The organism is Mucilaginibacter sp. P2_D11 (assembly GCF_056404435.1).
The window spans coordinates 1-115,343 of record NZ_JBFUEA010000006.1 but is presented as its reverse complement, the minus strand read 5'-3'; the positions used below and the strand labels follow the sequence as shown (position 1 = coordinate 115,343).

Below are 115,343 nucleotides of genomic sequence, written 5' to 3'. Positions count from 1 at the left end.
AGCCCACCACTGCAATAGCAGCGGGTGGGCTTAAATTGCTTATCTACAACAATACATATGAGTAAAAGAAAATTGCGCATGGGCATGATCGGTGGCGGTAAAGATGCCTTCATCGGCGCTATACACCGTATTGCCGCCAATATGGATGGCCAGATAGAGCTGGTTGCCGGCGCGCTTAGCGTAAACCCCGAAGTAGCACAGGACAGTGGTCGTATGCTTTTCCTGGATGAAAGTCGTATCTACAACACATTCGATGACCTGTTTAAAGGCGAGGCATTGCAGCCTGCCGATAAACGCATGGATTTCGTAACCATCGTTACACCAAACTTTGCCCACTTTGCCCCGGCAATGGCAGCTTTGGAGAACGGTTACAACGTGGTGGTAGAAAAACCGGTAACCTTTACGCTCGAGGAAGCCCTTAAGCTGAAAGAAAAAGTAGAAGAAACCGGCCTGATGCTGCTGCTTACCCATACCTACGCCGGTTACCCTATGGTAAAAGAAGCCAGGCAAATTATTAAAGAGGGCTCGCTTGGTAAAGTGCGCAAGATATATGTAGAGTATATTCAGGGCTGGCTAAACCGCTTATCAGAGCGCGAAGGCAATGCACAGGCTTCATGGCGTACCGACCCATCAAAATCGGGCAAGAGCGGTTGCATGGGCGATATAGGTACCCACGCTGCGCATCTGGCAGAATACATCTCGGGCAAAAAAATCACCCAATTGAATGCTTCCCTTAATATCGTAGTAGATGGCCGTATGTTGGATGATGATGGCGCGGTGCTGCTGCGTTTCGAAGATAATGTTACCGGCACTTTAACGGCATCGCAGATTGCTGCGGGTGAGGAGAATGCTCTTAAAATACGCGTTTATTGCGAAAATGGCGGCCTGGAATGGCAACAGCAGGAGCCGAACACCCTAATTGTAAAATGGAGCGATAAACCGGCTCAAATTTTACGCGCTGGCAGCGGCTATACCGATAGGCTTTCGAGCTTTGCGACATCAAACTGCCGTACACCCGGTGGCCACCCCGAGGGTTACCTCGAAGCATTCGGCAACCTGTACCGCAACTTTGCTTTGGCATTGAGCGCCAAAATAGAAGGCGTAGAGCCTAAAGCCGAGTGGCTCGATTTTCCGTCGATAGACGATGGTATCCGCGGCATGGCATTCATCAATAACGTGGTGGCTTCTAACAACAGCGACCAAAAATGGACCGATTACGTTATCTAATACAACCACATGAACACTATAAAAGGGCCGGCAATATTCTTAGCACAGTTCATAGGCAACGAAGCGCCTTTCAACGACTTAAGCTCCATCTGTAAATGGGCAGCAGGGCTTGGTTACAAAGGCGTACAGTTACCTACCAACGATGCACGCTTTATCGACCTGCAAAAAGCGGCCGAAAGCAAAACTTATGCCGACGAGATAAAGGGCATCGTAAACGCTGCCGGTTTAGAAATTACCGAGCTATCTACCCACTTACAGGGTCAGCTGGTTGCCGTAAACCCGGCTTACGATTCATTGTTCGACGCTTTTGCGCCGGATGCCGTGAAGAACAACCCCGCCGAAAGGCAGAAATGGGCGGTGCAGCAACTGAAATACGCTGCAAAGGCCTCGCAAAACCTGGGCCTCAACGCGCACGTTACCTTTAGCGGCGCGCTGATATGGCAAACCGTTTACCCATGGCCGCAACGCCCTGCAGGTTTGGTTAATACCGCCTTTACCGAACTGGCCAAACGCTGGGAACCTATCCTGAACGTATTCGACGAGAACGGGGTAGACCTTTGCTACGAGATACACCCCGGCGAGGACCTGCACGACGGTATCACCTACGAGATGTTTCTGGAGAAGGTAGGCAACCACAAGCGTGCTAACTTGCTTTACGATCCATCGCACTTCGTGCTGCAGGCATTAGATTATTTGGAGTACATCGATATTTACCACGAACGCATCAAGATGTTCCACGTAAAGGATGCCGAATTCAACCCTACCGGCAGGCAGGGCGTTTACGGCGGCTACCAGGACTGGATAAACCGCGCAGGCCGTTTCCGTTCATTGGGCGATGGGCAGGTAGACTTTAAAGCTATATTCAGCAAATTAACCCAATACGATTATAAAGGCTGGGCAGTGCTGGAATGGGAATGTGCATTAAAACACCCCGAAGACGGCGCGAGAGAAGGCGCGCAGTTCATCAAGGATCACATCATCCGCGTTACCGACCGTACTTTCGACGATTTCGCAGCCTCCGGCTCCGACGAAGCTTTTAACCGTAAACTTATCGGCTTATAATATTGAGAAGATTTTAAACCAATTAACCCCAAAAACCTAATTAAAAAAATGGCCACTACTACAATTAACCGTACACAGTTATTCCGGGCGAGTTGCCTGGCCTTGCTGGTAACCTCATTATCATTCGGTATCCGAGCGGGTATCTTAAATAAACTTGGGGTAGATTTTAACCTTGATAAAGCGCAACTTGGCACCATCACCGCCACAGCATTTTGGGGCTTCCCTTTGGCCATGATATTCGGCGGCGTTATCGTTGATATCATCGGTATGAAAAAGTTGCTTGTTTTGGCTTTCGTGTTCCATTTGCTGGGCATCGTATTGACCATTTGTGCGCCTTATTTCCCAAGTCCTTACTGGGCCTTATTCCTATCTACCTTGCTTGTAGGTTTAGCTAATGGCACTGTAGAAGCAGCTTGTAACCCCCTGGTAACTTCGCTTTATACCGAAGAAAAAACCACCAAACTGAGCCATTTCCACTTGTGGTTCCCGGGCGGTATCGTAATAGGTACGCTTCTGGTTACCTTGTTTAGCAAACTCGGCTTTGGCTGGCAGATACAGGTGGGCACGATGCTCATCCCAACGCTTATCTATGGCTACCTGTTCTCTAAACTCGATTTCCCGGTTACCGAACGCGTGGCATCAGGCGTAAGTATGGCCGGTATGTACAGGGCACTGCTTAATCCGCTGTTCATTTTCATGATGATATGCATGCTGGGTACCGGTATTACCGAGCTGTTTACCGGGCAATGGATAGATGTATTGCTGAAGAATGTGAGCAGCAACGCCATCCTTCTGCTTACGCTGGAAACGGGTATCATGGTAGTTGGCCGCGCGTTTGCTAAGCCTATTTTGAAGCAGTTCACACCTCAAACCGTGCTATTGTTTTCAACTATACTTGCAGCGCTTGGCCTATACTTATTAAGTACACAATCGGGCAACACCCTGTTTTTAGCGGCTATCATATTCGGTATGGGCGTTTGCTTCTTCTGGCCGATGATGCTGGGTTTCGTAAACACCAACCTGCCCAAAACAGGCGCTCTGGGCCTCAACCTGATGGGCGGTGCCGGTATGTTTGCGGTATCTATTTACACCATATTTATGGGTAAATATTATGATGATATTGTTAAAGCGGCAGCAGGCGATAATGCTAAGGCAGGCGTAATGGTATTGCAGGCAACGTTGGTAATACCCATCGTACTGATCGTGGCTTTTGCCGGGCTGGTGATATACATGCGCAGCATGCATAAAACGCAGACGATAAAAGACCCGGTAGTTTAAAAAAGAAGTTCGTTTTCCGATGAAAAAACGTATTTTTCCCGGAAGTTTTAATTCTGTAATATAACACCCCATGAAAAAAGTATTTATTGTTTTAGGTATCAGTTTAGTAATCGCAGCTTGCGGCGGCAGCAAACCCGGCGAAGGCGATGGCAGCGATACCGGCAGCACTACGGCAGCCAACCAAACTGCTACAGCGGCACAGCCTAATGCAGATACTGCAACCAACAAAACCGGCACTACTGCGGCACCTGCAGGCAAAGGCGCGAGCTTAATTGCCGGCGCAGATTGCACTACCTGCCACAAAGAGCACCAGAAGATAGTAGGCCCTGCGTTTGCCGATATCGCGAAGAAATATACCCCGGCCGATACCGAGAAACTGGCTAAGAAAGTTATTGCCGGTGGCAGCGGCAACTGGGGCGATATTGCGATGAGCCCGCACCCGGCGATTTCTTTAGAAGATGCCAAAGAAATGGTAACGTACATCCTGTCGGTTAAATAAACCGGCCTGCGTTAACCTACTACATTTATGCCGGATGCCCGCGTTATATCGGGCATCCGGCGTAATTTTTCTGTATTACTATACCGGGTAATTTGCCCGTGCTTCTTGTGCTACATAAACCGATTTAATTATGAACTTAACCATCCGTGTTAAGTTATCTGCCATGATGTTTCTCCAGTTTTTTATCTGGGGCGCATGGTTCGTAACAATGGGTACTTATCTGGCGAATACATTAAAAGCAACCGACGTGCAAAACGCCAATGCTTATTCGAGCCAGTCGTGGGGGGCTATTATAGCGCCATTTATTATCGGCCTCATTGCCGATCGGTTTTTTTCTGCCCAAAAGGTATTAGGTGTGCTTCATCTAACCGGTGCCGCCATTTTATATTACATAACCACTATCACCAATTTCAGCGCATTTTTGCCCGCAATTTTTGCTTACATGATCGTTTATATGCCTACACTGGCATTGGTAAACTCGGTATCATTTAAGCAAATGACAAACCCAAGCAAGGAGTTTCCGCCTATAAGGGTGTTCGGTACGGCAGGCTGGATAGTTATTGGTTTATTCATTGGCTGGTTAGGCTGGGAGAAAGGTGGTAACTTAAATACAACTTTTAGTTCTATCATCGGCGGCGGCCTTTCAAATTCATTGGCCGGCGGTACACTGATGTTAACATTTAAAACAGCTGCCGTAGCTTCGCTGATATTGGGCTTGCTTAGCTTTACGCTTCCTTCAACGCCTCCGGCAAAAAAAGGGCAGAAGACCAGTTTAAGAGATATATTGGGTTTAGAATCCATCGGGCTATTAAAAAATAAATCATACCTGGTGTTTTTCCTTTCTTCGGTGGCAATTTGCATTCCCCTGGCATTTTACTACAACTTTACCAACCCATTCCTCAATGAAGTGGGTATGAACGAAGCTGCTTCAAAGCAATCTTTTGGGCAAATGTCGGAGTTAGCATTTATGGCATTAATGCCGTTGTTCTTTATCCGCCTTGGCGTTAAGAAAATGCTGGCGGTAGGTATGCTTGCCTGGGTGTTGCGATACATATTTTTTGCGTATGGCAACGTCGACTCCAACTACTGGATGCTTATTGCCGGTATTGTGCTGCATGGCATCTGTTACGATTTCTTCTTTGTAACCGGGCAGATATACACCGATAACCTGGCAGGCGAACGCTTTAAGAGCGCTGCACAGGGTTTCATTACCCTTGCTACCTACGGCGTGGGTATGCTTATAGGTTCGTATATTTCGGGGCCTATTGTAGGTCATTGGAAAACATCTGCAACATCACACAACTGGCAAACCATTTGGCTTATTCCGGGTGGTATTGCTGCGGTAGTTTTAATAGTATTTCTGCTCTTCTTTAAAGATAAAAACCAAATACAAACCAGCCCCTCGCTAGAAATTGATGGCGAACCAAAAGGGCGTTTAGAAGTATAATAACCATGACAAACCCAAACAGACGTACGGCCATCAAAGGCCTCATTGCCGGTACCGCCGCCATAGGCGCATCGGGCGTATTATCATCTTTTACAACTGATGCAAAAGAACCAATGACTGATAAATTGAAAGGAAACATCAACCACGCGGTGTGCCGCTGGTGTTACGGCGATATTTCGGTAGAAAACCTTTGTGCCGCCGCTGTAGATATAGGCATAAAAGGTATAGACCTGGTTGGCCCGGGCGACTGGCCTACATTGAAGAAATATGGCCTGGTCTCCAGCATGTGCAACGGTGCCGAAATAAACCTAACCGATGGTTTCGGCGATAAGGTGTACCACGCCGAATTGCAAAAGCGCTATACCGACATGATTCCCAAGGTAGCCGCAGCAGGTTACAAAAACCTTATCTGCTTCAGTGGCAGCCGGCGCGGTAAAACCGACGAGGAGGGATGGACCAACTGTGTAGAAGGCCTGAAACCAATGGTTGCCCTTGCCGAAAAACACGGCATAATACTGGTAATGGAGCTGCTGAACAGCAAGATAGATCATAAAGATTACCAGTGCGATAGGGTAGAGTGGGGCGCCGAGCTTTGCAAACGCATCGGAAGCGAAAACTTTAAGCTGCTGTACGATATTTACCACATGCAGATAGACGAGGGCGACGTGATACGCAACATCCGCGCCTACAATAAGTATATCGCCCATTACCATACCGGTGGCGTGCCCGGCCGTAACGAGATAGACGATACGCAGGAACTGTACTACCCGGCTATTATGAAAGCCATAGTAGAAACGGGTCATAAGGGCTTCGTAGCGCAGGAATTCATTCCTAAATACAAAGACAAGCTGGCCTCGCTTAAAACAGCCGTACACATTTGCGACGTTTAAACCATTGGGGGCAGCACAGGTCTTAGCACTACTTATAAACTAAATAAATGACAACCAGACGGAATTTTTTGGCCCAGGCGGGCATGGCTTCGGCAGCATTGATGCTGGCGCCGCAACTACTATCGGCAAAAGGCAAAAAAGGCGTGGGCCTGCAATTATATAGCCTGCGCGATCAGCTACCTAAAGATGTAAAAGGCACCATAGCCAACATCGCCAAGGCAGGCTACTCGGAAGTTGAAACTTTCGGCTACTCTAAACAGGGCGGCTTTTGGGGCCTCAGCGCAAAAGAATTCAGCGCATTGCTCAAAGCTAACGGCCTCACTACTCCAAGCGGACATTACGGCCTGGACGAGTACTTCGGTACCGGCAAAATGGATCAGTTGAACAGCTATATCGAGAGCGCGCACGCCACCGGCCAAACCTATATCATTATCCCAAGCATCAACCACGAATTCATTAAAACGGCTGCCGACTTTAAAGGCGTTGCCGATAAGATGAACAAGATTGCCGAGATACTGAAACCACAGGGCCTGAAACTGGGCTACCACAACCACAATTTTGAGTGGAAAGAGACCGAAGGCACCACTTTTTACGATACCATCCTGAACGCTACCGACCCTAAATTGGTAAATATGGAGATGGACCTGTACTGGGTAGTACGCGCCGGTTACAACCCGTTGGAGATATTCAAGAAACACCCGGGCCGTTTCACCTTTGTGCACATTAAGGATATGGATAAAACCAACCACGAGCTGAACACCGAGATTGGCACCGGCACCATCGATTTCAAAGCGATACTTGGTCAGGCTAAGCTGGGCGGCATAAAGCACTTTATTGTAGAGCAGGAGAACTTTACCAATATCGACCCATACAAGAGCATAGCCCAAAGCAGCGCTTACGTAAAAACCCTGCTGAAAGCTTAATTAAGGCGCATAAATTATCTCACATTTATATGAAACAGCAACTAATATTAACCGCATTGCTTTTGAGCAGTGTGGTTGTGGCCAACGCCCAAACAGGCGCAAAGCCCGAGGATACCGAGAAATGGACCCCGGTACCCAAAGTAGTTACCGCCGGCAAAACCACCAGCGATGCCCCATCTGATGCCATTATTTTGTTCGACGGTAAAAACCTGGACGAATGGGTAGACGTAGCCAGCGGCAACCCCGCAAAATGGAACGTTGAGGGCGACGTACTGACGGTAAACAAAGCAACAGGCAACATCGAAACCAAACGTAAATTTGGCAATTACCAATTGCACATCGAGTGGAAGGTACCCGCCAGCATCACCGGTACAGGCCAGGCCCGCGGCAACAGCGGCGTGTTCTTAGCTTCGATAGGCAAAGGCGATTTGGGTTACGAACTGCAGGTGTTGGATTCGTACAAGAACGAAACCTACGTAAACGGCATGGCAGGCAGTATATACAAGCAATTTATCCCGCTGGCTAACCCAACCAAGCCCCCCGGCGTTTGGAACACGTATGATGTGATATGGACCGCCCCAACTTTCGATGGCGATAAAGTAAAAACCCCTGCCCGCGTAACCGTATTATTTAACGGCGTACTGGTAGAGAACAACATCGAACTGCTGGGCCCAACCCAATACATCGGCGCACCAGGCTACCGTGCAGCCCACGGCCCAAGCCCGATAAAGCTACAAGCCCACGGCGACAAAAGCGAACCGCTGAGCTTCAGGAATATCTGGGTGAGGGAGTTGTAATCGCGACCTTATGATATTGAAAAGCCGGCTTTCCGTGAGGGGAGCCGGCTTTTTTATTCCCCTCTCGGGAGGGGGCGCGGTGGGCCTGAGCGCAAAGGCAGGGGTGGGTTAGCCACTATGCAATAAGCACATGAAAGAGATCACGCTGGTTGGAACTGAATACTTATTGTTACACCAGAACTATTTTCGACAACAAGTTTGCCACCTACTTGCTTACTTAAACCTCGCATCAAATTAAAGCCCATAGAATCCGTCTGATGATGATCAAAGCCTGTTGGTAGTCCACTGCCATTATCACTTATCTGAAGCAAATAATTATTGTCGGATATTTCCTGAAAGATTATTTTTATTACTGCATTCTTGTCCTCTTTAAAGCCGTATTTGATTGCATTAGTTATCGCTTCGTTCAGAATCAGTCCGAGCGGTACGGCAATATTGATATTCATATCGCTTTTATCTACAAACGTATCAAAGATGATGCGTCCATTTAAGTCAAAGCTTTCCTGTAAATAGCCAATCAGTTCGTTGATATATTCAAACATGTGCACCAACGTATAGTTTTCAGATTGATATAGCTTTTGGTGGATTAATGCAATGGAGTATAGGCGATGTTCGCTATTACGTATTGCCATTAATGCTTCTTCATTAGCGATAAATGATGATTGGCGTTGCAGGAGGCTCATAACGATCTGTAGGTTATTCTTTACGCGGTGGTGCACCTCCTTCACCAAGGTTTCTTTTTCCTTTAATAATGCATCTTTTTCGGTGATTAAGCGGCCTAATGATATATTTTTAATATTGATCAGCCTCGATTTTTTCCGGTTGTTGTAGTAAACGAAATAGAGTAACCCTACTGAAGCTAACATAAAACTCATTACCATATAGATAATTTTACGTTCCTGATCAGCTTGCTTCAACTTATCATATTGTATTTGACTATCCTTTTGTAAGGATTTGAAAGCCGCTTCTTGTTTTTCGCTGGCATATTTTATTTGTAATTCAGCTATTTGTCTACTTTTCGTCGTGTTAAAAATGGAGTCGTTCAGTAATTTATATAACTGAAAATGCCGTAAGGAAGTATTTAAATGACCTGATATAGAATCTAACTTAAAAAGCAAAAATTGAATGTCCCTTCGCTTTGTAATATCAGAATATGGAAAATCATCCTGTGCCCTGAGATAGTAAGCGGCTTCCCTGAATTTTTTCTGTTTAAGGTAAAACTCCCCTATATCGCATTTGAGGGACCAATAAAAAAAAGAAACGGTAGAATCCTTAGGATATAAATGCAAAGAAAATAAATAAGACTTTTCCGCTGATTTATACTGTTTTAAACCTATATAGCAATAGGCTTTTACTTGTGCAATTAAAGCTTTGCCTACATTGTTTACCGGTGGATTGCTTTTTTCAAGTCCCTTAATTAAACTTAACGCTTCAATCGATTTGTGTTGGCTATTTAATTGGTCAACTATAAAACCGGCTGTTCTGTATAAATGTTCCTGGGGTAAACCTGGTATCCGTTCACGTATTCTGAGTGCTCGTTTATACCATGTCATACTGCTATCTATTTGTCCCAACTCTGAATAAACCAATCCTAATTCACCATAAATCCAATGGGTATTGGTTGTATCCTTCATTCGCATTACACTTTTAAGACCTTTCAAGGCATAAAATAGTGCCTTATCCGGGCTTCCATGTTCCCGGTACAGTTGTGACAGGAAGAGATAGACCATATTTATGTTGCTGGCATTGGAATTTTGGAACTGCGTAATGATATCGATGTACTGTTTTTCTGCCAGATTGGTATAGCGATATCTGTCATATATTATTGCCATGTCGCCCAGCACCATAATGGATTTTCTGTCATCATTTTTGATTCGTTGGGCGAGCGTTTTGATTTTTCTGAAATAGGCACTTGCAATCATGCTCAATTCCTTCCATTTCTCTTTTTTACCAGAATGCCGTGCTCTTAAAAGGCCATCCACTAAGTCGAGCCAAATCATTGCTTCCTTTCCCGGATCATGGTTTATAAAGGGAGAATTTGCTGCTTTAGCGTAATTTTTTTCGCATTCACTGATGTTGTTTTTAGCCAGATACGCTTTTCCCATACCCAGATATGCATCATATAACCTTTTTTTTAAGTTTAATTGAGTGCTTAGTAAAACCGTTTTTTGAAAATAGAAGATTGCACTGTCCAAATCTTTCACCTTATGTTTGTCAGTCAGGTAAAAATCATTAGGGATACGATAGTATATATCTGAATCTAAATTACTTTTATTGCGGTTGGGTAGGTAATAGTCGTTAGCTATACGAATGTATAAATTGGAACGGATACTGTCAGTTTGCGCGTTTTTTAGCCGTTTAAATAATTTTTCCCGAGGTTGCTGCGCAAAGCAAAGTACGGGGAATATAATCAGGACATATAAGACTGAAGATTTTATCATTCAGAGTTTATTTAACGTTGTATAAAAAGGCCGAAATTTTTATGAAAAGAAAAACATTACCAGATAAACCGGGTGATGATAGTGTTGATTTAGTATGCTATTTGATGACCAAAAGCATGTCATCGTCTTATTCGCCTCATTCATAATGATATACCGAAAATTTTGCTAAAATCTCAACAACGATATTTCGTTGTTTTAGATCAGACAACGCTATCCCGTTACTTTGGTAAATCAATAGTGATTACAAAACAGCTTGGGTACAATCATCGGCAATTACCTTTGACCTGTAGTTTAGATTTGAAAAATAATGATCGTTGGATGGGGCGGCGTCAGCCTTTAAATTTCCCCTTGCTGGCGCGTGTCCCGAGACCTAACGATTCAATTTCGATCAATGATCTGTTAAGCAACAAACCGCATAAAGAAGCGAATTGGTCAAGAGAATATAGAATAAATGGATTTATGTACACAAAATGGCGTGCGTTAATGCCGCAAAAGCTAATAAGATGTTAAATATATCTTATGGTAGAAGCCAATTGAACAACATACCTTGAAATTTCTTTTAATGGTAAAATCTTATCGGCGGCATTCAGCATAATAGCTTCTTTTGGCATGCCGAAAACAACACAAGAACTTTCATCCTGTGCTATGGTCCTTCCGCCGGCTTGTTTTATTTCAAGGAGGCCCCGTGCGCCATCGTCGCCCATGCCCGTTAAAATTATTCCGATTCCATTTTGCCCGGCATAAATAGCGGTAGAGCGGAACAATACATCCACTGCCGGACGATGGCGGTTTACCAGCGGACTATCATTCAGTTCGACATAATATTGAGACCCTCTCCGTTTAAGTAAAAGATGGCGGTTACCGGGTGCTATTAACGCTGTGCCGGGTTTAACCAAATCCCCATCTTCTGCTTCCTTAACGGTAATTTTGCATAAACTGTTCAGGCGTTCGGCAAACAGGCGGGTAAAGTTTTCGGGCATGTGCTGCACTATTACAATACCCGGAATATCAACAGGCAGTGGCTCCAAAAACGTTCTTATTGCTTCTGTGCCGCCTGTAGATGCGCCAACTGCAATTACTTTATCGCTAATTATGCTTTGATTTTTAGGTTTAACAAACTGCAGTACGGCATCGGCCGACAGTTTGGGTACTACCGAGGGTTTTTCGGTAATGGATTTCCTGGCAAGTTTGGTTAACGCCGCCGATTTAACAATTTCGCAAATCCTGCTCCTGGCTTCATTGGTAAGCGCCTGCTCATCAAACATATCTTTTGAAAGTACCTCAACAGCGCCGTGTTCCAATGCTTTAAGCGTTACTTCCATATCCCTGCCGGTGTGCCCCGTTATAATAATGACCGGGATAGGGTGCTGAGACATGATTTTTTTAAGAAAGGTAATACCATTCATGCGGGGCATTTCCAAATCAAGGGTAATAACATCCGGAACCTGCATGGTCATTTTGCTTGCGGCAATATATGGGTCGGCAGCTGTAGCCATCACTTCAATTGCAGGGTCGGCACTTAAAGTTTTGCTCAGCAATTGCCTGAATATGGCAGAGTCGTCAACAATAAGAACTTTTACTTTATTCGTCATATTGGTGAGGTGTTAGCCCTTGGTATCTATCTGTTGATCTGGAAAGTTTTGTTTAATATATTTGATCATTACCTTACCACTTTCCGAGTAAAATAAAACCTTCCGCCCGCGATATCCTCCAACATTATGGCTTAAAACCGGTATTTGCTCCTTTTTTAATACCTCAATAGCCAGCTCAATATTCCGTTCGCCAATATGAAATACGCCATTTGGTGTGCCTGTTTCGCAGCCCCCGAATACCTTAGCCTTTAAATTACTTTTATTGCTGCCTAAGGCAAGCATTTTATTAATAATGGCCGGTATGGCAACGTCGCCGTATTTGTTTGATGGGGCACCTTCACCATTCCAATGCGGTAGCATGTAGTGGTTGATACTCCCAAACTCCAACACCGGGTCCCAAAGGGCCACTGCTACGCAGGAGCCCAAGATGGTATCGACAATGTGAGGCTTTCTGCTCGCAAAAATCGATCCCGGGTATAAATAATATCGTTCCATTATAAAATAATAGTGGCTGTTTATTTTCTTTTAAAAATGTTTGGCCGTATTTGCGTTAATGGTAAATTCATATTCGACACCGATTCGGAATGGCCCAGGAATAAATACCCCCCTGGTTCTAATTTCGAACATAACTTCAGTATCACTTTTTCTTGTGTTGGCCTGTCAAAATAAATCAAAACATTGCGGCAAAAAATGATATTGAAATTTGCAATCGCGCCAAAATCTTCGTCAATGAAATTTAAACGGCCAAATTTTACTTTTTCTCTTAATTGGGGTACAATGCGCACAGTTTTGTTATGCACATCCTTACTTTTAAGCAGGAACTGGCGTTTCAAAGCAATTGGTACAGGGGCTACTTTATCTTCGGTATATACCGCCAATGCCGCAGCCTGCAAAACCCTGCTCGAAATATCGGAACCCCAGATATTAAAGCTAAACCCCATATGTGTTTCGGCAAATAAACTTAAAACCATGGCCAATGTATAAGGCTCTTCGCCGGTAGAGCAGCCCGCGCTCCATACCTTAAAAGGTTTTGCGGAGGAATAATCGCGAAAAATCTCGGGCAATATGTTGTTTGATAAATAATCAAAATGAACAGATTCTCTAAAAAAATCGGTTTTATTGGTAGTCACCACATCAATCATGTGAATAAGCTCAGAGCGCTGGCCTTCGTTACTGAATATAAACTCGCAGTATTTTTTATATGATGGTATATTTAAAGTCCTTAACCTTTTAAGCAAACGCCCCTCCAGCATTATTTTTTTTGACGGAGGCAGCTTAATCCCATAATTGGTATATATAAATGTACTTAACCTGTTAAAGTCCAGGTCGGTCATTTTAGAATTATCAAAACTATCAATGTTAAAATACACCATGTGGATAGCTCAAAACATTATGTTAAAACTTTTCATAATCTGCATCAAGGCTATCCATGTTCAAGCTAACCCCGTTTGAGGATGATTTGTATTTTGGAAGATGGCTTACTTTGGCTGTATTCCTCCTGGGCCTGGTTAAGGGCCCGGCCTGGGCAATTGATGCCTTGTATTTTGAGCCGTTTTCAAATCTGAAGAATGAAATAATTTCCTTCAACTGGTCGGCCTGGGATGAAAGTTCTTCGGCGCTGGCAGCCATTTCTTCCGAGGTAGCTGCGTTTTGCTGTGTAACCTGGTTAAGTTGTTGTAAGGCACTATTGATTTGCCCTGCACCTAAATTTTGTTCGGAGCTGGAAGCGTTAATTTCTTCTACCAGTTTGGCGGTATGCTGAATGTTGGGTACAATCTCGCCCAAAAGCCTGCCCGATTTCTCGGCAATGGTAACGCTCGATTTTGAAAGCTCATTGATCTCCGTTGCAGCAACCTGCGATTTTTCTGCCAGTTTCCGTACTTCGGCGGCAACAACGGCAAAGCCGCGTCCCTGGTCGCCGGCCCGTGCGGCCTCAACGGCAGCGTTAAGCGCAAGTATATTTGTTTGCCTGGCTATATCGCTAATGATGGTAATTTTCTCGGCAATCAATTTCATCGAGCTAACGGCTTCATTCACAGCAACACTTCCGTCCAGGGCATCGGCCGAGGCTTTGATGGCTATTTTTTCTGTTTGATGGGCGTTGTTGGTGTTTTGTTGTACGCTTGCCACCATCTCTTCCATCGACGACGAAACCTGTTCGGTGGCAGCGGCCTGTTCGGTAGCGCCTTCAGACATTTGCTGGGATGACGAACTCAACTCCTGGCTCGCCGCCACAATATTATCAGAAGCTGAGTTTACGTACGAGATTACATTTTTAAACTTATTGATCATCCCTTTCAAATCTTCGAGCAGAAAGCCTATCTCATCATTATTAACTACATTAATATCAACGGTCAAATCACCCTCGGCAAGTTTTGATACTACATTGGTTGCATTTAAGATTGCTTTTCGGATGCTATATACGATGAGTAACGATATGGATAGCGAAATAGCTATGCCAAATAATATAATGAGATAGGAGTGGGTTTTTGCATTTGAATATATTTCCTGTCCTTTGTTATATTCATCTTCAGAAACTGCTACCTGGATATCCATCAACGCGTTAATATTATTAATAATCGGGTCTATTTTTGGATATAGTTCATTAATGGTAAATGGGGCTAATGCTGTTTTATCTTCACTATCAATTATTGATTGCAGCGACTCTATGGTTTCATCCGAATTGCGCATTAATTCTTCGGTTTGGACAGCCATTTTTCTTTCTTCGGGTGTTAAGTTGGTAGCGATATAGGCTTTCCAATTGTTCTTAATTTCTTCCTGGGCACGGATAATTTTTCGTTTACCGGTTTTGAAATTAATTACACCGTCTTTAATTTTTTGGGCAACGTCTTCAATATCGAGGGTGTACCTATCACTAATTGTTGATAGCTGTTTAAGGCATACTACTCGGTCTTTAAACACCGTCTCGAGCGATGCGTTTACATTACTTAAATTGCTCAATCCATATAAACCTATTGCCAAAAGGGTAAACGAGGTAAGGAAGACCATGACAAATAACTTTGTCGATATTTTAATATTGTTCATAACATTTGATCGTTTAAGTTCGGTTTAATATTTTTCGTATCTTTCATCTATTGGGTCTTTTCCGTTCATATCTATGTTGATGCCCTTTGGAAAACGGTCGTTAACTGGTCTTTTTTTAGCTGGATAATTGGTGGCGGCAAATGTTTTGTGATATGGTTTATTAACCGGCGCACGCCGTATTTCTATATGCGATTTAACATCGTTTCCGATATCAAAATTTACAATATCTTTCAACTGATCTGCCTGGCCGGAAAGTTCTTCGGAACTTGCGGCCATCTCTTCGGATATAGCGGCATTTTGCTGTATAACCTGGTTTAGCTGCTGTAAGGCGTTATTAATTTCATTGGCGCCGGTATTTTGTTCCATACTCGAAATACTGATTTCCTGTACCAACTTGCAGGTTTTTTGTACTTCAGGCACAATCAGATCAAGTAGCTTCCCTGACCGTTCGGCTATTGTTACGCCGGATTTAGACAGGTTATTAATTTCAAGTGCGGCTGTCTGGCAACGCTCGGCAAGTTTCCTCACCTCTGCAGCTACAACGGCAAACCCGCGCCCGTTATCGCCGGCCCTGGCGGCTTCAACAGCGGCATTTAAAGCCAAAAGATTGGTTTGACGGGCAATATCACCAATAATTGAAATCCGCTCGGCAATCTCTTTCATGGATTGTACGGTAATATTAACCGCCTTGTTGCCTTCAACAATGTCTTCAACAACTTTTAAAGCAATTTTTTCGGTTTGTAGGGCATTTTCGGTGTTTTGCTGTATGCTGGATACGATTTCTTCCATTGACGACGAAACCTCCTCGGCCGATGCCGCCTGTTCTGTAGCGCCCTCAGACATTTGCTGTGCCGATGAACTCATTTGCGAACTGGCCGATGATATATTTTCTGACGCTACCTGGGCGTAAGAAACCAGGTCTTTAAGCTTTGCAACAATACTATTGATGTTTCTAATGATAAAGAAGGCCAGCAACAATGAAATTGCTATTCCTGAGAATATAACGATATAGGAATTGGTTTTGGCAGTTGCATACACCTGCTTACCATTGTTATATTCCTGATTGGATACCGAAACCTGGATATCAATCAGCGTGTTTACATTATTCAGGATGGAATCAATTTTTGGGTTCACGTCGCTAACAGCAAAAGCTGCGATTGCTTGTTTATCTTCTTTGTCCAGTATTACTTTAAGAGACTCAATCGATTCGTCAGCATTGGCCATTAACTCTTCGGTTTGATCTGATAATTTTTTTCTTCGGGGATAGAATCGGCAGCTACATAAGCAGCCCAATTTGTCTTAATTTCTTTCTGCGCCCTGATGATTTTCTTTTTACCTGTTTTTAAATCAATGCTGCCATCTTTTATTTGCTGACAAACCCACTTGATGTTGATCAGGTACATGTCCGAAACAACTTTTAATGATTTAAGGGACATTACACGGTCTTCAAACACAGTTTGAAGCGATCCGTTTACCTCTTTTAAATTAAGCTCTGCATTAATGCCAATTGCCCCTATAGTGAGGAACAGGACGCCAACCAGCATGTAAAGTTTGGTTGAAACTTTTATGTTCTGTAAAATCATTTTATGTTTAAATATTAACTTTCAGTAATGGCATACACATCGTCGGCCGAGAAAACTTTGTCGATATTTAATATCATCACAAAATTGTCCTCTACTTTTCCAATCCCTGTGATGAAGTCTTCACGGTACATGGCCCCCATGCTTGCCGAAACCTGGATATCCTCATCCGGAATGTCGATTACCTTTTGTACCGAATCGACAATGGCACCTACCAGCAATGGTTCTTTTCCGCTGTCGATATTCAATACCACGATGCAGGTATCAATCGTAAATTCGGCATCGGGCATGGCAAATTTGTTGCGGGCATCTATTACGGGCAAAATATTGCCTCTTAAGTTAATTACCCCTTTCATAAATGCCGGTGATTTGGGCACTTTAGTTATAGGGCTCATTTCTAAAATTTCTAATACGTCGCCTACGTTGATGGCAAAAAGCTCGTTTTGAAGCTTAAACGTTAAGTACGATTGTGTTTGCAGTTTTATTGACATATAGCAAGGCGTTTCTGGTGTAAGTATTGTTCGGCAACTTTATTGGTATCTAATACCAGGGCAATTTTACCATCTCCAAGTATGGTTGCCCCCGAAATATTGTCCATGTTTTGAAAATATCTTCCGAGGGGTTTAAGCACCGCCTGAAATTTACCTACGATGCTGTCTACAATTAATGCAACCCTTTTTTCATCGTAGTAAACCAGCACAATTTCCTGCGAACCCGATAGGTTTTCTTTACCATCAAATTCTTCGCTTAAGCTGATGAAAGGAATTTGTTCGCCATCAAGCACGATCAGGTTATTGAAGCGGTTTAATTGCTGCACAGCGGGCGCTTCAAAGCAACGATCGACAGCGGCCAGCGGAATTACAAACGAAACATCGTTGATTTTTACCAACAGGCCATCGATGATAGATACCGTAATGGGTAATTTTATGGTAATGGTGGTACCGATGTTGAGTTGCGACGTGATTTTGATCTGCCCTCTTATATCTTCGATTCTGCGTTTTACAACGTCCATCCCAACACCACGGCCCGAAATTTCGCTAACCTGCTCTGCTGTCGAAAATCCCGGAAGGAAAATAAGGTTGAAAATTTCTTTTTCGCTCAATACTTCATCTTTACCAATAATGCCTTTTTGTATCGCCTTTTCCCTTATTCTTTGCGCATCAATGCCTTTTCCATCATCCTGGATTTCGATATACACATTAACCCCGGCGCAAAATGCCTTAAACAAAATTTTGCCATGCCTTTTTTTCCCTGCTTTGGCTCTTTCATCAGGGTACTCAATTCCGTGATCGATACTGTTTCGAAGCAGGTGCATTATCGGATCTGACAGGCCTTCCATAATATTTTTATCCAGTTCTGTATCAGTTCCTTCGGTAACAAAATCTATTTCTTTATTTAACTCGTTTGCCAAATCACGCACCAGCCGGTTAAACGGGGTAAGCATATTTTTAATTGGTATAAGGCACATGCTGAATGCATTATCCCTTAGCCTGGTTGATATTTTTTCCAGATTTTCGGTAACTGCCAATAACTCCGATTGTGGGTTTTGATCGGTGAGTGTGCCAAGTTTGGCCTGTAAAGTCATTAACTCGCTTACAAGGCTCATCAGGCTGTCCAATCTTTCTGATGGTACCCTAATACTGGATATCACATTTTTTTTGGCGGGTTCTGCAATTGCCGTTTTTGAAACTTGTGGCAAAATATCTTTGATAATTTCTTCATGATAACTTGCGCTTTCATTTTGCCGCGGTAGGTCTTCTTCGGTGTGGGGTATTAAATTTATTTCCAGTTTACACCTGCCCTCAACAAAAACGAACACCTCCCTAATGGTGCCAATACTAACGTTGGTGGCCAGGAAAATATCCCAGGAAGTATAACAATATGTGGGCTCAATATCCTCCAAAGGAGGGATACCTTCAATATTTGGAATAACAGTGCAGTTACCAAGTGTTTGCAATTCCTCTAACAGGTAAACAGGATTAGTTCCGTTATAAAATATCTCTTTATCGGGTGCAAAAATGATATGGTAATTTTTTAACGCGTTATTTTCACATGCTGCTGTCTGAGAAGCCGGGGCAAGTGTATTGCTTTCGGTGTTTACTTCGGCCAAAATATCCTTTAAAATTTTTACTACTCTTGCCGTGAGGTTATTGTGTGTTTTTTGATGCTGAACATCTAACTCACCTTCGTTTTTGGCCAGGTAAGTTAAGTGGTCAAGCGAATCGAGCGTGATATCAATAATTTCTTTAGTAATTTTTTTTTGCCCGCTGCGTACGTGCTCGTAAATAGATTCAAGGTGGTGGGTGAATTCTGTAATTACTTTAAAACCAAACATCGAACTATTTCCTTTTAATGTATGCATAGCCCTGAAAACCTGTTGTATTAGTGCAGGGTCGCCGGGGCTGGTTTCCATTAAAAGCAAGCTCTTTTCCATGTCGGCTATCACTTCCATGGCATCATCGCTAAAGTTTTGTTGGTATTGGTCCATCATCCTATCATTTTTTTAACTGTCGAAACCAATTTTTCTTTAATAGAATCTTTGTCTAGTAGCATGGTTGCTCCGGAGGTTTTGATATAGTCCTGTATGTTTATCGAGCTATCAGAAACAAATAACACCACAGGTAAAAACCTGTAGTAGTGCATTTTCCTGATTTCGTTAATGAGTTGCAGACCGTCTTTATTAGGCATATTTAAATCAGTAATTACCAGATCAATGTTTTTACCATCAAAATGAGATAAAGCATCATCGCCATCGCAGCCGGTTAAAATAGTGTAGCCCGCATTTTTAAGTATAAAGCTGATTACCCTTATAACCATATCTGAATCATCTACTAATAAAACAGTCTTGCTCATTTCAAACTATTGGATAGAAAAGAATTCATTAAATCCGGACGTACTTAAAACATTAGTGATGTACTCAGTTTCTTCGAAAATGTATTTGACAAACACTCCCTCTTTAGAAGCGCTTTTGGATAGAGCTACCAACAATTGTAATCCTGCTACATCAATTCTCTCAATATTTTTGAAATGTATTTCGGCATTGCGATGATCTCTGAGAAGGTTTAATAGTTGTTCTTTTATTTCTATAGCATCTCTGATTATCAGATCGCGCTCTATCACCGTTTGTATATTTTGATTTTCTGTTAATCTATTTTCAATAGAAGTTTGCTTCATAAAATCAATTTTATTTAATTAGAATATTCGCATTTTTTACGTACAGTTAATCAAAAAAGTTGTTAATGATAAAATATATCTGAATGTAGCAGGGGTTTCAGTCGAGAATCTTCGGGCTGTGTTCAAGTAACTATCACTCGAAGCAATCTTTATCCAGGCAGTTGAATGCCCCATTGACCTTACTATCTAAAATCTTAACATAATGGCTGGTGGTGCGCGCCTATTTGTGGCCGAATCCAATTCAACAAAAAGTCTTACTTTTATCTACTCGATACATTAGCTACAAACCTAATTGTTGCACAAGATGGGCTTCGGAACAACTCAACTAATCCTCATACTTATTGCGGTGCCCATTTATTTTTTCCCGGCAATATTAGGCAGGCAAAAAAATAATTTCCGGTCTATCTTTCTCTTTAACTTGCTTTTGGGCTGGACGCTGGTTGGCTGGGTAATTGCGCTAAGGAGGGCCCTGTCTAAAGAGGTGCTGCCGGTTTACCTTAACAAAACGCCGTCTGTATCGGAGGGCGTGACTATGGCATTGTCGCTGAATTTCAAGCAGTTTTCGTTGGACGGGAAATTCCACATCGGGATGATAAATAGATATTTGCGCCATCAACCGGAAAAGATTCTCTATAAAACCAACGTGAAAAATTGGACCGAGAAGAATTGGACGGAAAAAATACACAAAAAGGTAATTGAAGAGTTCTCTTCAGATGCAGAATTCATTTTTATTTCGCCGGGTGGAAATTCATTTAGCATAAATGCTGTGCAGGCAGTAAAAAAGCCTTATCAACACTTTTTCATATCCCAGAGTTCTGCTGTTTTTAATCCTGCTGATCAGGAGATGGAAGAAATAATTACAAGAGAGGGTTTCTGCTGCGCTTACCTGTACGATGAAAAATACGAGCGGCAACAAACCTCATCAAAAGAAGCCTACTATGAAGTGTTTGGTGTCCCGCTGTCGCTTTCGAAAGGATTGCCTTACACTATAGACGAGTTCGGTCAGAAAGTATTTGATACGTCGGGGAATCCGGGCCGAAGCGAAATGATAAGCAGCGCCCGGTTGCAGGCCTGCTGGAAAATGTGGTTCGGGGAGGAGTTTTATCATGTTGTACCAAAGGAAAGGTTACTAAGCTTCGAGGGAGCCTTTAAAATAGCGCAATTGGCCAATGACGTGGTTTTTGTACAATTATATGAGTATGTGGAAGACAGCATAACACGGCAAGCGCAGGAAATACAGTGGGCCTGGCGTAAATGGCTGGATTTTGACGATTTGGTTAAACGGTTCCCGTAATAGAGCTATTAAAAATAAGCGACATCAGGCTGCCCCGTTACCCAACTAAACCCACAAGCTCGTTGCCTTTTCCACCCCCAAAAACCATTAGAAATTCCTGGAAACCCACAGCTAAAAACCGCGCAAAAGTTGGAAAAAGCTGGAAATTTTTTTGGGGTGCGCAAATGCTGTTTTTCTCCAAAAACCGCTATTCCATGCAAATTAGGCGGTTTTTGCTGCAAAATGCAAAAGGCCCTAAAAACACCCAAAAAGTTAGGAAAAACGCCGAAAAACAAGGAAAAACGCGGTTTTTTTTCGCGCGTTTAAGCAAATTTAAGCAGGTAAAAACAGCAAAAACCGGCGGGTATGCTCATCTCAGTCCCGCGCGATTACACCGGTTTTTTCCAACATTTCTATAAAATAAAGCTGGAAAAGAATGTCCCTCAAACGGTCGTTGTTAGATGGCGTTAGTCCCCACCTCATACCAGCTGATATCCATCCCGCCATAGTTCCGCAGCACGTCTACGGCTTCCTGGGCCAGGCGTTCGTTATCGGTGTTAATGTTCATAATTACCTGCGGGCCATAGGCGGCGGGTATAAACTCAATATCTCCTTCGAGGAACTCGTTGCCCAGCAGGTATTCGTAGGCATCCTTTGCGTGGTCGCGATCGTCGAAAGTGGCGGTGGCTATATGTGGTGTCATGCGGGGATAACAGCGATTTGGTTCATTTGTTCACTGGTTCATTAGTTCATTGGTTGGTTTCGTTTATTTTTCTGAACTACTCACCATTCACCGCTCCCTACTTTCTTTTTAAGAAAAAAGTTCAATTGTCGATTTCTTTTTTGTACCTTTTGAACTTATTTGTAAATGGGCCGTATAAGCCGTTTATTACCAATTATAAACTTGTTTTTTTTTTTGTTAATCCCCCTGGCGTTAAATGTATAAACGTTTATTCCTGTTCGTGCTTGCGTTTTCCGCTTTGAGCAGCTATGGCCAAAACCAGAGCCTCAAATTTGAGCATTTGGGGAAAAAGGAGGGCCTGACGCAGATAAACGTGGGCTGCATACTGCAGGATAGCCGCGGCTTTATATGGGCCGGCACGCGCGACGGCCTCAGTAAGTACGATGGCTACGGTTTCACCACCTTCCGCCACGATCCGCAGGATACCTCATCCATAAGCAGCAGCATGGTGGCCGATATTACCGAAGATAAAGAGGGCAATATATGGATCGCCACCATCATCGGCCTTAACAAGCTGGAACGCCGAACGGGCCGCTTCGTAAAATACCAGCACAAAGATGGCGACCCCAATTCGCTCTCTGGCAATATTCTCAACAAACTCTCGGTAGACGAAAAAGGGAACCTTTGGGTAGCAGGCCAAAACGGGCTGGATTACCTGGATACCAAAGCCAACAAAGTCATCAGCCATTACCGGCACAATGCTGCGGATAAGCGCAGCTTAGGAGATAATAAGGTGAGCTGGGTGTACCGCACTGCCGATAACCGCATATGGGCGGGCACTACCGGCGGCGGCCTCAACCTGCTGGATAACGACAAAAAAGGCTTCACCAAATACAGGTATAATGCTACCGACCCGCAAAGCATATCCGGCGATTTCATAAGCTGCATCTTCGAGGATAATAAGCACCGCCTGTGGGTTGGCATGCAGAAAGACGGACTGAACATGCTGGATGTAAAAACGGGCAAATTCACCCGTTACAAGCACAGCGATACGGATAAGAACAGCTTATCGGGCTCTACCATCTACAGCCTCAATATGGATGAGAACGCCAACCTGTGGATAGGCAGCGAAAACGGTGGCCTCTGCATCTTCAACCCCGAAACCAAAAAATTCTACACCTATCTGCACGACGATATAGACAAGAACAGCCTTACCGGCAATACGCTTTACGCCATCACCAGGGATAGGCAGGGCAATATGTGGCTCGGCGCGTTCAGCGGCGGCATCAACCTGTTCAAGCGCAGCTCGGGCAGCTTTACGCACTACCGGCACAATTCTTCGGGCAACAGCCTATCTAATGATTTTGTGCTGGCGGTTTACGAAGATGCGCAACGCAACGTTTGGGCAGGCACCGATGGCGGCGGCCTTAATAAATTCGATTATAAAACGGGCGATGTGGTGCACTACACGCACAATCCCGGCAAAAACAGCATCACCGGCAACTTTGTGCTCACCGTGAACCAGGACACAGACGGTGATTTTTGGCTCGGTACCTGGGCAGATGGGCTAAGCATCTTCAACCCTAAAACCGGCGTCTTTACCAATATCAAAAGCCAGCCCGGTAACCCCAACAGCCTGCCGGGCAACAACATCTACGCGCTGGTAAACGCCGAAGACAGAACCACCTGGATAGGCACCTACAACGATGGGCTTAGCCACTACGATAAAAAAACAAAGCAGTTCACCAATTATAAATACGACCCCAACAACCCCCGCAGCATCAGCAGCGATAGGGTGTATTCCCTGCTGGAAGATAGCCGCGGTAATTTATGGGTAGGCACCTTTGATGGCGGTTTGAATCTTTTCGATAAAAAAACGGGCAGCTTTACCCGCTTTAAACACAACGCGGCAAAAAACAGCATCAGCGACGATAACGTGCCCGACCTTTTTGAAGACCGTAGCGGCAGCATCTGGATAAGTACTTTCTCGGGCCTTAACCAGTTCGATCCCATCACCAGGCATTTTACCACTTATACTAAAAAGGATGGCCTGCCCAGCGATATCATTTACGCTGCCCGCGAGGATGACGACGGCAAACTATGGATAAGCACCAACAACGGCCTCTCCGCTTTCGACCCGGCCACGCATGCTTTCAAGAATTACTCGGTAGAGGATGGCCTGCAGGAAGATGAATTTAAATCGCACTCGGCGTACAAGGGCGCTTCGGGTAGGTTGTACTTCGGCGGGGTAAACGGCTTCAATGCGTTTTCGCCCGGGCAGATTTTGAAGCCGGCGGGTTTTTCACCGCTGATGATCACATCGTTCCAGGTGTTCAACAAAAAGGTGCCTGTAGCCAAAAACAGCACGGATGCTTCGCCCCTGAAACAGGATATATCCGATGCGAAACACATCACGCTAAATTATAAGCAGTCGGTTATTTCGCTGGAGTTTGCCGCGTTGGATTTTACCTCGCCCGATAAAAAGCAATACGCCTATATATTAGAGAATTTTGATAAGGAGTGGAACTTCGTGGGTTCGCGCAATACGGCTACCTACACCAATTTGCCTGCGGGTACTTATACTTTTAAGGTAAAGTATCAAAACATGGCGGGGCTGTGGTCGCCGGTTACGCAGGGTTTAACCATAATAGTCCAGCCGCCTTTCTGGCTCACCTGGTGGTTTAAAATGCTGGCTGTATTGGTGGTAGTGGGCGGTGTGATCGCTATATTCAGACTGCGCATAAGCGCGATAAAAGCGCAGCAGGTAATACTGGAGCGGCAGGTAGAGGAGCGTACCCAGCGGCTTGGAGAAATGAGCAAAGCCGAGCGTGCGCTGCGCCAGGAGGCGGAGAAATCGCGCGAGGAAGCCGAAAAAGCAAACCAGGCCAAAAGCATATTTTTGGCTACCATGAGCCACGAGATACGTACGCCCATGAACGGCGTAATGGGCATGGCTACCCTTTTGGGCAACACGCCACTCAACCTGGAGCAGCAGGAATATACTGAAACCATAAAAACCTGCGGCGATGCGCTGCTGAACGTAATAAACGATATACTTGATTTCTCGAAGATCGAATCGGGAAAAATGGAACTGGAGGAACATGACTTCGACCTGCGCGATTGCATCGAAGCCGTGCTCGACGTGTTTGCCGAGAAAGCCGCCCGCACCAATATCGACCTGGTGTACCAGGTAGAGCACAACGTACCCGTGCAGATTATTGCTGATGCTTTCCGCCTGAGGCAGGTGCTGATCAATCTGGTGGGCAACGCGGTAAAGTTTACCGCCAAAGGCGAGGTGTTTATATGCGTAAAGCTGAAAAGTACCGATGATAAGCAATTCGAGTTGCAGTTCGAGATACGCGATACAGGCATTGGCATCCCGCCGAACAAACTTAACAGGCTGTTCAAGGCGTTCTCGCAGGTAGATTCGAGCACCACCCGCAAGTATGGCGGCACCGGCCTTGGCCTGGCTATCAGCGAAAAGCTGGTTACCCTGATGGGCGGCGATATAGATGTAAAGAGCCAGGTGGGCAAGGGCACCACATTTATGTTTAGCATAAAAGCAAGGCCGGGCGTAAAAACGCAGCGCAATTACGTGCACCTGAACCTATCAGAAGTGCAAAACAAGCGTATTTTGGTGGTAGACGATAACCAAACCAACCGCGATATACTGGAAGAGCAACTGAAGCAATGGGATTTTGTGCCTGTAATGGCCGAATCGGGCGATGCGGCGCTTAAGGCCCTGGCAGGCGACGAACCTGTGCACCTGATAATATCAGACATGAACATGCCCGAGATGGACGGCATACACCTGGCACGTAAGATTCGGGAGAAAACCCCTTCGCTGCCAATCATCCTGCTAACCTCTATGGGTAATGAGCAGAGCAAGAAAAATAAGCACTTGTTCAACGTGGCGTTGACCAAGCCAACCAAGCACCATGTGCTGTATAAGCATGTAATTGAGCAACTTAAGCTGAATATCGAAATCAAGGACGAAGTGCAACCGGTAAAAACACCGTTCTCCGAAGATTTTGCCAGGCAGCACCCTATCAATATCCTCATTGCCGAGGATAACGCCATCAACCAGAAACTGGCCAGATACATCCTCAATAAAATGGGCTATAAGCCCGATATAGTAGAGAACGGGCACGAATGCCTTAACGCCCTCATTGGCAAGAAATACGATATGGTTTTGATGGATGTGCAGATGCCCGAGATGGATGGATTGGAGGCTACCCGCTTCATCCGCCAGAATATGGACCACCAACCCGTAATCATCGCCATGACAGCCAACGCCATGACAGAGGACCGCGAATTGTGCCTGCAGGCCGGTATGAACGATTACCTGAGCAAGCCCCTCAAGCTCCAGGAAATAATGAACGCGCTGGAAAAATGGGAACCCAGCAAAACGGCTATTTAAGTTACGTTATAATTTAGATAACTTTACCCCAACTAAACATCATTTATGATAATTTCTCAAACTAAAATGTTCCGCATTGTGGGGCTGCTATTGTTGTTTTTTGCCTTTACTTCCGCAACTGCCAATGCTTTGGCCTCCGGCGGATATTACTACCAGCTAAAGATATACCACTTTAAGGATAAGGCGCAGGAGCAAGCTACCGATGCATACTTGAAAGATTACTACTTGCCCCAACTACATAAAATGGGCATGGCCAATATAGGCGTATTCAAACCTGCCGATACCGATACCGCCCGCCGCACCTACGTATTTATACCATTTAAAAACTGGAAACAGTTGGAAGGCTTCGAACGGAAGGTGATTGATGCAGGTGATGGCGCGGCGACCGCCAGGGATTACCTGGATGCAGGCTACAAAAGCGCGCCATATACCCGGCTGGAAACCATAGTACTTACGGCATTTGCTACGCGGCTTTCCCCTGTTGCGCCCAAATTAACAGGCGATAGGGCCGCACGAGTTTACGAGTTGCGCAGCTATGAGAGCCCAACCGAAAAATACCATATCAACAAGGTAAAGATGTTCAATAGCGGCGAAACCGACCTTTTCGATAAGATTGGTGCCAATGCGGTGTTTTACGGCAGCGTGGTGGCAGGCAGCCATATGCCCAACCTGATGTATTTAACCTGCTACGATAACATGCAGGAACGAGACAAGCACTGGAAGGCTTTTTTCGACGCGCCTGAATGGAAAGCCCTCATTGGCGACGTGCAATACAAAAACAATGTATCGCGTAATGACATGGTTTTTCTCCATCCCACCGAATATTCTGACTTTTAAATTTACTGAATGAAGCTGGAAAAGCGAGATTATGACGCCGTTGTAGTAGGCTCGGGTCCCAATGGGCTTGCTGCGGCTATTTTGATGCAGCAAAAGGGCCTTTCGGTATTGGTGCTGGAAGCCAAGGATACGATAGGCGGAGGCCTGCGCACTGCGGAATTGACCTTACCCGGCTTCAAGCACGATATCTGTTCGGCTATCCATCCGCTGGCTGCCGCCTCGCCGTATTTCAAGACTTTACCGCTGGCCGATTTTGGCTTGAACTATCTCAAACCTGATGTTGATGCCGCGCATCCTTTAGATGATGGCACGGCAGGCTTGTTAAAAGGCAGCGTAACCGAAACTGCCCGTTTACTGGGCGGCGACGAAGCCGCATATACTAAATTAATGGCATCTGTAACAGAAGCCTGGCCGCAAATAGATAGCGATGTTTTAGGTCCGTTGCATATTCCCAAACACCCGCTGGTAATGGCCGGTTTTGGGCTAAAAGCTATGCCGCCTGCAACCTTTTTGGTAAATGGTTTTAAAACCGGACAAGCGAGGGCATTATTGGCGGGCATGGCGGCGCATTCTATGCAGCCGCTTAGCCATGTTACAACATCTGCCATAGCACTGGTGCTGATGGCAGCGGGGCATCTGGGCGGCTGGCCCATCCCGAAGGGCGGTTCGCAAAGCATTGCCAACGCATTGGCGGCTTATTTTACCTCGATAGGAGGCAAGATAGAGACCGGCACTTATGTAAAATCCTTGTCACAGCTGCCATCCGCGCATGCGGTGTTATTCGATATTTCGCCAAAACAACTGTTACAGATAGCCGGGCATCAATTCTCGGCCATCTACAAATGGCAGTTGGAACGATACCGTTACGGCATGGGTGTTTACAAGGTTGATTGGGCCTTGGATGGCGCTATTCCTTTTACCGCAGAAGGTTGCAGGCAGGCAGGCACCGTGCACATCGGCAATACCTTCGAAGAAATAAAAGCAGCCGAGCAGCAGACCTGGGCCGGACAACACCCGGAAAAACCATTCGTATTGCTGGCTCAGCAAAGCTCGTTCGATGCTTCGCGCGCGCCGGAGGGCAAGCATACCGCATGGGCATACTGCCATGTGCCAAACGGCTCTACCAAAAACATGACGGAAGCTATAGAAAAGCAAGTAGAACGCTTTGCCCCGGGCTTCCGCGAGCGGATATTGGCCAAGCATACGATGGATACCACGCAGATGGAGGCCTACAACGCCAACTATGTGGGCGGGGATATCAACGGGGGGGTAATAGATATCGGGCAGTTATTTACAAGGCCCGCCCTGCGTTATTCTCCATATAAAACCTCGGCAAAGGGTATCTATTTATGCTCGGCATCAACCCCTCCCGGGGGTGGGGTGCATGGTATGTGTGGTTTCTGGTCGGCCAAAAAAGCGCTTAAAGACGTGTTCGATATTTCGGTTGATAGTTTATAGATTTACCTCATGAAAGTTAGCAAAACCTGGTTGGTACTCTGCTTCGCGATGTTGTTCCACATCGCATCCGCGCAGCAAAAAAGCCCTTTTAAACCTCAGAAAGCTTTATTAGACAATATACAAAGCAATTTTAAGCTTGCAGATGCACAGTATAAGTACATGGCCACGCTATTGCAGCCCGAGCAATTCCCCAAGACTTTCCACCCCGAAACGGGGACGACGGAAACCAGCAATTCGGGTTGGTGGTGCAGCGGCTTTTATCCCGGCACCTTAATGAAGCTTTACGCCCAAACCCATGATAAAGCCCTGAAAGCCGGGGCCGACCGCATCATGGCCGTTTTGGCCAAAGAGCAATACAATACCCACACGCACGATTTGGGTTTTATGATGTATTGCAGCTTCGGTACGGCCAACCAATTGGAGCCAAAGCCCGAATACAAGCAGATACTGATCAACAGCGCCAAATCGCTCTCTACCCGTTTCAACCCAAAGGTGGGTTGCATCAAATCGTGGGATTCTAAGCCATCCGATTTCCTGGTCATCATAGATAATATGATGAACCTCGAACTACTGTTCTGGGCTACCCGCGAGACGGGCGACTCCAGCTATTACAAAATTGCCGTCACCCACGCCAACACCACTATCAAAAACCATTACAGGGCAGATTACAGCTCATACCATGTGATTAATTACAGCGCCGAAACAGGTGCCGTACAGGAAAAGAAAACTGCGCAGGGCTTCGCGAATGAGTCTGCATGGGCCAGGGGCCAGGCCTGGGGCCTTTACGGCTTTACGGTAATGTACCGCGAAACAAAGGACAAGAAATACCTGGAACAGGCCGACCATATTGCAGGCTTCATACTCAATAACCCAAACCTTCCGGCGGATAAGATACCCTATTGGGATTACAATGCGCCAAACATCCCCAACGCCTTGCGCGATGCCTCAGCTGCGGCCATAACAGCGTCTGCTTTATTAGAACTTTGCCGTTACAGCGACAAGCCTTCTGCAAGCAAATACTTCAAAGCAGCGGAGAGTATCCTGATGACTTTATCGTCTAAAACCTATAAGGCACAGCTCAAAACCAACGGTGGGTATATATTACAACACAGCGTGGGCCATTTCCCGGCCGGTACAGAGATTGACGTGCCGCTAACCTATGCCGATTACTATTTTGTTGAGGCAATGGAGCGATATACAGCGTTTGCAGGGAAATAATTGGAATATCGAATTAGCCCGGACAGTTGGGGCAATTTATGTACGATAGCTGTAACAAAACTATAGTACCGATTTGAATTAACAAATAGATCAATTCAGTTTTAAAAAAGGAGATGTGCTTTTTCTTAAAAATGCAGCTGTATAATATCACGAAGATAAACGCTACAAATAATGGGAGCATAAATAAATTAGCGTAAAATAAAAGCATACCAAAGAATCTTGCTTCACCTTCTAAATGACTTACATTGTGTATCGCAAATAAAACACACAATACCGAAGCGGTTGCGAATACGATGCGTAGAATGGTTTTAAAGGTTTCCATATTCTAAGATATTTCTTAAATGTCTCCTCACGTTCTTCTGACAAGGGAACCTGAGAGAGCGGATGCTCCTAATTCACCGCCCTTATCTTAATTACCAACTTCTTCACCTTGCCGCCGTTTCTTATACCCGCTTCGTGTAGTTCGCCCGGGAAAAACAGGAAAAAGTAGTCGGGCGTTGCAGTATGTGCTTTGCCTTTGATGTAATAATTCTGCACATCCTTTGTTTCATCGTATGGCTTGGTAATTACCACTGAGTCTTTTTTGCCCTGCGTGTATATATCCTCCTTGCCTGATATGACGTAATGCAGGTCGATAAAATTCTTATGCGTTTCAAAACCCGCGGTATCGAGTTTTTTTGGCTCAGGCTCGGTGATAATAGCGAATATGTTGTCGCCATCTATGGTGTATTTACCTGGTGCCATCAGTTCCAGGTTACGGTCGCGCAAAAAGGCGATCACTTTATCCCAGCCGGCTTTGTTGGCTTCGTATTGTTTGGCAAACTCTATTACGTTCAGTGGCTGCTCCGGGTTTAACTTTAAGCCATTGGCCCAAACGCGTTGTTTAAGCCACGCTTTGGCCGTTTTTTCGGTCCACACGGTACGGCCACTCTGCGCTATGCAAACGTTTGCGAGGATTAATAAGGCAATAAGCGCGCACAAGCTTTTGTAGGCTGATAAATGTTTCATAGTTTAGTTTGATAATTGGCGCCCGGCTGGCGGCGGGATAAAAATAGTTTTTTATACAGCATAAATATAAACAATTCTGCCTTGAAAGTATTACACAGTGTACACCCCGAAGACTTTAAGAACTACCAAACCCAACAAATTCGCGAGCGGTTCCTGATAGATGAACTGGTGCAGCCCGGTGCCCTCAACTGTGTTTACACCCATTACGACAGGATGATCGTAGGCGCGGCATGCCCTGCGGACAGTCAGCTGGACTTGCCCAACTACCCCAATCTGCGTGCTGATTATTTTTTGCAACGCCGCGAGATAGGTATCATCAACGTTGCCGGCGATGGTGAGGTAATTGCAGATGGCCAGGCATACAGCCTGAAGAAACTCGACTGCCTGTATATCGGCAAAGGAGTTGAATCGGTTACGTTCACCAGCGCGGATGCAGCATCGCCTGCCGTATTTTACCTGTTATCTGCACCTGCTCACGCCATGTATCCTACCACGTTGGTAAGCAACGATGAGGTAGTTAAGGTTAATGCAGGTAGTACGGCCATGGCTAATGTTCGCGTAATCAACAAATACATCCACGCCGAAGGCATCAAAAGCTGCCAGCTGGTAATGGGCCTTACCATACTGGCTAATGGCAACGTTTGGAACACCATGCCGCCCCACGTGCACGACCGCCGTATGGAGGCTTACTTTTATTTCGACCTGCCCGAGGGGCAAAAGATATTCCATTACATGGGAGAGGGGCAAGAAACCCGGCACATCCTGCTGGGTAATTACGATGCGGTGGTTTCGCCGCCCTGGAGCATCCACTCCGGCAGCGGCACATCCAGCTATAGCTTTATTTGGGGCATGGCCGGCGAAAACCTCGATTATACCGACATGGATGCAATAGCGATAACAGATATCAGATAACACAAACAAATACAGACTTGGAAAACAAATTTTCATTAGCCGGCAAGGTGATTATAGTAACCGGCGGCACGGGCATTTTAGGTAATGCATTCATCAAAGGGATAGTAGAAGCAGGCGGTGCTGTTGGCATTTTGGGCCGGAACGAACAAGTTGCCGAAGAACGCGCAGCCGCTATCAATGCAGCCGGCGGGCAGGCCATTGCGCTGATAGCCGATGCCATGGACGAGGCACAACTGATTGCCGCAAAGGACAAGATATTGGCCAAATTCGGCCGGATAGATGGCTTGGTTAATGGCGCCGGCGGCAACATGCCCGATGGCGTGCTGCAGCCTGAAGAGGACTTGTTTGCCATGAAACTGGATGGCATGAAAAAAGTGGCCGACCTTAACCTATGGGGTACGCTTATCCCCACACAAATATTCGGTCGGGAGATAGCGAAGACGGGTAGGGGGAGTATCGTGAATATTTCCTCCATGAATTCCAAAAGCGCGGTGACTAAGGTGCTGGGCTACAATATGGGCAAGGCTGCCGTAGATTGCTATACCCAGTGGTTTGCCGTAGAGCTGGCCAACCGTTATGGCGATGCCATCCGCATGAATGCCCTGGCCCCCGGTTTTTTCCTTACAGAACAAAACCGTAACTTGCTTACCAAGCCCGAGGGCGGCTACACGCCGAGGGGCGAGTCGGTTATCCGTAACACCCCTTTCAAGCGATTTGGCCATCCGGATGAATTGATAGGCGCGCTGGTATGGCTGCTGAGCGATGCCTCGGCTTTCGTAACCGGCTCAATGATTTGTGTAGATGGCGGGTTCTCGGTATTTAGCGGCGTTTAAAATAAAAAAATAGGCTGCGGATGTCGCAGCCTATTAATAAAGCAAGTAGAAAATTAGTATGGGCAAAGGCCGTATAGAAGCGTTTAGCGATGGTGTTATAGCCATTATCATCACCATTATGGTGCTGGAATTGAAAGTGCCGCACCACGCCGATATCGAGGGGCTTTTACCTCTGTTGCCTGTATTTATAAGCTATGCGCTTAGTTTTATATACGTGGGCATTTATTGGAACAACCACCACCACATGTTCCATGCGGTAAAATCTGTAAACGGGGCTGCTTTGTGGGCCAATCTGTTTTTGCTATTCTGGCTTTCGCTGGTACCATTCGTTACTTCCTGGATGGGCGAGAATCACTTTGCCACCTGGCCGGTAGTATGCTACGGTGTGGTATTGATAATGTGCGCGGTTGCCTACACCATTTTAGCAAGGGTGCTCATACGACACCATGGCGAGCATTCCCTGTTGGCCCGGGCATTAGGTGGCGACTATAAAGGAAAGGTTTCGCTGGGAATATATGTAACTGCAGTGGCGCTTTCATTTTTTAATGCATGGCTTGGTTTTGCGCTGTATGTGGTAGTGGCATGCATTTGGTTTATACCTGATAGGCGCATAGAAAATAAAATAGGGCATGAGGAGGGCCCGATAGGTGGCTAAATTTTTTGATGAGATTGGTGATAAGCATCGTGAGTTTATCACCGCACAGAAGATATTCTTCACAGCATCGGCACCGCTTGATGCCGCCGGGCATGTAAACCTGTCACCTAAGGGGATGGATAGCTTCCGGGTACTATCAGCCAATCGGGTAGCCTACATGGATATTAACGGCAGTGGCAACGAAACATCGGCACATATGCTGGAGAACGGCCGTATTACCGTCATGTTCTGCGCGTTTGATGGCCCACCCAATATCCTGCGCCTGTATGGTAAAGGCTATACGGTTTTGCCCGGGCACGATGAGTGGGACGAACTATCCGCGCTGTTCCATCTGCCGCTGGCTGCCAGGCAGGTAATCGTGGCCGATATAGATAAGGTGCAAACCTCCTGCGGCTTCGGCACCCCATACTACGAATACCTGGGCGAGCGCGACCAGGCCATCAAATGGGCCGAAAATAAAGGACCCGAAGGCATAGAAAAATACCAGGCCGAAAAGAACCGCACCAGTATGGATGGGTTACCTACGGCGATGTTTGATGAGTTTTAATGATGTCATCAAATAATTAAGTTTTGTCAGCGCGGCGAGTTGCCTCTAAAATGAGCGAAAGGAGATATCTAAAAGAATTTGTCTTTATCCAAATTGCGGTTGAATTTGGCAAGGATACGGTAACTCCTAAAAGTTTGTATCTCAAGCTGATGGAATGGACGAGGCTATTGCGTGAGTCTAACGATTCCCGAATTAAGGCTTTCTATGATTCAAGCTTTTTATATTTTGAACGTTTTAACATAGATGAATATCAACTGGAACCCTTGTGGTATGATTTCAATGAGCTTATCAATTATGACTTTTTGAAACCAACACCTGCCAGATTGGAGACAGCGGTGCTTATCGTAAGAGATATTCTATGGGAGATTATAGCTTTTAAGACAGACAGACACTGCAAGTTGTTAAAAGAAGATAACCTGAGATTGTTAACGGATGACAAAAGGGAAGAAGTGTTTTTTTGTTGCGACGCCTGTTCTTACACGGAACGTTTGGATGGCAAGCCAATAGAACCGACTGGGATTCTTTTTCCTGCGACTAAAGCGCAGATTCTTAAATATAACATCCGCCCTTATAAATATAAAAGGGACAATGATTTTCCGGAATAATCGCTCAGAGACGTTCCGGTGGGGACGCCGGAACTGGGGTAAATATTAAATACGTCATGCCGAATTTATTTCGGTACCCCATCTGATTAGTTCGTGGCGATGCAAAGCCGCTGGCATATCGGCTACTTTTATGATGGGGTTCTGAAAAAATTTCAGAATGACGAGTTGGGTTGATTATTACATCAGCTCCTTCATCAATTTATCAAAAGCCTCCTTTAATTCCGCCAGTTCGATTTCAATCTTACTTAACCTCGCCTCTAATTCAGATGAAGAGCGGCGCACAGGTTCGTCGATAGCATCATCTTCGGGGATGGTGCCGCCTAGCAGGTGGCGGTAGCGCACCTCTTTTTGGCCGGGTCGTTTAGGCATTTGCTCTACGTAAGGCATGTCGCCATCGGCAAGTTTCTCTAGTATGGTTTGCACCTCGTCCAAATCGTCAAATTCATACATCCTGCCCGAATTGGAGTTTATCTCGCCAGGCGTAAGCGGGCCGCGCAAAATGAGCAGGCAAATCACGGTAACTTCTGATGGTACTACCGGAAACACGATGCCAAAGTTATGTTTATACTTAATGGCCCTGCTGCTGCCGCCGGTTGCAGTAGATATCAACCCCTTGCGTTTCAGGGTATCCAAAGCAAGCGTTACCTCACTATCGCTATAATCCACTACCGGCTTGCGCGACGATTTTTGGTTGCAGGCAACGGTAAGGCCATTTAGCGTCATGGGGTAGTAATCGGGCGTGGTTTTGCTTTTTTCCATCAGCGAACCCAAAACACGTAACTCGGTATCGGTTAAAACAGGTAAAGATTGCGGCGTATCCATACGCGAAGATAGTTAACAGTTAGCAGTTTTCAGTGGGCAGTTAGCGGATGTTAGATTGCCAGTAAGGACACCGACAATTTGGGAGGAGTAAAATTCACATCATCTCTCACGGGGCCGGTGTCCTCACCTGCACCTTTTCGGTAAATGGTTCTCGGCAGCAAAAAACTGCCTGCTGCAAACCGTCAACTGCCAACTGATACCTATCTTCGCCACCATGACGATAAGTATTTTAGGTTGTGGATGGTATGGATTGGCGTTGGCAAAAGCACTATTGGTCGATGGCATAACGGTAAAGGCTTCTACCACTTCCCCGAATAAGCTCCCCATATTGGAAGCCGAAGGGATAAAGCCATTTCTTATCGATTTATCCAATGAGTCGCCCTTGAGTGCTGCTTTTTTTGAAGCTGATATCCTCGTCATCGCCATACCCCCCAAAGCACGCTCCGGTGCAGGGAGCGAGTATGTGCCGAAATTGCAACGCGTGATTGAGGCCGTTGACAAATCGCCCCTAAAGAAAACGATACTCATCAGTTCCACCGGCGTATATGCCGATTTGAACGAGCAGGTTGACGAGCAAACACCACCTCAACCAAACACCCCGGCCGGACAGGTGCTGTTTGATGCCGAGGAGTTATTCCGGCGGCAAACAGGGTTTCAAACCACCATCATCCGCTTCGGCGGCCTCATTGGCCCCGGCCGCGACCCGGGCAGGTTCTTCGCCGGGAAAAAGGATATCCCTAACGGATTGGGCCCCATCAACCTCATCCATCTGGACGATTGCATCGGCATTACCAAAGCCATTATCGCGCAGGATGTCTTCGGCAAAACCATTAACGCCGTTGCGCCACATCATCCTGCAAAAGGCGAATTTTATACAATTGCTGGCGCTAAAGCAGGATTAGAATTGCCGGTTTTCCTGCCGGATTTGAAAGAGTGGAAAATTGTGGATAGTAAGGTGGTGGGCCGGGAGCTTGCTTACGACTACAGTATTGCGGACTGGCTCAATTGGCTAGTGTAAGCTATTGAATCCCGAACGACCTGTTCTTGAAATATGCAATCTTTAGTTCAAACATTTCGGCCATTTTGGCGGCGCGCCATTTGGCCTCATCGGCTTTTTCGCCTGCAAATAACTCATCTACTGTTTTGATGAATAAGGCCATCCAGGTTTCGAAATGCTGATGCGCTACCGGTAATTTCGCATGTGGCGGGAAGGGGCTGCCGAAATAAGTATGCTCGCCTAATAATACGGTTTGCCAAAAGCGGTACATCTTTTCGAGATGCACGGGCCAGTTATCCTGTATCACTTCGTTAAAAACCGGGCCCAACAGGGCATTCGCTTGAATCCTATTGTAAAAGGTATCTACGAGCAGTTTTATGTCGTCAATCGTTAATATCGCGGGTCTTTCGTCTATCTTCATTTCACTTCAAATTGAAAGGTGCCGGCTGTTATGGCATAATCTTTAACGCTGTTTACCAATTTTCCGTCTAAATATGCTTTTTTACCCTGCGGGAAGCTGATGCTTGCCGTGGTATTTGCGGGAATGGTGACTTTGTATTCCACCGCATCGCCATTGCGTTTCCACGAAGAAATAATCTTGCCATAAGGCCCGGTGTGCGAGGCCTCGAACTGGTTTAGCCCTGCTACGAAGTTCGGTTTCAACACTACGTGCTTAAAGCCCGGCTGCTTTTCATCGGGCTCGATGCCGCCGATACCCCGGTACAGCCAGGCACCGATACCGCCGAACATGATATGGTTGAGCGATATATCGTGCTTGGCATCTATGGCCCAGTTCTCGTAAAGCGTGGTAGCACCGTTCACCATCCACCAACCCCAGGATGGGTAGGTTTCCTGCGCAGCAACTTTGTAAGCCACATCGGCGTAGCCGTTATCGCTAAGCGCATTCATGATGGCCTTTCCGCCCAATATCCCAACATCCAGGTGGAAGTTATCAGTTGCTACGCGTTTAGCCAAATTGGCGGCTACACGGGCTTTATAGGTATCCGGCACGATGCCCATGAAGAGCGGCACGCTCAGCTCTGTTTGCAGCCCGGTGTTGTAGCTGCCGGTTTGCTCGTTCAGGTATTTATCGTTAAACGTTTTCTTTATCTTAACTTGCAGGGCGGTGTATTTGGTGTAATCGTCGCTCTTGCCCAGTAGTTTGGCAATTTTGGTAAGGATGGCCACATCGGCGTAATAATAACATGTAGAGGTAAGCTCTACCGGTGACACGGATTTAACCGGCACCCAATCACCAAGTCCCCAACCGCAAAGGCCAGATGGGTAAAGCTGGTTGATGTGTTCTACGTAACGGCGGATATTATCGTAATTATCGGCCAGTATTTTCTGGTTGCCGTAAAACATGTAGACGTTCCAGGGTATCATGGCCACGGTGCTGGTCCAATCAGGCCCGTTGCCCCATTCATAGCCCCAGCCGGCCGTTGGAATGATGGAAGGCAAAACGCCATTGGGCTGCTGCTCGTCGCGGTGGTCGGCCATCCACTTTTCGTAAACGGTGATGCCGTCGAAGTTGTATAGGCCGGTTTCTGATGCGATGATGGCGTCGCCTGTCCAGCCGTTCTTTTCTCGCTGCGGGCAATCGGTAGGGTAGCCAAAAAGGTTGCTGAGGTACGAGTTATTGGTGGCATACCATATTTTGTTGATGGTGGGGTTAGAGGTGTTTACGTTTCCCACAGGCGCAACGTCGCTATGCATAAAATAACCGGTAAGGCTTTCTTTGGTTAATTCTATGGGTTCGGTGCTGCTCACCTCCACGTATTGGAAGCCCTTGTAATTGAATTTGGGCATAAATGTTTCGGTGCCTTTGCCGCTCAGCGTAAAGATATCAACCTGGAAGGGGTCCTTATCATCGGTGGGGCGATAGTGCAGGTCGATATTGGAAAGATCTACATGGCCGTCCTTGTATAGCCTTTCGCCATGTTTCAGGCTGATAACGGTACCTGCTTTGCCGTTTACGGTTATCTTGCTTACGCCGGAGATGTTCCTCCCCAAATCGAAAACGTAATTGCCATTATCCATTTTGCTGAGGGTTTTCGTGGAGATTTCTTCCACTGCGCGAATGGGTACCACCTGCTGCGATACGATATTTTGCGATGGGGTGGGGCGTGCAAAGGCCTGCTTCCATTTGGTATCGTCGAAAGCTGTGGTGTTCCAGCCGGGTTGATCGAGCCGGGCATCGTAATGCTCGGCGGTATAGATGCTGTTGAGGGTTATGGGGCTCAGATCAGTTTTCCAGTGTTCGTTGCTGGTGATGGTTTCGAAAGTGCCATCGTCGTAGGTAATCCGCAGGTCGAGGCAGAAGGTGGGCCGTGCCCGCCACGCGGCCAAATGGAAATCCCAAACGGCGGTGCTTTGGTGGTTGTACCAGCCATTACCCAGCAACACGCCGATGGCGTTTTTGCCTGCGGCTATCTGGGCCGTAACATCGTAAGTAACATATAGTGTGCGCCTGTCGAACCGGGTGTACATAGGGTCTAACCTGTGGTTGCCAATTTTTTGGCCATTGATGTATAGCTCGTATAAACCCGCCGCGGCGATATATGCTCTTGCCGATTTTACCTTTTTGCCCGTGCTGAATGTGGTGCGGAAGTAGGGGGCTGGTTTTACGTTAAAGCCGTTCTCGTCGCTTATCCAGCTGCCTTTCCAGTTGCCCATGCCCATCATGCCGGTTTCGAAGCTGCTGATGGCCGATGGCGTTGCTTTTACGACGTTTTTATCCCAGGTAACAACACGCCAGTAATATTTAGTAAAGGGCTGCAGGCCCTTGCCCTGGTAAGTTGTTAATATATCCGCAGAAATAATTTTAGCCGTTGCCCAGGCTTTGCCGGTTCCCTTGCTAACCTCCGCTGAATCCATCCCTACGATGATTTGGTAGGCCGTTTGTGAGGCTCCCTGACGGTTGTCTGCTATCATCCAGCTTAAGCGCGGATGCGGCGAATCGACGCCGAGCGGGTTTACCAGGTACTCGCAACGCAGGTTTACGGGTTGGGCGGCAAAAGAATTAAGGGAGACGAACAGAAAACAGGCAAGCAGTTGGATATATAATTTCATGGGATGGCTAATATCGAAATTAGCGCGGGGCTTAGCAAGGGAAATACGGTGCTTCGCATCCCCATCTGTCTGGTGCAGTCTCCCGGTACTTCACTCACTGTATTTCCTTACAATTTCCTTATCCTGATGTTCCTGAACCAAACATCAGCCCCATGATCCTGCAAGGCTATGCGGCCTTTTTTGAAAGTGCCAAAATCGGGATAGTCCTTGAATTTGCTGTCTGCGACGAGTTTTTTCCAGTTATCGGTCCATAGCTTGGTGGTAAGCACCTGCTCTTCGTTGATGAAAATATTCAGCACGCCGCCGCTTACCAATATCATGGTTTTGTTCCATTCGCCTGCGGGCTTTACGTTATCTTTGCTTATCGACATCAAATCATAGAGGTCGCCGGCGCGGTGTTTTATCAGGAAACCATCTTCATTTTCTTTATTATCGCATATCTGTGTTTCTATGCCGGTATGCCAGCTGTAAGGATACTTCCTGGGGTCCTCGTTCACCAAAAAGATAATGCCGCTATTGCCTGCACGCGAGATTTTCCATTCCACACAGAACTCGAAGTTCTCGTATTCGTTATCGGTAACCAGGTCGCCTCCATTTTTGCTTTGCCAGTTGCCCTTTTGCGAGGCATCTAAATGCAGTATGCCGTTTCCGGCCTTCCAGGCTTTGCCTGCTTCGGTTTTACCGTAGGTATGCCAGCCTTTGGTGCTTTTACCATCGAAAAGCGGTTTCCAGGTGGTGTCGGTAGAGGTGGTGCTATCTGTGGTTGCTGCGGTAGTATTTTTTTTCGACGAATTGCAGCTGCTCATGAGCGCCGCCGCAAATATTAACAGTAAAAAGCCTCTCATAGTACTTAGTTTATCAATCTCACAAAACGTTACAAATTCCCTTTTTTCATTTCGCCTACTGCGTAGGTTGCCGCACGTGCGGTTAGCGCCATATACAAAATAGACGGGCTTTGGTTGCCGGTGCTGGCCATACAAGCGCCATCGGTAACGAATACATTTTTACAGTGGTGTAATTGGTTCCATTCATTTAGCAGCGAGGTTTTTGGGTCCTTACCCATACGTACGCCGCCCATCTCGTGTATATCTAACCCGGGAGCCTGCTTATTGTTGTAGGTGCTGATATTTTTACACCCGGCTTTTTCCAGCATCTGGCTGGTTTGGGTAAGGAAATCCGTAATCATCCGTTCGTCGTTATCATCATAACTTACGGAAGTTACCAGCAACGGGATGCCCCACTGGTCTTTTTTATCCCCGCTGAGCCTAACATGGTTGCTTTCCTTAGGTACGGTTTCGCCCTGCAGGTAGGCATACACATGCCACGGGCCCGGTTCGCACATATCGTCTTTGTACTGTGCGCCAACCTGGCCCTGGCCGGTTTCGGGCGTATGCTGGTCGCGGTAGGCATTCATAAAAGTAGTGTAGCCGCCATAGAAGTCGGTTTCCTGCTTATGCAGGTTGCGGAAGTTTACGAGAATCAGGTCTGTTGGGTTACGCCCGAAATAATATTTATCCAGGAAACCATCTATATCGGCATTAACCGAAGCACGGTAATTATGAAAGGCGATGTATTTGCCCAATAAGCCGCTATCATTCCCCAAACCATTTGGGAAGCGGTTTGATTTGGAGTTGAGCAACACAAGGTTACTATTGAGCGCCGAGGCGTTCAGGAAGATGATGCGAGCCTTGTACTCAATAACTTCTTTGGTGTTTGCATCTATCACCCTTACGCCGGAGGCCTTACCCAACTTGTCATCGTAAATAATGGAGTGTACAACCGAGTGCGGACGAATAGTTAAATTTCCTGTCTTTTTGGCCCAGGGTAGGGTTGAACTTACCGAACTGAAGTACCCGCCGAAGGGGCAACCGCGCATGCACATATTACGTGCCTGGCATTTGCCGCGCCCCTGGTCAAGGTGCACCTGTTGCGGGTCGGTTAGGTGCGCCCATCGGGCATGCACCAGATGGCGGTCGGTATAGTTTTCGTTAAGTTTTTGTTTGATGTGGGTGAGGGGCGCGTTCATGTCGAAAGGTTTCATGAACTCGCCATCGGGCATGGCCTCCAGGCCATCTTTATTGCCGCAGATGCCAATGAATTTCTCTACATGGCTGTACCATGGCGCAACATCTTTATAGCCTATGGGCCAACCAATGCCGTAGCCAAAACGCTCGGGTGCGGTGAACTCGAAATCGCTCCAGCGTTGGGTGGCACGGCCCCAGGTTAGCGATTTGCCGCCGACCTGGTACCCGCGTATCCAGTCGAAAGGTTTTTCCTGTATGTAGGGGTGGTCGGCATCTTTTACGAAGAAGTGGTCGCAATCGTCGCCGTAGCCTGCGGCTTTAGTTATCAAGGGGTTTTCTTGCTGCTGCTGCCGGTTGATGCGCCCGCGGTAGCGGAACTCCCAGGGTGGGGTGGTGGCGGTGGGGTAATCTTTTATGTGCTCCACATTGCGGCCACGCTCAAGTACTAAGGTTTTTAAGCCCTGTTCGCAAAGTTCCTTGGCTGCCCAGCCGCCGCTGATGCCCGAGCCGATCACTATTGCATCGTACGTTAGCGACGCAACATCATCCTTCATAGTTAACGACATGTAGATATCCTTATAATTGGTATTATAAAGATGAGGAAATTAATTGTGAAATATGATTATTTAACTGAGGTATGGTAGGACTTTCGCCCGATTTTATGTAACAATTTGATGAGGAATTGGCGAGGATAAGCGAGGCCCCGGCATCCAGCCCCAGCAGTTGACCGAGGCTGAAACCCGCGTTGAAGTTATCGCCCGCGCCGGTGGAAACTGTTGGGTTTGAAATAAAAAACGGTGTATCTGAATAGGTACCCGATGCATCCCAGGCCAACGAAATTTTTGAAGTATGGATGATAAGCGTACCCAGGCCCAATTGGGGGAACAGGGCATCGCCGATAGCCTGTAAATCACGCGGGATATCCGCATTGTTGAGTATCTTATACAAAATACCCGCCTCGTTGCGGTTAAGGCTGAGCGTTACACGACCGTGATTGCCGAACTGCTTTATCAGCCCCAGGGCTGTGTTGATGGCTTCAGCGCTGCGTTTGGAGCAATCGGAAAGGTCGAAAAAGAAATGCCGTTGGCTGCTTTTTGCTCCTTGAAATACCTCATCAAGCAGGCCCTGCCACATGTTATTGGAGTGGTCCGGCTCGCTCCAGTTAACCAGGCAAACTAAATCAGCATCCCCAAATATAGCTTTAAGCTTTGGCAAGCCGATGGCAGATTTGATTGCCTGCCAATCCGCGTGGTTAAGGTCGGTCATTTGTGCCAGCATGATTTTACCATCGGTAAATTCCATAGCGGTGGTGAAGCCGGGGTTGGTGAAGCTGTGTAGCGTGCAGTCAGGATGCATGTCCGCAAACGCTGCGTGCACCGAGGGCAACCCGAAGGCTCCCACGCAATCTACACCCGCCCCCATTTGTGCCATGGCGTTGGCAATAATGGGCATGTTGCCGCCAAGCTTCAGTTGTTGCTCTTCGCTCTCCAGGCTAAAGCCGCTGCCGCTTTTGGCCGAGATATAATCGCCGAACTGCATGATGGTTTGGAAGTGCTCCGTTTCGCCGTTTTGGGTTTTGTTGACGACCACCTTTACGATGGAATCGACAAAACCATCGAAACCTGCGGCAATTTTTTTGTTGCCGAGTGTTGAAGCGGCATTTTCCAGGCTTTCCTTTATGGCAGTAAGCTTATCTCTCATTCGATCAGGATGCGTGTTCCAATTGGGATGCTGCGCCGCTATCCAGCATGATGCGGGCATGCGGTATGGTTTGCAATATAGATGCCGGCACATCGGTACCCACCACGCCTTGCAGGCTTTCGGCAATGATGCCTGCCTTTTTCGCGCCGGAGGCAATCAGTACAGCTGTTTTTGCTTCTCTTAAATGCTGCAAACCGAGCGTGATGCCTTGTGTCAACACGGTTTCCTGCTTGAAGTACTTCTGGCCAACCTCCACGGTGACAGGTGCTAATTCAGACAGGTGCGCATACAGATCGAATGGCGTGCCAGGCTCATTCAAACCCAAATGCCCATTCATACCTATACCTACGATCATAACATCCAAACCGCCGTGGCTGCTGATGAACTGGTTGATGCGCTCGCATTCGGCCTCTAAATCTTCGGCTTTGGCATCAAACATCACTACGCGCTCCGGGTCGAGGTCCAGGTGGTCGAAAAAATTGGTGTGCAGGTAATGCTTACAACTGCCATAGTCGCGCTCGTCCATTCCCACCCATTCATCCAGCCCGATGACGGTGCATTGGCTAAAATCTGCTTTGCCTTCTTTGGCGTATTCCACCAAATACTTCAGCATGCCCGATGGCGATTCTCCCGAAGGAAAAACGATGAGGGAGGTTGGTTTTTCGGCAAGGTGGGCGGCAACCAAATCGGCGGCGGCTTTAGACATATCGTCGGGGGTGGGGTATATGGATATTTTCATTTTGTCGTCATTATTAGCGTGTTTTAAAATTCCCCTCTTGAGAGGGGGCGCGTCGGAAAGGTGCGGCGGCAGGGGTGTGTTCGCGACGCGGCATTTCGTTTTAGTAAGGCATCACGCCTAACACACCCCTCCACCCCTCTCAAGAGGGGAATCGCATGAGGGCCCTGCTTTTTATCGTTAAATTTCTTTATAATCCAGCCACAGATCCACCGGCTTAGCAACCTTCGCGCTAAAAGGCAAGTTTACCTTTTTACCCTGCCCTGCCGATGCATAGGCTGCATATATCAACTCCATAACGGCGCGGCCATCGTCGCCGGTTACTAATGGGGTTTTATCTTCGCGTACGCATTCAATAAAGTGTTTCAGTTCGTGCGGGTAGCCCTGGTTAAATACCTCTTCAAATACCGTGAAGCTCCAGCCTGCAGTGGTATCGGCTTTTTCCATCGCGTAGCCGTAGCCTTCCCTGCTGTAAGTAATGGCGGCATTCCCCATAAACAGGTCGGCGTAAATTACGCCACCGGTGCCGTATATTTCGCATTTATCGTCCATGCCGCCGTGCTTGGCCCAGCTGCTTTCGGCAATACAGGTTACGCCGTTCTCAAATTCTACAATCACTACGGCATTATCCTCCCCCTTGGTGCGGCCCTTATGGAAAACGGTGTCCATGGTGGCATAAACGCTTTTTACTTTGGTGTGGTTGGTCATCCAGCGAAACCAGCCTAAGGCATGGCAGCCCATATCCATCAGTACGCCGCCGCCTGCCAGGTTAATATCGTAAAACCAGTCGGTATGCGGGCCGCTGTGTTTTTCAGATTGTTTGAGCATGTACACCTCGCCAACAGCACCTTCCTTTACCAAATGCCTTGCCCGCTCATATTTTGGCGCGAAGCAGAGTTCTTCGGCATACATCAGCTTTACGTTGTTGGCTTCGCAGGTGGCAATCATTTCGTCGGCCTCTTCCAGCGTAACGGCCAGCGGTTTTTCGACGATAATATGTTTGCCGGCATTAGCTGCCTTGATGCAGCATTCAGCATGCAGGTAGTTGGGTACGCAAATATCCACTACCTCGCAATCAGTATTGGCAAGCAGGTCGTCGACATCGCTGAACCATTGCGCGATATGGAATTTATCTGCAAAGGCTTTGGCTTTCTCTGGGTTGCGGGCGTAAACGGCGACAACTTCGGCTTCCGGAATGAAACGATGGTACGATTCGAGGTGGATGTCCGAGATAAAACCGGCACCTAATATGGCAACTTTAGTCCTGTCCATTATCAAATATTATAGGTATTTCATTTTTTTAAGGTAGTCTACCCAAATTACGTAAGCTTCTGGTTTCAGGTGGAGGCCCTCGTAGGTGTATTCGTCTTTCAGGCGGCCGTTCTTATCGGCGAATAATTGGGTGAGCGTTATATAGGTATAATTCAACGCAGCGGCATTTGCCTTTAGCATGGCATTTACGCGCGGAATGTGCTCCGCCTTATCGTAATGCTGCGGGAATTTGGCATGCAGCGTATTCAGCGGCAGGATGCTTTGCACGTAAATCTTTGTATTCGGGCTTTTGGTGTGCACCTGTTGTATTATCTGGAAGTAATTATAAGCAATAACCGAATCAGGGATATCCTTACCGATATCGTTGATGCCTATAAGGATGAAAAGCTTTTTGGGTTGGCGTGCGGTAATATCATCCAGCCTTTTTAGTAAACCGAAGGTAATGTCGCCGCCAATGCCCCGGTTAAGTACGGTAGTATCGTTCAGCAGCTTGGCCCAATTGCCCGCCTCGGTAATGCTATTGCCTAAAAAGATGGTAACGCCTTTAACGATAGGCTGCTTGCTGAAAATAGCGAGGCGCTGCGGGGTATGCTCGGGGATAAACGGGATAGTATCGAAGAGGCTTTGGTTCGTCGGTTTTTTTTGCGCCTGCGCCATAAAAGGCAGCAGTAGCAGCAGGAAAAAGTATTTCATTGTAGTTTACTTTGGCGGTTTAAAAATACAATAAAATGTCTGAATCAGAATTTCTCACGTTATAATAGACTTTATAATGTGTTCGAGAGGGCTTCGCCGTTTTCAGGATTATAGAATTTTTATGATGCCAATTAACTTTGCTGCTATGAGATGCGCAGCGACATTGTCTGAACTCGAATTAAACGAATTTATAGAATTTACAGAATGGAAGAGCTAAGCATAATTCTGTCAATTCTTTAATTCCTTAAAATTCGAGTTCAGACAATCAGCGAAATCTAAAAATCATTAAAACGGCGTAGCCCTCTTGAGCACCCTAAAAAACAAAACGACCACGAAAAATCAGCGGTTCGGCCCTAATATCTCATCAATCATCCCAAACTCCAGTGCCTCGGCAGCTATCATCCAGTGATCGCGGTCGGAAACTTTATAAACGCGTTCGTAGGGTTGGCCGGTGTGCAGGGCGGTTATCTCGTACAATTCTTTCTTCATTTTAGTGACTTGTATGGCCGCTATCTCGATATCTGCTGCAGTACCCTGCGCCCCGCCGGATGGCTGGTGCATCATCACCCTTGAGTGGGGCAGGGCTGCGCGTTTGCCCTTGGCACCAGCGCAAAGCAGCACCTGCGCCATAGATGCTGCCATGCCGGTGCAGATGGTGGCCACATCGGGCGAGATGAATTGCATGGTATCGTAAATGCCCAGCCCGGCATACACCGAACCGCCGGGAGAGTTGATGTAAATTTGTATATCCCTTTTTGCATCTGCCGATTGCAGGAACAGCAATTGCGCCTGGATGATATTGGCCACATGGTCGTCAACAGCGGTACCCAGGAAGATGATACGGTCCATCATTAGGCGACTAAAAACATCCATCTGCGAGATGTTGAGCTGCCGCTCTTCCAGAATATTTGGCGTCATGCCGGTGGGCAGGTTGGCGGTGTTTACCCGGCTGATAAACCTATCTACATGCAAACTATTGACATGGCGATGCCTCACCGCGTATTTGCGGAACTCATTTGTATTCATTTCTGTAAAATTTAGTTGTGTTTTAGAAGTGCGCAGCCTCGCCCTGCCCTCTCCAAAGGAGAGGGTTCTGAAAAGATTTTAAAGTCCTCTCCCTTGGAGAGGAATAGGTGAGGTTATCGGAATAATCCCAGTATTTTTTGCTTAAAGCTTTGATGCTGCGGCAGGGTGAACAGTTGGTTATGCACATCGCCGATGATGCTTACAAGGTTTTTGCGCCCATATTGCTGCACCAGGCCAAGGGTTTGTTTGTGCCATTGCACTTTTAGGGGCAGTTCGGCATCAAGTAAAAGCTTTGCCTCAAAAAGCAGGGCTTCATCGGGCGCGGCGGTGCATTGTACGTGCTGGTCTATTTGCTGTATCTCAGTCAATAAAGTCCTCATAAGCCAAAGCGTTTTGTTTAATGGTTTCGCGTACTTTTTCCAGGCATTTGTATTTTTGCACGGTTACCGAGCGTTCTCCCGAATAGCCAAAAAGTCCGGATATTTGTTTCATGGGCAGCTTATCGTAATAAAAGGCGCTCAATAGCTGCATGCACCTTTGTCCTGCGGTTTCCAGGTATTGGAGGAGTTTTTCAGCAACGGGTTGCGGTTCTGCTTCATCGGGCAGATCGAATCCCTCGAATGCATCGATAGAAACATCGTATCGCCCATCCCTGAATTTTTTAAACCACAGGTGTTTTGCAATGCCCCCCAGGTAAGCGCTTTCGGTTTTTTGCAGTTCGAGCTTATCGGCTGCTGCCTTCTCGTAATAAATAACCAGCGCGTCCTGGAAAACATCGCGGGCATCATCAAAGCTGCCGCCCAGTTTGGCAACGTACCGCGCCACTGCCGGAAAAGTGCTTTTATAAAGCCTCATTATGAGGGCTTCGGTTTCGGCGTGTGTGTGTTTTACTGGCATCATATCTGCGTTTAATAGTATGTGCAGGATTTTGGAGGATTATCACCCTAAGGTGAGAAAAAAATATCTGAATCAGAATTTTAGAATGAACAGAATGTTAAAGCTATTATTCTGAAAATTCCGCAAATCCTGAAAATTCTGATTCAGACATTTGCGGTAGGGATAGCAGCGGAAAACCCACAGCCGTGTGGTGGGTCGCGTGCAGGGAGGGGCGAGGATTTGCAGCGTATAGCCCGGGCTGAAAGCACCGCCCAAAATTTTTCTGAACTCGAATTTTTCGCGCTTGCTTGATTTTTAACGGTACTCAAGAAGGCTACGCCGTTTTATGGAAATTTAGGAATTTACAGAATGCCTATTGTAGCTCAAATTCTGTCCATTCGATTAATTTCTTAAAATTCGAGTTCAGACATTCGCGGTTGGAATGGGAGCAGGGAAGTAGAGCGTATTTAGTGGATGCCGATGCGTTGATGGTTATTATATAGATAAATCTGGCTTTTGAGGCGGTTTGAAACGTACCGGTAATCTCCTAACTTTATCTTCATTAATTCAGTGGCACCAAATGCAGCATCCGTTAAGAGAGCATATAGAAAAAATAGTGACGTTAACCGACGATGAGTTTGCATTTGTACTGAGCCACTTTACCTTTAAAAAATATAAGAAACACCAGTTTATTATTCAGGAAGGTGAACCGGTTAAGTACCATTATTTTATACTAAAGGGGCTTTTAAAATTAGTTTATACCGATGATGCCTTAAAACAGCACATCGTATCCTTTGCGATGGAGGACTGGTGGGAAAGCGATTTTTACGCCTATTATACGCAAACCGAGGCCACTATGTCGTTAGAGTGCCTGGAAGATACCGAGGTGCTTTGCCTTGCCCTTTACGATTATAAAAAGCTTTGCGATGAGCTGCAGCAGATGCAGCGTTTTTTTTTGGAAAAGGCAAATTTCGGTTTCCTGGGCGCGCAGCGTCGCATTATATCCTGGCTAACGGCTAATGCAAAAGAGCGTTATGAAAAGCTTCTGAAACAGTACCCATCCCTTGTTCAGCGCGTACCAAAGAGCCAGCTTGCCGCTTATTTAGGCGTCTCCCGCGAAACTTTAAGCAGATTGCACCTCTGAGTGTGATATACCTCACCTGATAATAGTGAGGTATGTCAACAGCCAAAACCAGTCCTTATCCGGAATTTTGTATCATAACAATTAGATGTAAAACAATGGAAAAGCAAATTATCAATCCCTGGAAATGGCAGAACGAACGCAGCTATGTGCAAGCTGTGGAAGTAAAAAATGCTGAAGGCACGCTGTATGTTTCCGGGCAAACGGCAATAAGTGCGGATGGTATATCGAGCGATGAAGATATGAGATCGCAATTGATCCAAGCACTGCAAAATTTGGAGCAGGTGATCACTACAGCCGGTTATGAGTGCCGGAACATCGTACGCCTCAATATCTACAATACTTCAAGTGAAGAACTTTGGCCAAACTTTCCCATCTTCCAGGAATGGATAGCTAAGCACGATGTAAAATCGGCGGTAACCCTGCTGGAAGTAAAGAGCCTTTTCGAAACCTTGAAGATAGAACTGGAAGCGACGGTGGTGAAGTGATGGAATTGCTCGATCATGGCGATGGGTTTAAAACTCATCGCTATGGTTAAGCATTCAAATTTTTGAATGACAGATCAAGAAATCCTAAAATCAGGTAAATCACGGTTCAGATATTTGCGGTAGGGATAGGAGCGGATACCCGCCGTGTGGCTAAGGCCTGTGCAGTATGAGCGTATAGCCCGGGCTGAAAGCACCGTCCATGAATTCGTCTGAACTCGAATTTAAGGAATTTTAAGAATTTACAGCATGCCTATCGTAGCTCAAATTCTGCCCATTCGATTAATTCCTTAAAATTCGAGTTCAGACAACCATCCCGATTCAGATAATTTCTACCAAACCAGTAGAATATTGCTTTAAAATCCTATTTTTAGCGCCGCAAACGCCGGTGCATGCATGCCGGCGATTTTTTTAAGGGAAAACATAGAATGAAAGTTTTAAAATTTGGCGGTACATCGGTAGGTAGCCCCGACCGTATGAAGAAGCTGCTGGATATCATCAACCCCGCCGAGCAGCAAATTGTAGTGCTGTCGGCCGTATCGGGCACTACAAATAGTTTGGTAGAAATTGGACAGGCGTATCTTGCAGGCGATAAGCAGAAGGCCGCTCACCTTATTACCATATTAAAGGATAAGTACGAAGTATTTATAAAGGAACTGTTAGCCAAGCCGGAATTTTACGAACAGGGTAAAGAGGTGATTGATTATCACTTCCGTTTATTAAGCGGCCTGGCAAACGACCTGTTCACCCCCATAGAGGATAAGATTATATTAGCGCAGGGCGAGTTATTGTCGACGACGCTTTATCATATTTACCTGAAGGAAATCGGCGTGCCCAGCGTACTGCTGCCTGCTTTGGAGTTTATGAAAACCGATGAGGACAGCGAGCCGATTGTTGACCACATCACGTCTCAGCTTACGCCTTTGTTGGAGCAAAACATAGCTAATAATCTGTTTATTACTCAAGGCTATATTTGCCGCAATGTGTTTGGCGAGGTGGATAACCTGCGTCGTGGCGGTAGCGATTATACGGCATCACTCATCGGCGCGGGCATCCGCAGCGAGGAAGTGCAGATATGGACCGATATAGACGGTATGCACAATAACGACCCGCGCATCGTAAAGGGTACCAAACCCATTGCGCAACTATCTTTCGACGAAGCTGCTGAGCTGGCTTACTTCGGCGCGAAGATATTGCACCCGCAGAGCGTGTTCCCGGCGCAGAAGTATAAGATACCGGTGCGTTTGCTGAATACTATGGACCCACAGGCCACGGGTACCTTGATTACTAACGACAGTGAGAAGGACAAAATAAAATCCATTGCCGCTAAGGATGATATTACCGCCGTTAAGATACAAAGCAGCCGTATGCTGCTGGCGCACGGCTTTTTGCGCCGCGTTTTTGAGGTGTTTGAGCGTTACCGCACCAGTATCGATATGATTACCACCTCGGAGGTAGCGGTATCAGTAACGATTGATGACACTACTTACCTGGGTGAGATAACGAAAGAACTGGCGGCCTATGGTTCGGTAGATATCGACGTGAACCACACCATTATTTGCGTGGTAGGCGATTTTGGTGCCGAGAAGCATGGCTATGCAGCACGTGTGCTGGAAGCTGTAAAACATATCCCGGTGAGGATGATATCCTACGGCGGTAGCGACCATAACATGAGCCTGCTGGTAAAAACAGAAGATAAGGTGGAAGCACTGAGGAGCTTGCATAACAGGCTGTTTTAATTTCGGAATTCGGAATTGCGATTTCGGAGTTTAATTTAACAAAAGCGTGATTGCGAGGTGGTGAGCCTCACCTAAATCCTCTCCAAAGGAGAGGACTTAAAAAAGAAAAAAATTAGAACCCTCTCCTTTGGAGAGGGCAGGGTGAGGCTAACGGAAGCACACAAAAGGAAGAAGACAAAATGTTCAAACAAAATACCATAGAACGCTTTGCGGGGATTGAGACCCCGTTTTATTACTACAACATGGATGTGTTGCGGCAAACGCTGGATGCCTGTCGCGATGCGTCGTCGCAATATGGTTTCCATGTGCATTATGCCATGAAGGCTAACTTTAATACTAAGGTGGTTGATGCTGTACAGTCGTACGGTTTTGGGGCCGATTGCGTGAGCGGTAACGAGGTGAAAGCCGCTATTGAGCATGGTTTTGATAAAAGCAAGGTAGTTTTTGCAGGCGTGGGTAAATCTGATAAAGAGATAAACCTGGCGCTTGATGCTGATATCTTCTGCTTCAATGTAGAATCGATACAGGAACTGGAGATTATTGACGGTCTGGCGAAAGCAAAAGGTAAAGTGGCCGGGGTTGCCATCCGCATAAACCCCAATGTTGATGCGCATACGCACCATTTCATTACCACCGGGTTGGATGAAAACAAATTCGGCATCAATACCTGGCAACTGCACGATGTGGTGGTAATGCTGCGCAAATGCGCCAACCTTAAGTTTTTAGGTATCCATTTCCACATCGGTTCGCAGATTACGGATATGGAGGTGTACAAAAGCCTTTGCATCCGCATCAACGAAATGCAGGACTGGTTCGAGAACCATGGCTTCGCGATAAAAATATTAAACACAGGCGGCGGACTAGGTGTTGATTACCACAATCCGGACGGTAACACCATTCCTGATTTTGAAAGCTACTTTAAGGTGTTCAAAAAGTTCCTAAATGTAAAACCCGGTCAGGAGGTGCATTTTGAGCTGGGCCGCGCATTGGTGGCGCAATCGGCTTCGCTGATATCGCGCGTGCTTTACGTAAAAATAGGGCAGAAGAAGAACTTCCTGATACTGGATGCCGGCATGACTGAGCTGATGCGCCCCATGCTGTATCAGGCGTACCATGTTATTGAGAATTTGAGTCAAGATAAGAGTCAAGAATCAAGAGACAAGAATCAAGAAGAAGGGAACCATTCACCACTCCCAACTTACCACTCACTAAAATACGACGTAGTAGGCCCCATTTGCGAAAGTACAGACTGTTTCCGTAAGGATGTTGACCTGCCTGAGTCTTTCCGTGGCGATTTGATTGCCGTGCGTACTGCAGGCGCTTACGGCGAGGTAATGGCATCGCATTATAACCTGCGCGATGCCGTGCAATCGGTATACTCGGTTTAAAAGCTATAACCCACACCCAACTGGATCCCGCCCGCAATTAAATTTGAGGCGAATGCCGTGGTAGCATGCACGTTGATACGGTTAAATTCGGCAAAGAATGAGCCGCCCGTGGTGTAAAAGCCATTTTCGTAAGAATTATTTGCGTTTTGCAGATCCTGGTTTACCTTGCCCGTAGTTTTATTGAAAAATACCTTAAAGCCAAAATTAAGATCGGCTTTTGGGTGGAACACATATTCGGTAAAAATGCCGTAGGTTAACATGTCGGCACGCGGAGAACTTAGGATATCAGGCTGGCCGTATACCGATTTCCGGAAAGCAAGGTAATCGCCGCTTTCGTGGGTGTAAACCAAATCTGCACCCAACACCCTGAAATCAACGAGGGCATTACTGAAGTATACAGACGCAGAACCGTTAAAGCCGTAACCGGTAAAACTTTTAGAAATATGAGTTTCGGTAGTTTGGGTTTGCCCGCTGCTGTTAGTTGTACTGCTGCTTTCGTTTCTGCTGTAACCGCCCGTGTAGCCCAAAACACCATAGCTTAGGTTTACGTTTTTAAGTGTATGCGACTGGTAAATGTTTAATAAACCGCTGGTTGAAGACCCCTGGCCGGATGCGCCGCTTTGCGTTAACAATACGCCTGATATATAAACCCTGCTTTTTACAGAATCCTGCGATTGTGGCTTAATCATCAACTGCACGTCGTTTTGAAATAATCCCGGTGCATAATATTGTTTTGAGCAGGAGGATAGCAAGCACGTAACAAATAGTGCAAGCAAAATAAAGATGTTCAGGTTTTTCAATTGGTTATTAATTTGCCTACAAGTTACACCAATCCTTTTATATAATCGTCATTAAAATCGGGCGCGAAGTGCAGAATATTGTCTAGCGCAGCAAAATCTTCGATGGGGTGGGTGGTCGTCAGGATAACGGCCTTCATGCCGGCATTGCGGGCCGCTTCGGCACCTTTGGGTACATCTTCGAAAATGATGCAGTCCTCTGGTTTTACGCCCAATAAGGCAGCCGGTTTGATGAATGATTCCGGGTCGGGTTTGCTATGGGTAACGTCGTGCGCGCTTACGATAGCCTTAAAGTAATGACGGATGTTGAGGTTATCCAGCACAAAATCGATATTGGATGGGATAGCCGCCGAACCTATAGCCATCGGGATACCGGCTTGGTGCGCACGCTCCAAAAACTCGCCAAGGCCGGGCAGCAGTGCCAGTTCGCTGATGAATTCGCGGCGGTATTGTTCTTCTTTATCCTCAGATAATTTATCCATTTCCTCGGGGCTGAATTTGCCCTCGCCGAACAGCCTTACCAATACTTCGGCATTTTTGCCGTACATGTTCTGCTTTATCTGCTCATCGGTAAAACTACCGCCCAATACTTTGTTGGCTACGCGTTTCCAGGCGGTGGCGTGGTAGGGCATATCGTTTACCATAGTGCCGTTAAGGTCGAATATAAATGCTTTCATCGGCCGCAAAAATAATCGAATGCAGGCAAACCGCCTCAAAAGTTTAACCGTATATCTTACATATAATACTAATATTTTCCGTTGCGCCCTTTATACCGGTTATAACTAAGGAATGTGCTGAAAGGTTAAGGATAAAGTTGCATAGATGGGAGCGGTGCGAGTAATTGTTTCAGCAGGGCCCCTAGCACAAGCTGGGCGCTTTTTTATGGCTGGATAATGATTGCTTTTGCACGGTTTTAACTCTGGCGGCGCTTTTGCCATACCCGGATAAACAAAATCGATTATTTATTTGTAATCTCTGCCATGAAAGATAACGAGCAGTTACGCCTTAATGCGGTAAACAAGTTTAAAACCCTTGATGCCGGCATCGTAAAAGATTTGAATGAGCTGGTGAGCCTTACCGCAGCCATTTGCGAAACCCCCGTGGCTCTGGTAACGTTGCTTGATAAGGATGTGCAGTGGTTTAAGGCATCGGTAGGTACCGAGGTAGAATGCACCCCTCGCAGCGTTTCTTTTTGCAACAACACTATTAAACAAACCCAACTGGTTATCATCCCGGATCTTTTAAAGGATATTGACCACAACAGCAACCCGATGGTTACGGGCGAGCCTCATGTGCGTTTTTATGCGGGCGCACCGCTTATCACCAAAGACGGTTTTGCTGTGGGTAGCCTTTGCGCCATTGATATGCAACCCCGGGAATTAACCGACCACCAAAAACAATCTTTAAGAGTACTGGCCACGCAGATAGTTAATTTGATGGAGCTGCAATGGAGCCTGAATAACCTGGAGCATCAGTATCAGAAAGAGCATGAGCAAATGCAGGCCGTTAAAGCGTACGAGATAAAGCTAAAGGCAATTTTTGATAGTTCTAACGATACCCATATTTTGGTTGGGCGCAATTATGACGTGCTGGCCTTCAACCGCTCGGCTGCTATATTCCTCCGCAGTAATTATAAGCATAAGCTCTGTATAGGCGAATCGATACTCACCTACACCGAGCCGGCCATCCTTAACCAGTTCAAGAAGTATTTCAGTATCGCGCTTACGGGCCGCTCCATCAAGCGCGAATGGCTGCTGATGCCCGGTACGCCGCTGGAATGCTGGAAAGTAACCACCTTTGTGCCCGTGCGCGATGACGAGGGTACCGTGATAGGCGTATCCCTCAACTCTACCGATATTACGCACCGCAAACGCCAGGAGGCTTATATCAACGTACAAAACGAGGCCCTGCAGCGCATAGCCATGATGCAATCGCACGAATTGCGCCGACCGGTAGCTTCACTGATGGGTATTATGGATTTGCTGAAGATGGAGAATATCTACTTCAATTATTTCGAGATGATGGAGCTTACCGTGAACGAGCTGGACGAAAAGATACGCGGCATCGTAAAAGATTCCGAAGATACCCTGCATGGCCGCCACCTTTCTATAGTAGCCTAAAATCAAAGTCTTGCAAATGTATGATTCGGCAATATTGCCCGAATGCCGATTATTATCCCTACATTTGCACTTTAATAAATAAAATAATGCAAAAAGAAGGAACAGTAAAATTTTTCAATGAGACAAAAGGTTTTGGCTTTATCACACCTAACGGTGGCGGTGCTGACGTATTTGTTCATTCAACAGGCCTAATCGACGAAATCCGTGAAAACGATAAAGTTGAGTTCGAAGTAGAAAACGGCAGAAAAGGCTTAAACGCAGTGAAAGTAAAAGTTGTTTAATTATATTAATAACTATTAAGCTTACAAAAAGCGCCCCGGATTCACCGGGGCGTTTTTTTTTGTGGTAGGGCGAGTACCACCAGTCGTCATTCTGATTGTTTCAGAACCTCATCAGAAAAGCCACCACTTTGCCAACCCGCTTTACATGTCGTCCACGCCGTGTAGGGTACCGAAAAGATTTCTCCGAACGAGTCCTATGGACGGCATAACGTACTTTCCGACTAACAAAAGCCTCAAAAATTCCGCTATTTACGCCAGTCCCTGCGTTTTTTATCCCTTGGGATGCTAAAATTGATACATTATTAACCTTTCATTGTCCCTGCTTAACATTTTTGGTATTAATATGTACAATTGACACCATCAGCTTTTGTAAGCTGTGCCTATTTTTAAAAAATCAATTATTATTTATTTTCTATGTTCAGGATAAATTCTTTTTTTAGGAAATCGGCACTGCTACTGTTCTGCATTGTTATTGGTTTCATTAGCGCAGAGGCGGCTGTTATCTCTTATACCAAAAATGCCAAAGGCGTAACTTTTAAGCTGGATAAAGGCTTAATGCAGCTCAATATCCGCCAGGCGGATATAGTAGAGGTAAAGTACACTATCTTTGATAGTTTCTCTGCTAAAGAGTCGCTTGTGGTAAACAACAAATGGCCGCTGGCTACATCTTTTACCGTTACCGATGGCAAAACCGAAGTGACGATAACAACCGCCAAACTCAAGCTTAAAATAAACAAGGCTACCAATGCCGTTACCTACTGCGATTTAACCGGCAAGGTAATTACAGCCGAAGCAAGCAGCAATAAGGCCATGGCCCCGGCTACCATCGCGGGCATCAGCACTTATAATTGTACTACGCAATTCGTTTCTCCGGCCAATGAGGCCCTTTATGGTATGGGCTGCCACCCACTCGATTCCCTTTCTATCAACTACAAAGGCCGCAACCAGGATATGGCCATCAAATACCTTACGGGTGCTATCCCGGTGATGCTCTCTACCCAAGGCTACGGGTTGATGTGGGATAATTATTCCGCCTCTAATTTTTACGGTGCCGAGGACGGTAACACCAAGTTCAAATACGTATCAGAAAGCGGCAAACAGGTAGATTATTACTTTTTCTACGGCCCCGGTTTCGATCATATTATCGATCTGTACCGCACCGCAACCGGCCGCGCCCCCATGTTCGGGAAATGGGCCTACGGGCTTTTCCAGTCGCAGGACAGGTATCTGAGCGAAGCCGAGATACTCACCGTTAAAGATAATTACCGCAACAATCACATTCCGGTGGATGTGCTGGTGCAGGATTGGTACTACTGGGATCCGTTGCCTATCGGCTCGCACATCATGAAACCCGAGCGTTACCCGCATCCCAAGCAAATGATCGATTCCTTGCACGCAGCCAACCTGCACGCCATGATTTCGATATGGCCGGTATTTGGCAAGGGCACGCCCAACTACGATGCGCTGGATAAAATGGGCGGCCTCACCAGTATTACCTGGGATAATGTGGTTACACACACCTTCGATACTTATTACGATGCGCACAACCCCAAGGCGCGCGATTTATACTGGGCACAGGCCCGCGATAGCCTGGTAAAACGCTATGGCTGGGATGCCTGGTGGATAGATCAGTGCGAACCCGATAACGGTGCCCTGCTTGATGAACGCCGCAAAGCAAACTTTTACACCGGCAAGGGTATCGATTATTTTAACACCTATTCACTACAACATACCAAGGGCGTGTACGAAGGCTGGCGCAGGGATATCCCCGGCAAGCGGGCGTTCTTTTTGGTGAGGCAGTCTTTCGCGGGTGAGCAGCGCAATGCTGCCACGCTATGGTCATCAGATATCGAATGTACTTTCGCCAACTTCAAGAACCAGGTACCGCAGGGCATCAACGCCTGCGCATCGGGCATCCCGTACTGGACATCAGATATCGGCGGCTACCATTACGGCTGGAAGGCGCCCGATTGGTCTAAACCCGAGTTTAGGGAACTGTTTACCCGTTGGTTCCAGTTTGGGGCGTTCAGCCCGATATTCCGCATCCACGGAAAAGGGGAGCGGGCCATCTTCTCCAAAAATTGGGATGAAGATACCCGTGCTACGTTGCTTAAATTCGATAAGCTGCGTTATCGTTTGCTGCCATATATCTACTCGCTGGCTGGCCGCGTAAACACCGAAAATTACACCATGATGCGCGCCCTTACGTTCGATTTCCAAAAGGATGCCAACGTTTACAGCATCCCCGATCAGTATATGTTCGGTCCGGCCTTTTTGGTGAATCCGGTTACCGCGCAGCTATATACCGGCGCAGGCGCTGCCGGCAAAGCCAAAACACGTGAGGTGTACTTGCCGGCAGGCACCACCTGGTACAACTTCTGGACGGGCGAGATTAACAATGGCGGGCAGAAACTAACGGTTGATGTGCCTATGGACATGATGCCGCTGTACGTACGCGCAGGTTCTATTGTCCCCATGGGCCCGGTAATGCAATATGCTACCGAAAAACCGGCCGATAAGATAGAGCTGCGCATTTACCCCGGCGCAAACGGCAGCTTTAAATACTACGAAGACGAGAATGACAATTATAACTACGAAAAAGGAGCAAAGGCTACTTTCACTTTAAACTGGAATGATAAACTGCAACAGTTGAGCATTTCGGCCACTAAGGGCAGTTTTAAAGGCATGCTGAAAAAGCACACGTTTAATATCGTATTGGTAAAAGGCGCGCATGGCTCAAACACAGGCACTGCAGATAAGATTGATAAAAGCGTAGTTTATACAGGGAAGGCAATGGTGGTGAGATTGTAATTGACACCAATTGCGCGAATACTACGAATTAAAAAACTTTGACATCAACTGTACGATATCGTACAGTTGATGTATTAAATCCGAACGCATTAGTAGTTGTTAAAGTTAGTTAATTGATTTATTGTCAATTAATTAACTAATTGGTATTCTTTTAGCTTTATCAGTTTTACCAAACTGATAAGCCATGCTTAAAAACTATTTCCTTATCGCGTTCCGCAACCTGTCCAAAAACAAGGCGTTCTCTTTTATCAATATTTTCGGCCTCGCCATTGGTATGGCGGCTTGCCTGCTCATATTGCAGTACGTAAGCTTTGAGTTGAGTTACGACAATTTCCATGCGAATAAAGACCGTGTTTATCGCATTAACCAGGATAGGTACGATAAAGGCAAATTGAGCACCCAGTGGGCCGGTGGTGCCTTCGCTGCAGGCAGCGCCTTCAAAGCCGAAATACCGGAAGTAGAGGATTTTGTAAAGCTGGTACCCGCCGGCAACGCGCTGGCTAATTATAAGGACGAAAAAATCGTCGTCAAGAAGGATTTCTACTGCGGCCCCGCCTTTTTCAAACTATTCACATACCCCTTGCTAAGTGGCAATCCGGCCACCGCCTTAATAGAGCCAAACTCGGTGGTGATTTCCGAAGATGTGGCCATGAAGCTTTTTCATAGCACTGATGTAGTCGGGCAAACCTTAACGCTTAATACTACCAAGCTGCTAAAAATTACCGGCGTAATGAAAAACATGCCGGCCAACACGCACCTGAATTTCGATGTTTTACAATCATATAGCACCCTGCTGAAAGAAAACCCGCCGAGGGACGGCTATAACCTGGATAATGCCTGGTACAACGATGGCTGCACTACCTACCTATTATTAAAGCCAGGCGTTGATCCTAAAACCGTAGAGACCAAATTTTTACCTATCGTAAAAAAAGCATACCAGCAAATTGCCAGCTCGGGCGCGAGCGCAATATATACCTTGCAGCCCATGCCGAGCATCCACCTGTACTCTAACCGAATGTTCGAGATACAAGCGAACGGCGATGGTAAATCTGTTTATCTGTTGCTGGGCATCGCCATTTTCGTTATCATTATTGCCTGGATAAACTACATCAATTTGGCCACGGCCCGCGGCATTGGTCGCGCAAAAGAGGTGGGCGTGCGCAAAACGCTTGGTTCGGCCAAAGCGCAGCTGGTAACGCAGTTTATGCTCGAGGCTATGTTCCTGAACGGACTGGCGGTGCTGCTTGCCATAGCCTTCATTGCTGTTTGCCTGCCTATAATGGCCAATATTGCCGGTGTAGATATAGGCTTTGCCTTGTTTGCAAAACCCGGCTTCTGGGCTACTGTGCTAGGGATATTTGTGGTGGGTACCTTTTTCTCGGGTTTTTACCCAGCCATCGTATTATCGGCATTTAAACCGATAGAGGTGATGAAAGGTAAATTAACTGCATCGCCAAAAGGTATCATTCTACGCAAGGGGATGGTGATCTTCCAGTTTGCAGCTTCTATATTCCTGCTGATAGGCGCACTAACCGTGTACCGGCAGATAACCTATATGCAAACCCAGAAACTGGGCGTAACTATCGACCAAACCCTGGTGATAAAAGCCCCGCTGGTTAAGGTAGATTCTTTTTACCGCAGCATGAGCGCATTTAAACAGGAATGCCTGAAACAGCCATCCATCAAAAGCATCACGGTATCTACATCGGTACCGGGCGAAGCGGTAGGCTGGAACGCGGGTGGTATAAAACTTACAGGTGCCCCCGATAATACGGCGGATCAGTACCGCATTATTGGTGGCGATTATGATTACCTCACCGCTTACGACCTGAAATTGATTGCGGGCCGCAGGTTCTCCAAAGAATTCACCACCGACCCTAAAACCGTGGTATTCAGCAAAACGGCTGTACACCGGCTTGGCTTTACCGATCCTACGAAGGCACTTGGCAAACGCATCGACTTTTGGGGCGATGTTTATACGATAATAGGCGTGGTGGACGATTTTCACCAGCAATCCCTGCGGGATACTTATGATGCCATCATTTTCCGCTGCATACCCGATGTAAGGGGAGATGTATCGGTAAAAGTAAGCGCTACCAACGTAGCACAAACCATCGCCGCCTTAAAAACCAACTGGGATTCGTTCTTCCCCGGCGATCAGTTCGACTACTTTTTTCTGGATGAGCACTTCAATGACCAATACAAAGCCGATCAGCGCTTTGGGCAGGTGTTCGGCATATTTACCGTAATAGCCATCTTTGTGGCCTGTTTAGGTTTATTCGGCCTGGTATCGTTCACCATAGTACAGCGCACCAAAGAGATAGGCATCCGCAAGGTGCTTGGCGCATCGGTAAACGGAATATTGCAACTGCTTTATAAAGATTTTGCGCTGCTGATTTTGATGTCCTTTTTAGTATCGGCACCGCTGGGCTGGTACGCCATCAGCAAATGGCTCGAAAGTTACGCCTTCCGTATCAGTATCAACCCGGTGTTGTTTATCATACCGTTCTTAACCGTGCTGGTAATTGCCTTTGCGACTGTATCATGGCTAAGCGTAAAAGCAGCCTTAACCAACCCGGTAAAAAGCTTAAAAACCGAATAATAGGAAAGGGCCGCTGCAATTTACCTAGGCGGCCCTTTTACCTATATGTATTTTAGCCCTCTACAAACTTCTTCAAGCTTTCGCCCAATATGTAGTTCCAGCCTTTAGAGAAGCTGTCTCGGGCAAAATCGGGGCTGTCCTGCGGCATGGTTTCCAGCCCGGTGTGGGTAATGCGCACCAGGGTTTTGTCTCCCTCCGGGAAGAGCTCGAAGCTCACTTCGGAGTCGCCCGGAAAATTTTCGTATCGCCACGTATAGCTTAGCTTCTTTTCCGGCTCAACAGCGGTTATGCGGCAATTATGAATGTATTTCTCGCCCTTGGCACCCTGCCCGGCAAAGCTGAACTCAAAGCCAACCCTCGGCTCAAAACTTTCCAGTTTAAAATACCATTGCTTCATCTTATCGTTATTGGTAAGGGCTTCCCAAATTTTGCTTGCCGGGGCATTCAGCGTGCGTTCTACTATCAGTGGTTTTATTTCCATCAGTTTACAGGATTGGAGGATTAAACGATTTTACAGGATTAAACAGATTTAGCGATAAAAAGATTTTACAGGATTTATCTTATGCATTGGATGCGTCAAAAATAGTTGGATTTTCAAGAGTTTTAATCCTGCTAAATCCTAAAAATCCCTAAATCCTGTTAAAAATCCCCTCAACTCGTGTTTATTTAGTAAACTAAGTTGACTTATTTTACTTCATGACATTTAAATTATACGGTGTTCGATTTATCGCTGTACATTTGCTTAACACTGTTAAATGATTTAATAGTTGTTATTAAGACAATGGCAAGTAAAGACAGAATACTACGTTTAAAGGAAGAAACCAGGGCAAACATCCTGGATGCTGCCTTACGTATAGTGAAAGAAGAAGGATGGCAAGCTTTAAGCATGCGCAAGATTGCCGACAAGATAGAATATACCGCGCCCATCATATACGAGTACTTTTCCAATAAGGAAGCGATTTTATTAGAACTAAACCGCCAGGGGTATCTTAAGCTGGCAAAAGAATTGCAGGAAGCAAAGGACGCACACACCGGCCCGGCCGACCAGTTGGAGGCTATGTGGCTTGCTTACTGGAACTTCGCGTTTGCTAATAAGGAACTGTACCAGGGCATGTTTGGCATTACTACCAGCTGCGCATGCGAAATGGTGAATAAACTGCCCGAGGCTGAATTGCCCTGGGATATCTTCACTGCTTCTATAGGCGAATTGATGAAGATTGACGATATGGACTCGGAGATTATTTGCACCAAGTACTACACTTTTTGGTCAATAGTTCACGGCTTGGTTTCTATCAATTTGCTTGATAGGGGCAACAGCGACGAGATAAACAGGCAAGTGCTGCGCGATGCCATTACCGGCATCATCAGGAGCATAACGCCTTAACGTTATTAAGAACGCGATACCGGGCTGCCCGGTATCGTTAAAAATAAAGCATCTACATTATTAACATTTAAAAACTACAGCTATGGAAACAAAACACACCAACTCATATCAATCACTTAACACTGTTAAACCATTTAATGATGTTATAACATCTAATTTGATGCAATGTTGATAACCATTGCATCGATACGTTGACAATATCAAAAATTAAAGGCCCTGCATCGTACCACCATGAATACCATCAATACAAACGAATCCATCTACATCAATAGCCTCCGGGCAACAATTAACCCTACAAACTCACGCTCAAAATTAATTATCATCATGAAAAGTATCTTAATAGCCATCATAGCGATAGCACTATTCAGTTGCTCGCCAGGTCAACAAGCGCCGCCGGCCCCAGCGCCGCCTGCTTTACCGGTATCAACCGTAGTATCGGGCAACCAAACCACTTACCAGGAATATCCTGCTTCTATAGAAGGAACGGTTAACGTAGAAATACGCCCCCAGGTAAGCGGCGCGCTGGACAAAGTATTTGTCGACGAAGGCGCATTCGTGTCTGCCGGTCAGCCGATATTCAAAATAAACGAACAGCCTTACCGCGCAGCCCTTAACAATGCATTAGCCGCCTTACACGCAGCCCAGGCAGCAGCAGGCAACGCACAATTAGAAGTTGATAAACTTACCCCGCTGGTTGCCAACAAAGTAGTATCAGACTATCAGCTGAAAACTGCCAAAGCAGCTTACCAGGTAGCAGTAGCCAATATCGAATCGGCAAAGGCTAATGTATCTACAGCTCAAATCAACCTGGGTTATACCCTTATAAAAGCACCTGTTAGCGGTTACATTGGCCGCCTCATTAAAAAACAAGGTAGCCTGGTATCTCCGCAGGATGTGGACGCGCTTACCCAATTATCAGATGTACACGATGTGCATGTGTACTTCTCTTTAGGCGAAAAGGATTTCGTGGCCTTTAAAGAGCAGTACCCCGGCGCAAGCCTTAAAGATAAGCTGGCTAACCTGCCTGCTGTAGCCCTGTTGTTATCTGATAACAGCGAATACGCCAAACAGGGCCATATAGATATGATAGACGGCCAGTTTGATAAAACCACCGGCGCTATCACCTTAAGGGCCAGCTTCAGCAACCCGCAAGGTTTATTGCGCAGCGGCAACACCGGCAAAATTCGCCTGAGCCTGCCGCATAAGGATGCGCTCATTGTGCCCGAATCTGCAACTGTAGAAATGCAGGACAAAATATTCGTTTGGGCTGTGGCCGATAGCAACAAGGTTAAAAAGCTGCCTATTACCATCGAGGGTAGAAGCGGCAACAACTACCTGGTTAAAGACGGTATTAAAGCAGGCGACCGCATCGTACTTTCCGGCATCGATAAATTGCAGGAAGGCGCCGTGATACAACCTCAGCCCGTTGCGGCTGATAAAGTTGTTGCGGTAGCTCAGCAGAAATAATAAATAAGAATCAAGATATAAGAATCAGGAGTCAAGACCAGTAGGGATTGAAGAGTGGAGGCTGTGAGGCGTCTTGTCTCTTGGTTCTTATATCTTGCCTCTACAACATAAAAAGCCATGTTTCAAAAATTTATAGAACGGCCGGTACTATCTACAGTTATCTCTATATTATTGGTGATAGTAGGTATCCTCGGCCTAACCAAACTGCCCTTAGAGCGCTTCCCAAATATTGCCCCTCCGGCCGTATTGGTAACCGCTGTTTACCCGGGCGCCAATGCCGAAACCATATTGCGTTCGGTAACACCTTCCCTGGAAGAAGCCATTAACGGTGTGGAAGGCATGACCTATATGACCTCTACCGCCAGTAACGACGGCTCATTGGGTATTACCGTTTACTTTAAACAAGGTACCAACCCCGATCAGGCAGCCGTAAACGTGCAAAACCGCGTTTCGCAGGCTACCAGCCAGCTGCCTGCCGAAGTTGTGCAATACGGTATTACCACTACCAAGCAGCAAAACAGCTTTATTGGTGCAATAGCCATTTATACCGAGGACACCACCAAGTTTAGCCAAACCTTTGTGGCTAACTACGCGCAGATAAACATTATACCCGAGATAAAACGTATCCCCGGCGTAGGTTCTGCACAGGTATTTGGTGGTGTTAAAGATTACAGCATGCGTGTATGGCTTAACCCTACGCAAATGGCCACTTACAAAGTTACCCCGGCCGAAGTAATGGCCGCCATACAGGATAAAAACCTTGAAGCATCCCCGGGCCGTTTCGGTGAGAGCAGCGGCCAATCGTTCGAGTATGTTATTAAATATAAAGGCAAGCTTACCAAGCCCGAAGAATACCAGAACATCGCCATCCGCGCCAATGCCGATGGTAGCGTATTGCACCTTAAAGATGTGGCGCGTGTAGAACTGGGCGCCTATTCGTACAATAGCTACACCAACCTCGACGGGCACGATGGCGTTATATTAGGTATTATCCAGTTATCCGGCTCTAATGCCAACGAGATACAGATACAGATTGATAAGCTGATGGAGAAAGCCTCTAAAAGCTTCCCTCCGGGCATCAAATACAATCAGTTCTATCGCACCAAAACCGATTTGGACGAATCCATCAAGCAGGTTGAACACACTTTGATAGAAGCCTTCATCCTGGTGTTTATCGTGGTGTTCATCTTCCTGCAGGATTTCCGCTCAACTCTTATCCCGGCCATTGCGGTGCCGGTAGCTATTATCGGTACCTTCTTTTTCATGAACCTGTTCGGCTTCTCGGTCAACCTCCTAACCCTGTTCGCGCTGGTGCTCGCCATCGGTATTGTGGTGGATGATGCCATTGTGGTGGTAGAGGCCGTGCACGCCAAGATGGAACACGACCCCAGTCTGAGCCCTAAAAAGGCGACTACCGAGGCTATGCACGAAATTACCGGTGCTATCATATCTATTACCCTGGTAATGGCTGCGGTGTTCCTGCCCGTGAGTTTCATGAGCGGTTCTACCGGTATATTCTACAAACAGTTCGCGCTTACTATGGCTATTGCCATCATTATATCGGCTGTTAACGCGTTAACTTTGAGTCCGGCCCTTGCGGCCCTGTTTCTGAAGAACAAACATACTGCCGATGGCCAGGCTGCGCCTAAAAAAGGTTTTGCAGATAAGTTTTATGCAGGCTTTAACGGTAGCTTCAACTACATTACCGATAGGTACATTGGCGGCGTAAAAGTGCTTATCAAAAATAAATGGGTAAGCATGGCAGGCCTTGCCGTATTGATTGCTGTTACCGTGTTTATGGTGAACCGTACCAAAACAGGCTTTATCCCAACCGAGGATCAGGGCTTCGTGGCTATCGCGGTTAATACGCCATCCGGTACTTCATTAGCCGGTACCAATAAGATATTCAAACAAGCCGAAGACCAGCTGAAAACGCTGCCGTCTGCCAGGTTCGTTACCGCTTTATCAGGTTTCAACTTTTTAACACAATCCAGCAGCCCGTCTGCCGGTGTTATCTTCCTGTTGCTGAAACCAACCGATGATAGGGGCGAGGTGAAGAATATCGATGAAATACAGAATATTGTTCGCGGCAAATTAGGCGCTGTACCCGGCGGCACGTTCTTCGTGTTCAGTTTCCCAACTGTACCGGGCTTTAGCAACGTTGAGGCATTGGATGTGGTACTGCAGGATAAAACCAACGGCAAGCTGGATAAATTCAGCGGCATCACCAATAATTTTATTGCCAAGCTGATGCAGAAACCGGCTGTTGCCTACGCATTTACATCGTACAAGGCCGATTATCCGCAACTGCAATTGGATATCGACGACGAAAAAGCCAGTCAACTGGGCGTAAATGTTAAAGACATCCTCTCTACCATGCAGGCTTACTTCGGTACGGCACAAGCATCCGACTTTAACCGTTTCGGTAAATATTACCGCGTGGTAGTACAGGCTGATGTAAAAGACCGCACCGACCCAAGCACTATCGACCGCGTATTTGTGAAAAACAACAAAGGCGAAAATGTACCGATAAACACCCTGGTAAAACTTACCCGAGTTTATGGTTCAGAAACGGCTTCACGTTACAACCTGTTCAACTCTATCGAAGTAAACGCCATCCCTAAACCGGGCTATAGCTCGGGCGATGCCATCAAAGCGATTGAGGAAACGGCCAAAGAGGAACTGCCTGACGGCTTTACCTACGAGTTCTCTGGCCAAACCCGCGAAGAGATATCATCGGGCGGGCAATCAACCGTGGTATTCCTACTGTGTTTGGTGTTCGTGTACTTCCTGTTATCGGCACAATACGAAAGCTATATTCTGCCATTGGCGGTTATCCTTTCTATCCCTACAGGTTTGTTTGGTGTGTTTGCGGTATTGGGCTTAACCGGTATCGAAAACAACATCTACGTACAGGTAGCGCTCATCATGCTCATCGGGTTGCTGGCTAAGAATGCCATCCTGATAGTAGAGTTTGCGGTACAGAAACGACGCAGCGGCATGAGCCTGGTAAATTCAGCTATCGAAGCCGCCCGCTTAAGGATACGCCCAATAGTGATGACCTCGCTGGCCTTCGTATTCGGCTTGTTCCCGATGAGTATTGCCACCGGTCCATCGGCCCAGGGTAACCACTCTATCAGTATCGGTGCAGCAGGCGGGATGGTATCCGGCGTATTGCTGGGCTTGTTCATTATACCGGTATTGTTCGTGATATTCCAGCATTTGCAGGAACGTATCAGCGGCGTACCGTTCGACAGGCACCGGAATAAAAATACCGACGGTAAGCATGTTGATGAATTAAAACCGGAAATGATATAAAAGCCTCACCCCAACCCCTCTCCAAAGGAGAGGGGCTTTAGGAAACTCTTTTAGAACCCTCTCCTTTGGAGAGGGCAGGGTGAGGCTACGAGGCTAACAACTTTAACAACACACAAAATGAAAAAATATATAAACGGGTTTACAGCATTGATGCTTTTAGTATTAAGTGCCTGTTCAGTTTCGAAAGATGTCGAAACACCCAAGCCGGCGTTGCCTGCCGAGTTCAGGAACGTGGCAGCCACCGGCGATACCACCAGCATTGCCGATATACAATGGAAGGATTTTTTTGCCGATGTAACCCTGCAGAAGCTGATAGACAGCGCCATAGCCAAAAACTACGATATGCAGATAGCGGTGAAGAACATCGAATCATCGCAGTTGTTATTCAACAGGGTTAAATGGGATTATGTGCCCACCCTGGCTCTAAACGTAACAGCCAGCAGCAACCGCCCAAGCGATAACAGCGTTACCGGCCTAAGCATCAGCCAATTCGGTATCGGTACCAACCATGTAGAGGACTACTCTGCCAACCTCGCCCTTTCATGGGAGGCTGATATATGGGGTAAGATAAAGAATCGCCAGCGTACTGCCCTTGCGCAATATCTGCAAACTGCCGAAGCCAAAAAGGCTATCCAAACCAATATCGTAGCCAGCGTATCGCAAGGTTATTATAACCTGTTGATGCTGGATGAGCAATTGAACATTGCACAAAGGAACGTGAGGCTGAACGATAGCACCCTGCGCATTATCCGTTTACAGTACGATGCCGGGCAGATAACCTCCCTGGCCGTGCAGCAAGCCGAAGCACAACGCCAGGCAGCAGAACAATTGGTGCCACAATTTGAGCAGAATATTACCATACAGGAAAACGCCCTGAGCATACTGGCTGGCCAACTGCCCGATAAGATTGCCCGCAGTGCCAAACTGGATGATTTAACCATCCCCGATAATCTATCGGCGGGTTTGCCATCGGCCATCGTTAGCCGCAGGCCCGATGTAAAAAGCTCGGAACTGGCGCTTATTACTGCCAATGCCAACGTGGGCATCAACAAGGCCGCCATGTATCCGTCCTTAACCATTACGGCCAGCGGTGGCGTAAACTCTTTCAAAGCCAGCAACTGGTTCAACCTGCCTGCGTCGTTGTTCGGTACAATAGTAGGCGGTGTTGTGCAGCCCCTGTTACAAAAGAAACAGTTGCGCACTCAGTTTGAAGTTGCCAAGGTAGAGCGCGAGAAAACCGTGCTGCAGTTCCGCCAGTCGGTACTGAACGCAGTAGGCGAGGTGAGCGATGCTTTGGTGAAGATAGAGAAGCTGAAACAACAGCAGGCCATTGCTGCCAACCGCGTAAAAACCCTGCAGCAGGCAACCGCCAACGCCAACCTCTTGTTTAAGAATGGCCTGGCTAATTACCTGGAGGTAATTACCGCACAAGGCAATGTGTTACAAGGCGAGCTGGAATTGGCTACCGTAAAACGTACCCAATTAAGCGCCGTAGCTGAATTGTACCGCTCCCTGGGCGGTGGCTGGAAATAAGCAACTATTACCACCCCTATATATACCAAAAGCCTCCTGATACACGGGAGGCTTTTTTGCGTTTTGGGGAAAGGATTTGTCATCCTGTTATCTCCGATTTGTCATCCTGAGCGATAGCGAAGGATCTATTAGCCACCTTGCATAGCCGCTTTGCTTTCCCTTTGTCATCCTGAGCGATAGCGAAGGATCTAATAGCCACCTTGCATAGCCGCTTTGCTTTGTGATGATTAAATGCTTCGTTCCTCAGCATGATAAACCTCATTTATCAACCTGGAATTTCCTGGAAATTTACCTTAGAAATTGTTCAAAAAGCTGGAAAAAACTGGACAAGAATTGGCAGAAAACACCCAAAAAACCTGAAATAGGCATGCTCAAAAATTCCAAAAAAACACCGAAATCCGCAGAAAAACGCATAAAAAACACAAAAATCCCCCGCTTTTCAGCAAGAGGATTTTTCCTGATCACACCTAAAATTTCTATTATTTATTTATGAACAAGAATCCTGGCGAAAGCCACTCTTTTATCATCTTGATTGTTTTTCTATAGGTAGATGTAGTGTGACTTACGTTAACCGCACCTTGCCGGTTTTATTTTTTTGGCGAATGCTTGCCGATAACCATCAAGCCGATGGCGAGGTAGGCAAGGTCCTTCAGTACGAAGAATTCGGTAGTGGGTACGCCGTCAACCGTTTTCCAAACGCCGGGCGTGGTAGCCAAAAAGCTCAGCGTAGTGAGGAAGATAATGATGGTAAGGTAGCCGCCGATTAATCCCGCCTTAGTTTGCCATAACGAGGCAATCAGCAGTGTGCCGGTAACTATTTCGAAAAAGCCGATGAAGTTGGATACCTGCTGTACGGTGCCTATCTTATACATCCAGCTCATCAGGAAGCTGTTCTCTACCAGTGGTTTAATAGCTGCTGCCTCGGTGGGCGTGAATTTGAAAATGCCTATCCATATTAAAATGAGTGCTGTGGCTGCTACCCCTAAAGTGTAGCCTGTTTTTGTGTGGTTCATGTTGTAAGTGAATTTGGTTTTTGGTGGCTTAGTCGCCGGTGAGGGCAATGCCTTACAGCAGGTTATAAAAAAACCGCCCCGGCGGTTTGCCGGGGCGGTTGTGGTATTGTGAATTAGACGGATTAGAAACTAAAAATTGGTCCTCAAGGTTACGCCGTACATCCTTGGGTTGCCCAGGTGCGATGCGCCGAAATCGTAAGCGTAATCGATATAATGTTTGTTGCCCAGGTTGCTGCCCCATACAAATACATCGAATTGTTTAGTGCTTACGCCTAAACGGGCGTTGAACAGGCTGTAGGATTTTTGCTCTACGTTGTTGCCTAAATCAAAGTATTGCTTGCCGAGGTATTTCCATTCGCCGCGGGCGATGAGTTTAACGTCTGCCGTTATATGGTAATTGTATTGTATGGCCAGCATAGAGGTAACATCGGGCGTATAAACCTGGCGGTTACCCTTCAGGCTCACTACGCTGCCATTGTTGGGTACGTTAAGGTCGGTATAACGGGCGTGGGTATAACCCAGGTTGTACGATATATCGAAGCCTTTGATGGCCGTGGTGGCAAGCTCCAGCTCGGCACCCTTGCTGTGCAGCTTGCCTGCGTTTTTGGTTACGGTAATAGCTTGCGGCAATACCAGGGTAGGCACCTGTGCATTGTTAATAGAGATGTAGAATAATGCTATGTTCACCCTTAATTTATTATCCAACAGGAAGTTTTTTGAGCCTACTTCGAAGTTGTTGCTGTATTCGGGTTTGTAAGCGAACAATGGCGGCTGCGATGGGTCGGCACCAAGCTGACTGATGCCGCCTGCGCGGAAACCGCGGCTGTAGGTAGCATACAGGTTGTTTGCATCTGATACATGGTAAGCCAGACTCAGCTTCGGCGTAAATGCCTTAAAGCTGGCAGTTGATGAGGTATCGTTTTGCGTAGTGGTAGGGGAAGGGTCATTATCCATCTGGAACTCGCCTTTTACTTCTTCTTTCTTATGCTCGTAATCGTAGCGCAGGCCTGCAGTCAAATCCCATTTTGGGTCGAGTACGAAAGTTACCTGGCCGAATAGCGCCGTGCCGTAGTTATGCTCGATATTGGTATTGATAGTGCTGAAGTTAGGGAAGGGTGCGCCTACCATTTCGCCATCGGCACCGAAATGCGTTGCCGTTTTAGTTGGTGCGTAACGGTAGAAGCCATATAAACCAGCCGTCCAGCGGATGTTGGTTGCTGATGCAGGCGATGAGAACCTGAACTCCTGTGTGGTTACTTTCACCTTATTGAATTCAGCCCCGTAGTTGTTGATCAGCGTAACGCCATCAATCGGCGAGAAATCGCCATCGATAGGCACCTGGTAGTAACGGTTGTTTTTTTGGTAAGCGGTATTAGAGGTAAAGTTGAAACCTTTGCCGGTATAATTAGCCGATAACGATGCATTCAGCGTGTTATCGATCATTTTGGTAGTAGCATTCTGGTTCACCTGGAAAGGCGAGCCGATAGCATCATCCGGCGAACCCGATAAAGCAAAAGGGCCGTTGTTGCGGTTGATGTACGTCTTCACGTTCAATGTCAAAGCAAAGGTTTGCGACGCCAGGTACTTCAGGTAGTAGTTGCCCAGGAACGAATGCTGCTTATCCAGCTTGGTACTGTTGAACTGGTTGTTATAAAAACCATCAAAGCCGTTGTACAGGCCTGCAACACCCAGGAACAGTTTATCGGCTATTAGCGGCGTGCGTATGCCCGCGCTGATGCGTTTTTGCCCATAGCTGCCAAAGTTCACCTCGGCAAAGCCCGTGGTTTGGTTGGTTGGCTGTTTGGTGATGATGTTGATAACGCCACCCATGGCATTGCGGCCATAAAGGCTGCCCTGGGGGCCGCGCAATACTTCCACGCGTTCTACATCAAAAAGCTGAGGGATGTAAGTATCCAGGCTAAACTGGTTTACACCGTCAATGTACGTAGCTACAGCAGGATCGTAAGAGGTAGTGGCAACGCCCCTTATACCGGTAACGTTGCGGTCATCGCCTGGGCCTGCCGAGTAAAGGTTGGGTACTATGGCGGTAATATCTTTCAGGTTCCAGATCTTATAATCCTGCACCTGTTTAGCCGATAGGGTAGAGATACTGAATGGTACCTGCTGGGCACCTTCTTCGCGCTTTTGCGCGGTAACCACTACTTCGTCCAGGCGGCTGCTTGCTTCGCTGAGCTGTATGCTGATGGGTTGCGCACCTGCGCTGATGGTAATGTTTTTGCTGATTGCGGCGTAAGCAACGCTGCTTACGTGCAGTGTATAGCTACCTGCGGGTACGTTTTTAAAGGTAAAGCTACCATGCTGGTTAGTGGTAGTAGCATAGTTGGTATTCAACAAGCTTACGGTAGCACCAGGCAGAGGAGTAGCGGTTGTAGTAGTAACGGTACCCGTAAAATTAGTACCCGTTTGAGCGGATGCTGCGCCGAAAGTGGCCAGCATAAATAGAAGGACTGTGTATAGTTGTTTCATTATTAAATTAAAAAGCGGATATGATGGGGGTATCATATCCGCTGCAAAGAAAAGAATTTTATTATTTAAGTGAGTATATCCAGTTAATGATCTTTTGCGTATCGGCAGCTTTCAATGCCGGGTGGGCAGGCATATCCACATCGCCCCATACACCATGGCCGCCGTTTACGATCTTCTTGCTCAGGTGAGCAGTAGATGCAGCAGTGGCCGGGTATTTCTTAGCTACCTCGGTAAAGGCAGGGCCTACCGATTTTTCGCTTATTTTATGGCAGGCGCTGCAATCGAGCGATAGCATCAGAGCTTTGCCTGCTGCATTGGCTTTCATGTTAGCTACCTTGGCTTTCATATCAGGCGAATCCTGGCCGGCCAGTACAGCAACCGTTTTTGGCGCGCTGATGGCGTCGTACTCGTCTTTAGCTACTACAGAAACGGTATAGTTGCCTTTTTTGGTGTAAGTATAGGTAAGCCTTGGCAAAGTGGTTGTTTTTTTAACGCCATTGCCCAAATCCCATACGTAAGTCATCTTGTTTTTCTCAGGGTCGGTTGCTTTTACCGTAAGCACTACGGTTAAAGGTAAGGCACCATATGCTTTGCTGGTAGCAACAGAGGCTACTTCGGGCGCGCGGTTGCCATTGTTGTAATCTATACGCGCCAGGCCTGCGTCTTTGTTTTTGGCGAACCAGCCGCTGCCGTATTCTAATAAATATATCCTGCCATCAGGGCCCGTTTCCATATCAATTACGTTGTTGAATTTGGTGCCTGCCATAAACGGCTCCATCTTATCCAAATCGCCGTTTGGCTGCAGGGTAAGCAATTTTATCCAGCCGCGTATCCAATCGTAAAAAACTACTTTTTTGTTCAAATAATCCGGGTAACGGGTTGCTTTCGGGAACATATCTGTATAGTAAGCCGGGCCTGCCATAGCATTACGGCCGCCTGTACCTACTTGCGGGAAATCCGGAGATTCGGCATATGGGTACCAGATAAATGCCGGTTGTGCCGGTGGCAATTCGCGCAAGCCGGTGTTGTTCCTGGAGTCGTTTATAGGGTGCAGCGGGTCGAAAGGTGCGCCGGATACGCCTGTTGCGTAATCATAAGGGCGGTAAGCATAGTTATTGCCCACAAAGAAAGGCCATCCGAAGAAACCTGCTTTACGTGCCTGGTTAAACTCATCGTAACCGCGCGGGCCGCGTGTGTCAAGGCTGTCTTTCTGTGCATCCGGACCAACCTCGCCCCAGTACAGGAAGCCGTTCTTCTGGTCTACCGATATGCGGTAAGGGTTCCTATCGCCCATTACATAAATCTCGGGGCGGGTTTTGGGGGTGCCTGGTTTAAACAGGTTGCCTTCGGGGATGCTGTAAGTACCGTCTGGGTTTATTTTTATACGCAGGATCTTGCCGCGCAAATCGTTGGTGTTACCTGCTGACCGACGTGCATCGTGGTTAATGAATTCAGGGCGGTCATCCAGCGGTGCGAATGCACGGGTGTTGTATGGTTTTTTTCCCGGCTCGTCAAAAGGTGTAGAGTTATCGCCGGCAGAAAGGTAAAGCATATGATCCGGACCGAACGCTATCGAACCACCGGTATGGCAGCAGATCTCACGCTGTGAGTACAGCTGCAAAATTACTTTCTCCGTTTTGTTATCGATGGTGTCGCCGGTCATCGTGAAACGCGATAAGCGGTTAACCGATGTATCTGCAGGGCTGTAATAAATATAAACGTAGTGGTTGGTTTTAAAATCAGGGTCGATGTTTAAACCTAATACCCCTTCTTCGGCATTAACGCCTTTGGTATGCTTCGTTTTCCAGTAGGCATCTAAAAAGCCTGCCTGTTTAACAGTTTTAGTGCTGTTTTTATACAGCATGATCTCGCCGCGGCGTTGTGATACCAATATATCGAAATTGGGCAATACGGCCATTTCGGTAGGCTCGAAGAAAGTGCCGGTTATCAGCTGCGTTTTTTGGAAACGGTTGGTCTCAGGTACGCGCAGCGTGGTGCATTTGCTGTAATCGAGCGGTTTGTTATCGCCTATGGCGTATTTAATGCCGCCGAGCAAGTGGCCCAGGAACATAGGATCGCTGTACGATTCGTCGGTATGGCCCAGTTCGGTGTAGAACGAGCGGCCGTTCTCGAAATTCTGGTACCAGGCCATTGGGTGGTTGGCACCGTTTATGCCGCCTTTGTAGCTGGTTTCATCAATATTGATGAGCACGTGTATCTTGGGGCTGATGCTTTTGAAATTGTACCATTCGTCTTTACGTGTCCAGGTATCGGGCAGGTTGCGGGTAGAGGGGTGGTTTTTATCTACGATCTTCAACACAGCTTCCTGCTGCATAGGATGGCTTACGAAGTAAGCGCCCACCAGGCGGCCGTAGTATTTCCAGTCGTATTCGGCATCGGCAGCGGCATGTACGCCAACAAAGTTACCGCCTGCCTGCATGTAGCGTTCCAGGTCGGCCTGCTGGTAGTTGTCCAGCATATAGCCGGTAGTGTTCAGGAATACTACTGCCGAGTATTTCTTCAGGTTTTCTTCGCTGATTTTGCTGGCATCAGAAGTGCTATCCACCAGGAAATTGTTCTCTGCGCCCAATTTCATGATAGCCGGCACGCCCACAGCTATGCTGGCGTGGTGATAGCCGCTGGTTTTGGTAAAAACCAGTATTCGCGGCTTTACCGGTATTTTGCTAAAGCTAAACAGCATAACGCATAGCGCAAGCAGCAAGGTAATTTTTAATCGCATTTTTTGATATTTATATAATTGGTAATTAGTTGTTTGATAAGCTTGTTCTCATTGCGTACTTATAACGCAATAAAGATAATATTAAAATTTAATAAATGGCATCTTGGTAAACCCAAATATTGCACTTTATAACTAATTTTTTACTAATTACTTATTAATAATTCAATCGATTGCAATTTCTATCGGAGGGTAACGGATTTGTTGCAGTGGGGCCAAAATGGGCGGTTTTTGCCCGGGCAGTCTTTATCCGGCTGCCCCTTATGCAAGGAGCATAAAAAAGCCTGCACATTGCAATCGAATGTGCAGGCTCAATGAAGAAAAGTAATTTTCCGACGGCTTATTTCTTCGCCGTTATTTTATCTTTAAGTGTTTTCATAAAATAGCCTCCAACCACGCTCCGCGCCTGGAAACCCACCATTTTACCGTCAGTAGTTTCATGCCAATCGCTCAAAGGCACGCGCGTTGGGGTCTGTTGCACGTATTTGTAGATGGGGTTTACCAGCGCATCAAAGTCGATACGGTTGCTGGTCATGGCTGCCGTCCATAGTATCCAATCGCTTTTGGTGTAGGTTTTGCGGCTATCCAGCGGCAGGCCGAATGCCTGCTGCTTGCCTTTGTAGTATTTTATTTCCTTATCGTAAACATACTGGGGGAACAGGTTAAGGCCCAAAACCTTATCCCAAACCATATTATACTTTTGGCTCCAGGTGTTTTTATCATCGAAAACAAGCGCGTAGTGGTCGCCGGCATCGTCTTTAGCTATCCACTTGGTGGCTAAATCCTTAGCAAGCGTGCTGTATTTGGCAGCGGTTTTGGTATCGCCCAGCATGGCAGCCATTTTTGCGTAGGCGCCAATAGCCACAATGGCCTTGATCGATAAGTTGGCGTTATGTGCCAGGTGGCCGGCAAAATCGTCGGTACACAGTTGGTTACCCGGGTCGAAACCTGCCTCGGCTAGGTAGTTAGTCCAGGTGGTGAGGGTTTTCCAATGTTTTTTGGCGAAGGCAGGATTTTTTTGCGCTAAGGTAATGGCACCGGCAAGTATCACCATATTACCGCTTTCTTCTACCGGCATATCCTCGCCGTAAGTTTGGCCATTGGCCAGGGGATACGTGCCCAGATCGTGTGCGGCATAAGGCTTGGCCCACTTGCCGCTCTCGCTGTAATAGAAGATGCCGTTCATCATACCTTTAAGCAGTTCGGGGTTGTACAGCAGGTATAGCGGTGCCGATGGATAGGTGATATCCACCGTGTTGATAGAGCCGTTGCTGAAGTTCTCTTTCGATAGAAACAGCAGTTCGCCCTGCGGACTTTTTACAAGGGCGTGCGCCGCGAGGCTTTGGCGGTAGGCCAATACGCAAAGGCGGGCATATTTTTCGCCCCCGGCGCGGTAAGCATCCCGGTAAACCTTAGCATCGGTAGTGCGGCAGGCCTGCATGGTTGCCGCGTAGTTTTTAAGCGAAGCCGCCAATACGCCCTCCATAGTTGCGCCGGGGGTATTGCGCCACCACGGCTTTAAATTGGTGCCGAAGTATTGCACGGAATACAATTCGTCGTACCCGATGGCCAGGTGCTGCTCAATTGCAGTGCTGCCCACGCGGCCAAATGACAGCATGGTATTCAGCATGAAGTGTTTGCCGACAAAGGTGGTGTTCTTGTCTGATGATGTCAGATATGCGCCTATGGGGTCTTCATCTTCGTTGACGTGTTGGGTGGCCCTTGGCGATGAGGTGGCTACATACAAGTAGCCCCAATCTATGCGCAAATCATCGCCCTTTTTTTGCAGGATGGGCTGCCCGATACTGCCGGCTTTGATAATTTTAAGCCCGTTGGCGGTGTAAGCTTCGGCTTCAACCTCCTGTGTAGGTTGGTTTACAGCAGCATCGGTAGATACACCCTGGAAGATATCCACAGGATGCTTTTTGCCATCGTTGGATTTTACTATATAGCTGATGTACGATATCGGGTTGGCCAGTTTTTTAATATCGGTGATAATCAAGGGCGACGAGAAAATCACCTTTAAATTCACGCCACCGCAGGTAAACCCATAAGTAGTTTGGGTGGCATCTATTTTAACACTGGTTTGTTTGGCCAGTTTGATATCGTCATTAGCAGGTGCATCAAGCTTTACAGATAAGCCGGCATCCAACGAGGCCAGGCCGCCGGTATTGGTACAATGAATGGCCAATACGTTTTCGCCGGTTTTCAGCGCATCGGACGCAGCACCAGTAAGGGCGAACATTTGCAGATCGCCGTTGGAGCCGCCCCGTGCGAATATTTGTTTGCCGTTTAAGTAAACCTCCACATCGTCGTCGTGAAACAAGCGAAGGATCAACGGGCTTTTAGGCAGTTCGGAAAGATTGAACGCGCGGCGTACCCAAACTTCGCGGCTGGTCCAGCGGGTGCCTGTAGTGTGTTCGTTATCGCTGAATGGTGCCTTGCCTGTCTTCCAGTCGCCTGCGGCGAAGCCCGGTTTTTCCCAACCATTGCCCGGCGAGGTAAAGGTATATTGGCAGTTGTAAGTAACTTCATCGGCAGCAGGCAGTATGGTTTTGTATTGCGGGGCCCGTTGGCCCATAAAGCGGTAGTCCTTGCCGTCAACCCTAATTACGCCCAGCAGCGACTGGCTTTTACCCGTCCAGTGTACGGTGGTGCTTTCATTCAGTTTATCCGTGTTCGACCAGATGCTGAAATAAGGTGTGTGCGTTATCAGCGGGTAAGCGGGCGCATGGTCTTGCTGAGCCAGTGCGGGCAGGGCTGTAGTTAACAAGGTACCGCACAATAGCAAGCGGCGATAGTTCACCCTGCCTAAAAGGAAATAGACGATTTTATTCATGTATTATAATGATGTTTTAATATGTCAGGTTCATGGTTGTCGACTGCACAGGCTGCAATAGTATCGATTTGTTTTTTGTGTAAATAGTGTTGATACGTTTTGGAGAAGTTTTGACGCAATGTTGCTAAAAACGGAAGAAACTTTAGGCAATCGGTTGCTTTAACGCCTCTTCAAGCAATCATTGTCTTTTGATACCCGGAATTATTTGCGCAAATTGAGCCGTCGCAAAATAATACCGTATGGATACTTTTAAAACCGTTGCCGAATCGCAAACCACCCTTACCGAATTGATGATACCCTCATACGCCAACTTTGGAGGCAAAATACACGGAGGCATTATTATGGGCCTGATGGATAAAGTCGCGTACGTGTGTTCGGCCAAGCATGCCGGGGCTTACTGCGTAACCGCATCGGTAGAGGATATCGATTTTTTGGCACCGGTGGAGGTAGGCGAACTGGTATCGCTGATGGCATCGGTAAATTACGTGGGGCGCACCTCGCTGGTGGTAGGCATTAAAGTGATATCCGAAAATGTGAAAACACACACGGTTAAGCATACCAATACCAGCTACTTTACCATGGTGGCCATGGATGAGAACCACGCGCCCCTGCCGGTACCTGGCTTAATTTTGCATACCGATGTAGAGATACGCCGCTTTTTTCAGGGCCTGCACCGCAAGCAACTCAAAAAATACTATCGACAGGAGGAAGGTCGCGTAAAATCCGATTTCGAAATGACCGAAACTATCGAATTGTTGAAAGGGGAGAGGTGCAGAATAGAAAAAACTGTTTGAATCAGAATTCACAGAATTTTAGAATTTTCAGGATGTATGGTTATTCAATATAGGCGCATAAGCAAATTTCCACGTAGAGTGATAAAACAATTCTGCTCATTCTTTAATTCTGAAAACAGCGAAGCTCTCTTGAGCACCCCTAAATAAACAACTGCGAAAAATTCTGATTCAGACGACAAATCAACCCTGCCTGGCCTGGTATTTATAATGCAGTTGTTTCAATGTTTCTTCTGCCACCTCATCGGCCGAGTAGCCATAGCCGGTAACCAATATACCCTTTGCGCCCGAGCCCGCGGCCAGTGCATAAACGGTGGCTTCATCGGCAGGGTCTGAAGGGCCTTCGTAGCGGTACACATCCACAATTTCGAATTCATCGGCAGGGTAGCTTTGGTCTTCGGCTTTTAAATGATTGGCTTCGAGGTTAAAATCGAGGTTAAAACCCTGTTCCCTTAATTTTTCGATAGCCTCGGATACGGTAGCGTAGTGGAATTTCTGTTTCATAGGTGTGTTGTGATAGTATAAACACAAACTTATAAAAAGCAGTTTGGTTTTAGGATGTGAAAATAGTTTTGGGCGGATGGTGATAAAGCGAATAGATTTTATCAGTTTGATGACTGCTCGTTGCAGGGACGTCGCTTTTAAACAAATTGATGATAGGAGGCACCTACGGAGCCAAAATTCCTATTTTCCGAATGCTATAAACAGAATGCTCCTCCGGAGCGCCCAACATGGTCCAAACAGATTGACTCCAGCGGAGTCTCCCGTTTATAGACAAAAACGAGACAATTATTTTGGCTCCGTAGGTGCCTCCTTTTTAAAAGCGATTTCCCTGCCGCCCCTTGCCGCCCCATCCGTATATTTGCGGCGTGGCAGTACCCAAATCAACCAAACCTACCGTTAAACGGGCAACCAAGCCCGTCGTCCGCCGCAAAAAAGGCACGCCCGCTAGTACATGGTGGCGCTGGCCGCTGGTAATAGGCGTGCTTATCCTGCTTTCGCCTTTCTACTACGGGTACATCCTCAACGGTTTTACCGCTGCCTGGCGCTGGGTGCGCGATATTGGCGACGACCCGCATTACCGCAACTACAAAAGCTATAAAATACGCATCCCATCGGGGTACAAAATACATGGTATAGATGTTTCCTACGCGCAGGGTAAAATCGACTGGAACCGCGTTAGGGCCATGGAAGACGACAGCGTGCGCGTAGGTTTTGCCTTTATTAAGGCAACGGAGGGCGTGATGCTGGTAGATTCGTACTTTAAGCGTAACTGGCGCGAGGCTCCAAAAGCGGGCATCACCTGTGGGGCCTACCATTTCTTCAGGCCCAAAAAGAGCGGTTTATGGCAAGCGCGTTTCTTCCTTCAGAACGTAACCATGGAGCGCGGCGACCTGCCTGCCGTATGCGATGTGGAAGTGCTTGATGGTACCAGTCCCGAAGCCATGCGCAAAGAATTGAAGGCCTTTTTAAAGCATATCGAGAGCAAAACCGGCGTAAAGCCCATTATTTACACCAGCATCAGTTTTTATAAGGATTACCTGGATGGGTATTTTGATGGTTACCAACTTTGGATAGCGCATTACTACCAATCGCGCTTAGCTTTGGATAGCCATACCAGCTGGCGTTTTTGGCAGCACTCGGATAAAGCACGCGTAAACGGTATCAACCACGCGGTAGATTTCAACGTGTTTAAGGGGGATAGCCTCAGCTTCCAAAAAATGCTGATAAAATAAAGGGGTAATCAGATCGCCCTCATTTTATTGCCTTTAGGCTCGTGTGTTACTTCGGCAAGGCCAAGGGCCTCCATCAAGGGTGGCATGTACATGCCGAAGCGACCTCTCAGGCCCTTTTTTAGGCCATACCAACCACCAACCGGGTTGCTTTCGGCACGTCCCCAGGCTTCAACGGTACCTTCTTTGGCGGGTTTTTGCTCATCGGCACTGCCCAGTTCCATCCAATCGCCGTGGGCCTTCAGCATGGCATGCAAATCATCCAGGCAGCGATAATCGTAATGCAATACGGTTTTGCCTACGGTGCATACCAGTATTTGTTTGCCGTCTTTAACGTCGGCATGCATGGTGTATTCCGATGATAGCGGAGGTGTCTTTAAAGCCAAAGGGGCTTCTTTAGTGCCGATGTTGTAGGCCATATGGTTTAGCTTTTTAAGGTGTTAACGTACAAGTAATTGGTTGCAATGTTGCACAAATGTAAATGCTTGCTCTGGTAATCCGTTACGCAAATAGCACCCCAGGTTGATTTTTTACAATTATTTTTTGGATGGGATGAAAAGGGCTTTGGTATGTTGAAAATCCAGGTTTAACCAAAAAGTTTGTTATTATTTAAACACGGAGTCCGCAGAGGTTGGCACAGAGGTCGCGGAGTTTTTTGTTTGGCTAACCCAAAAAAAATCTCCGTGGACTCTGTGGTTTTATCTTTGTGCCCTCTGTGTTTAAAATTGCCAATAAATCTAAAGTATGATGCAAATTCTGCATTACTCCCCTAAATATTACAATTTTACCCCCTTCTGCTTACCATCAAAACCGGTTACTTTGCTTTTACAGTATGCTGTTTATTTTTATGAATAAAGCAGCATTATTCCACAAAACCGGCTATATTAGGATAGTGTATATACAATTGGTTGTTGAGCGGCAGCTTAGGCTGTCGCTTACTTTTTACAGGTTTCCTATGCTTTTAAAGCTGCGTGCAAAGATATTTTTAGCATTCGTACTGTTTACGGCGGCCCAAACTGGATTGTTTGCACAGGTGAGTACCATAGCCACCAATGGTTGGGCGGCCAACTCCGTAAACACGGTCATCTTCCGCAAAAATTCGCTGATAAGTTTCAAGGATACCCAATACGCAGCATTTTACGATGCCGAGCAGTTTATGGTGCTGGCTAAACGGAAGCAGGCATCTGCGCATTGGCAAACCCTCCGCACTGCTTATCAAGCCGATGCTACCGATGCTCATAAAAACATCAGCATAATGGTGGATGGCGAGGGTTACCTGCATGTGGCCTGGGGGCACCATAACCAGCCGCTGAATTATGCCCGTGGCGTAGCTCCCGGCAGCTTGACACTAAGCCAACCCTTGCCCATGACGGGCCTGAACGAGGATAAGGTTACCTACCCCGAGTTTTATAAGCTTCCCGGCGGCGACCTGCTGTTTTTTTACCGCGACGGGCAATCGGGCAATGGCAACCTGGTGCTGAACTGTTACAGCATGAAATTGAAAAAATGGCTGCGCGTACAGGATAACCTCATAGATGGCGAAAAAGCACGCAACGCTTACTGGCAAATTGCGGTGGACGGCAAAGGCGCTATCCATCTTTCCTGGGTGTGGCGCGAATCGGCAGATGTGGCCAGCAACCACGATATGTGTTACGCCCGATCTGTCGATGGCGGTAAAACCTGGCAACGCAGCGATGGCGGGCAATACAGTCTGCCAATTACCGCGACCACTGCAGAGTACGCGGCCCGCATACCGCAACAAAGCGAACTCATTAACCAAACGGCTATGTTTGCCGATGAGCAGGGCAACCCTTACATAGCCACCTACTGGCGCGAAGCCGACCAAACCGTTCCGCAATATCATCTGATTTATCATACCGATAGGCAGTGGCATACCGCTAACCTTGGCTTCCGAAAAACGCCTTTTATGCTTGGCGGCGTGGGTACAAAGGCCATCCCGATATCGCGGCCGCAAATCGTCGCCTGGCAGCGTAAAGGGCACACCGCTGCTGCAATTATTTTTAGGGACGAGGAGCGCGGCAGCAAGGTATCTATAGCGGTTAACCAGGATTTGGGTACCAACCAATGGGGGTTATCAGATTTGTCGCAAGGCTCCGTTGGCTCCTGGGAACCCAGTTACGATACCGCGTTGTGGGCAGATAAACACATCCTCGATCTGTTTGTACAGCATACTACGCAGATAGATGGCGAGGGTAGGGCCGATGTGGAGCCACAACCCGTGCAGGTTATAGAGTGGCGGCCGGCAAATTAAGCATCCAATAAGAAAACATATATTATGAGTTATAGCACATCTATCTTGAGAAAAATTACGGCAACACTGGTTTTAGGTTGTGTAGCCGCTGCCGCAAACGCGCAAAGTATCGATACCCTGCATGCGCCGGCCCCAGCTTTACCGGGCGTGTATGCCGACCCTAACATCGCGGTTTTCAATAACAAATTCTACATCTACCCCACTACCGATGGTACAGTGGGCTGGCAATCTACTCAATTCAGTTGCTGGTCGTCGGCCAATCTTACCGATTGGAAGAACGAGGGTGTAATACTCGATTTACCTGCCGACCTGAGCTGGGCAAAAGTGCGGGCATGGGCGCCAACCATAGCCACCAAAAACAATCAATATTATTACTATTATTCTGCCGATGTAAACATTGGCGTGGCAGTTGCTGATAAACCTACCGGGCCATTTAAGGACCCATTGGGCAAGCCACTCATCCGCAAAGGCATGCTGGGCGGGCAGATGATAGACCCGATGGCCTTTGTGGACGATGATGGCAGCGCCTACCTCTACTGGGGGCAGGGGCAGTGCAACGTGGTGAAGCTTAATGCCGATATGATAAGCTGCGACACTACAAAAATAACATCCTTTAAGCCGGAGGGTTATAACGAAGGCCCTTTTATGATAAAGCGCAAGGGGATCTACTACCTGATGTGGTCGGAATATGACACCCGCGACCCGCGTTATTCTATCGCCTACGCAACTTCCAAATCGCCACTGGGGCCATTCGTAAAAGCCGTTGGCCACCCCGTGCTGAAGGGCAAGGGCGTGGTGAAAGGCGCAGGGCACCATTCGGTGGTGCAGGTGCCTGGAAAAGATGAATGGTATATTGCTTACCACCGCTTTAAAATACCCGATGGCAATGGCTACAACCGCGAAACCTGCGTAGAACCCATGTATTTTGATGCCGATGGCAATATTTTGCCTGTGGATGTTTTCGGCAAGTTAAAACCTGTGAAGATAAAGGCATGGAAAAAATAAATGCTGAAATTTGAGCATGAAGAAAACGCTTGTCCTACTATTGTTGCTCGGTATAACCATAACCTCGTTCGGCCAAAAGCAAACGGCTACCGCTATTCCTACGCGTAAACTGTGGCTCAATTACCTGGATAAGGTTGCCCGCCCGGTGCTATCGAACCTGGCTGCTGATCAGCTGAGGCTGAAGATGCCCATGGAAGTTTCGGATAGGACGGATAACAAACAAGGCCGTACCGAAGCCGGCTACCTGGAGGCTTTTGGCCGTACGCTAAGCGGCATTGCGCCCTGGCTGCAGCTGGAAGGGGGAGATGCGGCTGAAGTAAAACTGCGTAACCAATACCGCGATTGGGCTTTGAAGGCTATAGCCAATGCTGTTAATCCGCAGGCTAAAGATTATATGCAGTGGAAGGGAGGGCAACCGTTGGTTGATGCCTCTTTCGTAGCCCTGGGGCTTATCCGCTCGCCATGGCTTTGGCAGCATTTGGATGAGGGCGTAAAGAAACAAGTAGTCGACGCGATGATGGCCACGCGCGTAACCGTGCCGGTTTACAGCAACTGGATATTGTTTACGGGGGTTATAGAAGCATTTTTTTGTAAGTACGATTTGCCTTACGACCCGGTACGCATAGAATACGCCGTACGCGAGTTTACGCAGCATTGGTACGTAGGCGATGGCATGTATTCTGACGGGATGGAATTCCATTTCGATTACTACAACAGCATCGTTATCCATCCAAACCTGAGCGCGATATTGGATGTGTTGAATGAAAAAGCTAAAAAATATAGAGGCGAACAACTGCGCGAAACAACCGTTGGCCAGCGTTACGCCGAAATATTGGAGCGGATGATCAATACCGATGGCAGTTTCCCGGCAACGGGCCGCTCTATTGTGTACAGGGGCGGCTTGTTTACGCATCTGGCCAATGTGACCTATAAAAAGCAATTGCCCGCCACGCTGTTACCCGCACAGATAAGGGGAGCATTAACCGCAGTGATACAGAAAACCCTGAGCGCACCGCAAACTTTCAACAACGCGGGCTGGCTGAATATGGGCCTTTACGGCAGGCAGCCCGGCCTTGCCGATTTTTATATTACCACGGGCAGCCTTTACATTTGCACGGATATATTTTTGCCGCTGGGCCTGCCCGATACCGATGAATTTTGGTCCGCGCCCGAAACGCCCTGGACATCGGTAAAAATATGGAACGGGCAGGATATGCCTGCCGACCACGCCCTCGACATCAAAAAGTAATTCATTGGGAATGCACATCAAAAGAATAGCCTGCCTGTTAGCCTTTTTAGCGGCAATGCCCTTGCTTGCACTTGCGCAACAGGCAGATACCAGCGGCTACAAACTGGTTTGGGCCGATGAATTTAACACCGATGGCCCCGTCAATTCCAAAAGCTGGAAATTTGAAGAGGGTTTTAAGCGCAATAACGAAGCGCAATGGTATCAGCCGCAGAACGCTGTTTGCCGAAACGGCATGCTGGTGATAACCGCGCAGAAGGTGCATCAGCCTAACCCAAACTATATTGCCGGCAGCAAGGATTGGAGAACCGGCAGGGAGCATGTGGAATATACCTCGGCCAGTGTAAACACCATTGGCTTACATCAATGGCAATATGGCCGGTTTGTGATGCGGGGGCGCATACCAACCGATGACGGCCTATGGCCCGCATTTTGGACATTGGGCGTAAAAGGGGAGTGGCCATCAAACGGAGAAATTGATATTATGGAGTACTACCGCAACATGCTGCTGGCTAATATTGCCTGTGGTACCGCCACGGCCTATAAAGCCAAATGGTACAGCGTTACAACGGATGTCAAAACTTTTGGCCCCGGCTGGAGCAAGCAGTTCCACATCTGGCGGATGGATTGGGACGAAAAGGAAATCAATTTATACGTTGACGATAAACTGCTGAACCGCGTACCGCTTACCGATTTGGTAAATCGTGATGCCGCGGCGATAAACCCCTTTAAGCAGCCACACTACATCCTGCTGAATCTTGCCATAGGCGGCGATAACGGAGGCGACCCATCTAAGACCCCTTTCCCCCAGAAGTATGAGATAGATTACGTGAGGGTTTATCAACGGAAATAGGACTTGGAAATTCCTGAAAATTTATAGCCAAAGCAGGTGCGGTTTATTGGAAAAAGCTGGAAATTTTTTTGCGCCCCGGCGGGCGATATTTAGCCGAAAATGCCCATTCTATGCAAATTTGGCCCCTTTTTAAATTATAAGGAAAAAGCCTTAAAAATCCCGAAAAACACCGAAAAAACTCCGAAAAACACAGATTTTTTACGGTATTTTGGCAAATTTACGCCAGTGGCAAGGGCAATAAACCGGCATGTAAGCCCAACCCATGCCGGCTTAATTTCACCGGATTTTTCCAATATTTCTATAAAATAAACCTGGACAAAAAATCATCAAACAACCCTCTGGTCCGATAGATATTTCTTAGGGCTTTTGCCGAATTTTTTGGTGAACGAGCGACTGAAGTTAGATGGCTCGGAAAAACCTACTTTATAACCGATTTCTGATATGGTGAATTCGCCGGTGCGCAGCAGGGCGGCGGCATGATCTAACCGCGTATTGGTGATAAAATCGTGCGCGGTTTGGTTGGTAAGCGCGCTCAGCTTGCGGTACAGCTGCCGGCGGCTCATCTTTAATGCCGTTGCCAGTTTATCTATATCGAAATTGAGGTAGGAGAGGTTGTCTTCTATTATCTTCACCACTTTGCGCAAGAACTCCTTATCTATATCCGTAATGGCAGATGTCTCGATAGGGTTGCCGGTATGGCCCGAGAATACTTCGCGCAGCTTCCGCCTGGATTCGAGGATGTTATGGATACGGGCAGATAACAGGGCCACGTTGAAAGGCTTCGAGATGTAATCATCCGCACCGGTGTTGTAGCCCTCTATCTTATTCTCGTCGGTTTGTTTGGCCGTAAGCAATATGATGGGGATATGGCTTGTCTTCTCGTCGCCTTTTAGTTTGTGGCAAAGTTCCAGCCCGTCGCCACCGGGCATCATAATATCGCTGATGATGATATCGGGGATAAGTTCCACTGCTTTTCTGTAGCCTTCCAGGCCATCGGCCGCCTGCTCTATGTGGTACGCCCCCTGCAATTCGTCGGCAACGTATTCGCGCAGATCGTTATTGTCTTCAACAATTAATACGATAGGCGTATTAGTTATTTTTTCTTCCGGCTGTTTGTTGCGAGTGGTGTTAGGCTCGTCCGACTCTATATTTTCCGCTTTAGCTGCGCCTGGCGGTTCTGCCGGCTGCAAATCCTCTTTGCCAAAGTTTTCTTCGCCTATGGGTATCCGCACAATAAAATCCGTCCCCTGGTTTTCGGCATCCGCTACCACAATTTCGCCGTTGTGCAGCAATATCAGTTCGCGCGTAAGCGCAAGCCCAATCCCGCTCGATTCGTTCTCGAAGCGCGAACTTCCTTTTATCTGGTAAAAAATATCAAATATTTTGTTCTTCAGCTCATCGGGTATGCCCACGCCCGAGTCTTTAATGTGTATCTCCACGGCCTGTTTTTGCTCGCCATCCTGCGCGGTAATGGTGCCCTGTTTTACCAATATCATAATTACGCCAAAATCGGGCGTGTATTTAAAGGCGTTGGGTATAAGGTTGTAAAGTATCTTTTCCAGTTTATCGGTATCTATCCAGGCATCCAGCTGGTCTACCTTTAAATCGAGGTAAAAGTTTATGTTCCGTTCGCGGGCGCGGTCGGTAAAGGCATTGAATACCTTCTTCACCAGGGCAACCACATCTGTTTTTGCGGCATCCAGACTAAAACCGCCGGTTTCTACTTTCCTGAAATCGAGCAGCTGGTTCACCAGGTTCATCAGCATAGATGCATTGTTGAACACTAGTCCGCTATATTTTTTGGCCTGGTTCACGGTGATGTCCTCGTTCTTTATCTTCCGCAACGGATCTACGATGAGAGATAACGGCGTACGCAGTTCATGCGACAGGTTGGTGAAGAAATTGAGCTTTAGCCGGTTCAGCTCTTTTGTTTTTTCGGTAAGAAGTTTCTGGTAATGCACCTCGCTCTTCAGTTTCTCTCGCGATTCTATTTCCCTGTACAACAAGTAGAGCCCGGTGGCCACCGCTGCTATATAAAACAAATAAGCCCAGGTGGTTTTCCAGAAGGGTGGGAGGATGACAATTTTAAGCGTGGTACCTGTCTCGTTCCAAAGCCCGTCGTTATTAGATGCCTTTACCCTAAAGGTGTAGGTGCCTGGGTCTAGGTTGGTGTAGGTGGTCTTCCGTTCGGTACCTACGTAGTTCCAGCCGGTATCGAAACCCTCCAGCATGTAGGCATACATGTTGCGCTCGGGCACGGTGTAGCCCAGCGCGGCGTACTCTATGGTAAATACCGATTGATCGTAGGCGAGGGTAATCTCTCGGTTGGTGTTGATGTTTTGCGACAGCGGTGGTTTGTTGGGCGTAATAGGAACCGGTTTGTTAAACAGTTGGAAATCGGTTATCACCACGGGCGGGATATTAGGATTATCCTTGAGGCTGCCCGGCATAAACACGTTGAAGCCCTCCAGCCCGCCAAATATAATTTCACCGTTGCTCAGTTTATAACCCGCGCCTATACTGAACTCGTTGCTTTGCAAGCCGCTGGCACTGGTATAGTTTTTAAAGGTTTTTTTTGCGGGATTAAAACAGCTGATGCCCTTATCGGTACTTAGCCACAGACAGCCGAATTTATCTTCGATGATGCTGTTTACGATATTGTTGGCCAGGCCCTGGCTTTCGGTAAAGCGGGTAAAGTTGTCATGCGCGGGGTTGAAAAGGCATAAGCCGCCACCCATGGTGCCCACCCATATATTGCCCTTGCTATCGCCGGCTATGGAGAACACCGCATCGCTGCCCAGGTTGTTTGCGGCTTTGTTGTAAGCCTTGTAAAGCCCCGTAGCTGGGTTATAAACAATAACGCCATGGGCTATGGTGCCTATCCATATGTTGCCCTTCGCATCCTCGTAAAAGGCGCGGATGTGATTGGCGCTGTTTTTATGTTTGCCTACTTTTAATACCAGGTGCGTAATTTGGTTGGTTGCAGGATTTAAAACGTTTACCCCGCCGCCATTGGTGCCAATCCATATATTACCTTTTTTATCTTCTAATAGGGCGTAAACAGATTGATTGCTGAGCTTGCCCGCGCCACTGCCTGCGCTATAATAGGTTTTGGCTTTGGTGGCAAAATTTATCCGGGCCATGCCCTCGTCATAAGTGCCCACCCACAAAACATCTTTCTGCCGGCTTAACTTCATGCACAAAACCGACAAGCTGGCGAAGTAATTCTCCTTGGCTGCGGGGTTGAACGCCTCGAATTTATTGGTGTGGGGTGCCCAGCGGTACAGGCCCGTACCATCCGTACCGATCCATATATCGCCGTTGGGTGCTTCGCTAAAGGAAGTTACGATGTTAGCGTTGATGTTGAGCGCATCGGTACCGAAGTTTTTGTAGAGGTTGAACTTGAACTGGTTCTTGTCGTACTTATTGATGCCTTTTGCGTAGGTGCCTACCCACAGGATGCCCTGGTCATCAACCAAAAGCGAGGAAATGGAGCTGCTGCTTAAGCTGCGCACGTCCTTAGTGCTTTGTTGGAAATGGGTAAAGGTGTTCCGTATCGGGTCGAAAAGTTCCAGCGCCAGTTCGGTAGCCACCCATAACTTGCCATCGCCTGCGTTGCAAAGGGCACGGATAACGTTATCGCGGAGCCCGCTCGGGTTTTGCAAGTCCTTTTGGTAAGCCTTAAAGGTTTCGGTTTTGTCGTCGTAAAGGTTAAGGCCATCTACGGTGCCTATCCATACATTGCCGGCTTTATCTTCATAAACGGTATTGACGTTGGTGGCGCTGATGTTGCCGACCTGCCCATCAGCACCGAAGTGCTTGAACGTGTTTGTCCGTTTGTTCCAGCGGTTAAGGCCGAAAAGCGTGCCTATCCACAGGTTTTCGCGACTATCCTCATAAATGCAGTTGATATTCTCTACCTGTGCATATTGGAACGCATGTGGCACCAGCTTTTTACTGTCCGGGTTGTAAACGTTGAAGCCAGATACCGTACCCACCCAAAGGTTGCGCTGCTTATCCTCATAAATAGCCTTGATTATTTTAGTGCCGATTTTTTCGTCGCCTTTATCTGTACTGCCTACTGCGATGAATGAATCGGTGTTACGGTCGTACAGGGCCAGTCCGCCGCCTACAGTGCCCACCCACAGGTTGCCGGCGTGGTCTTCCAGCATGCATCGTATATTATTATTGGGGATGCTTTTCTTATCGGAGGGGTTATTACGGTACACCTTGAATTTATAGCCGTCGTATTTATTAAGGCCGTCCTGCGTACCGAACCACATAAAGCCATACCTATCCTTCAATATACAAACCACGCTGCTTTGCGATAGGCCGTTGGCTGTAGTTAAATGCGTAAACTGGACGACGTTTTTCACCTGCCCGCAGGCCTTGGTAGCCGGTAATAACAGGCAGGCGGCGAAAAGCAACAAGCCTGTCTTGGTAAATCGGGCATATAATTCAAAAATACGGGCGGCCGCCATCTGGTAAAAAGGCATATAAAACATCCGGTACAAATAAAACGGGTAAGGCAACAGCGCTTTACCGGTCATTTAAACAATAAAAAAGAGGGCCTTTATCAATAACCGGCAATTTAACAGTTAAAGGGCTTTATAATTGGTTTTTTAGCAAGCGGGCGTAAAATTTAACATTATCGGGCTAAAAAAAGCCGCATTTAGCTATGGCCTGATAAGTTGATGGCATGCACTGATAATTTGCCGCCCCTGCTTTGCTTAAACAAGTTTAATACTTGTATCTCTAAAAAAAGCATCCAAATCGCCGCATGCATTAATTGATAAGCAATGGCACGCCCTGATAAGGGCGCGAATGTACCCTTTGCATAACATTGTGCCACATGATGCCGCCTATCCGGCATAGCATCATTAACCAATTATAATTTACGATACCCTGCAAGCAAATAGCCCTGCTATTATATACGGCCGACGGTATCCAAAAACTGAAACAAAAAATTTAATGTCCCGGTGCATGGTTACCAATACCCTGTGCGGGTTGTTTATCAACCAACCTAAAATTAACGTGCAATGAGAAAATTAAAACCCGGCTGAGGGCACCCCCGGCAAACAGAAATGTTAGTCGCTAAAGTTTTAAAGATGCAAACCAAACCAATTGTAGAATGAGAAAACCTATACATCAAAACTTAAGAAGGCTTAATTAACGCTGCCAGCAGCAGGGCTACTAGCCAAAAGGGCCGAACGGCGCGGCCGCAGTGTGAGAAGCTGCTGGCTATAGGAAACCGGCTCCGTTCCCTTCCAACAACATTTATGAACCTTAATTAACTCAACAACCAGTTGTTTATGAAAAAAATTATCATCCTGGCCTTACTAGGCCTTGTTTACCTGAATACCGCATTCGCACAATCGCAAAAGGTATCGGGCGTGGTTTCGGGCGATGACGGGCAGCCTTTGATAGGCGCCACTGTTTACTTAAAATCGGCTATCAACACCGCCACCACTACTGATACAAAAGGTGCATTCAGCATCAACGCGCCGGCCAACGCCATCTTAGTAGTAAGCTACATCGGCTACAAAACACAGGAGTACCCGCTAAAAGGCGAAACCTCGGGCATTAAAATCGTACTCGGCTCGGGCAATTCGTCCTTAAACGAGGTGGTGGTAACCGCCCTTGGTATCAAAAAAGAGAAGAAATCATTAGGCTATGCCGTAACCGAGGTAAAGGGTAACGAGCTTACCGAGGCACGCAGCGTAAACCTTGCCAATGGCCTGGAGGGCAAAGTAGCCGGTTTGAATATTTCGCCGCCAGCTACGGGTGCCAACGGTTCTACGCGTATCACCATCAGGGGCAGTGGCTCTATATCGGGCAATAACCAGCCGCTTATCGTGGTGGATGGTGTGCCGATAAATAACGACCCCAGCACCCTCGGCCCAATCGTATCGTGGACTAAAGGCGACGCGCAAGGCTACGATAAGGGCGATGGTATATCGCAACTGAACCCGGATGAAATCGAAACCGTGAGCGTGCTGAAAGGCGCTACTGCTGCGGCACTATACGGTTCAAGGGCATCAAACGGCGCGATATTAATTACCTCCAAATCTGCAAAGGCAGGGCAGGGCATAGGCGTTGAGCTGGGCCTTAATGCTGCCATGGAAACCCTGCTAATACCTGATTTAGGCTACCAAACCCAATACGGCCATGGTACAGGCGGCACTAAACCGACTACCGTAGCACAGGCAAAAGCCGGCCGCTTTAGCTGGGGTGGGAAATTGGATGGCTCCGATGCGATGTTTTACGATGGCGTACTGCGTCCATACGTTGCGCAGGATAATAACTACGGCAATTTTTACCAAACCGGCAAAAACATCACCAGCAATGTTGCCTTAACCGGTTCTTCCGAAAATATCAAATACCGTTTCTCCTACAGCAATGTAAATTATAACGGCATCCTGCCCACCAACACTACCGATCGTAACAACTTTGCTCTTAATTTGAACAGCAACCTGGGCAAAAAGCTGTCTATCTTAATCAACACCAAATACATATCCGAAAAGAACCACAACAGGCCGCGCGTATTGGGCGAGGCGGGCAGCTCAACCTTCGGTATTCTAGCTTTGCCATCAACCATACCGCTTTCGGTTTTGAGGGATAAGAAATACGATGCCAACGGTTACGATAACCCATGGAACGATAACCTGTTCACCGTAAACCCTTACTACGGCGTGGAAGATTTTAAGGAAAACGATAAAAAGAACAGCATCATTGGTGCCATTGAGCCCAAATTCCAGATTACCGACTGGCTGTACACCAAAGCACGCTTCGGCCTGAATTATTTCAACTATAGCGAAAACGAAATTATTCCTTATGGCACGGCTTATCAGCTGCGCGGCGGTTTAACCATACATAACCGTACCTACAATGAGCAGAACACCGAGTTTATGATTGGTGCTAACAAAAATATCACCAACGATATCAACGTGAACGGCATCATCGGCAGCAACTTTTTGAAGCAGGTTACGGATGGTAACGATTTCACGGCATCGAACTCGTTCAATATCCCTTTCTTTTACGATTTATCTAACATCGATGCGGCTAACCGCACCTACAGCAACGCGCACATTGAAAAACGCATCAACTCGGTTTACGGTACAGCAGAGATATCTTACAAAAGCTACCTGTACTTGAATGGATCGGCCCGTAACGATTGGTTTTCTACGCTGGCCAAAGGTAAAAATAGCATCCTTTACCCATCGGTAGGCTTAAGCTTTGTGGCTTCGGAGGCTTTGAAACTGCCTGCAGCATTCAACTATTTAAAAATAAGGGCTGCCTGGGCACAAGCCGGCGGCGATACCGACCCTTACAACCTATCGCTAAACTACGCGCTTAACGGTACCAACCTGGGCGCACCGCTGGGGCAGATAAACAACACCAATATCCCCAATGTAAACCTGCAGCCGCTGACCTCTACCACATCAGAAATAGGCGTGGAGACCCGCATGTTCAACGATAGGTTCAATTTGGATCTTACCGTGTACAACCGCAAAACCCGTAACGATATCGTAGCGGCAACCGTGTCGGTAGCATCGGGCTATAGCACTGCTTTGTACAATGTAGGCGCAATAAGCAATAAAGGTATCGAGTTGCTCATCGGCGGCACGCCTTTCAAAACCAAATCTTTTAGCTGGAACACCTCGTTCAACGTGGCCTACAACAAAAGCGAGGTGCTTAGCCTGTACCAAAACTTAATTACCCTGCGCGTAGACCAAAGCCGTTACGGCACCTCGTTCATTGATCAGATCGTTGGCAAGCCCTACGGCCAAATAACAGGCTTCGATTACAAGCGCGACGCCGCCGGGAATATCGTTTACAGCTCGGGCGGTGCGCCGCAGAAGGGTAACCTTATTACTTACGGTTCGGGCGTTGCGCCGTGGGCTATGGGCTTTACCAATACGTTCACCTACAAGCGCATCAGCTTAAGTACATTGATAGATGCCAAATTCGGCGGGTACATCTACTCTGGCTCTAAAGCATTCGCTTACCGTTTCGGCTTGGCGCCGGAGACTTTGGAAGGCCGCGATGGCGGTATAGTAGGTGTGGGTGTAAACGAGCAAGGCACTGTGAATACGGTTAATTCTACCTCGCAAAACTACTTTGGCAGCATCCATTCTAATATTGCAACCCCAATGGTATTCAAATCGGACTTTATTAAGCTAAGGCAGATTATCCTGAACTACCAGTTACCATCCTCATTACTCAGTAAAATAAACGTAAAGGGCGCTACCATTGGCCTGGTTGCGCGTAACGTGGCTATTTTGATGAAGAAGACCGGCAACCTCGACCCTGAATCGAACTACAACAACAGCAACGCCCAGGGTTTGGAGTATGGCAGCGCGCCAACCACCAGGAACATCGGCATCAACCTGAACATCAAATTTTAAACATTTAAAAAGCATTAAAATGATACGTAAACTATCAATCATAGCTTCTGTTGCGGTCTTGCTTGCTTCGTGCACCAAAGACTTCCAATCTATAAATACAAACCCTAACGTTCCTGCGGCGGTCCCTAACGATTACCTGCTGGCAACATCGCAGGTGCAACTGGCCGGCGCGCACAACCCCGATTCAAAATCGTGGAGGAACAACTTTGGGTACAGCGCCTGCCTGGTTCAGCAAATGTCGTCGACCGATATCAGCTTTTACGGTGGCAGCTTCTATACCTCAACCCAAAACAGCTTTTCGGCTTATTTTGAGGATGCTTATCCAAACTCCATCAAAAACGAGGTGAATTTGATAAACCTTACTTCGGCGGATGCCAAATACGTAAACATCACCTCGATGGCACGCATATTAAAAGTAATGGATATGGCCGTGATGACCGATATGTATGGCGATGTGCCTTATACCGGCGCGGGCAAAGGATACCTGGATGCCAACTTTACCCCGGCTTATGACGCGCAGAAAGATATCTATGCCGATATGCTGAGCGAACTGGAGAAAGCCGGTGCCGCTCTCGACCCAGCGGCCTACATCCCTACCAAGGCCGATTATATCTATAGCGGCGATATTGTCAAGTGGAAACGCGCAGCCAACACGCTTATGTTGCGCCTGGCCATGCGTTTGATAAAGGTTGATGCCGGCATGGCGCAAGCCTGGGCCGCCAAAGCCATATCGGGCGGGTTGATTACGAGCAGCGCGGAGAACATCGCCATTAAATTCGATGGCGTTGCGCAGATAAGCTCTAACCCAAACTCCTGGATACTGGGGCCAACAGGCTCGCGTAACATCGCAGCCATCAACGGCGCGGTTTGGGGCAAAACCCTGATAGATATGATGAAAAACAGGCAAGATCCGCGCCTGCCGCTGATTGCTGCGCTTAAAAACGGCAATAACGCGGTTGCCAACCAGGTGGGCCTGCCAAACGGCGTCAACACCAATACGCTGGCAACGCTAACGCCATCCAACCTCGATTTGTATTCGCGCCCGGCAGCTGCCATGTACGCCAATAACAATCCATGGATATACATGACCTACGCCGAAGCCCGCCTATTGCAGGCCGAAGCTATTGAGCGTGGCTATGCAACAGGTTCAGCAGCAACCGTATTTGCCGATGGTCAGCAAGCCGCCCTTAACCAGGTTTATGGTGCAGTTAAGCCATCCCTTGCCGATGTTGCCACTTATGCCGCGGCAAATCTTTATCCGGTTGCCGGCGATATAAACGCCAAAATGAATGCCATACACACCGAGCTGTACCTGCTTAATGCGGTTACGCTGAACGGCGCCGAGGCGTGGTCTGACTGGAGGCGCTCTGGTTATCCCGTTTTAACCCCGGTAAACTTTGTGGGCAACGAAACCAATGGCGTTATCCCGCGCAGGCTTAAATATTCGCCGGGCGAATTTGGCGTGAACCCTAATATCAACACCGCCATCAGCAGGCAGGGAGCCGATTTATTCACTACCCGTATCTGGTGGGATAAATAGGCCAAAGCAAGCACAAATACTAACACCCCTTAAATATTTAAGGTTTTTATGATGAAGGATAACCGTAGGGATTTTATAAAAAAAGGCGCGTCGCTGGCAGCCGCCCTCTCCATTGGAGGGGCGGCTGCCGCTGCGGCCAAAACCGAATATTACAGGCAGGGGCAAAAGGATGCTAAAGCTCAGGCCACCATGGCACGGGATGTAGGCATGCAGTTTTGCGAATCGTACTTTTTTGGTATGAACAAGCAAAAAATAGCCCTCACCAAACAGATGGATGTGTTGGGCGCCGTGGCCGGCATACAGCCCGCTCTGGCGGGGACCGACGCCAAACCCTGGGAGTACAACACCATTATGGCAAACGTAAAGGCCTGGGAAGATGTGGGGCTGAAACTGCGCGTAATAGAGGGGCCGCCAAGCCTCGGCGAAAAAACCAAGCTGGGGCTGCCGGGTAGGGACGAGGAGATTGCCAACTTCATCACATTTATGAAAAACCTCTCCAGAGCGGGCATCGATACCATTTGCTACAACTGGATGCCCGTTATTGGCTGGTTGCGTACCAATAACGATAAGCCCGGCCGCGGCGGCGCGCTGGTTACGGCATTCGATTATGAGGATATCAAAAATGCGCCTGTTACCAAATTTGGCCAGGTATCCAAGGAGACCCTATGGCAAAACCTCGAGTATTTTTTAAAGGCAGCAGTGCCCGAGGCGGAGAAGGCCGGCATAAAACTGGCCATGCACCCCGATGACCCACAGGTAGATAGCGTGCGCGGCATATCGCGCATCATGACTACCGTGCCCAATTTCGATAAGATGCTGAAGCTGTACCCCAGCCCCAACAATGGCATCACCATGTGCCAGGGTAATTTCTCGCTGATGGGAGTAGATATCCCCGAAACGGTGCGGCACTTCGGCAAGGATAAGATACATTTCGTGCATTTCCGCAACGTGCGGGGAGGGAAATTCAAATTCGAAGAAACCTTTCACGATGAGGGGCAGATAGATATGTACAAAGCGATGGAGAGCTATTACAAAATTGGGTTTACCGGTGCCATACGGCCCGACCACGTGCCCACCATGGCCGGCGACACTAACGAGCATCCCGGTTACAGCACCATAGCGGTTTTATATGCCATTGGCTATATGCGCGGGTTGATGGAGGCCGTTGGCCGGAAATAAGATAAGTAATTAAGTCTTATTTCATTGCCGACCCCGCATGGGCCTGTAGCGCAACACAGATTTCCTGATTGATACCATGAATATGAAAAAAATACTTTTTACCGCCCTTTTTATGGCCGCCGCGTTTGCTGCAAGCGCGCAAACCATAGGCGCATCGCCCGAATACATCAAAACGCTTACCGCTAAATGGAAAGGCGAACGCTTTGCCGATGGTCGCCCAAAAGTGCCCGATGCCCTGTTGGCCCGCTTAAAGAATATCTCGCTGGAGGATGCCTGGGGCGTGTTGAAGAACAAGGGCTTCGTAAACCAGTTCGAGGGCGACTGGACCATCATCAACCCTGATAGTGCCATGGTTGGCCGCGTGGTTACGGCGCAGTATATGCCCGCCCGCCCGGATCTGGTCGAAGTGATAAAAGCACAAGGCCTTATTGAGGGCAGAGGGCAGCAAGGCGGCAACAACTCCTGGCCAATAGATATTTTGGTTGATGGCGATGTGTACGTGGCCGATGGCTACGGCAAGGTGGTGGATGGTACGCTTATAGGGGATAACCTGGGCAATTCCATCTACGCCAAATCGCGCAAAGGGGTGATATTCTATGGTTCGGTAAGGGATGTGGAAGGCTTAGCCGCCATAAAAGGTTTCAACGGCTGGATAAAAGGCACCGACCCATCGTACCTGCTGCAATCAACTTTAACATCGATCAACAATCCTATTCGCATTGGGCGGGCCATCGTATTACCCGGCGATGTAGTGCTGGCTAAAAAGTACGGCACCATTTTTATCCCCGCCTACCTGGTAGAAGAGCTGGTGCTTACCTCAGAAGTTACCGCCCTGCGCGATGAGTTTGGCCACCTGCGCCTCCGCGAGAAAAAATACCTCACCGGCCAGATAGACAGCAAATGGACCGACGAGATAAAAGCCGATTTCCTGAATTGGATAAACCATTATCCCGGCAAACTGCCCATGAGCAAAAAAGAACTCGACGATTATTTAAAGGAGCGCAATTATTAATCCAGCCCTTCAAGGCTACTACCTTTTCAGATGAAGAACAAATTATACAATATCGCACTGGTACTGGCCGCGCTCTGTTTTTGGGTGGCACTGGCATTATCGTTCGCTTTGCACACTATTGATGCCGGGCCCCTGTACATCGTTGGTTTTATTCTGCTGGCCATCGGTTTCCAGCGGTCGGCCCTGTTAAAGGGCTTTGCTTACACGCTGTGCATTTTTGCGGCAGTGGCCACTGCCCTTTACTACCCGCACTATTTTGTGGAGTACAAGGGCTTTAAGTTCGCCAAGCTTATTACCCCGCTTATACAGTTGATTATGTTTGGCATGGGTACCTCCATGAGCACGCAGGATTTTGTGGGTGTGGTAAAAATGCCCAGAGGGGTATTCATCGGCGTTTTCAGCCATTTTTTGATTATGCCGCTCATCGGTTTTACCCTGGCCAGCCTAAGCGGTTTCCCGCCCGAGATTGCCGCCGGCATCATCCTTATCGGCTGCTCGCCAAATGGCATGGCATCCAACGTAATATCTTACCTGGCCAAAGCCAATTTAGCATTATCTATCACCATAACGGCGGTATCTACCTTACTGGCCCCGCTGGTAACGCCTTTGTTGATGAAGCTTTTCGCCGGCGCATTCGTGCATATCAACGTGCTGGATATGATGTGGGATATCACTAAGATGGTGATACTGCCTATAGCCGCGGGCCTGCTGTTCAATAAATTTCTCAGCGGCAAAGCCAAATGGCTGGATAAGGCTATGCCGCTGGTATCCATGTTCGGCATAGCTTTTATCATCGTCATTATTACGGCGGCGGGGCGCAACAGTCTGCTAACCATAGGCCCTTTGCTGCTATTGCTGGTGCTGATACATAATTTGCTGGGGTATTTGCTGGGCTATTGGTCGGGCAGGTTGTTTAAGATGAGCGAGCGCGATTGCCGCACCATTGCCATTGAGGTAGGTATGCAAAACGGTGGATTGGCATCGGGTCTGGCCAAGGAGATGGGCAAAATGGCCACCATAGGGCTCGCACCGGCCATATTCGGCCCGCTGATGAACATCACCGGCTCTATACTGGCCACCTGGTGGCACCGCAAACCGCCTGCCGAACCTGGCGAGAAACCGGCACCGGCCGAGGTTTCGGTGCTGCTGCGATGATTGCCAACTTTATACAATCATAAAAAAGGCCGCAAATTTTTGATTTGCGGCCTTTTACCTATTGTTTTGCGGAGAGGGAGGGAACAAATATCTATTAATTACAGCCCCTAAATTAGTAGTTTATATATTCTTGATTTGGTCGGGTCACCGAATAGGGCACCTCCAAAACGGTTCGCTAATCGCTAATGCTTATATAGTAAATATCAGCAATTCCACTCAAAAACAAAAAATATATCCCAACAGATTTACCTGTAACAAGCTTCATTTCACTGTAAGTTGCACCATAGCATCGGCAACTCGTTCGCTTCAGAGGTAGGCTATTTATATTCTGGTGATCAGATAAGGAATTGCCACTTTACCTTGTTAATTACGAATTTATCTTACTTTTATGCTATCTTAGTGTACCGGCTTGCTCTGGCGCCTGGTTCATGATCCCGAAGATCTCAACTAAATTTTGATGCGTGTAAAACTTTATATTGTTGTTTCAGTGTTGTTTTTTGCTTACACCAACAATTTTGCGCAAAACAGCCAATACCAGTTTTCGCAGCTCAATATAAGCAACGGGCTATCTCACAACCAGGTTAATTGTATATTAAAAGACACCAAGGGCTTCATGTGGTTCGGCACGGCTTCGGGCCTTAACCGTTATGACGGTTATAGTTTCAAGGTATTTAAGCATGACGCAAATAACAAAAACTCCATTAATGATGATTACATAAAAAATATTTGTGAAGGGCCCGACAAGAAATTATGGATAAGAACGCGGGCCGGATATTCCTTTTATGACCCCGAAACGGAGCAGTTTAACAATGATGTATTGCCGATACTCGATTCTTTCAAACTTCCAAGGTATACGTTCGTTTCCAAAATACTTAACAACGGCAAAGGCGACTTCTGGTTTTTGTGTCCTGATTCGGGCCTGTACAGGTATAACGAGCTGAAAAGAACTGCCACGCGTTATTATCATCACCATAGTTCCGACCCATCATTATATTCAAATTCAGTTACAGACATTGAGCAGGATGCAATCGGGAATTTATGGCTTGCTTATGACGACGGCGTAGTGGAGCTATTTGACGTAAAACGTAATGCGATTACGTACTATACAGATATTTTTAAAAAAGCTGCTAATAATAAGGGCAGGAACTATTCGATAACTATTGACAATGAGGGCGATCTCTGGGTGTTTAATCCGAATATAGACTCCCGTGCCTATTATTACAGCCCCCGGACGGGACGGTTCCGGCAAATTTCAAAAGAATCGGCGGAGACACCACTTACGTCGAACATCATCACCAACATTATTCAGGCCGATGACGGCCTTATATGGATCTCCACTGACCATGGCGGGATAAATGTATTGGATAAAAAAAGCCAAAAAATTACTTATTTACTGAACAGGGAAGATGACGCAAAATCATTGGGACAGAACATTGTATGGCTTTATAAAGACAACAAAGGCATTATGTGGGCCCGTACACTTAGAGAAGGGATAAGTTATTATCATAAAAATATTATCAGGTTCCCGTTATACAGGCATTTTTCGTCAGATCCCCGGAGTCTTAGTTTTGAAGATGTTAATCAATTTGCTGAGGATAGAAAAGGTAATTTATGGATCGGGACCAATGGTGGCGGTTTAAGTTATTTTGATCGCAAAACAGGTAAGTTTACCCAGTATAAACATGATCCGGGAAACCCGAACAGCCTCAGCAGCGATAATATTGTAAGCTTATGTATCGACCACGATCAGCAGCTATGGATAGGTACCTATTTTGGCGGGCTGGACCATTTCGACGGAAAAAAATTTATCCATTACAAGCATAATGACAAGGTGCCCACCAGCATTGCCGATGACCGCGTGTGGAATATCCTGGAAGATTCATCGAACCGGTTATGGATAGGCACTTTTGATGCGGGTTTGCAAATATTTGACAGGGATAAAAAAATATTTTCGCCCCCCTTTAAAAAAACGGATATCAGGTCACCTTATGTATCCGCACTCTTTGAGGATACCAAAGGAAATCTCTGGGTAGGAGGGTATTATGGCATAGATAAAATATTAAAAAATGGACGTGGCGTTATACATTATAATAAAAAGGGCAACGACCCTAACAGTTTGATCAGTGATGACGTCATTAGTATTACGCAGGATAGCCACGGCCAGATATGGATAGCGACAAGGGACGGATTGAGCATATTGGACCCCGAAACAAACCATTTTGTCTCGTTGACGAAAAAGGACGGGTTGCCCGACAACCAGGTTTTGAATATATTGGAAGATAACAAGGGGGCCATGTGGTTAAGTACATCAAACGGTCTGGGCCGCATAACGTTGGCACCCGGCAATGGCGCCTATAAGTTTCAATTTGAACGTTTTGATGAAACCGATGGCCTGCAGGGCAGGGAGTTCACTGTAAATGCAGCTTTAAAAACCAATACAGGGGAATTGGTATTTGGCGGCTCTCGCGGCTTTAATATTTTCGATCCATTGAGTATACATCCGAATATGGATGAGCCTAAATTAATTTTCACAGGTTTTCAGCTATTCAACAAAAGTATAGCAGCCAATGAAGAAATTGACGGCCATATTGTATTATCTAAAGCAATTTCGGCTACACAGGAGATAACGCTGAACCACAGCGAGAATGTGTTCACCATTGAGTTTGCCGCCTTAAATTTCTTTAACCCCAACAAAATAACCCACGAGTATATGATGGAGGGCTTTGATAAAGGGTGGCTCACCGCAGATAATGCTACCCGAAAAGCTACCTATACCAACCTTGATGGAGGCGATTATACCTTTAAGGTAAGGGCTATTGGCCAGGAGGGGAAATGGAAACCCAGCTATATAAAATTAAAGATTAAGGTATTGCCTCCGTTCTGGAAATCTACTTTAGCTTATGTTATTTACCTGTTGCTGATTACCGGGGCCCTCTTTTTTATACGCCAGCGCGTGATACAAAAAATAAGAAGGCAATTTATAGCAGAGAAGGAAAAATTCATAGCAGAGAAAGAAAAACAGGAAGTAAAATTGATAATTGAACAGGAGCGGCAGGAAATTAAGCGAATGCAAGACCTGGATCAACTGAAGACTAAATTTTTGACCAACGTAAGCCACGAGTTCAGAACGCCGATCTCGCTGATCATGGCGCCGGTCGAAAAAATGCTTACCCGCGCTGACCAGGAACAGAAACAACAGCTGGGCATGATCGGAAAAAACGCCAGGCGATTGTTGAACCTTGTAAACCAGTTGCTTGATTTTAGGAAGATGGAAATTCAGGAGTTGAAACTACATAGCAAGCCGGGGGATATTGTGAAGTTCATCAACGAGATATACCTTTCCTTTACTGATATCGCTGAACAAAAAGAGATCAATTTTATTTTTGAAACCTCGATCGATTCGCTGTTTACCAATTTTGATCATGATAAGATAGAAAGGATATTATTTAACCTGTTATCAAACGCCTTTAAATTTACATTGCCTGGTGGCCAGGTAAGCGTTTTGCTTAATGTAGATAGCGAAACTGACGATGCCCCGCTTGAAATTAGGGTGATCGATACCGGTATTGGTATTCCGCATGAAAAACAAGGTAAAATTTTCGAGCGTTTTTTTCAGCACGATATTCCCGAGTCGATGATCAACCAGGGCAGCGGCATAGGCCTCGCAATTACGCATGAGTTTGTTAAGATGCACGGAGGTGAAATAACTGTTGAGAGTGAACCAGATCGCGGCAGTTGTTTTATCATTAAACTGCCGTTTGTTATCTATAACGGTCTGGATATAGACCTGCCATCGGACGATGATATTGGTAACGACAGCGCAAACGAAATTATCCATAATGAAGGTGAAACTATCGTCAAACAGCTGCGGTCAAATAAAAAGCCGGTGGTTCTTTTGGTTGAGGATAATGATGACTTTCGTTTTTATCTGAAAGACAATTTAAAGGATATATATAAATTAGTTGAAGCTGCAAATGGAAAAGATGGCTGGCAGAAAGCGCTGTCCCAGCATCCGGATCTTATTGTAAGTGATATCAGCATGCCCGAAATGACAGGTATTGACCTTTGCAAAAAACTAAAGAATGACAGGCGCACTTCGCATATTCCGGTTATTTTGTTAACCGCGCTAACCGGCGAAAGCGAACAATTGCAAGGTCTTGAAATTGGAGCTAATGATTACATAACCAAGCCTTTCAATTTTGAGATACTGCTTTCGAAGATCAAAAACATCCTCGTACTTAAAGATGTCTACAAGCGTACATACAAAAAGCAAATGGACGTTCAATTACAGGAAGTACCATTACAAAACGAAGATGAAATACTGTTAAAGAATATAGTTGAGTACATAGAACTTAATATCTTAAACGACAACCTTTCAGTAGATGAATTAGGTCGTCAGATGGGCATCAGCCGGGGATCGCTTTATAACAAAGTTTTGATGCTCACCAACAAATCGCCTGGTGAATTTATCCGTTCCATACGGTTAAAAAAAGCAGCGTATTTGCTCGGGAATAGCCAGATGACCATTAGCCAGATCTGCTACGAAGTTGGCTTTAATACTCCCAAACATTTTACGAAAATATTCAAGGAAGAATATAACATACTACCTTCTGCGTATGTCAATTCCATTCGTCAGAAAAAAAGTAATTCCGAAGCTGAAAGTAAAGAATAATGATCTCCATGCTGTTTGTTTGCGGTAAATGCGAACGAATGAGCGACAAGTGGCCGTGCAAGAACATACATTCAAAACGGTGTTGTAAATATATGTATGCCTTTTACCGTTCGGTAAGCCCCAGAAAGAAATAGCATTTATACAGTAAACGGACAGGCTTAGATGCGCCAATTATTGTTTATTTCAAATTACTTGTCATAACAAAGGCGAAGCAGTTGTCAGCCTTTGTTTTGGCCGATCAGTAACCATTGGTTATTTGCATTTTAAAAACGGTTTGTTCTACTGCAAATTGCGATTTTCGTTCGGTATTTATGGTAAATAGGTTAGTTTTATCATGTAACTAACTTATTTACAGGCAACTATTAAGTTTGGATTTTTGGTCTATACTTTTGGCTAAAACTACCCTTTCCCTTTTTTTAAGTTACCATAGCTTCATCCCCGGAATATGAGTTCAAAGTAATGTACTTATAAGAGGTTGCCTTGAAACCATGTCCCACCAATTATAAATAGAACCAAAAGTTATTTTTTTTTGAGTTAAAGGTGTCTGACTGTACCTGTAAGTTTTACTGATCATCAGTGCAGCCGCATGCAAATAAACTAACGGTAAAGCAGCTTCAAATAGTCGCTTTGGAGTACTGGTTTATCTGAAAAAAAATAAGTGGATGAAAACAATTATGAATGAAATAAAACCAAGTTAAGTACTAATTCAGAAAACAATGAACCAATTATCAAACCTTAAAATCCCTTTATAAGATGGATAAAAATTTACAAAACAGAGTGAAATACCGAATTTCATTAATTATTATGGGCATGTTCCTTTTTATTTCGGCCCATGCACAAACCTTAAATATCACCGGAAAAGTAACAAGTTCTGACGGTGGCGAGCCCATGCCAGGAGTAAACGTTAGGCTTAAAGGAACAACTATCGGATCTGTAACTGGTGTAGACGGTAACTATTCCATAACAGCCGCGCCTGGAAACATCCTCGTTTTTAGTTTTTTAGGCTACGCCTCTCAGGACGTAAACGTAAAGCTAACCGGGGTAATAAATGTTAAGTTAAGCTCTACTTCCAGCAACTTAAACGAAGTGGTTGTTGTTGGATACGGTAAGCGGGCGAGAAAAGATGTTACCGGCTCAATTAGTTCAATATCCGGGAACGACCTGCGCCAAACCCAACCAGTTACTTTTGACCAGGCACTGCAGGGTAAAGTTGCCGGCGTTGTGGTTCAGCAGGTATCTGGCCAACCCGGTGGCGGTGTATCTGTTCAAATACGTGGTTTGTCGTCAATAAGCGGCTCCAATTCGCCACTGTATGTTATCGACGGGGTTATTATTCCCCCGGTGGGTGACCCCGGGAAAGGTTCAAACCCATTAAATGCGATCAACCCTGCCGAAATTGAATCAATAGATGTATTGAAAGATGCATCGGCAACAGCCATATACGGTTCGCAGGCAACCAATGGCGTAATTGTTATTACAACAAAAAGGGGCAAAGCCGGGGCACCGCAGATATCGTATGACCTTTATGGCGGTTACCAGGAAATACAAAAGCGCTTGCCTGCAATGAATTTGCAACAATTTGCCACTTTAATTAATGCCCGAGCCGTTGTCTGGGGCTTCGATACCAGGCCCGCATTTGAAAACCCCAGTTACTTAGGTATGGGTACCGACTGGCAAAAAGAATTATTCCGGAAGGCACCGCAGACGAATCATACAATTACAGTAAGCGGTGGAGACGCAAGAACCCAATATTTACTGTCAACCTCGTATTTTAACCAGGAAGGGATAGCCCTTGGCTCTGATTTTAAAAGATACTCGGTGCGGCTGAATTTAGATAACAAAACCACCAATTGGCTAAAAATAGGGACCAGCCTCCAATTGGCGCATGTTGATGAAAATGTAGCTGCAACCGGCAATAGTGTGATCAACACCGCACTAAACATTACCCCTGATATTCCGGTAACCAACGCTGATGGCTCCTATGGTGGTGTTACCGATCCCGGCGGGGTAGTGCAACCTGTTGCCAACCCGGTGGCACTAGCCAGACTTATAAAAGACCAAAGAAAGAGGAATCAAATATTCGGTAATGTGTATGCCGAAATACAATTTACTAAAGATTTTTCATTGCGAAATGAAGTATCGGGTAATTTCGATTTTAATACAGCAGATAGGTTTGAGCCAACTTATACTTTTGGTAAACTCCTTCAAAGTACCAGCACCGGTACGTCTGAGGCCAACCAATATTTTTATACTACGATACGCAATTTCCTGAATTACAATCATAATTTCAATAAACTTCATATCGATGCCTTAGCTGGGCACGAAGCACAGGAAAGTACCTTCGCAAGGCTTTGGGGCCAGCGAAACAATTTTCCTTCAAACAATGTGCAAGGGCTTAGTGCGGGGGATGCTATCACAGCCAAAAACTCGGGCGATAATTCCTATTCAAACCCTCCGGGGGGCTCTGCACAGGAATCCTGGTTCGGTCGCGTCAATTTTTCATGGGATGACAGATACCTGCTCACCGGGAATATACGGAACGATGGTTCTTCAAATTTTCCAGCCGGTCATCGTTGGGTTACTACCTATTCGGGTGGATTTGCATGGAAAATTAATAAAGAGGCGTTTTTAAAGGATGTAAAAGCGATAGATGAATTGAAGTTGAGGGTTGGTTATGGATTAACCAACAACCAGGGCATACCCGGCAATACCTTTGCAACACAACTTGCAGCGGTGTCTAACAGCCTGTCGGGTACAGCACAGTTTCAAAACAATTTGGCAAATCCGGGCGTGGAGTGGGAAAAAACAAATTATTATAGTGCAGGAATTGACGGAACGTTTTTGAATGGGCGGTTAAGTTTTACACTTGATGTTTACGACCGCGAAACAAACGGCCTTTTATTACAGGTGCCGCTTCCGGAATACTCTGGCACTGTAGCGGGTTGGGGGCCAGGCGCCATGCAAGCCCCTTATGCCAACGTGGGTTCGCTAAGCAACAAAGGGGCCGACTTGCAGATCAACTCTACCAATATTGCTTCTAAAAATTTCACCTGGAGATCCAGCTTTACCCTATCGCGGAACATTAATAAAGTGACCAGTTTAGGTGCCGGTGGAGACCAGGCTAACTTAAGCAAGAAATCTAATCTGGATATAATTAATGATGTAATTGAAAAAACGGTTGTGGGCCAGCCCATCGGCGAATTTTACGGCTACGTGTTTGATGGGATATTTGCAACGCCAGCTGATTTTCAAAACCATGCCCGGCCTGCCGACGCAAACGGCAATCCCTATCCGGTTTCTCTGGCGGGTGGCGGTATCTGGTATGGCGACCGTATGTTTAAAGACTTGAATGGTGATGGTATTATCGACTCAAGGGACGAAACCTTTTTGGGTTCCCCTCTCCCCAAATTCCAGTTCGGTATCAATAACTCATTTAACTACAAAAATTTTGATCTGAATATTTTCTTTAGCGGCAGCTATGGTAACAAGGTATTTAATGAATTGGCAGTATACCCAAGCTTTCCGGGAAGTCATACCGCTTTTTTTACATCGGCGTCAAACTATGCGCAGCTGACTTTGGTAGATCCCAACGGCTCTGCATCCGATGTTGATAATGTTTATGTTACCAACCCAAAAACAACCACTGTAGGGTTGAGAAATGACCCTACCAATAATAATTACCGTCCTAATAGTCTGATGATCGAGGATGGTTCATTCATACGATGCAAAAATATCACCTTAGGTTACCGGTTTTCAGACAACCTTTTGAAAAAAATAGCTGTCCATTCAGTTAGAGTGTACGCCACTGTGGCCAATGCCTTTGTAATTACAAAATATAAAGGCATGGATCCCGAGATCGGTTCGTGGAACCCGCTTCAGGCAGGTTGGGACCAGGGTTATTATCCGCAGCCAAAGGTATTTACCATCGGCGCAAACATAACCTTGAAATAATAAAACGATCAACGATTTAAAAATATATGATTATGAGATCAATTAACAAAATTATCATCATCCTGTTATTTGCAGCAGCAATTGCCGGATGTAAAAAGAGTTTTTTGGACCGTCCGTCCAATTCGCAGATCAGTTCTACTAATTTTTACAAAACCACGGGCGATCTGCGGCTGGCTACAGCAAGCCTGTACGCCGGTGGGGAGTGGTGGCAATGGAACAATAATTCCTGGTTGCAACTTGGCGACATATTAAGCGGCACCGGCAGCGTGCTGTACAATGGCGATTTAGTACAACTCTTTACACGTACTGTTACCGGGCAAAATGGTAATGTGACCAGCGGTTGGGTCGGCTTGTACAATGTTGTCGGGCAATGTAATGGCGTTATTAATGCCATAGAGAAACAGGCGGATCCGTCTATTTCGGCGGCAGACAAAAATGCTGCCATAGCCGAGGCAAAGTTTGTTCGTGCCGTAGCTTATTACTATCTGGCGGCGTACTGGGGTTCTGTGCCAATTGTTGAAGACAATAGCAAACTTATAAAAGATCCGCTGCTTCCACGTAATATTGTTTCGGATGTTTATAAATTCGTCGCTAACGACCTGACTTATGCAGCAAATAATCTTCCAAAAACAGGCGACAAAGGCCGGCTAACTACCTGGTCGGCGCAGGGGATGCTGGGCAAGGTGTATTTAACAATGGCAGGTTTGGGCCAAAGTGGCGGTCAGCGCGACCAGAAATTGCTTGACAGTGCAAAAAAGTATGCAGGCAACGTGTGTCATAGCAGCTTAGTGTTGTTTGGACAGAGTGATCCGAACCACCAGGGTTATTATGACCTTTTCAAGGCGCAAAACAATGATAGCCCTGAATCATTGTTTGCCCTTCAATGGGCTCCTGGCGTGGGTTATGGAAATGGCAACGCTAATCAACTCTTTTTTTCGCCAAGCAACACCATTCTTCCTCAAAAAGCAGGGGGATGGATACCCATCCAGCCAAGCTACGATCTGTACCGGATGTATTCTGATAATGATACCGTAAGGCGCAAAGCTACTATTATGCTCACCGGGGATCTTTATCCTGAATTGGATCAAGCCCACGGTGGTTATAAGGCGACTATGGTTGGCCTTAAAAAGCACATTGTTGGCAACGAAAAAGATAACAATTCGCCAACAATGGAGCCTTGGTCATCACCTGTCCACAACATGATTCTTAGGTTGGCCGATGTGTACCTGGTATATGCCGAGGCTATTCTTGGGAATAATGGTTCTACATCCGATGGGGAAGCGCTTAAATATTTTAACCTCGTGCGAACAAGGGCCGGCGTGGATCCTGTTGTTTCGCTGAGCGCCGCAACACTGCGCAAGGAGAGAAGGGTTGAACTTGCTTTTGAAGGGCAATACTGGATAGACCTGGTTAGGTATTCTTATTACGATCCGGCTAATGCCGTGCAGTTCCTTAATAATCAGGATGCCAGTCACGGCCGGATCTCGTTTACGTATGATCCTGCAACGAAAAAAGCCACAAGGGATACTGTTGCTCCGCCACTTACGCTTCCGGCAACTATCAATTCATTTACGCTGCCAATTCCGGCATCCGAGTTAACCAGCGACCCTAAATTGCTGGATCCACCGGTACCTTATTATTAATTATAATTATTGGTTTTTAGCATTTAAAAATATATTAACATGAAAAAAAAATTAGACATCCGCTTGTATTTATTGCCGCTATTCCTGATGGTAGTGGCTTTATTACCGGCTTGTAAGAAAAATAATGAGGGTTCTTCTATCCCCCCGGTTATTACAAGCGTAAGAATGTATCATCTGTCGCCTAAGGATACGCTTTTAAGTACCGGCGATCCTAAAACTGATCCCAGCTGGTCCGGAGGAACAGGACGATATGTGGTGATCATAGGGCAGAACTTGCAAAACGCAACATCAATTGAATTTGATGGCGTTCCCACCTCTTTTAACGCTGCTTTATTTGCGCCGAACAGCGCGGTAGTACAGATACCAGATATTATGTATTCAAAAATCGATACTACTAAACTCTATACCTTACACTATAGAACACCTGGTGGCTCAACAACGTTCTCTTTTAAATTAGGCCCGCCCGCGCCAATTATTGATGCCATATCCGATGTATTTGCCAACCCGGGTGATTCGGTTTATCTTTTTGGTGCAAATTTAATTTTCGTTCAACAGTTTACATATGGCGGAACCCCAATAACAAAGTTTAACACAACCCTTCATGGGGACTCCCTTGGCTTTTTGATGCCTGCAACGACATCCAATAAACTAATAACAGTAACTACTAAGTCTGGCACAGCCCTGGATACCATAAATGCGAAGCCGATCATTTACGGCATTTCCTACGTTAATCCCAAACTTGGTGATTCGGTTTATGTTTATGGTGCTTACCTTAAGACGATCCAGTCATTTTCTTTTGGCGGTGCTACAATTACAAATTTCACCGAAGGCCCACGTGGCGCTTATGTTAAGTTTGCGGCTCCAGATGAGAACAGCTACTCAAGTGGACCAGTGACCATTGTTACCAGTTATGGAACGGTTTCTATTGTTAATAAAGTAAATACTCAAAATAACGATAAAGTAGGTCTTTTAGGAGATTTTGAGTGGGGTGATAATTTTGGTTTTGGCTGGGCCGAATTTGAACATTTAACCGGGGAGTGGGAATATCCCCAATTTAATGGTTCGATGGGAAAAGATCATAGTCAGTTTATGGTTATTGATTGTCCTAAAGATAATCCTGTTTTAGCTAGCGGTGCAAGTGTGTACATCCCATTGGGTAATTCTAATACGGGTAATCACTGGGTGCCTTTGGCAAATGTTACAGATCCTCCGTCAAGCTGGGCTCTTCAATTTGACATAAGTGTGGCTAAACCATGGAAAGGAGGTACTCTTTATATTAGAACTGAATTTGCAGGCGACAGTTATGTTGCGCGTTATGAGCCATGGAAAGTCCCTAATTCAAATAATACCAAAGCTTTTATAACGAAAGGTTGGCAAACCGTAATTATTCCTTTAACTAACTTCAGATCAAAAGTTGACGAATTAGGGGATGGTGTATCAATTACTCAAATAAGCCAATTATTAGGGCCTTCTGGTGCGAACAGTTATAATATGACCCTTAAAAATTTCGGTTCCTCGTCAGTTGCAACTGGTTTTTATGCCGGCATTGACAATATCAGGTGTGTGAAGATCAAATAGCCTACAGCCCCACAGCAGCATATCGTTGTGGGGCTTTTTTAACCAATTAAATTAAGACAAAATGAAAATTAAGTATTGTTTTACAATATTGATAGCTCTTGTTACAGTTATATTTTTTCTCTCCTGTAAAAAGACAAAAAACGCAGCCCCGGAACTAACAGTTACCCAGTCTGCCATAGCATTTACGCCCGAAGGCGGAACGCAAGATTTATCTTTTACCTGTAGTAGCGATTGGACCATCAGCAACCCTGTTTATTCGTGGCTGCAATTAAGCACAACATCAGGCAACAGCGGCAGCACGGTTATTCATGTAACAACCTTGGCAGAAAACACTACGGGGGCAACCCGCTCTGGTGTTTTATATATAAATGCTTCCAACGGCCAGTCCAGAAGGGTGACGGTTACCCAGGCCCCTACCATATACCAAAGTTATAATACATCGCCCATAGCGCCAGATATGACCGGAATGAGCAGCAATGCTGTACAACTGGCGGCAAAAATGCAAACGGGGATGGGAATAAATTTTGGCAATACCATGGAATCATACCCAGACGAAGGTGTTTGGGTGAGTAGTAAAATCACCGAATCGTATGTGAAATATATAAAAAGTTTAGGTTTCAACTCTGTACGAATTCCGTGTAGCTGGGTTTGGGCTCATTTAAGCGACCGTAGTAAGGCAAAAATTGACCCTGCATGGCTTGCGCGGGTGAAACAAGTGGTTGGATGGTGTGTGGCTAATGATATGTATGTGATGCTCAATGCTCACGGTGATAATGGCTGGCTGGAACGTAGTGTAAACGTGATGAAGAAAGATTCCATTAATGCGATGCAAAAGGCGATTTGGGAGCAGATTGCTACAACCATGCGCGACTTTGATGAGCACGTTATGTTTGCCGGCACGAATGAACCTGCGGTTGACAATGCCGGGCAGATGGCCATACTTAATGGTTATCACGAAACATTCATCAATGCAGTTCGCTCCACCGGAGGCAGAAACGCCTACCGGGTGCTGGTTGTGCAGGGTCCTTCAACTGACTGTACTAAAACTTCTCAGCTGATGAGTACTATGCCTCACGACCCGGTACCTAATCGTATGATGCTTGAGGTACATTTCTACGGGCCTTGGCATTTTAATATGGTAAGGGATGGCGATAATGGTCCGAACACCAAAGCGAGTTACTACTGGGGGAAAGGGAATCTTTCTACTATTGAGCCAGAGCGCAACGCCCCCGATGGAGAAGAGGATGAGCTTGCGGCAGAACTCGGAAAGATGAAAAAGTTTGTTGATAATGGTATCCCTGTGATACTGGGTGAATATGCAACCTTTAGGCGGACTCCCGAATTCAACGCTGGTACCCCTAAGGATACGCTGATGCACAACAGGTCTGTGGATGCCTGGACAACTTTTGTGACCAAAACTATGAAAGTGAATGGTTATCTGCCATTCTGGTGGGAGATAGGTTTTGGTTTAGACAGAAAAAATAATGTGGTATTGGACCAGCGGATGCTAAATGCCATTAAGGAGGGGTATAAGTAAAAAGCAATGTTTGCCGATAAGGGAATGCCATTGATTATGGGCGAATATGATACAGTACTGAATCACGCTGATAGATTAAAAGGATGTCCGGCCGATTTGTTATTGCCGGTAAATTCTCAGGGGCATTTTTTAAAGTATTTAACAAAAAAATCCAATGCAAATAACGTGCTGCCGTTTTTATGGGCCAGCAGCGTATTTGACCTGGCAACGAATACTGTAGGAAGTAAGCAAATATTAGAATCGCTGAAAAAAAAGTGCAGGGCTTTAAACAGGCAGATTTAGTTAATATAAACCGTTCCGTTAATACGCCTGTTGTGGGTGTTAAAAAAGATCCTCTGAACAGCATTGTTCAGAGGAATCTTTTGAGTAAAAATCAGGAGAAAATGAAAAAACAATTTTTTTTTAAGTTATTAATACCAATTGCGATTATATTTTTATTCTCCTGCAAAAAGACAAAGGATGCAGCGCCGGAACTAACAGTTAGTCAATCTGCCATAGCATTTACGCCTGAAGGCGGTGCACAAGATTTATCTGTTACAAGTAATGCCGATTGGACCATCAGCAACCCTGTTTATTCATGGTTGCAATTAAGCACAACATCGGGTAACAGCGGCAGTTCTGTTATTCATGTAACACCCTTGTCAGAAAATGCTACCGGGGCAACCCGTTCTGGTGTTTTATACATAAGTGCTTCCAACGGCCAGGCAAGAAAGGTGACGGTTTCTCAGGGCGCCACCATATATAAAAGTTATAATACATCGCCAATTGCGCCAGACATGACCGAAATGGCCAGTAATGCCGTGCAACTGGCAGCCAAAATGCATTTGGGAATAAATTTTGGCAACACCATGGAATCCCAAACCGAAGGTGAGTGGGTGGGTAGTAAAATTACCGAATCGTACGTGAAATTTGTAAAACAAACAGGTTTTAATGCTGTACGAATTCCTTGTGCCTGGAATTACGGGCATTTAAGCGATAGGAAAGCGGCAACAATTGACCCTGCATGGCTTGCGCGGGTGAAACAAGTGGTTGGATGGTGTGTGGCTAATGATATGTATGTGATACTGAATATACATTGGGACAACGGCTGGCTGGATGCCAATATCAATAAGGCAATGAAAGATTCCGTTAATGCGAAGCAAAAAGCGCTTTGGGAGCAGATTGCTACAACCATGAGGGATTTTGACGAACACCTTATGTTTGCCAGTGCGAATGAACCTCCGGCTGATAATGCCGAAGAGATGGCCATACTTAATAGTTATCACGAAACATTCATCAAGGCGGTTCGCTCTACCGGAGGCAGGAACAGTTACCGGGTATTGGTAGTGCAGGGGCCTAATACCAGCGCTGATTTATCTTATGCTTTGATGAATACCCTTCCTCACGACCCGGAACCTAACCGTTTGATGGTTGAGGTACATGACTACACGCCCTCACAGTTTACGATATTATTGGATGGTGATGCAAGTTGGGGTAAAATGGTTTACTACTGGGGGGCAGGAAATCATTCTACTATTGAGCCGGATCGCAACGCCACCTGGGGAGAAGAGGATGCGATTATTGCTGAATTCAAAAAAATGAAAGAGAAGTTTGTTGATAAAGGTATCCCTGTGGTGCTGGGCGAATATGCAACCTTTAGGCGGATTGCCGGCTTGGGCAAGCCTGTTCCTAAGGATATGGATATGCACAACAAGTCTGTGGATTACTGGACAACTTATGTAACCAAACAGGCTAAAGCACATGGCCTTCTGCCATTCTATTGGGAGCAAGGTAGTACTTTAGACAGAGGTAAGAATGTGGTAAAAGACCAGCGTATGATAGATGCCCTTATTGCAGGATATAAGTAAAAATAATGTTTGCCGATAACGCAGATAAAAGGTTTCAAATTATCCGGGATAATTACACTAAAACTGCCGGTGTCGCAAATAAGCGTTTATTCATGATGCCGGCAGTTTTCCGCAAGTTTAAGCTAATTCTGTGTCCCCCCCCCCGAATTTGATATCCGTGGCAAATGATACCTGGTAAAAAAAAGAATATGGAGCATCAAATTATTTCAAAAGCGCCCGAATTAAATGAAAGTGAAATTAAAGCTTTGATAGAGAATTTTGAAACGATCAGTATTTTGCTGAAGGAGCACCCTGCCTTCTTCAGTAACCCTATCATATCGCCTGAATCGAAAAAAATATTTAACGAGGGCCTGGTACTTATTAAGAGCTTCACTCAAAAATGTTTAGAGCATTATGGGTTGAGGTACCTTTCAGAATAGCGTAAATTAAAAGTGGTTAGTAATTCGGCGCGTGTAATAAACCCACCAGACCTGTTTATTCTTAACCGATCCGCGCAAGTTATACAAGAGTTTTAAGTGCGAGGGACACCCTTAGTCACAATTTTTAAAATGATAAACACTTATTTCCGGTGCCATTTTATCAATTTATTTCAAATAAGCAGGCTATTCACACAAAACCTTTACATATTCCATGTTTTTTTGACAAATTAACATTTAGTACCCTATTTTCTAACTTTTATCCCTCATCATTAAATTATCTCTTCTTTAGTTTTGCCACTCCATTAATAAACCTGGTACCAATTCAAATATTGCCAAATAAATTTTTTTAAAAAAAGTATGCCAATGTTTGAGCGCATTCCGGATAACAGGAAGGCCTCGTTGGCCTTATAAATAAGTGTAAAAAAAACAATAAATAACATTGACTTTAACGATGAAAAAAATATTACCCATTTCAAGTTTGTGCCTGTTCCTGTTCACAGCAACAAGCTTGAAAGCGCAAAACCCAATTATCCAAACCAGGTTTACAGCCGATCCGGCACCCATGGTGTACCACGACACTGTGTTTTTGTATACTGGCCACGACGAGGATAGATCTACAACGTTCGTTATGAATGATTGGCACTTATTTTCAACCATAGATATGGTGAATTGGACCGACAGGGGCGCGCCGTTATCGGTAAAAACATTCTCATGGGCAAGTAAAGATGCCTGGGCCGG

85 protein-coding genes and 1 pseudogene are annotated in these 115,343 nt (G+C 46.6%); 51 read left to right on the top strand and 35 right to left on the bottom strand.

The annotated features are described in order from the left end of the window. Positions 1–57 precede the first annotated feature (57 nt). From AC1DXC_RS10805 to AC1DXC_RS10770, 8 genes are all read left to right on the top strand, one after another. Positions 58–1,227 carry a Gfo/Idh/MocA family protein gene (locus AC1DXC_RS10805; protein WP_477459165.1) on the top strand — a complete coding sequence of 390 codons (1,170 nt, stop codon included), beginning with the start codon at positions 58–60 and terminating at the stop codon, positions 1,225–1,227. Positions 1,228–1,236: 9 nt separating this feature from the next. Next, the gene (locus AC1DXC_RS10800; protein ID WP_477459164.1) at positions 1,237–2,289 is read left to right on the top strand and encodes a sugar phosphate isomerase/epimerase family protein; all 1,053 of its coding nucleotides are present in this window, start codon (positions 1,237–1,239) and stop codon (positions 2,287–2,289) included. Positions 2,290–2,337: 48 nt separating this feature from the next. Further along, complete coding sequence (locus AC1DXC_RS10795; RefSeq protein ID WP_477459163.1) at positions 2,338–3,567, top strand: MFS transporter; 1,230 nt, start codon at positions 2,338–2,340, stop codon at positions 3,565–3,567. A 70-nt stretch (positions 3,568–3,637) separates the two neighbouring features. Continuing rightward, positions 3,638–4,066 carry a c-type cytochrome gene (locus AC1DXC_RS10790; protein WP_477459162.1) on the top strand — a complete coding sequence of 143 codons (429 nt, stop codon included), beginning with the start codon at positions 3,638–3,640 and terminating at the stop codon, positions 4,064–4,066. 130 nt (positions 4,067–4,196) lie between these two features. Next, positions 4,197–5,513 carry a nucleoside permease gene (locus AC1DXC_RS10785; RefSeq protein ID WP_477459161.1) on the top strand — a complete coding sequence of 439 codons (1,317 nt, stop codon included), beginning with the start codon at positions 4,197–4,199 and terminating at the stop codon, positions 5,511–5,513. Between the two features lie 5 nt (positions 5,514–5,518). After that, positions 5,519–6,403, top strand: a complete 885-nt coding sequence (locus tag AC1DXC_RS10780) for a hydroxypyruvate isomerase family protein (RefSeq protein WP_477459160.1) — start codon at positions 5,519–5,521, stop codon at positions 6,401–6,403. 47 nt (positions 6,404–6,450) lie between these two features. After that, positions 6,451–7,326, top strand: coding sequence for a sugar phosphate isomerase/epimerase family protein (locus AC1DXC_RS10775; protein ID WP_477459159.1), 876 nt, complete (start codon positions 6,451–6,453; stop codon positions 7,324–7,326). Positions 7,327–7,355: 29 nt separating this feature from the next. Then, complete coding sequence (locus AC1DXC_RS10770) at positions 7,356–8,123, top strand: 3-keto-disaccharide hydrolase (protein WP_477459158.1); 768 nt, start codon at positions 7,356–7,358, stop codon at positions 8,121–8,123. A gap of 140 nt (positions 8,124–8,263) precedes the next feature. Here the strand turns inward: AC1DXC_RS10770 and AC1DXC_RS10765 are convergent, their stop codons facing one another. The 11 genes from AC1DXC_RS10765 to AC1DXC_RS10715 all read right to left on the bottom strand — a co-directional run bounded on the left by AC1DXC_RS10765 (position 8,264) and on the right by AC1DXC_RS10715 (position 19,955). After that, positions 8,264–10,564 (bottom strand): tetratricopeptide repeat-containing sensor histidine kinase, encoded by a 2,301-nt coding sequence (locus tag AC1DXC_RS10765; protein WP_477459157.1) that lies wholly within the window; start codon positions 10,562–10,564, stop codon positions 8,264–8,266. A 506-nt stretch (positions 10,565–11,070) separates the two neighbouring features. After that, complete coding sequence (locus AC1DXC_RS10760) at positions 11,071–12,156, bottom strand: protein-glutamate methylesterase/protein-glutamine glutaminase (RefSeq protein WP_477459156.1); 1,086 nt, start codon at positions 12,154–12,156, stop codon at positions 11,071–11,073. Positions 12,157–12,168: 12 nt separating this feature from the next. Next, positions 12,169–12,651, bottom strand: a complete 483-nt coding sequence (locus tag AC1DXC_RS10755) for a chemotaxis protein CheD (protein ID WP_477459155.1) — start codon at positions 12,649–12,651, stop codon at positions 12,169–12,171. 20 nt (positions 12,652–12,671) lie between these two features. Next, on the bottom strand, positions 12,672–13,490 hold the full coding sequence (locus tag AC1DXC_RS10750) for a CheR family methyltransferase (RefSeq protein WP_477459154.1): 819 nt from the start codon (positions 13,488–13,490) through the stop codon (positions 12,672–12,674). 61 nt (positions 13,491–13,551) lie between these two features. After that, positions 13,552–15,201, bottom strand: coding sequence for a methyl-accepting chemotaxis protein (locus AC1DXC_RS10745; protein ID WP_477459153.1), 1,650 nt, complete (start codon positions 15,199–15,201; stop codon positions 13,552–13,554). Between the two features lie 24 nt (positions 15,202–15,225). Beyond that, a complete protein-coding gene (locus AC1DXC_RS10740) occupies positions 15,226–16,425 on the bottom strand; it encodes a methyl-accepting chemotaxis protein (protein ID WP_477459152.1) in 1,200 nt (399 codons plus the stop codon). After that, a complete protein-coding gene (locus AC1DXC_RS10735; RefSeq protein ID WP_477459151.1) occupies positions 16,425–16,784 on the bottom strand; it encodes an MCP four helix bundle domain-containing protein in 360 nt (119 codons plus the stop codon). Before AC1DXC_RS10735 ends, AC1DXC_RS10740 begins: the two co-directional genes overlap by 1 nt. 14 nt (positions 16,785–16,798) lie before the next feature. Next, on the bottom strand, positions 16,799–17,272 hold the full coding sequence (locus AC1DXC_RS10730) for a chemotaxis protein CheW (RefSeq protein WP_477459150.1): 474 nt from the start codon (positions 17,270–17,272) through the stop codon (positions 16,799–16,801). Further along, positions 17,263–19,272 (bottom strand): chemotaxis protein CheA, encoded by a 2,010-nt coding sequence (locus AC1DXC_RS10725; protein WP_477459149.1) that lies wholly within the window; start codon positions 19,270–19,272, stop codon positions 17,263–17,265. Before AC1DXC_RS10725 ends, AC1DXC_RS10730 begins: the two co-directional genes overlap by 10 nt. After that, the gene (locus tag AC1DXC_RS10720) at positions 19,269–19,634 is read right to left on the bottom strand and encodes a response regulator (protein WP_477459148.1); all 366 of its coding nucleotides are present in this window, start codon (positions 19,632–19,634) and stop codon (positions 19,269–19,271) included. Before AC1DXC_RS10720 ends, AC1DXC_RS10725 begins: the two co-directional genes overlap by 4 nt. A gap of 6 nt (positions 19,635–19,640) precedes the next feature. Then, entirely contained in the window at positions 19,641–19,955 is a 315-nt protein-coding gene (locus AC1DXC_RS10715) for an STAS domain-containing protein (protein ID WP_477459147.1), read from the bottom strand. A 292-nt stretch (positions 19,956–20,247) separates the two neighbouring features. Here AC1DXC_RS10715 and AC1DXC_RS10710 point away from each other — a divergent pair, with 292 nt between their 5' ends. After that, positions 20,248–21,249, top strand: coding sequence for a superinfection immunity protein (locus tag AC1DXC_RS10710; RefSeq protein ID WP_477459146.1), 1,002 nt, complete (start codon positions 20,248–20,250; stop codon positions 21,247–21,249). Between the two features lie 436 nt (positions 21,250–21,685). Here the strand turns inward: AC1DXC_RS10710 and AC1DXC_RS10705 are convergent, their stop codons facing one another. Then, on the bottom strand, positions 21,686–21,931 hold the full coding sequence (locus tag AC1DXC_RS10705; RefSeq protein ID WP_477459145.1) for a hypothetical protein: 246 nt from the start codon (positions 21,929–21,931) through the stop codon (positions 21,686–21,688). 235 nt (positions 21,932–22,166) lie between these two features. Here AC1DXC_RS10705 and AC1DXC_RS10700 point away from each other — a divergent pair, with 235 nt between their 5' ends. Genes AC1DXC_RS10700 through AC1DXC_RS10685 form a run of 4 tightly spaced genes read left to right on the top strand, consistent with a single transcriptional unit; the run spans position 22,167 to position 29,843 of the window. Then, on the top strand, positions 22,167–26,330 hold the full coding sequence (locus AC1DXC_RS10700; RefSeq protein ID WP_477459144.1) for a hybrid sensor histidine kinase/response regulator: 4,164 nt from the start codon (positions 22,167–22,169) through the stop codon (positions 26,328–26,330). A 45-nt stretch (positions 26,331–26,375) separates the two neighbouring features. Continuing rightward, positions 26,376–27,167 (top strand): NIPSNAP family protein, encoded by a 792-nt coding sequence (locus tag AC1DXC_RS10695; RefSeq protein WP_477459143.1) that lies wholly within the window; start codon positions 26,376–26,378, stop codon positions 27,165–27,167. 9 nt (positions 27,168–27,176) lie between these two features. Next, positions 27,177–28,625 carry a phytoene desaturase family protein gene (locus AC1DXC_RS10690; RefSeq protein ID WP_477459142.1) on the top strand — a complete coding sequence of 483 codons (1,449 nt, stop codon included), beginning with the start codon at positions 27,177–27,179 and terminating at the stop codon, positions 28,623–28,625. 9 nt (positions 28,626–28,634) lie between these two features. Beyond that, a complete protein-coding gene (locus tag AC1DXC_RS10685; RefSeq protein ID WP_477459141.1) occupies positions 28,635–29,843 on the top strand; it encodes a glycoside hydrolase family 88 protein in 1,209 nt (402 codons plus the stop codon). Between the two features lie 390 nt (positions 29,844–30,233). Here the strand turns inward: AC1DXC_RS10685 and AC1DXC_RS10680 are convergent, their stop codons facing one another. Continuing rightward, positions 30,234–30,851, bottom strand: a complete 618-nt coding sequence (locus tag AC1DXC_RS10680) for a NanQ anomerase/TabA/YiaL family protein (protein ID WP_477459140.1) — start codon at positions 30,849–30,851, stop codon at positions 30,234–30,236. An 81-nt stretch (positions 30,852–30,932) separates the two neighbouring features. Here AC1DXC_RS10680 and kduI point away from each other — a divergent pair, with 81 nt between their 5' ends. Genes kduI through AC1DXC_RS10655 form a run of 5 tightly spaced genes read left to right on the top strand, consistent with a single transcriptional unit; the run spans position 30,933 to position 34,403 of the window. Then, entirely contained in the window at positions 30,933–31,763 is an 831-nt protein-coding gene (kduI, locus tag AC1DXC_RS10675; protein ID WP_477459139.1) for a 5-dehydro-4-deoxy-D-glucuronate isomerase, read from the top strand. A 17-nt stretch (positions 31,764–31,780) separates the two neighbouring features. After that, positions 31,781–32,596 (top strand): SDR family oxidoreductase, encoded by an 816-nt coding sequence (locus AC1DXC_RS10670; RefSeq protein WP_477459138.1) that lies wholly within the window; start codon positions 31,781–31,783, stop codon positions 32,594–32,596. A gap of 58 nt (positions 32,597–32,654) precedes the next feature. Then, positions 32,655–33,251 carry a TMEM175 family protein gene (locus tag AC1DXC_RS10665; RefSeq protein WP_477459137.1) on the top strand — a complete coding sequence of 199 codons (597 nt, stop codon included), beginning with the start codon at positions 32,655–32,657 and terminating at the stop codon, positions 33,249–33,251. Continuing rightward, entirely contained in the window at positions 33,244–33,798 is a 555-nt protein-coding gene (locus AC1DXC_RS10660; RefSeq protein ID WP_477459136.1) for a pyridoxamine 5'-phosphate oxidase family protein, read from the top strand. Before AC1DXC_RS10665 ends, AC1DXC_RS10660 begins: the two co-directional genes overlap by 8 nt. Positions 33,799–33,848: 50 nt before the next feature. Further along, positions 33,849–34,403 (top strand): hypothetical protein, encoded by a 555-nt coding sequence (locus AC1DXC_RS10655; RefSeq protein ID WP_477459135.1) that lies wholly within the window; start codon positions 33,849–33,851, stop codon positions 34,401–34,403. 177 nt (positions 34,404–34,580) lie between these two features. Here the strand turns inward: AC1DXC_RS10655 and AC1DXC_RS10650 are convergent, their stop codons facing one another. Next, positions 34,581–35,225, bottom strand: coding sequence for a YceH family protein (locus AC1DXC_RS10650; RefSeq protein WP_477459134.1), 645 nt, complete (start codon positions 35,223–35,225; stop codon positions 34,581–34,583). 214 nt (positions 35,226–35,439) lie between these two features. On the opposite strand from AC1DXC_RS10650, the gene AC1DXC_RS10645 reads away from it, so the two are divergent. Continuing rightward, a complete protein-coding gene (locus AC1DXC_RS10645; RefSeq protein WP_477459133.1) occupies positions 35,440–36,243 on the top strand; it encodes an SDR family oxidoreductase in 804 nt (267 codons plus the stop codon). Between the two features lies 1 nt (position 36,244). On the opposite strand, the gene AC1DXC_RS10640 is transcribed toward AC1DXC_RS10645, so the two are convergent. The 11 genes from AC1DXC_RS10640 to AC1DXC_RS10590 form a co-directional block, all read right to left on the bottom strand. After that, the gene (locus AC1DXC_RS10640) at positions 36,245–36,643 is read right to left on the bottom strand and encodes a group III truncated hemoglobin (RefSeq protein WP_477459132.1); all 399 of its coding nucleotides are present in this window, start codon (positions 36,641–36,643) and stop codon (positions 36,245–36,247) included. After that, positions 36,640–39,294 carry an alpha-L-rhamnosidase gene (locus tag AC1DXC_RS10635; RefSeq protein WP_477459131.1) on the bottom strand — a complete coding sequence of 885 codons (2,655 nt, stop codon included), beginning with the start codon at positions 39,292–39,294 and terminating at the stop codon, positions 36,640–36,642. The genes AC1DXC_RS10640 and AC1DXC_RS10635 overlap by 4 nt, the downstream gene beginning before the upstream one ends. Positions 39,295–39,401: 107 nt before the next feature. Further along, a complete protein-coding gene (locus AC1DXC_RS10630; RefSeq protein ID WP_477459130.1) occupies positions 39,402–40,139 on the bottom strand; it encodes a 3-keto-disaccharide hydrolase in 738 nt (245 codons plus the stop codon). A 29-nt stretch (positions 40,140–40,168) separates the two neighbouring features. Beyond that, entirely contained in the window at positions 40,169–41,884 is a 1,716-nt protein-coding gene (locus AC1DXC_RS10625; protein ID WP_477459129.1) for a GMC oxidoreductase, read from the bottom strand. 22 nt (positions 41,885–41,906) lie between these two features. Beyond that, positions 41,907–43,019: a PfkB family carbohydrate kinase gene (locus AC1DXC_RS10620; RefSeq protein ID WP_477459128.1), complete on the bottom strand. Its 1,113-nt coding sequence runs from the start codon at positions 43,017–43,019 to the stop codon at positions 41,907–41,909. Between the two features lie 4 nt (positions 43,020–43,023). Continuing rightward, positions 43,024–43,758, bottom strand: coding sequence for a glucosamine-6-phosphate deaminase (locus AC1DXC_RS10615; RefSeq protein WP_477459127.1), 735 nt, complete (start codon positions 43,756–43,758; stop codon positions 43,024–43,026). 177 nt (positions 43,759–43,935) lie between these two features. Then, positions 43,936–45,027, bottom strand: a complete 1,092-nt coding sequence (locus tag AC1DXC_RS10610) for a Gfo/Idh/MocA family protein (RefSeq protein WP_477459126.1) — start codon at positions 45,025–45,027, stop codon at positions 43,936–43,938. 9 nt (positions 45,028–45,036) lie between these two features. Continuing rightward, a complete protein-coding gene (locus AC1DXC_RS10605) occupies positions 45,037–45,720 on the bottom strand; it encodes a GDSL-type esterase/lipase family protein (RefSeq protein ID WP_477459125.1) in 684 nt (227 codons plus the stop codon). A 339-nt stretch (positions 45,721–46,059) separates the two neighbouring features. After that, positions 46,060–46,746, bottom strand: coding sequence for an ATP-dependent Clp protease proteolytic subunit (locus AC1DXC_RS10600; RefSeq protein ID WP_477459124.1), 687 nt, complete (start codon positions 46,744–46,746; stop codon positions 46,060–46,062). Positions 46,747–46,859: 113 nt separating this feature from the next. Further along, positions 46,860–47,126: a hypothetical protein gene (locus AC1DXC_RS10595; RefSeq protein ID WP_477459123.1), complete on the bottom strand. Its 267-nt coding sequence runs from the start codon at positions 47,124–47,126 to the stop codon at positions 46,860–46,862. Next, positions 47,107–47,646 carry an RNA polymerase sigma factor gene (locus AC1DXC_RS10590; protein ID WP_477459122.1) on the bottom strand — a complete coding sequence of 180 codons (540 nt, stop codon included), beginning with the start codon at positions 47,644–47,646 and terminating at the stop codon, positions 47,107–47,109. The genes AC1DXC_RS10595 and AC1DXC_RS10590 overlap by 20 nt, the downstream gene beginning before the upstream one ends. Positions 47,647–48,202: 556 nt before the next feature. On the opposite strand from AC1DXC_RS10590, the gene AC1DXC_RS10585 reads away from it, so the two are divergent. The 4 genes from AC1DXC_RS10585 (at position 48,203) to lysA (ending at position 52,375) form a co-directional block, all read left to right on the top strand. Beyond that, on the top strand, positions 48,203–48,766 hold the full coding sequence (locus tag AC1DXC_RS10585; RefSeq protein WP_477459121.1) for a Crp/Fnr family transcriptional regulator: 564 nt from the start codon (positions 48,203–48,205) through the stop codon (positions 48,764–48,766). Between the two features lie 95 nt (positions 48,767–48,861). After that, the gene (locus AC1DXC_RS10580; protein ID WP_477459120.1) at positions 48,862–49,251 is read left to right on the top strand and encodes a RidA family protein; all 390 of its coding nucleotides are present in this window, start codon (positions 48,862–48,864) and stop codon (positions 49,249–49,251) included. Positions 49,252–49,676: 425 nt separating this feature from the next. Further along, the gene (locus tag AC1DXC_RS10575; protein WP_477459119.1) at positions 49,677–50,987 is read left to right on the top strand and encodes an aspartate kinase; all 1,311 of its coding nucleotides are present in this window, start codon (positions 49,677–49,679) and stop codon (positions 50,985–50,987) included. A gap of 179 nt (positions 50,988–51,166) precedes the next feature. Beyond that, a complete protein-coding gene (gene lysA / locus AC1DXC_RS10570; protein ID WP_477459118.1) occupies positions 51,167–52,375 on the top strand; it encodes a diaminopimelate decarboxylase in 1,209 nt (402 codons plus the stop codon). Here lysA and AC1DXC_RS10565 read toward each other — a convergent pair. Both AC1DXC_RS10565 and AC1DXC_RS10560 read right to left on the bottom strand, forming a co-directional pair. Further along, complete coding sequence (locus tag AC1DXC_RS10565) at positions 52,372–53,064, bottom strand: hypothetical protein (protein ID WP_477459117.1); 693 nt, start codon at positions 53,062–53,064, stop codon at positions 52,372–52,374. The genes lysA and AC1DXC_RS10565 overlap by 4 nt on opposite strands. Before the next feature lie 134 nt (positions 53,065–53,198). Further along, positions 53,199–53,849, bottom strand: a complete 651-nt coding sequence (locus tag AC1DXC_RS10560) for an HAD family hydrolase (protein ID WP_477459116.1) — start codon at positions 53,847–53,849, stop codon at positions 53,199–53,201. 303 nt (positions 53,850–54,152) lie between these two features. Between AC1DXC_RS10560 and AC1DXC_RS10555 the strand changes: the two genes are divergently transcribed. The 4 genes from AC1DXC_RS10555 (at position 54,153) to AC1DXC_RS10540 (ending at position 60,986) form a co-directional block, all read left to right on the top strand. Then, positions 54,153–55,292: a GAF domain-containing protein gene (locus AC1DXC_RS10555; RefSeq protein ID WP_477459115.1), complete on the top strand. Its 1,140-nt coding sequence runs from the start codon at positions 54,153–54,155 to the stop codon at positions 55,290–55,292. A gap of 86 nt (positions 55,293–55,378) precedes the next feature. After that, positions 55,379–55,573 (top strand): cold-shock protein, encoded by a 195-nt coding sequence (locus tag AC1DXC_RS10550; protein ID WP_133234509.1) that lies wholly within the window; start codon positions 55,379–55,381, stop codon positions 55,571–55,573. Positions 55,574–55,987: 414 nt separating this feature from the next. Then, positions 55,988–58,384, top strand: coding sequence for a glycoside hydrolase family 31 protein (locus tag AC1DXC_RS10545; protein WP_477459114.1), 2,397 nt, complete (start codon positions 55,988–55,990; stop codon positions 58,382–58,384). 184 nt (positions 58,385–58,568) lie between these two features. Next, positions 58,569–60,986 (top strand): ABC transporter permease, encoded by a 2,418-nt coding sequence (locus AC1DXC_RS10540; protein ID WP_477459113.1) that lies wholly within the window; start codon positions 58,569–58,571, stop codon positions 60,984–60,986. 52 nt (positions 60,987–61,038) lie between these two features. Here the strand turns inward: AC1DXC_RS10540 and AC1DXC_RS10535 are convergent, their stop codons facing one another. Beyond that, positions 61,039–61,467, bottom strand: coding sequence for an SRPBCC family protein (locus tag AC1DXC_RS10535; protein ID WP_477459112.1), 429 nt, complete (start codon positions 61,465–61,467; stop codon positions 61,039–61,041). A 300-nt stretch (positions 61,468–61,767) separates the two neighbouring features. Between AC1DXC_RS10535 and AC1DXC_RS10530 the strand changes: the two genes are divergently transcribed. The 4 genes from AC1DXC_RS10530 (at position 61,768) to AC1DXC_RS10515 (ending at position 68,688) form a co-directional block, all read left to right on the top strand. After that, the gene (locus AC1DXC_RS10530) at positions 61,768–62,370 is read left to right on the top strand and encodes a TetR/AcrR family transcriptional regulator (RefSeq protein WP_477459111.1); all 603 of its coding nucleotides are present in this window, start codon (positions 61,768–61,770) and stop codon (positions 62,368–62,370) included. Positions 62,371–62,694: 324 nt separating this feature from the next. Next, positions 62,695–63,837 carry an efflux RND transporter periplasmic adaptor subunit gene (locus AC1DXC_RS10525; protein ID WP_477459110.1) on the top strand — a complete coding sequence of 381 codons (1,143 nt, stop codon included), beginning with the start codon at positions 62,695–62,697 and terminating at the stop codon, positions 63,835–63,837. 117 nt (positions 63,838–63,954) lie between these two features. Further along, complete coding sequence (locus AC1DXC_RS10520) at positions 63,955–67,155, top strand: efflux RND transporter permease subunit (RefSeq protein ID WP_477459109.1); 3,201 nt, start codon at positions 63,955–63,957, stop codon at positions 67,153–67,155. A 117-nt stretch (positions 67,156–67,272) separates the two neighbouring features. After that, positions 67,273–68,688: an efflux transporter outer membrane subunit gene (locus tag AC1DXC_RS10515; RefSeq protein WP_477459108.1), complete on the top strand. Its 1,416-nt coding sequence runs from the start codon at positions 67,273–67,275 to the stop codon at positions 68,686–68,688. A gap of 587 nt (positions 68,689–69,275) precedes the next feature. Here the strand turns inward: AC1DXC_RS10515 and AC1DXC_RS10510 are convergent. The 4 genes from AC1DXC_RS10510 to AC1DXC_RS10495 all read right to left on the bottom strand — a co-directional run bounded on the left by AC1DXC_RS10510 (position 69,276) and on the right by AC1DXC_RS10495 (position 77,764). After that, the gene (locus AC1DXC_RS10510) at positions 69,276–69,701 is read right to left on the bottom strand and encodes a DUF417 family protein (RefSeq protein WP_477459107.1); all 426 of its coding nucleotides are present in this window, start codon (positions 69,699–69,701) and stop codon (positions 69,276–69,278) included. Positions 69,702–69,830: 129 nt separating this feature from the next. After that, a complete protein-coding gene (locus tag AC1DXC_RS10505; protein WP_477459106.1) occupies positions 69,831–72,188 on the bottom strand; it encodes a TonB-dependent receptor in 2,358 nt (785 codons plus the stop codon). 61 nt (positions 72,189–72,249) lie between these two features. After that, complete coding sequence (locus AC1DXC_RS10500) at positions 72,250–74,928, bottom strand: ThuA domain-containing protein (RefSeq protein ID WP_477459105.1); 2,679 nt, start codon at positions 74,926–74,928, stop codon at positions 72,250–72,252. Between the two features lie 337 nt (positions 74,929–75,265). Beyond that, positions 75,266–77,764 carry a glutaminase family protein gene (locus tag AC1DXC_RS10495; protein ID WP_477459104.1) on the bottom strand — a complete coding sequence of 833 codons (2,499 nt, stop codon included), beginning with the start codon at positions 77,762–77,764 and terminating at the stop codon, positions 75,266–75,268. A 239-nt stretch (positions 77,765–78,003) separates the two neighbouring features. Between AC1DXC_RS10495 and AC1DXC_RS10490 the strand changes: the two genes are divergently transcribed. After that, complete coding sequence (locus tag AC1DXC_RS10490) at positions 78,004–78,558, top strand: acyl-CoA thioesterase (protein WP_477459103.1); 555 nt, start codon at positions 78,004–78,006, stop codon at positions 78,556–78,558. Positions 78,559–78,738: 180 nt separating this feature from the next. Here the strand turns inward: AC1DXC_RS10490 and AC1DXC_RS10485 are convergent, their stop codons facing one another. Next, entirely contained in the window at positions 78,739–79,059 is a 321-nt protein-coding gene (locus tag AC1DXC_RS10485; RefSeq protein WP_477459102.1) for a phosphoribosylpyrophosphate synthetase, read from the bottom strand. A gap of 365 nt (positions 79,060–79,424) precedes the next feature. On the opposite strand from AC1DXC_RS10485, the gene AC1DXC_RS10480 reads away from it, so the two are divergent. After that, positions 79,425–80,291, top strand: a complete 867-nt coding sequence (locus AC1DXC_RS10480) for a glycoside hydrolase family 25 protein (protein WP_477459101.1) — start codon at positions 79,425–79,427, stop codon at positions 80,289–80,291. 8 nt (positions 80,292–80,299) lie between these two features. Here AC1DXC_RS10480 and AC1DXC_RS10475 read toward each other — a convergent pair whose 3' ends face one another. Then, on the bottom strand, positions 80,300–80,707 hold the full coding sequence (locus AC1DXC_RS10475; RefSeq protein WP_477459100.1) for a DUF6855 family protein: 408 nt from the start codon (positions 80,705–80,707) through the stop codon (positions 80,300–80,302). Between the two features lie 428 nt (positions 80,708–81,135). Between AC1DXC_RS10475 and AC1DXC_RS10470 the strand changes: the two genes are divergently transcribed. Genes AC1DXC_RS10470 through AC1DXC_RS10455 form a run of 4 tightly spaced genes read left to right on the top strand, consistent with a single transcriptional unit; the run spans position 81,136 to position 85,664 of the window. Further along, positions 81,136–82,560 carry a BNR repeat-containing protein gene (locus tag AC1DXC_RS10470; RefSeq protein WP_477459099.1) on the top strand — a complete coding sequence of 475 codons (1,425 nt, stop codon included), beginning with the start codon at positions 81,136–81,138 and terminating at the stop codon, positions 82,558–82,560. 45 nt (positions 82,561–82,605) lie between these two features. Further along, on the top strand, positions 82,606–83,565 hold the full coding sequence (locus AC1DXC_RS10465; protein ID WP_477459098.1) for a family 43 glycosylhydrolase: 960 nt from the start codon (positions 82,606–82,608) through the stop codon (positions 83,563–83,565). Positions 83,566–83,581: 16 nt separating this feature from the next. Beyond that, entirely contained in the window at positions 83,582–84,814 is a 1,233-nt protein-coding gene (locus tag AC1DXC_RS10460) for a DUF2264 domain-containing protein (RefSeq protein ID WP_477459097.1), read from the top strand. Positions 84,815–84,824: 10 nt separating this feature from the next. Continuing rightward, a complete protein-coding gene (locus AC1DXC_RS10455; protein ID WP_477459096.1) occupies positions 84,825–85,664 on the top strand; it encodes a glycoside hydrolase family 16 protein in 840 nt (279 codons plus the stop codon). A gap of 326 nt (positions 85,665–85,990) precedes the next feature. On the opposite strand, the gene AC1DXC_RS10450 is transcribed toward AC1DXC_RS10455, so the two are convergent. Beyond that, positions 85,991–90,214: a hybrid sensor histidine kinase/response regulator transcription factor gene (locus AC1DXC_RS10450; protein WP_477459095.1), complete on the bottom strand. Its 4,224-nt coding sequence runs from the start codon at positions 90,212–90,214 to the stop codon at positions 85,991–85,993. A 762-nt stretch (positions 90,215–90,976) separates the two neighbouring features. Between AC1DXC_RS10450 and AC1DXC_RS10445 the strand changes: the two genes are divergently transcribed. The 14 genes and pseudogenes from AC1DXC_RS10445 to AC1DXC_RS10380 all read left to right on the top strand — a co-directional run. Further along, on the top strand, positions 90,977–94,072 hold the full coding sequence (locus tag AC1DXC_RS10445; protein WP_477459094.1) for a SusC/RagA family TonB-linked outer membrane protein: 3,096 nt from the start codon (positions 90,977–90,979) through the stop codon (positions 94,070–94,072). Positions 94,073–94,091: 19 nt separating this feature from the next. Beyond that, on the top strand, positions 94,092–95,612 hold the full coding sequence (locus AC1DXC_RS10440; protein WP_477459093.1) for a SusD/RagB family nutrient-binding outer membrane lipoprotein: 1,521 nt from the start codon (positions 94,092–94,094) through the stop codon (positions 95,610–95,612). A gap of 48 nt (positions 95,613–95,660) precedes the next feature. Continuing rightward, entirely contained in the window at positions 95,661–96,791 is a 1,131-nt protein-coding gene (locus tag AC1DXC_RS10435; protein WP_477459092.1) for a mannonate dehydratase, read from the top strand. An 82-nt stretch (positions 96,792–96,873) separates the two neighbouring features. Beyond that, positions 96,874–97,803 (top strand): RraA family protein, encoded by a 930-nt coding sequence (locus AC1DXC_RS10430; RefSeq protein ID WP_477459091.1) that lies wholly within the window; start codon positions 96,874–96,876, stop codon positions 97,801–97,803. A gap of 30 nt (positions 97,804–97,833) precedes the next feature. Further along, positions 97,834–98,958 carry a bile acid:sodium symporter family protein gene (locus tag AC1DXC_RS10425; RefSeq protein ID WP_477459090.1) on the top strand — a complete coding sequence of 375 codons (1,125 nt, stop codon included), beginning with the start codon at positions 97,834–97,836 and terminating at the stop codon, positions 98,956–98,958. A 457-nt stretch (positions 98,959–99,415) separates the two neighbouring features. Beyond that, on the top strand, positions 99,416–103,630 hold the full coding sequence (locus AC1DXC_RS10420; RefSeq protein WP_477459089.1) for a hybrid sensor histidine kinase/response regulator transcription factor: 4,215 nt from the start codon (positions 99,416–99,418) through the stop codon (positions 103,628–103,630). A 753-nt stretch (positions 103,631–104,383) separates the two neighbouring features. Then, positions 104,384–107,581, top strand: coding sequence for a SusC/RagA family TonB-linked outer membrane protein (locus tag AC1DXC_RS10415; RefSeq protein ID WP_477459088.1), 3,198 nt, complete (start codon positions 104,384–104,386; stop codon positions 107,579–107,581). A gap of 32 nt (positions 107,582–107,613) precedes the next feature. Beyond that, a complete protein-coding gene (locus tag AC1DXC_RS10410; protein ID WP_477459087.1) occupies positions 107,614–109,224 on the top strand; it encodes a RagB/SusD family nutrient uptake outer membrane protein in 1,611 nt (536 codons plus the stop codon). A 39-nt stretch (positions 109,225–109,263) separates the two neighbouring features. Further along, the gene (locus tag AC1DXC_RS10405) at positions 109,264–110,802 is read left to right on the top strand and encodes a glycan-binding surface protein (RefSeq protein ID WP_477459086.1); all 1,539 of its coding nucleotides are present in this window, start codon (positions 109,264–109,266) and stop codon (positions 110,800–110,802) included. 61 nt (positions 110,803–110,863) lie between these two features. Continuing rightward, positions 110,864–112,339 carry a cellulase family glycosylhydrolase gene (locus tag AC1DXC_RS10400; RefSeq protein ID WP_477459085.1) on the top strand — a complete coding sequence of 492 codons (1,476 nt, stop codon included), beginning with the start codon at positions 110,864–110,866 and terminating at the stop codon, positions 112,337–112,339. Positions 112,340–112,345: 6 nt separating this feature from the next. Further along, entirely contained in the window at positions 112,346–112,621 is a 276-nt protein-coding gene (locus tag AC1DXC_RS10395; RefSeq protein ID WP_477459084.1) for a hypothetical protein, read from the top strand. After that, complete coding sequence (locus tag AC1DXC_RS10390; RefSeq protein ID WP_477459083.1) at positions 112,594–114,186, top strand: cellulase family glycosylhydrolase; 1,593 nt, start codon at positions 112,594–112,596, stop codon at positions 114,184–114,186. Before AC1DXC_RS10395 ends, AC1DXC_RS10390 begins: the two co-directional genes overlap by 28 nt. A gap of 188 nt (positions 114,187–114,374) precedes the next feature. Next, on the top strand, positions 114,375–114,605 hold the full coding sequence (locus tag AC1DXC_RS10385) for a hypothetical protein (protein WP_477459082.1): 231 nt from the start codon (positions 114,375–114,377) through the stop codon (positions 114,603–114,605). A gap of 451 nt (positions 114,606–115,056) precedes the next feature. Continuing rightward, a pseudogene (locus tag AC1DXC_RS10380) lies at positions 115,057–115,343 on the top strand (carbohydrate-binding protein); the annotation flags it as partial.

What these genes read in the sequence shown, in the direction of transcription:
- AC1DXC_RS10745 (WP_477459153.1), bottom strand. Translation starts at nt 15,201, where the DNA reads ATGAACAATATTAAAATATCGACAAAGTTATTTGTCATGGTCTTCCTT.
- AC1DXC_RS10730 (WP_477459150.1), bottom strand. Translation starts at nt 17,272, where the DNA reads ATGTCAATAAAACTGCAAACACAATCGTACTTAACGTTTAAGCTTCAA.
- AC1DXC_RS10765 (WP_477459157.1), bottom strand. Translation starts at nt 10,564, where the DNA reads ATGATAAAATCTTCAGTCTTATATGTCCTGATTATATTCCCCGTACTT.
- AC1DXC_RS10575 (WP_477459119.1), top strand. Translation starts at nt 49,677, where the DNA reads ATGAAAGTTTTAAAATTTGGCGGTACATCGGTAGGTAGCCCCGACCGT.
- AC1DXC_RS10435 (WP_477459092.1), top strand. Translation starts at nt 95,661, where the DNA reads ATGATGAAGGATAACCGTAGGGATTTTATAAAAAAAGGCGCGTCGCTG.
- AC1DXC_RS10750 (WP_477459154.1), bottom strand. Translation starts at nt 13,490, where the DNA reads ATGACCGACCTGGACTTTAACAGGTTAAGTACATTTATATATACCAAT.
- AC1DXC_RS10525 (WP_477459110.1), top strand. Translation starts at nt 62,695, where the DNA reads ATGAAAAGTATCTTAATAGCCATCATAGCGATAGCACTATTCAGTTGC.
- AC1DXC_RS10445 (WP_477459094.1), top strand. Translation starts at nt 90,977, where the DNA reads ATGAAAAAAATTATCATCCTGGCCTTACTAGGCCTTGTTTACCTGAAT.
- AC1DXC_RS10400 (WP_477459085.1), top strand. Translation starts at nt 110,864, where the DNA reads ATGAAAATTAAGTATTGTTTTACAATATTGATAGCTCTTGTTACAGTT.
- AC1DXC_RS10405 (WP_477459086.1), top strand. Translation starts at nt 109,264, where the DNA reads ATGAAAAAAAAATTAGACATCCGCTTGTATTTATTGCCGCTATTCCTG.
- AC1DXC_RS10800 (WP_477459164.1), top strand. Translation starts at nt 1,237, where the DNA reads ATGAACACTATAAAAGGGCCGGCAATATTCTTAGCACAGTTCATAGGC.
- AC1DXC_RS10735 (WP_477459151.1), bottom strand. Translation starts at nt 16,784, where the DNA reads ATGATTTTACAGAACATAAAAGTTTCAACCAAACTTTACATGCTGGTT.
- AC1DXC_RS10615 (WP_477459127.1), bottom strand. Translation starts at nt 43,758, where the DNA reads ATGAAAATATCCATATACCCCACCCCCGACGATATGTCTAAAGCCGCC.
- AC1DXC_RS10595 (WP_477459123.1), bottom strand. Translation starts at nt 47,126, where the DNA reads ATGAGGACTTTATTGACTGAGATACAGCAAATAGACCAGCACGTACAA.
- AC1DXC_RS10495 (WP_477459104.1), bottom strand. Translation starts at nt 77,764, where the DNA reads ATGAATAAAATCGTCTATTTCCTTTTAGGCAGGGTGAACTATCGCCGC.
- AC1DXC_RS10555 (WP_477459115.1), top strand. Translation starts at nt 54,153, where the DNA reads ATGAAAGATAACGAGCAGTTACGCCTTAATGCGGTAAACAAGTTTAAA.
- AC1DXC_RS10635 (WP_477459131.1), bottom strand. Translation starts at nt 39,294, where the DNA reads ATGAAATTATATATCCAACTGCTTGCCTGTTTTCTGTTCGTCTCCCTT.
- AC1DXC_RS10545 (WP_477459114.1), top strand. Translation starts at nt 55,988, where the DNA reads ATGTTCAGGATAAATTCTTTTTTTAGGAAATCGGCACTGCTACTGTTC.
- AC1DXC_RS10605 (WP_477459125.1), bottom strand. Translation starts at nt 45,720, where the DNA reads ATGAAATACTTTTTCCTGCTGCTACTGCTGCCTTTTATGGCGCAGGCG.
- AC1DXC_RS10395 (WP_477459084.1), top strand. Translation starts at nt 112,346, where the DNA reads ATGTTTGCCGATAAGGGAATGCCATTGATTATGGGCGAATATGATACA.
- AC1DXC_RS10590 (WP_477459122.1), bottom strand. Translation starts at nt 47,646, where the DNA reads ATGATGCCAGTAAAACACACACACGCCGAAACCGAAGCCCTCATAATG.
- AC1DXC_RS10785 (WP_477459161.1), top strand. Translation starts at nt 4,197, where the DNA reads ATGAACTTAACCATCCGTGTTAAGTTATCTGCCATGATGTTTCTCCAG.
- AC1DXC_RS10690 (WP_477459142.1), top strand. Translation starts at nt 27,177, where the DNA reads ATGAAGCTGGAAAAGCGAGATTATGACGCCGTTGTAGTAGGCTCGGGT.
- AC1DXC_RS10450 (WP_477459095.1), bottom strand. Translation starts at nt 90,214, where the DNA reads ATGACCGGTAAAGCGCTGTTGCCTTACCCGTTTTATTTGTACCGGATG.
- AC1DXC_RS10460 (WP_477459097.1), top strand. Translation starts at nt 83,582, where the DNA reads ATGAAGAAAACGCTTGTCCTACTATTGTTGCTCGGTATAACCATAACC.
- AC1DXC_RS10580 (WP_477459120.1), top strand. Translation starts at nt 48,862, where the DNA reads ATGGAAAAGCAAATTATCAATCCCTGGAAATGGCAGAACGAACGCAGC.
- AC1DXC_RS10440 (WP_477459093.1), top strand. Translation starts at nt 94,092, where the DNA reads ATGATACGTAAACTATCAATCATAGCTTCTGTTGCGGTCTTGCTTGCT.
- AC1DXC_RS10510 (WP_477459107.1), bottom strand. Translation starts at nt 69,701, where the DNA reads ATGAACCACACAAAAACAGGCTACACTTTAGGGGTAGCAGCCACAGCA.
- AC1DXC_RS10425 (WP_477459090.1), top strand. Translation starts at nt 97,834, where the DNA reads ATGAAGAACAAATTATACAATATCGCACTGGTACTGGCCGCGCTCTGT.
- AC1DXC_RS10775 (WP_477459159.1), top strand. Translation starts at nt 6,451, where the DNA reads ATGACAACCAGACGGAATTTTTTGGCCCAGGCGGGCATGGCTTCGGCA.
- AC1DXC_RS10685 (WP_477459141.1), top strand. Translation starts at nt 28,635, where the DNA reads ATGAAAGTTAGCAAAACCTGGTTGGTACTCTGCTTCGCGATGTTGTTC.
- AC1DXC_RS10475 (WP_477459100.1), bottom strand. Translation starts at nt 80,707, where the DNA reads ATGGCCTACAACATCGGCACTAAAGAAGCCCCTTTGGCTTTAAAGACA.
- AC1DXC_RS10490 (WP_477459103.1), top strand. Translation starts at nt 78,004, where the DNA reads ATGGATACTTTTAAAACCGTTGCCGAATCGCAAACCACCCTTACCGAA.
- AC1DXC_RS10780 (WP_477459160.1), top strand. Translation starts at nt 5,519, where the DNA reads ATGACAAACCCAAACAGACGTACGGCCATCAAAGGCCTCATTGCCGGT.
- AC1DXC_RS10795 (WP_477459163.1), top strand. Translation starts at nt 2,338, where the DNA reads ATGGCCACTACTACAATTAACCGTACACAGTTATTCCGGGCGAGTTGC.
- AC1DXC_RS10500 (WP_477459105.1), bottom strand. Translation starts at nt 74,928, where the DNA reads ATGCGATTAAAAATTACCTTGCTGCTTGCGCTATGCGTTATGCTGTTT.
- AC1DXC_RS10700 (WP_477459144.1), top strand. Translation starts at nt 22,167, where the DNA reads ATGTATAAACGTTTATTCCTGTTCGTGCTTGCGTTTTCCGCTTTGAGC.
- AC1DXC_RS10410 (WP_477459087.1), top strand. Translation starts at nt 107,614, where the DNA reads ATGAGATCAATTAACAAAATTATCATCATCCTGTTATTTGCAGCAGCA.
- AC1DXC_RS10655 (WP_477459135.1), top strand. Translation starts at nt 33,849, where the DNA reads ATGAGCGAAAGGAGATATCTAAAAGAATTTGTCTTTATCCAAATTGCG.
- AC1DXC_RS10680 (WP_477459140.1), bottom strand. Translation starts at nt 30,851, where the DNA reads ATGAAACATTTATCAGCCTACAAAAGCTTGTGCGCGCTTATTGCCTTA.
- AC1DXC_RS10600 (WP_477459124.1), bottom strand. Translation starts at nt 46,746, where the DNA reads ATGAATACAAATGAGTTCCGCAAATACGCGGTGAGGCATCGCCATGTC.
- AC1DXC_RS10455 (WP_477459096.1), top strand. Translation starts at nt 84,825, where the DNA reads ATGCACATCAAAAGAATAGCCTGCCTGTTAGCCTTTTTAGCGGCAATG.
- AC1DXC_RS10630 (WP_477459130.1), bottom strand. Translation starts at nt 40,139, where the DNA reads ATGAGAGGCTTTTTACTGTTAATATTTGCGGCGGCGCTCATGAGCAGC.
- AC1DXC_RS10715 (WP_477459147.1), bottom strand. Translation starts at nt 19,955, where the DNA reads ATGAAGCAAACTTCTATTGAAAATAGATTAACAGAAAATCAAAATATA.
- AC1DXC_RS10560 (WP_477459116.1), bottom strand. Translation starts at nt 53,849, where the DNA reads ATGAAAGCATTTATATTCGACCTTAACGGCACTATGGTAAACGATATG.
- AC1DXC_RS10625 (WP_477459129.1), bottom strand. Translation starts at nt 41,884, where the DNA reads ATGTCGTTAACTATGAAGGATGATGTTGCGTCGCTAACGTACGATGCA.
- AC1DXC_RS10720 (WP_477459148.1), bottom strand. Translation starts at nt 19,634, where the DNA reads ATGAGCAAGACTGTTTTATTAGTAGATGATTCAGATATGGTTATAAGG.
- AC1DXC_RS10470 (WP_477459099.1), top strand. Translation starts at nt 81,136, where the DNA reads ATGAATAAAGCAGCATTATTCCACAAAACCGGCTATATTAGGATAGTG.
- AC1DXC_RS10805 (WP_477459165.1), top strand. Translation starts at nt 58, where the DNA reads ATGAGTAAAAGAAAATTGCGCATGGGCATGATCGGTGGCGGTAAAGAT.
- lysA (WP_477459118.1), top strand. Translation starts at nt 51,167, where the DNA reads ATGTTCAAACAAAATACCATAGAACGCTTTGCGGGGATTGAGACCCCG.
- AC1DXC_RS10770 (WP_477459158.1), top strand. Translation starts at nt 7,356, where the DNA reads ATGAAACAGCAACTAATATTAACCGCATTGCTTTTGAGCAGTGTGGTT.
- AC1DXC_RS10505 (WP_477459106.1), bottom strand. Translation starts at nt 72,188, where the DNA reads ATGAAACAACTATACACAGTCCTTCTATTTATGCTGGCCACTTTCGGC.
- AC1DXC_RS10485 (WP_477459102.1), bottom strand. Translation starts at nt 79,059, where the DNA reads ATGAAACAGAAATTCCACTACGCTACCGTATCCGAGGCTATCGAAAAA.
- AC1DXC_RS10650 (WP_477459134.1), bottom strand. Translation starts at nt 35,225, where the DNA reads ATGGATACGCCGCAATCTTTACCTGTTTTAACCGATACCGAGTTACGT.
- AC1DXC_RS10420 (WP_477459089.1), top strand. Translation starts at nt 99,416, where the DNA reads ATGCGTGTAAAACTTTATATTGTTGTTTCAGTGTTGTTTTTTGCTTAC.
- AC1DXC_RS10565 (WP_477459117.1), bottom strand. Translation starts at nt 53,064, where the DNA reads ATGATTAAGCCACAATCGCAGGATTCTGTAAAAAGCAGGGTTTATATA.
- AC1DXC_RS10520 (WP_477459109.1), top strand. Translation starts at nt 63,955, where the DNA reads ATGTTTCAAAAATTTATAGAACGGCCGGTACTATCTACAGTTATCTCT.
- AC1DXC_RS10695 (WP_477459143.1), top strand. Translation starts at nt 26,376, where the DNA reads ATGATAATTTCTCAAACTAAAATGTTCCGCATTGTGGGGCTGCTATTG.
- AC1DXC_RS10725 (WP_477459149.1), bottom strand. Translation starts at nt 19,272, where the DNA reads ATGATGGACCAATACCAACAAAACTTTAGCGATGATGCCATGGAAGTG.
- AC1DXC_RS10585 (WP_477459121.1), top strand. Translation starts at nt 48,203, where the DNA reads ATGCAGCATCCGTTAAGAGAGCATATAGAAAAAATAGTGACGTTAACC.
- AC1DXC_RS10535 (WP_477459112.1), bottom strand. Translation starts at nt 61,467, where the DNA reads ATGGAAATAAAACCACTGATAGTAGAACGCACGCTGAATGCCCCGGCA.
- AC1DXC_RS10610 (WP_477459126.1), bottom strand. Translation starts at nt 45,027, where the DNA reads ATGGACAGGACTAAAGTTGCCATATTAGGTGCCGGTTTTATCTCGGAC.
- AC1DXC_RS10530 (WP_477459111.1), top strand. Translation starts at nt 61,768, where the DNA reads ATGGCAAGTAAAGACAGAATACTACGTTTAAAGGAAGAAACCAGGGCA.
- AC1DXC_RS10385 (WP_477459082.1), top strand. Translation starts at nt 114,375, where the DNA reads ATGGAGCATCAAATTATTTCAAAAGCGCCCGAATTAAATGAAAGTGAA.
- AC1DXC_RS10515 (WP_477459108.1), top strand. Translation starts at nt 67,273, where the DNA reads ATGAAAAAATATATAAACGGGTTTACAGCATTGATGCTTTTAGTATTA.
- AC1DXC_RS10760 (WP_477459156.1), bottom strand. Translation starts at nt 12,156, where the DNA reads ATGACGAATAAAGTAAAAGTTCTTATTGTTGACGACTCTGCCATATTC.
- AC1DXC_RS10640 (WP_477459132.1), bottom strand. Translation starts at nt 36,643, where the DNA reads ATGAAGATAGACGAAAGACCCGCGATATTAACGATTGACGACATAAAA.
- AC1DXC_RS10740 (WP_477459152.1), bottom strand. Translation starts at nt 16,425, where the DNA reads ATGGCCAATGCTGACGAATCGATTGAGTCTCTTAAAGTAATACTGGAC.
- AC1DXC_RS10550 (WP_133234509.1), top strand. Translation starts at nt 55,379, where the DNA reads ATGCAAAAAGAAGGAACAGTAAAATTTTTCAATGAGACAAAAGGTTTT.
- AC1DXC_RS10790 (WP_477459162.1), top strand. Translation starts at nt 3,638, where the DNA reads ATGAAAAAAGTATTTATTGTTTTAGGTATCAGTTTAGTAATCGCAGCT.
- AC1DXC_RS10705 (WP_477459145.1), bottom strand. Translation starts at nt 21,931, where the DNA reads ATGACACCACATATAGCCACCGCCACTTTCGACGATCGCGACCACGCA.
- AC1DXC_RS10645 (WP_477459133.1), top strand. Translation starts at nt 35,440, where the DNA reads ATGACGATAAGTATTTTAGGTTGTGGATGGTATGGATTGGCGTTGGCA.
- AC1DXC_RS10755 (WP_477459155.1), bottom strand. Translation starts at nt 12,651, where the DNA reads ATGGAACGATATTATTTATACCCGGGATCGATTTTTGCGAGCAGAAAG.
- AC1DXC_RS10430 (WP_477459091.1), top strand. Translation starts at nt 96,874, where the DNA reads ATGAAAAAAATACTTTTTACCGCCCTTTTTATGGCCGCCGCGTTTGCT.
- AC1DXC_RS10540 (WP_477459113.1), top strand. Translation starts at nt 58,569, where the DNA reads ATGCTTAAAAACTATTTCCTTATCGCGTTCCGCAACCTGTCCAAAAAC.
- AC1DXC_RS10665 (WP_477459137.1), top strand. Translation starts at nt 32,655, where the DNA reads ATGGGCAAAGGCCGTATAGAAGCGTTTAGCGATGGTGTTATAGCCATT.
- AC1DXC_RS10415 (WP_477459088.1), top strand. Translation starts at nt 104,384, where the DNA reads ATGGATAAAAATTTACAAAACAGAGTGAAATACCGAATTTCATTAATT.
- AC1DXC_RS10620 (WP_477459128.1), bottom strand. Translation starts at nt 43,019, where the DNA reads ATGAGAGATAAGCTTACTGCCATAAAGGAAAGCCTGGAAAATGCCGCT.